This is a genomic window from Neptuniibacter marinus, assembly GCF_001597725.1.
GTDB lineage: Bacteria > Pseudomonadota > Gammaproteobacteria > Pseudomonadales > Balneatricaceae > Neptuniibacter > Neptuniibacter marinus.
On sequence record NZ_LUTR01000013.1, the window covers coordinates 1 to 89922 of the forward strand.

Annotated in this window: 84 protein-coding genes, 2 tRNA genes and 1 pseudogene; 58 read left to right on the forward strand and 29 right to left on the reverse strand. The window is 43.4% G+C overall.

What is annotated here, in order from left to right:
- Positions 1 to 439: 439 nt before the first annotated feature.
- Complete coding sequence (gene tal, locus A3774_RS10015) at positions 440 to 1390, reverse strand: transaldolase (RefSeq protein WP_067866793.1); 951 nt, start codon at positions 1388 to 1390, stop codon at positions 440 to 442.
- A 20-nt stretch (positions 1391 to 1410) separates the two neighbouring features.
- The gene (gene dusA / locus A3774_RS10020; protein WP_067866796.1) at positions 1411 to 2394 is read right to left on the reverse strand and encodes a tRNA dihydrouridine(20/20a) synthase DusA; all 984 of its coding nucleotides are present in this window, start codon (positions 2392 to 2394) and stop codon (positions 1411 to 1413) included.
- Between the two features lie 183 nt (positions 2395 to 2577).
- On the opposite strand from dusA, the gene A3774_RS10025 reads away from it, so the two are divergent.
- The 15 genes and pseudogenes from A3774_RS10025 (at position 2578) to A3774_RS10090 (ending at position 13002) form a co-directional block, all read left to right on the forward strand.
- A complete protein-coding gene (locus A3774_RS10025) occupies positions 2578 to 2967 on the forward strand; it encodes a diacylglycerol kinase (protein WP_067866797.1) in 390 nt (129 codons plus the stop codon).
- 132 nt (positions 2968 to 3099) lie between these two features.
- Positions 3100 to 4602, forward strand: coding sequence for a glutamate--tRNA ligase (gene gltX, locus A3774_RS10030; protein WP_067866799.1), 1503 nt, complete (start codon positions 3100 to 3102; stop codon positions 4600 to 4602).
- Positions 4603 to 4799: 197 nt separating this feature from the next.
- Positions 4800 to 4875: transfer RNA gene (locus A3774_RS10035), tRNA-Ala, on the forward strand.
- A gap of 192 nt (positions 4876 to 5067) precedes the next feature.
- A complete protein-coding gene (locus A3774_RS10040; RefSeq protein ID WP_067866802.1) occupies positions 5068 to 6306 on the forward strand; it encodes a tyrosine-type recombinase/integrase in 1239 nt (412 codons plus the stop codon).
- A complete protein-coding gene (locus A3774_RS10045) occupies positions 6296 to 6916 on the forward strand; it encodes a hypothetical protein (protein ID WP_067866804.1) in 621 nt (206 codons plus the stop codon). Before A3774_RS10040 ends, A3774_RS10045 begins: the two co-directional genes overlap by 11 nt.
- 113 nt (positions 6917 to 7029) lie before the next feature.
- Positions 7030 to 7230, forward strand: coding sequence for a helix-turn-helix transcriptional regulator (locus A3774_RS10050; protein ID WP_067866806.1), 201 nt, complete (start codon positions 7030 to 7032; stop codon positions 7228 to 7230).
- Positions 7227 to 7403, forward strand: a complete 177-nt coding sequence (locus tag A3774_RS16625; RefSeq protein ID WP_156473696.1) for a hypothetical protein — start codon at positions 7227 to 7229, stop codon at positions 7401 to 7403. The genes A3774_RS10050 and A3774_RS16625 overlap by 4 nt, the downstream gene beginning before the upstream one ends.
- Positions 7404 to 7591: 188 nt before the next feature.
- Entirely contained in the window at positions 7592 to 8191 is a 600-nt protein-coding gene (locus A3774_RS10055) for a YagK/YfjJ domain-containing protein (protein ID WP_067866809.1), read from the forward strand.
- 65 nt (positions 8192 to 8256) lie between these two features.
- On the forward strand, positions 8257 to 8850 hold the full coding sequence (locus A3774_RS10060) for a hypothetical protein (protein ID WP_067866811.1): 594 nt from the start codon (positions 8257 to 8259) through the stop codon (positions 8848 to 8850).
- Between the two features lie 128 nt (positions 8851 to 8978).
- Positions 8979 to 9539 (forward strand): hypothetical protein, encoded by a 561-nt coding sequence (locus tag A3774_RS10065; protein ID WP_067866814.1) that lies wholly within the window; start codon positions 8979 to 8981, stop codon positions 9537 to 9539.
- 43 nt (positions 9540 to 9582) lie between these two features.
- Complete coding sequence (locus A3774_RS10070) at positions 9583 to 9891, forward strand: hypothetical protein (protein ID WP_067866816.1); 309 nt, start codon at positions 9583 to 9585, stop codon at positions 9889 to 9891.
- Between the two features lie 370 nt (positions 9892 to 10261).
- Positions 10262 to 10644, forward strand: a pseudogene (locus tag A3774_RS10075) (type II toxin-antitoxin system RelE/ParE family toxin).
- A gap of 5 nt (positions 10645 to 10649) precedes the next feature.
- A complete protein-coding gene (locus A3774_RS10080; protein WP_067866820.1) occupies positions 10650 to 10952 on the forward strand; it encodes a helix-turn-helix domain-containing protein in 303 nt (100 codons plus the stop codon).
- A gap of 848 nt (positions 10953 to 11800) precedes the next feature.
- The gene (locus tag A3774_RS10085) at positions 11801 to 12088 is read left to right on the forward strand and encodes a type I restriction enzyme endonuclease domain-containing protein (protein WP_269454617.1); all 288 of its coding nucleotides are present in this window, start codon (positions 11801 to 11803) and stop codon (positions 12086 to 12088) included.
- Between the two features lie 566 nt (positions 12089 to 12654).
- Positions 12655 to 13002 carry a flavodoxin domain-containing protein gene (locus A3774_RS10090; protein ID WP_231867967.1) on the forward strand — a complete coding sequence of 116 codons (348 nt, stop codon included), beginning with the start codon at positions 12655 to 12657 and terminating at the stop codon, positions 13000 to 13002.
- A 369-nt stretch (positions 13003 to 13371) separates the two neighbouring features.
- Here the strand turns inward: A3774_RS10090 and A3774_RS10095 are convergent, their stop codons facing one another.
- The 3 genes from A3774_RS10095 to A3774_RS10105 are packed head-to-tail and all read right to left on the reverse strand — an operon-like array spanning position 13372 to position 15954.
- The gene (locus A3774_RS10095) at positions 13372 to 14181 is read right to left on the reverse strand and encodes an SDR family NAD(P)-dependent oxidoreductase (RefSeq protein ID WP_067866824.1); all 810 of its coding nucleotides are present in this window, start codon (positions 14179 to 14181) and stop codon (positions 13372 to 13374) included.
- Positions 14182 to 14196: 15 nt separating this feature from the next.
- Entirely contained in the window at positions 14197 to 15156 is a 960-nt protein-coding gene (locus tag A3774_RS10100; protein WP_067866826.1) for an LLM class oxidoreductase, read from the reverse strand.
- An 18-nt stretch (positions 15157 to 15174) separates the two neighbouring features.
- Positions 15175 to 15954 (reverse strand): CmcJ/NvfI family oxidoreductase, encoded by a 780-nt coding sequence (locus A3774_RS10105; RefSeq protein ID WP_067866829.1) that lies wholly within the window; start codon positions 15952 to 15954, stop codon positions 15175 to 15177.
- Positions 15955 to 16143: 189 nt separating this feature from the next.
- On the opposite strand from A3774_RS10105, the gene A3774_RS10110 reads away from it, so the two are divergent.
- From A3774_RS10110 to A3774_RS10120, 3 genes are all read left to right on the forward strand, one after another.
- Entirely contained in the window at positions 16144 to 17055 is a 912-nt protein-coding gene (locus A3774_RS10110; protein WP_067866948.1) for a LysR substrate-binding domain-containing protein, read from the forward strand.
- A 1032-nt stretch (positions 17056 to 18087) separates the two neighbouring features.
- Complete coding sequence (locus tag A3774_RS10115) at positions 18088 to 18390, forward strand: DUF1330 domain-containing protein (RefSeq protein WP_067866831.1); 303 nt, start codon at positions 18088 to 18090, stop codon at positions 18388 to 18390.
- Between the two features lie 168 nt (positions 18391 to 18558).
- Positions 18559 to 19572 (forward strand): zinc-dependent alcohol dehydrogenase family protein, encoded by a 1014-nt coding sequence (locus A3774_RS10120; RefSeq protein WP_067866833.1) that lies wholly within the window; start codon positions 18559 to 18561, stop codon positions 19570 to 19572.
- A 227-nt stretch (positions 19573 to 19799) separates the two neighbouring features.
- On the opposite strand, the gene A3774_RS10125 is transcribed toward A3774_RS10120, so the two are convergent.
- Positions 19800 to 20360: a rhodanese-like domain-containing protein gene (locus A3774_RS10125; protein ID WP_067866835.1), complete on the reverse strand. Its 561-nt coding sequence runs from the start codon at positions 20358 to 20360 to the stop codon at positions 19800 to 19802.
- Between the two features lie 233 nt (positions 20361 to 20593).
- Between A3774_RS10125 and A3774_RS10130 the strand changes: the two genes are divergently transcribed.
- The 7 genes from A3774_RS10130 (at position 20594) to A3774_RS10160 (ending at position 27222) form a co-directional block, all read left to right on the forward strand.
- Entirely contained in the window at positions 20594 to 21805 is a 1212-nt protein-coding gene (locus A3774_RS10130) for a TsoY family (seleno)protein (RefSeq protein ID WP_067866837.1), read from the forward strand.
- A gap of 112 nt (positions 21806 to 21917) precedes the next feature.
- Positions 21918 to 22808 carry an MBL fold metallo-hydrolase gene (locus tag A3774_RS10135; protein ID WP_067866839.1) on the forward strand — a complete coding sequence of 297 codons (891 nt, stop codon included), beginning with the start codon at positions 21918 to 21920 and terminating at the stop codon, positions 22806 to 22808.
- Positions 22809 to 22821: 13 nt separating this feature from the next.
- On the forward strand, positions 22822 to 23244 hold the full coding sequence (locus A3774_RS10140; protein ID WP_067866840.1) for a TIGR01244 family sulfur transferase: 423 nt from the start codon (positions 22822 to 22824) through the stop codon (positions 23242 to 23244).
- A 79-nt stretch (positions 23245 to 23323) separates the two neighbouring features.
- Complete coding sequence (locus A3774_RS10145; protein WP_067866842.1) at positions 23324 to 25042, forward strand: SulP family inorganic anion transporter; 1719 nt, start codon at positions 23324 to 23326, stop codon at positions 25040 to 25042.
- A gap of 201 nt (positions 25043 to 25243) precedes the next feature.
- Complete coding sequence (locus A3774_RS10150; RefSeq protein ID WP_067866844.1) at positions 25244 to 25894, forward strand: peroxiredoxin; 651 nt, start codon at positions 25244 to 25246, stop codon at positions 25892 to 25894.
- 369 nt (positions 25895 to 26263) lie between these two features.
- A complete protein-coding gene (locus A3774_RS10155) occupies positions 26264 to 26788 on the forward strand; it encodes a DUF6515 family protein (RefSeq protein WP_067866846.1) in 525 nt (174 codons plus the stop codon).
- A gap of 191 nt (positions 26789 to 26979) precedes the next feature.
- The gene (locus A3774_RS10160; protein WP_067866848.1) at positions 26980 to 27222 is read left to right on the forward strand and encodes an EF-hand domain-containing protein; all 243 of its coding nucleotides are present in this window, start codon (positions 26980 to 26982) and stop codon (positions 27220 to 27222) included.
- 202 nt (positions 27223 to 27424) lie between these two features.
- Here the strand turns inward: A3774_RS10160 and A3774_RS10165 are convergent, their stop codons facing one another.
- Positions 27425 to 28261 carry an alpha/beta hydrolase gene (locus tag A3774_RS10165; RefSeq protein WP_067866850.1) on the reverse strand — a complete coding sequence of 279 codons (837 nt, stop codon included), beginning with the start codon at positions 28259 to 28261 and terminating at the stop codon, positions 27425 to 27427.
- 77 nt (positions 28262 to 28338) lie between these two features.
- On the opposite strand from A3774_RS10165, the gene A3774_RS10170 reads away from it, so the two are divergent.
- The 4 genes from A3774_RS10170 (at position 28339) to A3774_RS10185 (ending at position 33617) form a co-directional block, all read left to right on the forward strand.
- The gene (locus A3774_RS10170; protein WP_082792411.1) at positions 28339 to 28833 is read left to right on the forward strand and encodes a gluconate 2-dehydrogenase subunit 3 family protein; all 495 of its coding nucleotides are present in this window, start codon (positions 28339 to 28341) and stop codon (positions 28831 to 28833) included.
- Positions 28833 to 30497, forward strand: a complete 1665-nt coding sequence (locus A3774_RS10175; protein WP_067866854.1) for a GMC family oxidoreductase — start codon at positions 28833 to 28835, stop codon at positions 30495 to 30497. The genes A3774_RS10170 and A3774_RS10175 overlap by 1 nt, the downstream gene beginning before the upstream one ends.
- 340 nt (positions 30498 to 30837) lie before the next feature.
- Entirely contained in the window at positions 30838 to 32475 is a 1638-nt protein-coding gene (locus tag A3774_RS10180) for an autotransporter family protein (RefSeq protein WP_067866857.1), read from the forward strand.
- Positions 32476 to 32567: 92 nt separating this feature from the next.
- Positions 32568 to 33617 carry an SEL1-like repeat protein gene (locus A3774_RS10185; RefSeq protein ID WP_067866859.1) on the forward strand — a complete coding sequence of 350 codons (1050 nt, stop codon included), beginning with the start codon at positions 32568 to 32570 and terminating at the stop codon, positions 33615 to 33617.
- A gap of 198 nt (positions 33618 to 33815) precedes the next feature.
- Here A3774_RS10185 and A3774_RS10190 read toward each other — a convergent pair whose 3' ends face one another.
- Complete coding sequence (locus tag A3774_RS10190; protein WP_067866861.1) at positions 33816 to 34172, reverse strand: DUF3127 domain-containing protein; 357 nt, start codon at positions 34170 to 34172, stop codon at positions 33816 to 33818.
- 369 nt (positions 34173 to 34541) lie between these two features.
- On the opposite strand from A3774_RS10190, the gene A3774_RS10195 reads away from it, so the two are divergent.
- Positions 34542 to 35573, forward strand: coding sequence for a YeiH family protein (locus tag A3774_RS10195; RefSeq protein ID WP_082792413.1), 1032 nt, complete (start codon positions 34542 to 34544; stop codon positions 35571 to 35573).
- A gap of 65 nt (positions 35574 to 35638) precedes the next feature.
- On the opposite strand, the gene A3774_RS10200 is transcribed toward A3774_RS10195, so the two are convergent.
- Both A3774_RS10200 and A3774_RS10205 read right to left on the reverse strand, forming a co-directional pair.
- Complete coding sequence (locus tag A3774_RS10200; protein WP_067866863.1) at positions 35639 to 38998, reverse strand: transglutaminase family protein; 3360 nt, start codon at positions 38996 to 38998, stop codon at positions 35639 to 35641.
- Positions 38999 to 39390: 392 nt separating this feature from the next.
- On the reverse strand, positions 39391 to 39984 hold the full coding sequence (locus tag A3774_RS10205; RefSeq protein ID WP_067866865.1) for a helix-turn-helix domain-containing protein: 594 nt from the start codon (positions 39982 to 39984) through the stop codon (positions 39391 to 39393).
- Between the two features lie 277 nt (positions 39985 to 40261).
- On the opposite strand from A3774_RS10205, the gene glnT reads away from it, so the two are divergent.
- The 17 genes from glnT (at position 40262) to A3774_RS10290 (ending at position 56961) form a co-directional block, all read left to right on the forward strand.
- On the forward strand, positions 40262 to 41593 hold the full coding sequence (gene glnT, locus A3774_RS10210) for a type III glutamate--ammonia ligase (protein WP_156473697.1): 1332 nt from the start codon (positions 40262 to 40264) through the stop codon (positions 41591 to 41593).
- Between the two features lie 38 nt (positions 41594 to 41631).
- Positions 41632 to 42534, forward strand: coding sequence for a class II glutamine amidotransferase (locus A3774_RS10215; RefSeq protein ID WP_067866869.1), 903 nt, complete (start codon positions 41632 to 41634; stop codon positions 42532 to 42534).
- Between the two features lie 23 nt (positions 42535 to 42557).
- Positions 42558 to 43241, forward strand: a complete 684-nt coding sequence (locus A3774_RS10220; RefSeq protein WP_067866871.1) for a GltB/FmdC/FwdC-like GXGXG domain-containing protein — start codon at positions 42558 to 42560, stop codon at positions 43239 to 43241.
- 25 nt (positions 43242 to 43266) lie between these two features.
- Positions 43267 to 44595 (forward strand): FMN-binding glutamate synthase family protein, encoded by a 1329-nt coding sequence (locus A3774_RS10225; RefSeq protein ID WP_067866873.1) that lies wholly within the window; start codon positions 43267 to 43269, stop codon positions 44593 to 44595.
- Between the two features lie 118 nt (positions 44596 to 44713).
- On the forward strand, positions 44714 to 45580 hold the full coding sequence (gene purU, locus A3774_RS10230; protein ID WP_067866875.1) for a formyltetrahydrofolate deformylase: 867 nt from the start codon (positions 44714 to 44716) through the stop codon (positions 45578 to 45580).
- A gap of 11 nt (positions 45581 to 45591) precedes the next feature.
- Positions 45592 to 46476: a bifunctional methylenetetrahydrofolate dehydrogenase/methenyltetrahydrofolate cyclohydrolase FolD gene (gene folD, locus A3774_RS10235; protein ID WP_067866877.1), complete on the forward strand. Its 885-nt coding sequence runs from the start codon at positions 45592 to 45594 to the stop codon at positions 46474 to 46476.
- A gap of 99 nt (positions 46477 to 46575) precedes the next feature.
- Positions 46576 to 47823, forward strand: coding sequence for an FAD-dependent oxidoreductase (locus A3774_RS10240; protein WP_067866878.1), 1248 nt, complete (start codon positions 46576 to 46578; stop codon positions 47821 to 47823).
- Positions 47824 to 47841: 18 nt separating this feature from the next.
- On the forward strand, positions 47842 to 48144 hold the full coding sequence (locus A3774_RS10245; RefSeq protein ID WP_067866880.1) for a sarcosine oxidase subunit delta: 303 nt from the start codon (positions 47842 to 47844) through the stop codon (positions 48142 to 48144).
- Positions 48141 to 51044 (forward strand): 2Fe-2S iron-sulfur cluster-binding protein, encoded by a 2904-nt coding sequence (locus A3774_RS10250; protein ID WP_067866882.1) that lies wholly within the window; start codon positions 48141 to 48143, stop codon positions 51042 to 51044. Before A3774_RS10245 ends, A3774_RS10250 begins: the two co-directional genes overlap by 4 nt.
- A 2-nt stretch (positions 51045 to 51046) precedes the next feature.
- Positions 51047 to 51718 carry an aminomethyltransferase family protein gene (locus A3774_RS10255; protein WP_067866884.1) on the forward strand — a complete coding sequence of 224 codons (672 nt, stop codon included), beginning with the start codon at positions 51047 to 51049 and terminating at the stop codon, positions 51716 to 51718.
- Positions 51719 to 52047: 329 nt separating this feature from the next.
- A complete protein-coding gene (locus A3774_RS10260; protein WP_067866886.1) occupies positions 52048 to 52575 on the forward strand; it encodes a dimethylamine monooxygenase subunit DmmA family protein in 528 nt (175 codons plus the stop codon).
- Positions 52575 to 53522 (forward strand): PDR/VanB family oxidoreductase, encoded by a 948-nt coding sequence (locus A3774_RS10265; RefSeq protein WP_067866888.1) that lies wholly within the window; start codon positions 52575 to 52577, stop codon positions 53520 to 53522. Before A3774_RS10260 ends, A3774_RS10265 begins: the two co-directional genes overlap by 1 nt.
- Positions 53523 to 53534: 12 nt before the next feature.
- Positions 53535 to 54554: a heme-dependent oxidative N-demethylase family protein gene (locus A3774_RS10270; protein ID WP_067866890.1), complete on the forward strand. Its 1020-nt coding sequence runs from the start codon at positions 53535 to 53537 to the stop codon at positions 54552 to 54554.
- Between the two features lie 138 nt (positions 54555 to 54692).
- Positions 54693 to 55007 carry a DMT family transporter gene (locus tag A3774_RS10275; protein WP_067866892.1) on the forward strand — a complete coding sequence of 105 codons (315 nt, stop codon included), beginning with the start codon at positions 54693 to 54695 and terminating at the stop codon, positions 55005 to 55007.
- A 23-nt stretch (positions 55008 to 55030) separates the two neighbouring features.
- Entirely contained in the window at positions 55031 to 55522 is a 492-nt protein-coding gene (locus A3774_RS10280; protein ID WP_197468052.1) for a GNAT family N-acetyltransferase, read from the forward strand.
- Positions 55523 to 55721: 199 nt separating this feature from the next.
- Positions 55722 to 56612 carry a dienelactone hydrolase family protein gene (locus A3774_RS10285; protein ID WP_067866894.1) on the forward strand — a complete coding sequence of 297 codons (891 nt, stop codon included), beginning with the start codon at positions 55722 to 55724 and terminating at the stop codon, positions 56610 to 56612.
- A gap of 37 nt (positions 56613 to 56649) precedes the next feature.
- Positions 56650 to 56961, forward strand: a complete 312-nt coding sequence (locus tag A3774_RS10290; RefSeq protein WP_067866897.1) for an EthD family reductase — start codon at positions 56650 to 56652, stop codon at positions 56959 to 56961.
- Between the two features lie 80 nt (positions 56962 to 57041).
- Here A3774_RS10290 and A3774_RS10295 read toward each other — a convergent pair whose 3' ends face one another.
- The 5 genes from A3774_RS10295 to A3774_RS10315 all read right to left on the reverse strand — a co-directional run bounded on the left by A3774_RS10295 (position 57042) and on the right by A3774_RS10315 (position 61660).
- Entirely contained in the window at positions 57042 to 57389 is a 348-nt protein-coding gene (locus A3774_RS10295; RefSeq protein ID WP_067866898.1) for a cupin domain-containing protein, read from the reverse strand.
- Between the two features lie 65 nt (positions 57390 to 57454).
- Entirely contained in the window at positions 57455 to 58819 is a 1365-nt protein-coding gene (locus A3774_RS10300) for an NAD(P)-binding domain-containing protein (protein WP_067866901.1), read from the reverse strand.
- Between the two features lie 172 nt (positions 58820 to 58991).
- Entirely contained in the window at positions 58992 to 59786 is a 795-nt protein-coding gene (locus A3774_RS10305) for a PAS domain-containing protein (RefSeq protein WP_067866903.1), read from the reverse strand.
- Between the two features lie 4 nt (positions 59787 to 59790).
- The gene (locus tag A3774_RS10310) at positions 59791 to 60474 is read right to left on the reverse strand and encodes a response regulator (protein ID WP_067866904.1); all 684 of its coding nucleotides are present in this window, start codon (positions 60472 to 60474) and stop codon (positions 59791 to 59793) included.
- A complete protein-coding gene (locus A3774_RS10315) occupies positions 60467 to 61660 on the reverse strand; it encodes a sensor histidine kinase (RefSeq protein WP_067866906.1) in 1194 nt (397 codons plus the stop codon). Before A3774_RS10315 ends, A3774_RS10310 begins: the two co-directional genes overlap by 8 nt.
- Positions 61661 to 61942: 282 nt before the next feature.
- Here A3774_RS10315 and A3774_RS10320 point away from each other — a divergent pair, with 282 nt between their 5' ends.
- From A3774_RS10320 to eutC, 6 genes are all read left to right on the forward strand, one after another.
- Positions 61943 to 64315 (forward strand): DUF1989 domain-containing protein, encoded by a 2373-nt coding sequence (locus A3774_RS10320; protein ID WP_082792412.1) that lies wholly within the window; start codon positions 61943 to 61945, stop codon positions 64313 to 64315.
- A 46-nt stretch (positions 64316 to 64361) separates the two neighbouring features.
- A complete protein-coding gene (locus A3774_RS10325) occupies positions 64362 to 64721 on the forward strand; it encodes a cupin domain-containing protein (protein ID WP_067866908.1) in 360 nt (119 codons plus the stop codon).
- A gap of 311 nt (positions 64722 to 65032) precedes the next feature.
- Positions 65033 to 66385 carry an ammonium transporter gene (locus A3774_RS10330; RefSeq protein WP_067866910.1) on the forward strand — a complete coding sequence of 451 codons (1353 nt, stop codon included), beginning with the start codon at positions 65033 to 65035 and terminating at the stop codon, positions 66383 to 66385.
- Positions 66386 to 66396: 11 nt separating this feature from the next.
- On the forward strand, positions 66397 to 66564 hold the full coding sequence (locus A3774_RS16815; protein WP_197468053.1) for a hypothetical protein: 168 nt from the start codon (positions 66397 to 66399) through the stop codon (positions 66562 to 66564).
- A gap of 124 nt (positions 66565 to 66688) precedes the next feature.
- The gene (locus A3774_RS10335; protein ID WP_067866911.1) at positions 66689 to 68074 is read left to right on the forward strand and encodes an ethanolamine ammonia-lyase subunit EutB; all 1386 of its coding nucleotides are present in this window, start codon (positions 66689 to 66691) and stop codon (positions 68072 to 68074) included.
- A gap of 1 nt (position 68075) precedes the next feature.
- A complete protein-coding gene (gene eutC, locus A3774_RS10340) occupies positions 68076 to 68918 on the forward strand; it encodes an ethanolamine ammonia-lyase subunit EutC (protein WP_067866913.1) in 843 nt (280 codons plus the stop codon).
- Positions 68919 to 68932: 14 nt separating this feature from the next.
- Here the strand turns inward: eutC and A3774_RS10345 are convergent, their stop codons facing one another.
- The 9 genes from A3774_RS10345 to htpX form a co-directional block, all read right to left on the reverse strand.
- Positions 68933 to 71245 carry an FdhF/YdeP family oxidoreductase gene (locus A3774_RS10345; protein ID WP_067866915.1) on the reverse strand — a complete coding sequence of 771 codons (2313 nt, stop codon included), beginning with the start codon at positions 71243 to 71245 and terminating at the stop codon, positions 68933 to 68935.
- Positions 71246 to 71262: 17 nt separating this feature from the next.
- A complete protein-coding gene (fdhD, locus tag A3774_RS10350) occupies positions 71263 to 72069 on the reverse strand; it encodes a formate dehydrogenase accessory sulfurtransferase FdhD (RefSeq protein WP_067866917.1) in 807 nt (268 codons plus the stop codon).
- Positions 72070 to 72300: 231 nt separating this feature from the next.
- A complete protein-coding gene (locus A3774_RS10355) occupies positions 72301 to 73185 on the reverse strand; it encodes a transglutaminase family protein (RefSeq protein WP_067866919.1) in 885 nt (294 codons plus the stop codon).
- Positions 73182 to 75740, reverse strand: a complete 2559-nt coding sequence (locus A3774_RS10360; RefSeq protein ID WP_067866921.1) for a circularly permuted type 2 ATP-grasp protein — start codon at positions 75738 to 75740, stop codon at positions 73182 to 73184. Before A3774_RS10360 ends, A3774_RS10355 begins: the two co-directional genes overlap by 4 nt.
- Before the next feature lie 60 nt (positions 75741 to 75800).
- Positions 75801 to 76805: an alpha-E domain-containing protein gene (locus A3774_RS10365; RefSeq protein WP_075107953.1), complete on the reverse strand. Its 1005-nt coding sequence runs from the start codon at positions 76803 to 76805 to the stop codon at positions 75801 to 75803.
- A gap of 2 nt (positions 76806 to 76807) precedes the next feature.
- A complete protein-coding gene (locus A3774_RS10370; protein WP_197468054.1) occupies positions 76808 to 78256 on the reverse strand; it encodes a circularly permuted type 2 ATP-grasp protein in 1449 nt (482 codons plus the stop codon).
- Between the two features lie 262 nt (positions 78257 to 78518).
- Entirely contained in the window at positions 78519 to 80240 is a 1722-nt protein-coding gene (locus A3774_RS10375; RefSeq protein WP_067866926.1) for a bifunctional protein-serine/threonine kinase/phosphatase, read from the reverse strand.
- 92 nt (positions 80241 to 80332) lie between these two features.
- Positions 80333 to 81145, reverse strand: a complete 813-nt coding sequence (locus tag A3774_RS10380; RefSeq protein WP_067866928.1) for a formate/nitrite transporter family protein — start codon at positions 81143 to 81145, stop codon at positions 80333 to 80335.
- A 439-nt stretch (positions 81146 to 81584) separates the two neighbouring features.
- Positions 81585 to 82478: a protease HtpX gene (gene htpX, locus A3774_RS10385; RefSeq protein WP_067866930.1), complete on the reverse strand. Its 894-nt coding sequence runs from the start codon at positions 82476 to 82478 to the stop codon at positions 81585 to 81587.
- Positions 82479 to 82678: 200 nt separating this feature from the next.
- Between htpX and A3774_RS10390 the strand changes: the two genes are divergently transcribed.
- Positions 82679 to 83584, forward strand: coding sequence for a class I SAM-dependent methyltransferase (locus A3774_RS10390; RefSeq protein WP_067866956.1), 906 nt, complete (start codon positions 82679 to 82681; stop codon positions 83582 to 83584).
- The gene (locus A3774_RS10395; protein WP_067866932.1) at positions 83585 to 84076 is read left to right on the forward strand and encodes a 3'-5' exonuclease; all 492 of its coding nucleotides are present in this window, start codon (positions 83585 to 83587) and stop codon (positions 84074 to 84076) included.
- Between the two features lie 70 nt (positions 84077 to 84146).
- On the opposite strand, the gene A3774_RS10400 is transcribed toward A3774_RS10395, so the two are convergent.
- The 3 genes from A3774_RS10400 to A3774_RS10410 all read right to left on the reverse strand — a co-directional run bounded on the left by A3774_RS10400 (position 84147) and on the right by A3774_RS10410 (position 86809).
- Positions 84147 to 84971: an HDOD domain-containing protein gene (locus A3774_RS10400; protein ID WP_067866934.1), complete on the reverse strand. Its 825-nt coding sequence runs from the start codon at positions 84969 to 84971 to the stop codon at positions 84147 to 84149.
- Between the two features lie 144 nt (positions 84972 to 85115).
- Positions 85116 to 85487: a hypothetical protein gene (locus A3774_RS10405; protein ID WP_067866935.1), complete on the reverse strand. Its 372-nt coding sequence runs from the start codon at positions 85485 to 85487 to the stop codon at positions 85116 to 85118.
- 107 nt (positions 85488 to 85594) lie between these two features.
- The gene (locus A3774_RS10410) at positions 85595 to 86809 is read right to left on the reverse strand and encodes a pyridoxal phosphate-dependent aminotransferase (RefSeq protein ID WP_067866937.1); all 1215 of its coding nucleotides are present in this window, start codon (positions 86807 to 86809) and stop codon (positions 85595 to 85597) included.
- Positions 86810 to 86997: 188 nt separating this feature from the next.
- On the opposite strand from A3774_RS10410, the gene msrB reads away from it, so the two are divergent.
- Positions 86998 to 87408: a peptide-methionine (R)-S-oxide reductase MsrB gene (msrB, locus tag A3774_RS10415; RefSeq protein WP_067866939.1), complete on the forward strand. Its 411-nt coding sequence runs from the start codon at positions 86998 to 87000 to the stop codon at positions 87406 to 87408.
- A gap of 4 nt (positions 87409 to 87412) precedes the next feature.
- On the forward strand, positions 87413 to 88081 hold the full coding sequence (locus A3774_RS10420) for a DNA-3-methyladenine glycosylase I (protein WP_067866942.1): 669 nt from the start codon (positions 87413 to 87415) through the stop codon (positions 88079 to 88081).
- 62 nt (positions 88082 to 88143) lie between these two features.
- Here A3774_RS10420 and A3774_RS10425 read toward each other — a convergent pair whose 3' ends face one another.
- Both A3774_RS10425 and A3774_RS10430 read right to left on the reverse strand, forming a co-directional pair.
- On the reverse strand, positions 88144 to 88722 hold the full coding sequence (locus A3774_RS10425) for a YajG family lipoprotein (protein ID WP_067866944.1): 579 nt from the start codon (positions 88720 to 88722) through the stop codon (positions 88144 to 88146).
- Between the two features lie 4 nt (positions 88723 to 88726).
- Entirely contained in the window at positions 88727 to 89290 is a 564-nt protein-coding gene (locus A3774_RS10430) for a SecY-interacting protein Syd (RefSeq protein WP_067866946.1), read from the reverse strand.
- Positions 89291 to 89767: 477 nt separating this feature from the next.
- Here A3774_RS10430 and A3774_RS10435 point away from each other — a divergent pair.
- Positions 89768 to 89844 (forward strand) — tRNA-Asp (locus A3774_RS10435).
- Positions 89845 to 89922 lie beyond the last annotated feature (78 nt).

Below are 89922 nucleotides of genomic sequence, written 5' to 3' on the forward strand. Positions count from 1 at the left end.
AAGGAGCGGGCGGCTTCCCCAGAAACGATTACCAATGATAAATAATCGTTGAGGTTAAACATACAAGGAGCTCACCCTGTGAGCGAATGAATTACGCTCCAAGCCACAGAATCCAAATCCTTCGGCCAAAGGTTGGCCTCCTACAAACAAACACCTTTAGGAGCTCACCCTGTGAGCGAATGAATTACGCTCCAAACCATAAATTCAAAACCTTTCGGCTACCAAGGCACTTCCTACAAACGAAGCTTTTGGTGTAGACGCTAAACTTTATGCTCGGAACGAATGCCAGAGCGAATAGGCCAGAGCCGATAAATATGCAAAACGTCCATGAAAAACAACAGGGAAAATAAAACGTTATAAAAAAGGCTAACCTTCAGAAAAAGGTTAGCCTCTTAATGTTCACCGCCGGTTAGAGACGATGGGAGATAGTGCGTAGTGTTTAGATCTTTGCCAGCAGTTGTTCTAGCTTAACTTGGTCGGCGGCAAAGCTGCGAATACCTTGGGCTAGCTTTTCTGTGGCCATAGGATCTTCATTCATCATCCAGCGGAACTCAGCTTCGCTCAGGGATAACTTACCCTGCTCAGACGTTGCATTTGCGGCTGAGAGTTTAGTGGGCAGTGCTGCATTGTTATCTTCTAGCGCTTGCATTAGCGCTGGAGCAATGGTTAAACGGTCACAACCGGCGAGTTCTTGGATCTCACCAATATTACGGAAGCTCGCGCCCATCACAATAGTGTTGTAGCCATTGGCTTTGTAGTAGTTGTAGATATTGGTAACGGATAGAACGCCGGGGTCATTTGCACCGCTAAAATCACCCTCTTCATTGGCTTTATACCAATCAAGAATACGGCCTACAAAAGGGGAGATAAGGAAAACACCCGCATCCGCACAGGCCGCAGCTTGGGCAAAACTAAACAACAAGGTTAAGTTACAGTTGATACCTTCCTGCTCTAGCTGACGCGCCGCTTGGATACCTTCCCAAGTTGAGGCGATCTTAATCAGAATGCGCTCTTTACCTATGCCCGCTTCAGCGTAAAGGCTGATCAGTTTACGTGCACGCTCAAGGGTTGCTTCCGTATTAAAAGATAAACGTGCATCAACTTCGGTAGAGATACGGCCGGGAATGATATTAAGAATCTCACGACCAATTTCAACCGCTAAGCGGTCAGTCATATTGTCCAGCTGTTCCTGCTCAGAACCGCCTTTACCTGTTGCCCACTCCTTAGCGGTAACAAGCAGTGATTTATACTGCGGTAACTCGGCTGCTTTTAGCATAAGAGAGGGGTTGGTCGTTGCGTCCACTGGCGTAAAACGAGCAATGGCTTCAATATCGCCTGTATCGGCTACGACGGTCGTGATCTGTTTAAGCTGTTCTAACTGCGTTGTCATAATATCTAATAATCCGTTTTCTAATCGGGTACACGTTCCAGTGCTGCTAAGAGTACCTCAATTGAGGCTCCAGGTTTATGGGCATTTTCGCTAATAAAGCGTCGGAACTGTTTACCGCCCCGTTGAGCATGAAAAAGCCCCAACATGTGGCGCACTATATGGTTTAAGCTGACACCTTGTTCTAATTGGCCCTCAATATAAGGGATCATAGCTAACGCAGCTTCTTTGCGGCCAATGATTGGCGCAGTGCTGCCATAAAAAGCTTGATCCACCTCTGCTAATAAATAAGGGTTTTGATAAGCTTCGCGCCCTAACATTACACCATCAACATGTTGCAGATGTGTGTGACATTGTTCAAAGGTTTTAATCCCACCATTGATATGGACTTCAAGCTCTGGATATTCTTGTTTAATGCGATAGACCCAGTCGTATTTTAACGGTGGCACATCGCGGTTCTCTTTTGGGCTCAGTCCCTGCAAAATCGCTTTTCGAGCGTGGATAATAAAGACTTTACAGCCTGATTGACGGACAACGTCAACAAACTCTTTTAGCTCATCATAGCTGTCCATATCATCAATCCCTAAACGATGTTTTATCGTAACAGGAATATTGACAGCCGCTTGCATCTGTTCAAGACAATCAGATACCCGTTGTGGGTGCTCCATTAGGCAGGCACCGATCATATTGTTTTGCACACGATCACTTGGGCAGCCCACATTAAGGTTCACTTCATTGTAACCATAATCTTCAGCCATCTTGCTACACTGCGCCAGTTCTGCGGCATTACTGCCACCGAGCTGAAGTGCGACCGGCTGTTCCTCTTTGTTGTAACGAAGAAAACGGTCGGCTTCTGCATGAATAAGTGCGCCGGTAGTCACCATCTCTGTATAGAGAACCGCTTCTTTACTGAGTAAACGATGGAAATAACGACAGTGTTTATCTGTCCAGTCCATCATGGGTGCAACCGTGAAACGACGGTTTAGCGTATCTTTAGCTATGGTCATTAATGTGTAGGGCTTATCGTATTAAGTGGGTGCATTAAAAGTGATGTTAGATCTCGGACGAGATTATATACTGTCTGATTTTTTTGCGCTGCATAAAGCTTGATAATGGTTGGGTATCTTTAGGGTAAATGTTAGCCTAAGGCCTTAATCGGAGCATCGTCTATTTAAAGGTTTTAAAGCGATATGGCTGAGAAAGAAAACGGGTTTACAACAAAAAATACAGGGTTTAAACGCTTTTATTATGCGTCTATATACTCCTGGCAAGGGCTCAAAGCCGCGTACGCACAAGAGCCGGCTTTTCGTTATGAAACTTGGGCAAGCGCTGTTTTAATCCCTTTATCTTTTGTAGTTGCAGAGACGCCAATACAGTTAGCAGCCTTAATTTGTACCTGCTTGTTGGTACTGGCATTTGAGCTAGTCAATACCGCTATTGAGGCTGTTGTTGATCGTGCCGGAACAGAGTTTCATGCCTTGGCCGGCTTAGCAAAAGATTTAGGGTCTGCTGTTGTGATGGTTGCACTCGGGATGGGGGCGTTGATCTGGTGGGCCATTCTATGGACTAATTATTCATAGTTTGCCACATATTGAACATTTTTCTTGTCAAGATAGCGTACTGATACATTTCTTAGTGGCTCATAATGGGCCGCTAAGTATATAATTCCCTCCCATAAAATTTCTTTAAATTTATCGACTCCAAGGACACCAATGACGACTGTTCGTACTCGTGTTGCACCTTCTCCAACAGGTGACCCCCATGTAGGCACCGCCTATATTGCGCTGTTTAACTTAGCTTTTGCCCGTCAGCATGGCGGTCAGTTCATCTTGCGTATTGAAGATACCGATCAAACGCGTAGCACGGATGAGTCAGAACAGAAGATTCTTGATTCTCTACGCTGGTTAGGTTTGGAGTGGGATGAAGGTCCCGATGTAGGTGGCCCACACGGTCCCTATCGTCAAAGCGAGCGTAAAGACAGTTATGCAAAATATGCGATGCAGCTGGTTGATGAAGGCAAAGCCTTTCTCTGCTACCGCACAGGTGAAGAGCTAGATGAATTACGTACCGCACGTCGTGCTGCGGGTGGCCATACGGCGCTAAAACAGAGCGACCTTGCACTACCTGAAGAGGAAGTGGCAAAGCGTAAAGCCGCAGGTGCACCTTATGTTGTGCGTATGTGTGTACCTGAAGGCGAAGGTGTGTGTGTTGTTGAGGATATGCTACGTGGCCCGATTGAGCTTGAATGGGGCATGGTCGATGCGCAGATCCTACTTAAATCCGATGGGATGCCAACCTATCATTTAGCTAACGTGGTTGATGATCACCTGATGGAGATCACCCATGTTATCCGTGGTGAAGAGTGGATCAACTCAGCACCTAAACATCAGCTGCTTTACCAATATTTTGGTTGGGATATGCCTAAGCTTTGTCATATGCCATTGCTGCGTAACCCTGATAAGTCAAAACTATCTAAACGTAAAAACCCAACCAGTATTCTGTATTACCAACGTATGGGCTTTTTGCCAGAAGCCTTGCTGAACTATTTAGCACGTATGGGTTGGTCAATGCCGGATGAAAGCGAGAAATTTACGCGTCAGGCGATGTTTGATAATTTTGATATTCAACGAGTATCTTTAGGCGGCCCAATCTTTGACCAGACCAAACTGAGCTGGTTAAACGGCCTATGGTTACGTGAAGATCTAACTACCGAGCAATTTGCTGCCAAATATCAGGAGTGGGCACTCAACCCTGAATACCTGATGCAGATCGTTCCTTTGATTCAACAGCGGGTTGAAACACTGTCTGACGTTGCGCCTTTAGCGAGTTTCTTCCTAGCGGGCATGTTAGATATTAGCGAAGGGGATTTTGAACATAAGTCCCTCGAAAAAGACGATATCCGCCGTATGCTGCAATATGCAGTCTGGTTATTAGATACTGAAAGCCAGTGGGATAAAGACCGTCTATTCAGCCAACTAAAACAGTTGGCCGATGCAATGGGCTTTAAGATCCGTGACTTCCTATTCCCGCTATTTATAGCGATTGCAGGTACAAACCAAACCGTATCGGTAATGGACTCTATGGCAATTCTAGGCCCAGATATGACCCGCGCCCGTTTACGCCATGCGGTGAACGTACTGGGTGGCCCCTCTAAGAAAGAAGCCAAGCGTTGGGAAAAAGAGTACCGAGACCTAAGCAGCCAGATCGAAGGCTAAACAGGTTTTGCAGAGATAAAGGCCGGCGCCTACAAGCAGCTAGGTTGTAGGCGGCCAGCCTTTACGTCGCCAGGGGTGTCTGGCCGAAAGCTCTGAATAAAGCCGTCTCAGGTAAGGTATTGAACTAATTGAATTTCACCCCTTCAATTTGCTTGACAGGCTAAACACCCCTCATTACTATAACGCCCACTCAATATGGGGCCTTAGCTCAGCTGGGAGAGCGGTTCGCTGGCAGCGAACAGGTCAGCGGTTCGATCCCGCTAGGCTCCACCATATCCAAGTCTTAATTCATCTTGTATCGTCCTGAAGTCAGCGTAATTGCTGGCTTTTTTGTTTATACTATGTCCAAGGTAGTCCAACTTGATGCCCCCACATCCGGGGTAATAAGGGGGCATTGCTGGGGGCATTACACTCCAAACTAAGAAATGTCCTCAAAAATGCCCCCATCATAGACAGGGAGGCAGTATGGCGTTGACTGATACTCAAATTAGGCAAGCAAAGCCTAGAGAAAAGGCGTACCGGCTAAGTGATGCTAGGGGCTTGTATCTTGAAGTGACAACAGCGGGTTCTAAATGTTGGCGGCTCAAGTATCGCTTTGCTGGCAAAGAAAAGCGTTTATCAATGGGTATGTATCCACGAGTTACGTTAAAGGATGCGCGCAAAGCTTGTGATGTGGCAAAAGACCAGTTGGAACAAGGTATTGATCCCTCACAAGCAAAGAAAGCCAAAAAGGTAGAACTAGCCGCCGCACAAGCCAATAACTTTGAAGCAATTGCTTTAGAGTGGCACAAACAGCAATCAGCTAAATGGTCTGAAGGTTACACGGCAAAAGTTTTACGTGCGCTTGAACGTGATTTATTCCCCTATATTGGCACGCTCCCTCTTGATCAAATATCCCCGCCTCAACTCTTGGCAGTGTTTAAACGTATTGAAAGCCGTGGTGCCACTGAGAGCGCCCACAGGGTTAAACAGATAACAGGGCAAGTATATCGCTATGCTGTGGCAACAGGCCGCGCACAACGGGATATAACACCCGACCTTAAAGGTGCTTTAGCCACTCATCAAACAAAGCATTTTCCTGCTATAACCGAGCCTGAGAAGGTCGGTAAGCTTTTATGCTTGATAGATAGCTATGAAGGCACCTCTACCGTTCGAGCAGCTATGAAATTAGCCCCGTTAGTATTTGTTAGGCCTAAAGAGCTACGTCATGCTGAATGGCCAGAGATTGACTTTGATAAAGCAGAATGGCGAATACCTGCCGAGAAAATGAAAATGGGGGTGGATCATATCGTCCCTCTAAGCCGTCAAGCCATTGAAATACTAGAAGAGCAACGATTATTAACAGGTCACTGGAATGGTTATGTATTCCCTTCAGCAAGAAGCCCACGCCGCCCGATGAGTGATAACGCAATTCTTTCCGCTTTCCGAACTATGGGAATTAGTAAAGATGAAATGACAGGGCATGGCTTTCGAGCAATGGCCCGTACCCTTCTTGATGAGGTGCTGGGAGAGCGTGTCGAACTGATAGAGCATCAACTAGCCCATGCCGTGAAAGATTCTTTAGGGCGAGCTTACAACCGTACAACGCATTTACCGCAACGTAAGGAAATGATGCAAAGGTGGGCGAATTATTTGGAAGGTCTAAAATGCATGGTTGCTGCTAATAATATTTTTCATCTAAAGGATTACAAAGATGCAAATTGATGTGATCGAGAGGATGGAAAGATTCTTAGATGCCCCATGGTACAAATCTAAAAATGAATTATTACCTCAAGAAATCTTAAATTATTTGAAGCTCAAGTATAGCCAATATAATGAGCTTGATAGTTGTGATGATTGGCGAGAAATGCATGAATTAATTCAGGAATGTGAACAGGCTTTAGCAACCGAAAGCATCAATGCTAGTGGTACAAGTATGTTTCTTCTCGGTATTTTGACTCAAAAGCTTGGGAGCGTAGATCATAGGGAGGTCTTTTCCCTTCTAAGAGCCAAATATAAGAGGGAGGCTCCTCTTATAAAAAAAAGGAATGCTCAACAATATCTTACCGATATAGCAAAAGACGTTGCTACTGAAATTTGGGATGCAGATATAGATAATGTGCTATCTATATCTGATGTATGTCACGAACTATATGCATGCTTGCACATCGCTTTACAAAAAACAGGGAAAAACGAATTGAATAAAGAACAAGAAGAGTTTCATACATTGTTATACAAAGTTTTTCCAAAAGACGCCCTTGGTTTTAAGCCGCATATAAGGTCTGTTGCTCCTGATTATTCAACAAGACCAGGAAGAAGAAAGAAGAAAGAATAAAAAATAAATAACTACTTCGTACGGGAATTATATTTTTCGTACGATAACTAAATTTTTTTTAGTATGAATATCAGGAAGAATTAATAGCTCCAGATCAGTCTTAGGAGCATAGTATGAATACTCGTTTACGGGGTTATTATCGAATAAATCAAGTTCTTGAAATTATCCCTATTGGGAAAAGTAGTTGGTGGGCAGGAATAGCGAAAGGGCGGTATCCCAAGGGGGTTAAGTTAAGCCCCCGTACTACTGCATGGCGAGTAGAAGATATTGAGGCGTTACTAGATAAGCTCTCAAATGGTGAGGGGGGGTTATGAATACTTATCGCGCCGAAATAATAATTAAGCGAGTGGTTGTCGTTGAGGTTGAAGCTTCTTCTGATTGGCATGCCAAAGATGCAATCCTGCATAATCAAGGCAAGCAGGTTGGTGACGAATATTACCAAAGCCCGCGTATTGAAAACCTAAAGTTACTTGCTACGGAGGTCTGAAAATATGACTATCTGTAAAGGTAATAAACTTCTGAAATTGTACTGCGATTTTATACTTCTATTTTCGGTGCACCCTCATATATTAAGCATGTTGGGAGCAATCTATCCTCATATTGATTGCTCGGTAATTCATAATATATATAAAAGAAATATTACTTTCATTAGTGTTCGGAAAGGTCGGAAAAGGGATGAGTCTGACAGCTGTTTTTCTAATGTCTAGGGTTGTTGTTAGGGCTGAACATGTAGTGCTAAAGAATCGTAGCTTCAATTTACCAAAAAGTAAGCAGGGTAAGGGATTCTACCTGCCTATTTTGGATAAGTCCGTTGGTCAAATTGACGCGATGCTTACTTATCACTGTAAGCTTTTAATCTTTCGATTAGATTTTCATGTCTTTGAAACGTCTGAAAATAGCGAGCTAATTTCTTCTTTCATTCATAGGCTTAGAAGCTGGCTAAATAGAAAAGGTCATAAGCGCCTTGGCTATATCTGGTGTAGGGAGCAGGATAAGAGCCATTTACCTCATTACCATTGTGTATTTATTGTTGATGGCAATAAGAACCGACACCCTCTTAGACTAATTCAACAAATTGAGCACTATTGGCAAGGGTGGGAGTATGGCTCTGTTTACACTCCTAAAAACTGTTATTACTTATTAAAGCGAGGCGATGACGCACGTTATCAGGACGTATTCTTGCGCGTTTCATATCTAGCAAAAGTAGCTACTAAGGGTAATGGTTCTAACACTGCTAATGATTATTCAACGAGCCGTATAAAACCGAAAATATAATCAAGCTGGTGGGAATGATTAAACCATCAATTTTCCAAATGATTTAGGTTAAAAAAGGTGACTTTATGGGTGGTGTCGGCAGCGGTAATTGGTATCGGTGGGATAAGAAAACAACGACCGATCAAGTAAAGAGGATTGATATTCGCTTTATGAAAAAACAGGGGTTACTCAAACCAAACACAACGGGCAGTTTGAATTGGTCGGTAAGAGGTGAGCCAAGTGGAAGCATTCGCTATACCTGTTATACAGATTATCTACAGCTTAGTTTCAGGCATCGCAATAGAGGTGATGATTGGCAGTCAGTAGAGCAGTATATCCCTTTTGATCGTACAGTCTGCCATTTTGGAGGTGAACGGCTTTGGTTCCTCTGTCCTAATTGTAGTAAGCGAGTAGGGCTGCTGTATGGAGTAGGAAAACTATTTTTATGTCGGCACTGTTATCAGCTTCCCTATAGTTCACAAAATAGTGGTTATATGGATAACTTAGTTGAGCAAAAAGACAAGTTAGGCGAGCGAATTTTTGAGTATTTTGAATATGGTGAGGGTTGGGGTAAAAAGAAAGGGATGCATTGGAAGACCTTTGAGCGGCTTTATGCACGCTATGAACAGCTAGACTATGCTATTAATTATCAAATAACTAAACGGGGTGATTTGGTTTAAGCCGCTAACTATCTGCAGTTGTTCTCCTATTGAAACGTTGGTAGATTTACCTTAATTAGTTCTACATGTAAAAGCCTGTCCTTTTAGGTTTGGCTATAAGGAATTCTCAATTGCAATAAGGGATATGCATGAAAATCATACTTGTCATTTCAGTCTTGTTTTTTCTAACAGCTTGTGGCGCCTCTATTCAGACATACGAGTCATACTCAAAGACAGCTGGTATTTTGCAAACTGCCTCTATTGGTGGTGAGTTATATAGGGTTAACAAGGAAAAAGATTTACCAAATGCTTTTGGTAAAGCCGATCTGTTTGGCGGTAGGCTGAATGCAGGATATACCGAACTTAGATTCATGGGGTTAACGCCTGAAGGTCACATCATTTTTAGGCTAATAGACATCGATATTGAATCTAATGAAACAACAATGAGTAGGTACGGTACAAGTACTACTACGGTAAATTCAAATACAACAGCAAACGCTTCAGTTTACGGCAATTCAGCATATGGTACTGCTAATACAAGAACTGTTATATCGCACTATGAAAAGCCTTCGGCAACGGTTACTCAATTACCGCCAAATACAGTTGAATTTATATTTAACCCTGAAGACAAAATATTAGAACTTGAAGGGGTATCCGTTGAAGTGGTTAAAACTACTGATTATTCGATAAGTTACGTACTTCATAGATAGGGGGAGCTTTTTACTTATAGATATTTAGCCAATAGAAGGGTTTATGAGCGAAAAAATAGTTAGATATGCAGCTATTTGTATTGGGTTAGCAGTTACTTTAGCCATCCTCTACATAAATGATGGTAATTTTTCACGTTATGGGCTTTTTGCGCAGAGTATCAAAGATACAGCGGCTTTTGATATTTTGAGGCAGATTGCTAAAGAGTTTACTCGTTACTCTACAGCTAGAAACTGGGCATATTTTCTATGGTTTGTTTGTCTTGGTACTGGTCTGTTATTGTCTTGGAAGTGTCGATTTAAAACAGCTACAGTTTTGACCAAGTTAATAAAATATATTCATAAAAAAGTATAATCTAATCCAATATTCGTCTTTCTTTAGCCTTTACGAGCCTCTTGCGGTTCTTTTTTTGAATATGCTATTGCTGATTCAGAAAAGTAATTTGGGGGCATTTAAGGGGGCATTGTCTATATGTTATTTATTTATTATCCAATTAATACAGTTGGTTAGGGTTCTTAATCGATAGAGCTAGGCCCACCATATTCTTCATTTCCAAAACGTTTAAAGCATCTTATATCGTCCAGAAGTCAGTTAAGACGTACATCTCTTTTCCTCACTCTAATGACGCCAAGCATAAAGTTACCTCGTGCGCGAATACTCTTCTTTTTAGGCCTTAGCTTTTATTAGGGATAACCTCCTAAACTCCAATGGAAGGAAGATTTGAGTGACACGGATTTTTTTAACGAAAAAATTTGGCAAATGGTCTAATGATGTTGGTTTGGTTGATGAGAAAATCGTAAGAGCCATCACAGAAATAGAACAAGGGCTCATCGATGCCGACTTAGGTGGCTCCACTTTTAAAAAGCGTATTGGCATTAACGGTCAGGGTAAGAGTGGAAGTCTGCGCACAATTATAGGGTTTAAAAAAGGCGAGAGAGCTTTTTTCTTTATGGTTTTCCTAAAGGTGAAAAAGATAATATTACTAGGCAAGAAAAAGCTGCCTTAAAGGAAATGGCCAAAATATATTTTGAGCTGAATGCCCAAAAGCTGAAAGCGGCTTTAGAGTCCGGCGCATTAATTGAAATAAAAAAGAATATTAAGGAATAACAGTCATGAGTGATATTCTTAACGCTATACACGAAGATGTGACTGCTCTGCATGAATGTGGAGCTGTTAATGAGATTACTATGCGCAATTTTGATGCGTTATGTTTGACACCTGTCCCAACCTACACGCCAGAACGAATCAAAGAGGTCAGGGAGAAAAATCATGTTAGCCAGTCTGTACTGGCGGCTTATCTGTGCGTTACAGTCAAAGCTGTGCAGCGGTGGGAACAAGGCTCCTCAAAACCATCTGGCGATACGGCTAAATTGCTTGCTATCGCAGAAAAAAAAGGACTGCAAGCCATTGCTTAATGACCTTTTTAGAAGTGGTCAATAATTTAAAGTCCCTCTAAAGGGGCTTTCTTGCGAGCTTTCAGAGCAGCACCACATTTAACTATAGATTGAAATGCTGTCTTATATTGGTGAAAGAAGATAAGCATATTTCTCTTTTAAGGGGTGCCCGTCCCTCCTGTCCGCCTGCACCTACGGGATGCCATCTACCCATTTCACTCAATTGATATGGCAGGCGTAAATACCGGAACCGACGCAAGCGCCTACGTGAAGGTGTACTGATGTACAGAAGAGAGATAAGGCATGCGGTGTAATAGCCCCGCCACATACACCGCGTACAGAGTCATTGGATAGCCCACGGGGGCCTTCCTCTGCATCGCTCCATGCTTTAAATTGATTATAGAATAAAAAAACCAATGGCAGGAACTCAAGAAATGATAAGTATCGACTATGACAGTCAGCCGGTTGCTGATCTGTTAGATCAATTGTTGGCTAATAAAACCAACACCAAACTCGCATCGGGGAAAGTTAAGCGCTTATTGCTCTATGTGTAGGCGAATGATTGATAATAATGAGTTGAAATATAAGGATGACTAGGGTCGCTCTGGCTGGAACGTTAACCATATTTTCTGCCCTGAACAGCACCGTTTACTGGCGGTTGAGACCGTTTACCTTTTCATGAAATAACAGTTTTAAAAGAATTTTATTGTTAAGATATAAGGCCGTTACGGCAGAGATCTAGTCAATTTTATATGGCGTATGTTTGTTTGCTTTAGCACAGGGCGACATAAGGGTTAATTTCTGCCAGAATCTAGCCCTATTAGGTTCACTATTAGATACAGCTTTTTTTTAAGGCTCGCCCTTACCCAATAGAATCGAAAGCGTTTTACGACATCTTAAAATCCCTGTCGATTAAGTATGACTTCACCTACCCTGAAGATAAGATGATTGAATTGGCTAAGCATGCCAAGGAGGAGGTCGATAGCGTCGCCAGCTTCCCCGCATGGAACCAACGGGAAGATATCAAAGCCGAGCTAGAAGTGAAGTTAATCTTACTACTGGCCAAATATGGTTATCCACCGGTGGCCAACGATGATGTTTATAAAAAGATCTTGGAGCAGGCGGAGAATTTTAAGAGAAATCGGGGGTGGGGGTAGAATGGAAAAATATGTGAAGGCTTTCCACATCGCACGTTAATCACTCTTAACCTGCGATGGTCTATTTTAGTCGTTATCTCTGATCATAAATAGGCGAGGGAAAGAGGTGTATTTTTTTTCGTACAGAATACGAAGAAAGTGTGCCATACAACTTGGCTCCCATATCAACACATCCTGAGGGCTTATTTTTACGGCTAGAGATACGAAGGCAGTAGAATTCAGCCCTTTGACTTAAATCCTTAATCATCTTTAGCGCGCCTTCGTTTATTTCAGTATAAAAAATCAATATACGAGATTGGTGGTCTTTTGGTATTCCACTGAGTGTTTTTTGTATTGTCCCCCCAGTATGGATAACAGAGTCATAGATAACAATATTCTCTATATCTGGTTCCGGTGCTTAATGATCACTCCCATATCGTATTCGTTAATTACGAGTGATAAATTAGCTATATCTACAACTAAATAATAACGATAATGATTATCAATTAAATTTATGGTATTTTAAAAGTCGAACGCAAGCTATTTAGCGAGCAAAAGCCTCAAACTAGATTTAGAGACCTACTTTCGTGAAAACTGCACTCTTCTATGGAACAACCACAGGTAACACAGGCGATATAGCCGATAAAGTAAAAGCGGAATGGGATATTTCCGATATTGATCTATTCGATGTGGCGGACACAACACTCGATTCGGCCAGCCATTATGATCTTTTGATCTTTGCTATTCCCACTTGGGATTACGGTGAAGTTCAAGAAGACTGGCTAGATGTTTGGGAAGAAGTGGACCAGCTTAATTTTGAAGGTAAGCAAGCAGCCTTTATTGGTTTAGGTGATCAATACGGTTACCCAGAGTGGTTTGTTGATGCTATGGGTATGCTACACGATAAAATTGTCAATAGGGGGCTGAAATCGTAGGCCACTGGCCTATCGATGGCTACGAATTTGAAGAATCAAAAGCCCTCACACAAGATAAAAAGCACTTTATCGGCCTCGCGCTAGATGAAGACTGGCAACGGGAGCAAACAACAGAGCGTCTTACTGGCTGGTTAGATCAGGTCAAACTGGAGTTGGGCCTATTTTAAGGCTCTATATCTACTTAGTCTCATTCAAAGATCTACCCGCTCCGTCGAGCGAAAACGGGGGCATGTTGGGAGTATAAATCAATAGCCCTCGTTCTAGCCTTATCATGTGTTTGGTGAACCTGACGTTGCACAGCCCCTTTTGAGTAGTAAGAAACTTTATATTCACACCTTAGCTATATGGCGAATAGTGGATAGGGATACACTAGACCAACTTTTTCAGAAGGGTTTCGATCGTTTGAACTAATGCTTTGTTTTTTTCTGAATTAAGTGCATCGTTGTGTGGGGCAGAAAATGTGTTGCTGTCGTTATCGAAATACGTACCCGAAGCATTTGCAAAATCCTTATCTACTGCGGCTTTGACCAATACTTTTGCGCCAATTGAGAGGCTTTTTCCCTCTATGCCGTAAGCATTTTTAACCATTTTGCTCGCCAGTAGTGATCCGGGGTTAATTGCAATAATCGAAGGCCAATTGGAAGGGTGCTCTTGGGCTAGGTAGAAAGACCACATGGTTATGGCGAGTTTACTTTGGGCATAGGCCTGATTTGCATTATCGATTTTGATGCTTCCTCTAAGTGCATCGAGAACCACGGGGGCTTGTGCCGCAGATGAAAGATTAAGCACGCGGCCCGTTTCAGGCATGAGAGGGGCTATCTGCTTAGTTAATAAATAAGGAGCCAGAGTGTTGACGGCAAAACGCACATCAAGCCCTTGATCTGTTTGTGGTGAAGGAGTGGTATAGATACCTGCATTATTAATTAGCACATCGATTGTAGAATGGTTGTCTGTGATCGTCTTAGCGAGCTGCATTACGTTAGGCATATTAGAAAGGTCGGCTTGATAGGCTTTAAGCTTTTCTGATGTTGTTAAGGGTATAAGGTGTTCATAAGCCTTATTTAGCTTGGTTTTGTTGCGGCCATGTATCAGTATATTATGGCCTTTTCGAGCTAATAATTTTGCTGTTTCCAGACCGATACCATCGGTAGAACCGGTGATTAATATTGTTTTTTTCATGTCAATTTCCTAGGTTTATACGTCGGGTAGTAATTCGTTAGCGAGTTTCTTAATGGTTGTTTCAGGGTCTGAGCGGTTAAAGCGAAGATTGAGTGCTATATGATTAACACCAATATTGCGTCTGATTTTTAGGTAGTTGCGTAAGTGTTTAATTCCAAGTCTCAGCCCTAAATGTATGGGGGTGGGAGAGGCGTTGTCGTCAGGCAGCAAATCTATGTAGAGCGGTTCCATAACGGGTTTCTCCATTAGGCTTGCAGCTCGACTTAGTGATCTATATTTCTCAATGAGTTGTCTTTGTATATTTTCAGCTTTAGGGTAGGTTATCCAGCCGTTGGTGTTTTTTGCAATCCAGTCTTCAGACTGCTGGCTAATACCTGTAACCAACATGGGTATTTGATCGGAAACAGGTTTAGGAAACATCTCTAACTTTCCATGTAGATGACCAAAACTATTATTGATCGTTGGGAAGGTCGTTGCCATTGCCCGTATATATTCGTAACTTTCCCTAAAACGCTCCCCTCTATTTTCAAAAATTATATTGTGTGCAGGATATTCTTCAGGTCGGTCTCCAGATGCAATTCCTAGGATTAATCGTCCTTGTGATAATTGGTCTGCTGTGGCTGCTGATTTTGCAATATGGGAGGGGTGACGAAGGGGCAAAATAACGCTTGAAACCCCTAATGCTATCTGACGGGTTTGTAGGGCAAGTGCGCCAAGATAAACGAAAGGGTCATAAAGTTGACCTGCATCGCCAAAAGAGGGGACATTAAAGGGAATATCTCGTAACCAAACAGCTGAAAACCCTAGTTTTTCTGCACGCTGCACGCGTTCTATATGGCGTTGCATGGATGGTATCGAGGCATTGTCGTAATTTTCAATTGGAACCACTAACCCAAGGGATAGTTTTCCAAGTTTAAAGACACGGTTATAACCCGAATTTATAGGCTTAAATTCAATGCGCTGTTCGGAGTTCATTTCAGCGGAGTTCCCTGATTAGAAAAGAATTAATGTACGGGTTTCAAGGCTTATTCTCGGTTGAGTTGTCCCTGCCTCGTTACCTAAATCCATGGCTCCGTGAGCTAAACAGGGTTTTCCCTGGTTATCATAAACATTGAAGATGACGATATCCTGTGGCGTCATCTGAGACATATAAAACCAATGATGTTGATGATTGGCGGTGACGCCGAGTATGTGGCCTTGTCTATCTGGGTAAACCAATGCAATTTCCAGCCAGTCATCAGGGCTGACTGAGTCAGGATGAATAAAACCTAAGGGTGCAGTTTTTATTGGGCCTTCAATAGGTCGCCATAGGTTCACAAAAGCATAATGGCCTTTAGATATTTCAACCGCACGTTTAGTACCTACAAGATCCACTAAACGTTGCTTGGCCCCTTCGGGGCTATAATCGTTGTGTACATTCCGAGCGGGCCGTCGGATTGCATTTTTGCTATCTCTTCGCACTGTATGGTCAAAAATGATGACTTCTGTTGCGCCAATTTTCTCTGACAATAGCGTTGTTAATTCATTGTTATAGGTTTCTTGCCAACCGGTTGTTTTAGAAAAGCTTACTATTTGGCTGGTATGGCTTTCAAAAGTAATACCGTTATCTTCGAAGTTGACCGTTAGATCGCCACGTCTTATATCTTGTACTTGGACTTGAGATGAGAGTAGCTCAGGCGATACAAGCTTACCTACGTCACCATTCGTATCAAAATAAAATGCTTGTGAATAGGGAGATTTGACATGGTAGTTAACTGTCGCAGTGCTAAACATAAGTTGTGCCCCAGAATTACTGAGAGTTTTCACTCGATGAGTTGAACTATATTGCAACTCATAAGTGTATTAAATGGGGGGTTATTTAGTTGAGAATTCGGATTATGAATATAATCTTTTAAGTTTTACTTGCATGGGGAGGGTAAAGGCAGTCATATAGATAGCCCTTTTCGTATGACGGATATAAGAATGGATACCGAAGGAATAAGGCTTTTTGTTATGGCAGCGGATATGTTAAATATCAGTGCTGCTGGACGAGTGCTTGGCCTGGCTCCGGCTGTCGCTAGCGCCCGATTAGCAAAGTTAGAAAACCAGATGGGGGCGGATTTGTTACACCGTTCGACTCGGAAGGTATCGTTATCGATTGAGGGCGCAGAATTTCTGCCTTTTGCGAGGGAGATCCTTGCTCAAGAGGACGCGGCTCGCGCAGCATTGGGTCATGGTAGTTCTGAAATAAAAGGAACGCTGCGTTTTGCCGCATCCAGTACATTTGCCCAACTTTATATTGCCCCGATCTTGCCTGAATTTCTTGCGAGATACCCTGAGGTTAATTTGGAGTTAAAACTGTCTGATACTCAGATAAACCTTATAGAGGGCGGGTTTGATCTTGCCCTACGAAACTATGCCATTGAGGATAGTAACTTACGGGCACGGAAATTGGCTGATGATAAGAGAATTCTCTGTGCTTCCCCTGAATACCTGTCTCGCAATGGCGTGCCTGAAACGTTAGAAGATTTGATATCGCATCAGATGTTGGTTTTTATGGATGGCCCTGCTAGATCTCTGGTGTCTGAAGGAGATAAACCCAAAGGGTTTTTTCCACCAAAAGGTGCGGGGGCGCGTGTGATCTGCGATGACGGAGCCAGTATGCGAATAGCGACCCAATCGGGTGTTGGAATTTCAATGAACTCATTGTGGAGCGTGTATCGCGATATTCAGGAGGGGACGTTAGTGCGTGTATTGCCGGAGTATGAGGTAGAAGATCTGTCCGCTATCTGGCTGGTATATCCCAAGTCGAATATGTTGACGTCTAAAGTGAGGGTCTTTATTGATTTCCTTTTGGAAAAGCTGGGGGGGGTGGATGTTTGGGGGAATAAGTAGGGGGCGCTAAAATTTAATTATATATAAAACCTAAAATCTAAAAACTAATCTCAGTTTTTTGTTGTTTATGTATTTTCTGCGAAGTATATCGTTAGGGCATAACTTAACACCTTCATTGGAAAACCAAATGAAAGCAATGATTCTAAAGAGTACGGAGATAACCCTGTATTCATTTCAACAGAGATGCCTAAACCTTCAGTTAATGCCGATCAGGTTCTGATTCGTATTGCTCTACCTGTGTCAATACGGTTGATATCTTGATAAACAGCTAGGCGAGGATCTGCCTTTGTCTCCGGACCTACCTGCGGTATTGGGGATTGTTGATGCCGGTGCTCTATAGCCTTAGTTGATGAGCAACGTTTTAGTTTTGCCGATGTGGGCAGCGTCTATGCTTACTTAACGAGTGGTTAAGCGATTGGTAAAGTTGTTGTAGAAATCTAAAGCTTGCCAGAGAGACTGATTTACAAGTCAGCCTTTCTGACATGAAATGAAGGGCTTGAACGCTAGACGCTGCCTGATGTGCTTGTTCATTTTTTACAGGGAAGGCGGCCTCGACAAAATTGAGCTTTTCAGGCGCTTGGTATGGATACCTGTTTATTAAGTAGAGTACGTTAATACATGCTTTTATTGGTCTGTACTGAGTTAATTACCACCGAGTATAGAACCCAATCCAAGTGGACATGGTGTGTTTGAGAGGACCGCATCATATAGTCATATGCCTAAAACGTTGTTGCTTCTTTTTCCTCTTTCTTCTCATTATCAGGAATATGCATCAGGTTTATCGCCTATTTGCATATTTTTGGTGCGCTTTTCACTTAAATTATATTCATATTACGAATTATGAAATCCGATATAGGGTAATTTATTTAGATTAAGCACGTAACTATACTGTTTTTCAGTCTAATTTAAGTCTGTGTTTAAACGAGGGTTTTTGGCATGAAACTTAAAAAAACGATCAGCGGAGCTTGTCGTCGATACAACTAAAATTTGATCTTCTAGTCCTAAAACTAAAACCATACTGGAGAAGAAGAAATGGCTTATTACTCTGTGATAGAGGTAACACCAACAAGTGAAGATTGGATTCCTACGTATCTTGAAAAGTCAGGACCGATTTTAGCAAAGTATGGTGGAAAGTATCTTACTAGAACGGTTAGTCATGAACAGGTTGAAGGTCATGAAGATTTTGCAGCTCTTCGAATTATTTTAGAGTGGCCGTCTAAAGAGGCTGCACAGTCTTTTATGGAAGATCCTGATTATGCACCTTTACTTCAAGCCCGAACAGAGGGGTCTATAAGTAAGCACTTTTTAATAGAAGCGAAGGATGATATGGCCTAGACTACTTTATGGCCTTGGTCCGCTTATAACGGTACAAGTGCGAGCCAGCCCTTTTTGAGTATTGGCTTGCTTTATTAAAATTATGACGTCAATCCAGGTTTGCTAATATCTACAGCGTTTTATCTTTTTTAGGTATTGGTCAACTCTTTTTAAATGAAGGTTTTTAAAATGAAAGCAATAAAAATAAAGCAGCAAGACGGTACCGATGGTATTTATTTAGATGCTGTAGAAGATGCACCTCAGCCAGAATATGGAGAAATCCGAGTTAAAATTTATGCGGGCTCTCTTAATTTTCATGACTATCTAGTTGCTGCGGGTCAGCTTCCTACCGCTGATGGTCGGGTTTTACTTTCCGATGGGGCTGGCGTAGTGGAAGCCATTGGGCCAGGGGTCAGCGAGTTTAGCGTTGGTGATAATGTCGTATCTACTTTTTTTCCACAATGGCGTGAGGGCGCTGTGCCTTCTAGCGCAGGAGGCTTTAGCCAAACTCCAGGCGATGGTGTTGATGGCTTTGCCATTGAATATATCACTCGTTCAGAGTCTGCTTTTACCCATGCACCTAAGGGGTGGAGTCATGCTGAAGCAGCGACTATCACTACTGCAGGCTTAACGGCTTGGAGAGCTTTAGTTGCCGATTGTGGGATTAAGGCTGGGGATAAAGTACTGACTTTGGGTACAGGTGGTGTTTCATTAGCGGCTATACAGATAGCTAAAATGCATGGCGCTGAAGTATTTATTACATCATCATCAGATGAAAAGTTGATGAAAGCTAAGGAGCTGGGTGCTGACCATGTCATTAACTATGCAAAGAACCCTAATTGGTCGGAAAAAGTTTTGGAGCTGACTCAAGGTAATGGTGTAGATCATGTGATTGAATTAGGTGGGCCTGGCACACTTGAGCAATCAACGGCCGCTGTTAAGGTCGGCGGTAATATTTCCTTAATAGGTGTGTTGACAGGTTTTGAGGGGGTATTCCCAACAGCTCAATTGATGTTCAAACAAGTGAAGCTTCAGGGATTACTTGTGGGTAGCAGGCAGCAACAGGCTGATTATATAAAGGCACTGGAAGGTAGCTCTATACGTCCAGTCGTTGATCGTGTTTTTAAATATGAGAATCTTAAAGAAGCATTTGAATATCAGTTGTCTGGCGCTCACTTTGGAAAAATATGTGTTCAGTGGTAAGGAAAAGTACATTAGCTAAGTGCGAGAACTGCTACAGCTTTTTAAGTATGATCATTTGATACTAGCCTTCAATTAGGGTGTTTGACGATTTGATATAGGTTATGTATGCAAAGGTGGTTTAGGTTGCTTTTACCCTTAGTTTTGCTGATTAAAAGTGTAAGTTACTAAATTTAAAATAATTATGTGGCTATGGGCGCAGGTATTTCCTGCGCCTTTTTTATTCTAAATTAGCGATCTATGCGGTAGATTTTTTCTGGGTTTGGCTTGCTACCCCAAGGTAGGCCAGAGTTCTGCCAGCCGTTTTGGATACGGAAGCCGGTTTTTTCGCCTGCTTTAGCGCTGTCACCTTGGAAGCCGTTAATCATATAGGTTGCATTAGGGAAACCGTGTTTGCGTAGAAATTCTGCGCTTGGTAGGCCTCGTTCACTACCAGAGCGACACATAGTGATAACGGTCGCTTGTTTGTCTAAGCCGCGTTCAAGCAGGGCTTGTTCAACCTGAGTGGCGAAATCTGGATTTTGGTAAAGGCGAAAGCGGTTTTTCTTAGCATCCCATTGGCTACGATCTACCATTAGGTAGGGGATATTTAGATCCACCTCATCGGTAAAGCCAATAAACATGATTTCAATCGGGTCACGCACATCAATAAACAGCACCTCATCCGGTTTTTGTTGTAACAGTTCATAGGTGGCTTTGGGGCTGATACCGCTAATATCGCTTGCCTGAGCGCTACTCAGTGGCAGAGACATGATTGCACTGAGGAATAGCGGGGTTAGATATTTCTTCATCGGATGTCCTCTCTTTTAAAAACTAAATCGGTAGGGTTACCGCTATCTGCTGGTATTAAGGCAAATATCATGTAATAACCTATTTAATATTAGTATTTTCTAATATAAAATAGGTTATTACAATAGGGTTGTAACTTTTCAGTCTGCTTTTGCTGAGAATATGATTTAGTTCTAAGCTTGTTAGTCGAGTGCAATCCTTCACTTTATAATTATCAAAGATAAGGAGATTACTGATGTTAAGACGAGACCCTGAGCAGCCTTGGCATCCCAGCTATTGGTTGGCAGCACTGGGTGCTGGTGGACTTTCTATCTCATTTTTTATGTACCTGATGTGGTTGGTACCTCATCAGGGTTTTCCTATGCCGACTTGGCAGCATCTATCGGCCTTACTGACTGGTACTACGCCATTATCTACTGGAGTCCGCCCGCTGGCTATTTTTGCGACCCTTTTTATGTTGTTGCTGGCTTTGTTGCACTTTACGCTGCTGATCTGGAATATTCGTGAATATAGTGCGGCACGCAGTACAGAAGCCTACCAGCGATTATTGGGTTCTCCCAGCGAAGTGCAGTTGATGGCCCAGCCGCTGACATTTGCGATGACTGTTAATGTTTGTTTTGCACTAGGTGCGCTCTGTGTGCCCGGTTTATGGTCTATTGTGGAATACCTTTTTCCTTTCGCTTTGTTGGCGTTTACTGCTATAGGCGTTTGGTCACTCAAACTCTATGGCCGTTATTTGAGCCGGATGCTTGTTAGCGGTGGGTATCGCCATGAAGAACACAATCATCTCTCTCCATTGATGGCTGTTTTCACCTTTTCCATGTTGTCTGTTGGTTTTGCCGCACCGGCGGCTATGTCGCACTTAGCATTTGTGGCGGCGTTGGCAGCAACCTTATCGATTCTGTTTTTGGTAATTGCCGTGGTCTCCGGTGTATTGATTTTAATATCGGGCCTGCAAGCGATGTTGCAGTATGGTTTACAAAAACAGGCTACGCCTAGTATTTGGATGCTGATCCCGATTATGACGTTGCTTGGGATTGAATGGGTGAGGATGCAACATGGCTTGAGTCATCACTTTGCAACCCCTGTTGAGCAGGGCAGGTTGTTTGTTGTTTTGACAGCCATTTTTATGTTGCAGCTGGGCATTATGCTGCTGGGGTATCGTGTGATGCAGCTTAATGGTTATTTGACTGATCATCTTATAGGTGATCAGCGTAATCCCGTTAGTTTTGGCCTGATCTGTCCCGGTGTAGCTCTGTTTGTGATGGGCATGTTCTGGTGGCACTTGGTATGGGTACAAGGGGGTATAGTCACTGCGTTTGGCGTGGTTTACTGGTTGGGGATTGCAGGGCTTGCGGTGGTTCAGTTTTTAACGCTAGGGGCATTACTACGTTTGAGTCATCGTTTGTTGCTACACAAACCTGTTGAGATTGCGTTAATGGAGTAAATACACTGTGGCTATTAAGGTCATAGTTAAATTTAAACGGCATGAAGAAGACAAGCGATGCAATTTTATTTAACATTAGATGCGTCTAATATTTATAAGCAGGAGATATACCATGAGTGAAGTCCAAACTTCTCCGTGTGTGCCTCAGGTGAAAGCCTTTTTTGATGAGCCAACGAATACTTTTAGTTATGTAGTACGGGACCCTGACTCTAATGCTTGTGCCATTATTGATTCGGTGTTGGATTTTGATTATGCCAGTGGTTCTACCGATGTGCGCTCGGCGGATGAGATCATTGCTTATGTACGTGATAACGATCTGTCGGTTGAGTGGATTTTGGAAACTCATGTTCATGCTGATCATCTGTCGGCAGCACCTTATTTACATCAAGCCTTAGGTGGTAAGACAGGTATTGGTGCTTTCATTACAGTGGTGCAGGACACTTTTGGCAAAGCATTTAATGCCGGTAGTGAATTTGTCCATGATGGTAGTCAGTTTGATCATCTGTTTGAGGAAGGTGATCGTTTTAATATTGGCAACCTTGAAGGCTATGTGTTGCATACGCCAGGGCATACTCCAGCCTGTTTAACTTATGTGATCGGTAATGCTGCGTTTGTGGGTGATACGTTGTTTATGCCTGATTATGGAACGGCTCGTTGTGATTTTCCCGGTGGTGATGCACGTACCTTGTTTCGTTCGATCAAGAAGGTGCTCAGCTTACCCAATGAAACTCGAATCTTTCTTTGCCATGATTATAAGGCGCCGAATAGAGACGAGTATTGCCATGAAACTAGTGTTTTGGAACAGCGTCAGCACAACGTGCACGTCCATGAAGGTATTATGGAAGATGAGTTTGTACGTATGCGCACTGAGCGTGATGATACGTTGGAAATGCCTAGGCTAATTCTGCCATCGGTTCAGGTCAATATGCGAGCGGGTGAGATGCCGCCAGCAGAAGACAATGGCCAAGTGTACCTAAAAGTACCGATCAACCTATTTAAATAAGACCGAGGAATTTATGGATATTAAAGAACTTGAACCGGGCTTTTCTATCAGCCATGCGATCTATCCCAGTGATATTGAAGAGCTGAAAACCCTTGGCTTTCGCGCGATTATCTGTCATCGCCAGCCAGGTGAAGCGGACGACCATATCGACGACTCCCTGCTACGCCAAGCAGCAGAAGCGGCGGGAATTGAATGGGTCGAGATTCCTGTGACACCGGGTGAGTATACAACGGAAGCGATTGAGGCCTTTGGTGCCGCAATTGATAGGTTGCCGACGCCTATTTTGGGTTTTTGCCGCAGTGGTCGCCGCGCGGTATCTCTTTGGGTTCACAATCAAGTGCAGCAGGAAAGCTGTGATTTAGGGCAGTTGTTGAAGGCCGCCCATGCTGCGGGTCATGATTTACATGCAGAGAAGGATAGCTTTATTCAATGCTGACCTCTGAGACTAGGCCTTGAATAGGGAGTAAAGTGCGTTAGAGGTTAAGAGAATAGGGCGTTAAGGGAATAGGTGGGCAGTGAATATTAAAAAATATCTCCCGATTTTGACATGGTTGCCAAATTACCGCTTGGCGATTTTTAATCAGGATCTGATGGCGGCTGTGATTGTAACCGTGATGCTTGTCCCTCAGTCATTGGCTTATGCCATGCTGGCGGGATTGCCACCTGAAGTAGGGCTTTATGCCAGTATCGCCCCGTTATTGATTTATGCGGTGTTGGGCACAAGTAGTGCGTTATCGGTTGGCCCTGTTGCGGTAATTGCGCTGATGACGGTGACCACGGCCGGTAATATTGTTTCTCCCGACGGTGAGGCTTATCTAGCAACCGTTATCCTGCTTACATTTATCTCCGGTATTATGCTGACGCTGATGGGGCTATTTCGTCTGGGTTTTTTGGCCAACTTTCTAAGTCATCCGGTTATTTCTGGTTTTATCACGGCTTCTGCGGTGATTATCTCTCTTAGCCAGCTCAAACATATATTGGGCGTTTCGGTGAGTGGCCACAATCTGCCTGAACTGCTGATGGCTTTGATTCAAGCGTTGCCACAATTGAATTTGGCAACGCTGTTGATGGGTAGTGGAACTTTACTCTTTCTTTATGCAACTAGACGCTGGCTGGGTAAGCTTCTGGCTCGGTTGGGTTTCAGTCGATCAATCACTGGTAGTGTAGGCCGCTTGGCCCCCATTTTGGCGGTTGTGGTAACGACTTGGATAGCCGCTCAGTTTGGTTTAGTCGAGCTGGGGGTTGCCGTTGTCGGTGAAGTGCCTGCAGGCTTACCGCCTTTAGCGATGCCGTCTACGGATGTCGGCCTTTGGCAGCAACTGTGGGTTGGTGCTTTGCTGATCAGTATTGTTGGTTTTGTCGAGTCGGTGTCAGTGGGGCAGACGTTGGCGGCAAAGCGTCGTGAACGTATCGATCCAGATCAGGAGTTAATCGGCCTTGGTTGTGCCAATCTTGGCGCTGCGGTCAGCACGGGTATGCCGGTAACGGGTGGTTTTTCTCGCTCGGTGGTAAATTTTGATGCGGGTGCGCGAACCCCTGCGGCTGGGGCATTTACTGCCTTGGGCATTTTAGTGGTTATTCTTTGGTTTACGCCCTTATTGCAGACGTTACCGATTGCCACGTTGGCGGCGACAATTATTATTGCGGTACTGTCGCTCATTGATATTCATGCTATTAAGCATACTTGGCGCTATTCTAAAGCTGATTTCTCGGCGATGTTGCTAACGGTTGTGATCACCCTGTTACAAGGGGTCGAAGCGGGTATTCTCGCTGGGGTTGGTTTGTCTCTAGCGCTACATATTTATCGCACAAGTCGTCCACATACCGCAGTAGTTGGACGGGTGGCTGACAGCGAACATTTTCGTAATATAGAGCGACACTTAGTAGAAACTAGTCCTAATCTGTTGATTATTCGGGTGGATGAGAGTCTCTATTTTGCCAACGCCCGTTATTTGGAGGATCAGATACAGGCGCTGGTTAGCCAAAACCCAGAACTTCAGCATTTAGTGATCAGTTGTCAGGCGGTCAATCTGATCGATGCTTCAGCATTGGATAGTTTGGAATCGATCAATGCGCGCCTGAAGGATACCGGCATTAAATTGCACTTGGCCGAAGTTAAAGGGCCGGTTATGGATCGTTTGGAGCGGGTTGAGTTTCCGGAGCATCTGAGCGGTGAGATATTTATCAGTACGTTTGCTGCTTGGCAGCGGTTGAAGAGCGGTGATAAAGATTAAAAGCCTCGTTTGATGAGAGGTTGTAAGGATAGATGGCAATCATGCCATAAATTTCTGCTATGAAGCCTATTGTTAGTATAAATTTTATTTGGTTATAAGCTTATAGTATTATGTTATTAAGCAAGGGCAGCAATGCTCACTAAACTAAATTTCCAAAACGAAAGTAAGATAACGAAAGTAAGATAACTGGAGAAATGAAAGATGGCACTTCGAATCAATGACATTGTACCTAACCTCGATTTGAAAACCGATCTAGGCGACTTCAAACTGCATGATTTTATCGGTGATAGCTGGGCTATCCTGTTCAGTCACCCGAAAGACTTTACACCTGTTTGTACCACTGAATTCGGTGCAGTCGCGCAGCTGGCGGCTGAGTGGGAAAAGCGTGGTACTAAAGTGATTGGCCTGTCTGTTGACGGTGTTGATGAGCATGTTGAATGGAAGTCAGATATAGAGAAATATTCAGGCGCGCCAGCAAAATTCCCAATTATTGCTGACGAGGATATGGCGGTTGCCAAGGCACTGGATATGCTACCGGCCGATGCTTACTTGCCAGATGGCCGCACTGCCGCAGACTCCGCTAGTGTACGTGTAGTATTTATCTTCAGCCCAGATAAAAAACTGCAGCTGTCGATGACCTACCCAATGTCTGTTGGCCGTAACTTTGCCGAGGTTCTACGTGCGTTGGATGCATTACAAGCAACCGCTGGAGCACCGATCGCAACGCCTGCTAACTGGGAAGTAGGGCAGGATGTTATTGTTGGGTTGTCTTTAAATGATGACGAGGCGAAAGCAAAATTTGGTGATGTTGATATAAAACTACCTTACCTACGTACGACTAAACAGCCATAATGACTGATTAGTTAGCCGTGCTAGATTCCAACGCCCTGCCCGCAACTTTGGTTTGCTGGCGGGGCGTTTTTGTATCTGTGTGCCTTACTTAACGACCTAGCTGTTTTCTTTATTCTAATGATATAGGGCCTAACCATCATAAGGCTTAACCTGCCTATCGCCCAGCATGCCAACAGATCCTGTTGTTGTGGGCGGTTGATTCACTAACCCTATAATAGCGGTTTTATTCCTACTTTCTCTGTGTCTGCGAGGGTGTGGATTACCTCTTTACCTCTCTGTTTTGATTTTACCTAACTTTACCTTTCCATAATCCAAGTTTACCTGCCTCTGTTTCACTATAGCGTTGTCAATCGAATAGGAGATAGGCGCATGAAACAGGCATTTTTTGGCTTTGTTGTTGTAAGTATTTTGATCACGAATGCTGGGGCTGTTAATGCCGCGCCAGGTGCTCATCATCAGCGACCTCATGGTCCTGTTGATTTCCTGCCCGCTACAGCCGCTCATTTGGTGGTGGAGGGGGTTAAGTACTGGTTATCCGATGGAGTCTATTACCGTAAGGCGGGTGAGCATTATGTGGTGGTTGATAAAGCCCCAGGTTTACGTCACCTACCCAAGGGGGCCGTGCTTGTTAAGCGAGGGGGTAAGGACTATTTCCGGCATGGCGATATTGTTTACCGTTGGGTGCCTGAGGTGCGTGAGTACCAAGTGGTTGAGTTAGCGGTTTCAGGGCCAGCAATCTATCAACGGGGGAGTGTTTTAGAGAGTCTTCCTGATGGGGCCTACGCTAAAAAGGTCAACGGTGTGCAGTATTTTACGCTGAATGGACAGTTTTTTATGCCGTCTAAGGTGAATGGTAAGGCGGTGTATGTCGTGGTTGATATTGATGCACACTAAGGTGGTAGGACGTGGTCAGGAGTTTAGGCCAGCAGCTAGCACAATCGAATGATTAAACGTATGTGGGTAGCCGTTTTACGCAGATACGTAGTTTGAGATCGAGTTTAAACCTGAGTGATTTATATGGGGCGGTTGCGTTGCATAGCACTCTTTAATGTTTGATTATCTAAAAAAGATAGAGAGGGTTTGTTATGAAAAAATCGGCACTTTTGTTAGCGACGGTTATTATGTCAGCAAGTATCTTACCTGCGCATGCAAAGGGCGATCGTCCGGCACCACCGTCCTTTGAGGAGCTTGATATTAATGGCGATGGTGAATTAAGCAAAGATGAACTGAAGGGGCCTCTTTTAGATGGTTTTGACAAGTTCGATACGGATGGTAATGACACATTAAGTAAGTCTGAACTGCCTGAGCCGCCACGACCTAAACGCTAGAGCGTTTAGCGACATTTAACATCTAGCCAATGCCCCACTATTCCTCAACATGAAGGGCCATCTTCAGTTAAACATGGGGCGTTGGTTAGTGTACTTTACAACCCTCTCAGAGGGATGGTAAGACTCTAAGACCGTCGCAGAAAGGGCGACTTTACTTCCAGTTATCTCTAACACAAGCACACCATCGCTCTAATAACGAGTGTTAATGTGTGGTCGTTTTTACCGCTTCTAGTCGTTCTACCCACTGCTTTTCCCAGCAGCAGCTATGTGTAGCGCCATCGATGATATAGATAGAAACCTTATGTTTTAAATAGCGAAACTTGTCGTGAAATTTTTGTAATAAAATTGGCGGCGTATTTTTATCCTTGGCACCGACAAAGTGGTGTTGCTCGATCTGTGAAAGCTGCTTGATGTAATGGGCTGGGTTCAGAGAGTCTGCTAGAGGTGAAACATGATGGTAATTAGACCATTCTGTATGGTCGAGGTTTGCTGAGAGGGTGATAACTTTATTGATATCATTCCTTCTGAGTGCGATCAGTGTCGCCACCGTTCCACCTCCTGAAAAACCGATGAGGTTGATGTGTTTAGCCTCAGCGTTTTGAACCGCTTTATCTATGGCTTGACTCATTGCTTGAATAACCTCTTCAGCGTACCTTGCTGAGGTCCAGTAGCGGTTATTGCAATGAGGTTGTGTTGGGATATATTGACAGGGTCTCGCTAGGTAAAGGCTATCATTTTCATGTGCGGCAAGTGCTAGCTTCAGCGCAACTGGATTTTTAGGTGTCGGATCTGATGAGGGTTTTGTTCGGGATGACCAAGCGAAACCATCACCTTCTATATAGATGGTTAACAGGTCAGATTTTACTTTGTCGGCGGGTTGATAGCTCCGAAGCGTGAATTGTGATGTTGTTATATCTACTGCCACCCAGTGTTTAGTGGCGGCTAACGTTTCTGCTGTTGGATAGGTATTGTAGGAGCAGGCTGTTAACGTCAGTGTTAGGATAAGGGTTAACTTTATTAAGGTTGAGGTGTATTGCATTGGCTAACGCGTCCTTTTTAGGGTGGCTTCCCTACATGGATGTTCCCCTTCTTAAATTAATTTTACAAGAGTGAGCTATGTATAGGCGAAGGTTCTTAGGGCTTTTGTGTGAAGCGGCAGTGATCGCACCTTTAGTGTTTCAAATTAGAACGGCTTCAGCCTCATTAGATAAAGTGGGGGTGAATAGCGAAACATTGTCTGCTTTTCTTGATGTTCTTATACCTAAAGATGAGACACCCTCTGCGAGCGAACTGAATACCCATACAAAAATTATTGCGCATGGGTATCGAATTGAGAACTACATTGTTTTATTGCAGCAAGGATTGGCGTGGTTGGACCGGCAGTCTGTGACCTATTTTATGAAGCCTTATGCGGCGCTTAGTACAAGGGAGCAGGAACGTGTGACCTACCTAGCGTCAACACCAGATGCGCCGAGTATTGTTCAACTATTTTTTAGTCGAATTAAAAATGATGCACTATTTATTTACTACACTCAACCGGAAAGCTGGAAGGGCATGATCGAGTCGCCTCCTCAGCCCTATGGTTATCCTGATTTTCAAGAGATCGGCTAATGGGCTTTTTACACGAAGATTATGATGTCGTCATTGTAGGGGCCGGTGCTGGCGGTGGTGCGATGGCTTGGGCGTTGGCACAGGAAAATATAAAGGTTTTAGTTTTAGATGCTGGGCCTGCTTATGCGCCTGAGGTGGATTTTAAATTAACAACTCAGCACTGGGAGGATAGCTTTCCCGCTAAATATAAAAGCCCTGCTGTTCAGTTTGCCTCCCATCAACCATTAAAAAAACAGTATAAAGGGCTGAGATCGTGGAATCACCTTCGTGGACTGTTAAATACCAGTAATGAACGTATATCCTTTGGTTATCATCGTGTTCAAGGGATAGGGGGGAGTTCGCTGCATTATAGTGCTGAAGCCCATCGAATGAATCCACATGCCATGAAAATGCATAGCCGGTTTGGTGTGGCAGCTGATTGGCCTTTGACCTATGAGGAGCTGGAACCCTTTTATGCGCAGGCTGAAGAGGTGATGGGGGTTGCCGGGAATTCTGCTCATCCACCTCGATCGCGTTGGCGCAGTACGCCATTTCCGCAAAAAGCCCACCCGCTGTGTGCACATAGCCAGATTTTGAGTCGAGGTTTTAATCAATTAGGTCTTAATCTAGAACATAATTCATTAGCGATTTTGTCGACACCAACGGATGGGCGTCCTTCATGTAATTATTGTGGTTGTTGTTTGAAAGGTTGTTCACGGATGGACAAAGGCACTGTTGACCTTACCTATATTAAACACGCTGTAGCGACCGGGTTTTGTACGGTTGTGCCCAATGTATCGGTCAAAAGAATTGAAACGGGAGATAAGGATAAAGTCACGGGTGTTCAGTTGGTACACGAAGGGAAAGAGATGCACCTCCGGTGTGATTTATTAGTGGTTGCTGGCGGTGCAATTGAGACACCACGTTTGTTACTTGCGTCAAAGAGTGCTCAATCGCCCGATGGGTTATGTAATGAGTCTGGGCAAGTCGGAAAAAACTTTATGGAGACGCTTCTTTGGACGAGTAGCTGTTTTTATCCACAAGCGCTGGGTAGCTATAAAGGGACCGCGGTTGACGCTATCTGTTGGGATTTTAATGACCCTGATGCTATCCCCGGTGTGATTGGTGGATGTCGATTTAGCACATCGGTTGCTGAGTCTGACTTGCTTGGCCCGCGCGCGTATGCAACACGCGTAGTAGACGGTTGGGGGCTTGATCATAAAAAGAAAATGAGAGCCTTATTTGGCTCTGTTTTGTCGGTGTCGGGTATTTGTGAAAGCCTCCCCCATGAAAAATCTTTTGTAAGCTTATCCATAGATAAAGATGAGTCGGGAATGCCGTTACCAGTTATTAGTAGTTACCTAGACGAGGAAGCCATTAATCGCATCGCGTTTATGTCAGACAAATGTAGAGAGGTCCTTAGTGCAGCGGGTGGAGGTGAGATTTTTGAGGAGTTTAGTTCCTACGACATATTCAGTTCGACTCACGTTTTTGGGACATGTCGAATGGGTAATGATAGAGGACGCTCGGTGGTTAACCGTTTTTGCCAGAGTCACCGCTGGGCTAATCTTTATCTTGTTGATGCAAGTGTGTTCCCTAGCTCCGGTGGGGGAGAATCGCCGAGCCTTACTATTCAAGCATTAGCCATACGAGCGGCGAAGCATATTATAAATAGATCAGGTTAGGTTAGGTAATCGTTTTTAAGGGAAGGAAAGGGGGAGTGGCGAAGGAGTAAGCGCTCCGTTATTGGTCAATAATAAGGTTTTTTCTGTTTAGTGAGCTTTGATTTTTAAAACAAAAAAATAGTATTAAGTCTGTATGTTTTTTTATGAAGGTTGTTATAAGCTTCCAGTACCTATGGTGTGTTCAGGTGTTATTAATCTTGAATTACTGTCTATTAATTGACCTTTTTTTAAACATTGTATCTTTATTTTCTGTTTATTCTCCCGTTTGAATCTAAATCCTTGCTGTTGAATCAGCAGTGGCTATACTGATGAGTATCTTTAAGTTTTTAAAAGGAACGATATGTCTCTCATTAGACGTTTTTTGACACTGGTTGTGTTGTTGGTAAGTATGCAGGCTAATGCCGGCCATCTGTTTACACAGAATGTTATTAATACGCCTATTAATCTTACCACTGGTACCGGAATAACTATTACACAGAAAACCTATGAAGGTGGCGGTGTTGATGGAACGGTCACGGTTAATTTTGGTGGGGATTGGGATGCAGGTGATGTGATGACCATCACGATCGGTACTTATACTCAAACCTTCTCATATGACGACCCGCTAGCAGGAACGACTCAAGATGTGTCGAACCTCTATGTTAATGACCCAACCTTAGATGCGCTTGATCTTGGTGGAACATTTCCAGCAGATCAGGAATGGTCTTTTGCCGCTGTGCAGGGTGATTTTACCTTAGAAGGTTACCGTATTTACCTCGTAGGCCAGACCTTTAATGGAACCGGTGCTGGTTTGATTGACCAATCACAGGTTGTAGTCGTTGGACCAACGGAGGTCTTTGAGCCGGTATCAACCGATAATACAACGGGTACGGGTGAGATGCTAGACCAGCTAAATGGTAATGTGACCGGTGAAATGGCTACAATCATTGCTGATATGGCAGCTTTGTCTGATAATGATAGGCAAGCAGCAGTAAAAAAAGTGTCACCTGAAACAGGTGCGGCCTTAAGTCAGGCTGCTACCCAAACAATAACGGGTGCGCTTGATACGGTGCAGGTTAGGTTAAATTCCCTTCGTTCTCAAAGTTTTTCAACGACCGCACTAAATTATGATGCCGAAACCGGTCTGTCAGCAGGTGATGAGCACTACCGTCAATCGATGTGGTTAAAAGCGTTTGGCGCGTCGGCCCATCAAGGTGGTAACGATGGTTATGCTGGTTACGGAAGTGATATCCATGGTATTGCTGCGGGTGGTGATACCTTATTGGAAAATGATTGGGTTTTAGGGGGGGCATTTACCTATGCCAATACAGATGTGGAACTTGGCGATTACCGCGACGGTGATGGCTCAGATATAGAAACGTGGCAATTTACGGCTTATGCCTCACGTGATTTTGGTAAGTGGTACCTAGAGTCAATGTTAGCGTATGCCTATCAGGATTATGAAACACAACGGGATACCGGCGTGTCAGGCATCGCGAGTGGTGACTTTTCCGGTGATATGTACGCCTTGCGTGTGACGGCTGGTATGCCCCTTGAGTACACGTCTGGTATCACTATTACCCCTTATGCGGGTCTTGAATACTCTTACATGACCCTAGATGGTTATACCGAAACAGGGGCGGGTGTGATGTCCTTAAATGTTGAAGAGCAGGATGTAGATCGAGGCTGGGTATTATTAGGTGCTAGAATTAGCAAAGACCTAGTGTTAGATAGTGGGGCTGAAGTAACGCCTTCTGTCCAGTTTGGTTTACGTCACGCATTGAATAACAGTGGTATTAATACTGTGACATCCTTTATTGGCGGTGGTGGTAACTTTATCTCAGAGGGTCAAGATATTCATCGCAATGTTTATAGTATAGGCCTTGGACTCGATATTCAGCGCTCTGATAACTTTACGCTTTCGTTGTTACTTGATACTGCGTTTGCAGATGAGTATGAGAGTTATCAAGGTCAAGTTGTTGGTAATTGGCGGTTCTGATACCGCACACTTAAACCGTATTAAGCCCGGTTAAGTGCCGGGCTTTTTAATGGGAAATATTTTATTACTTGAATGTAGAATAGGTAATCGAGATGCGATGGGTAACACTTTTATTAACGCTGATCGTCAGTATCAACAGCGCTTTAGCGTCGCCGCTTGAAAATGGGCTCAAGAAAGCTTCTGAGGGTGACTTTAAAACGGCTGTTGAGTTATTAGAGCCGCTCGCTGAAACAGGTAATAGTGATGCTCAGTATAATTTAGGAGCGATTTATTATTCTGGAAAGCTGGGTGTTGCTAATCCCGCTAAAGCGATTAAATTGTTTAATACTGCCGCAGAGTCAGGTCATGTAGAGGCTGCTCATAATTTAGGTTATATCTTTTACATGGGGGCAGGTGCTAAACGAGACCTTACTTTGGCGTTTAAGTGGTTTTCGCAAGCTGCCAGTGCCGGACATATAGAATCCCAAGTGAGTTTAGCCACCCTGTATGTGAATGGGCAGGGCGTAACGAAAGATATTAGTAAAGCGGCCAATTGGTTCGAGCGAGCAGCTGAAAAAGATAATATGCAGGCGGCTTATAACTTGGGCATTATTTTTTCATCGGGTGAAGGTGTAGAAAAGGATTATCAAAAAGCGAAAAAGTGGCTCCTGCGTGTCGCTGAAAAGGGGCATGTTAATGCGCAGTTCTATTTAGGGAATTTATACCTGAATGGACGGGGTGAAAAAGCGAACCCCGTTGTGGCAAAGCAGTGGTATAAAAAAGCAGCGAACGCTGGACATGCTGAAGCACAATACGCGTTAGCTATGCTGGACTTTATTGGTATTGATGGACAGCCGGACTATGAGGCGGCGTTAGCTATGTTCCACAAATCGGCAAACGGTTGGGATAGGAATGCACAGTATTATTTAGGCCATCAGTATTATTATGGACTAGGGGTGAAAAAAGATGCGATGGAAGCGTATAAATGGTTTGATTTGTCAGCAGCCAATGGACATGTAGGTGCACATTATATGCGTTCGATTGTGGCACATCACTTAACAGAAAAGCAGGTTGGTACTGCGCATAAGAATGCATTGCAGTGGTTTGATGCTAACCATGATAACCCGCACAAACATTATGATTTGAAGCCTCACAGCCATTAAGTTAATTCCGTTGCATGTGATTACCTGTTTGTAACCACTAAAAAGCTTATAGAAACCAGCGTAACTGCTGGTTTTTTGTTTATACCCCATTCCATTTATAGGGAGCTCCCCCTATAACCAAGCAGACGCGGAGCATATAGGTATTAATGGAGAGCTCGATTTATTTAGGATGTTGATCGCTTGTATTTTTGGCTGGGTTTAAAACGGAATATCATCATCGAATGATGCTGCTTCTGGCGCATAGTTGTCCAGTGGAGGCTGTTCTTGATTCATATGGCTATTAATAGAGGAGCCTGTTTCAACTTTCCAGGCTTGGAGGTTGTTGAAGTAACGGCCGTTATATTCCCGGCCACGAATATCAAAAGTAACTGTGACATCCTGACCCACTTGGAGGTTGTCGAGTAAGCTCACCTTGTCTTGAACAAATTCAAGATTAATCTCCTGCGGGTACTTACCATCTTCAACGATGACGACCATTTCGCGCTTAGTAAAACCGCTGTTAAATGTTTGAGGGTCTTGAATTAATTTAACTTTACCTGATAGCTCGTAAGCCATTATTTCCTACCTTTAAGAAGACTATCGCAGGGATTAATTAAACCAGAAAAGAGGAGCGATTACCTCAGATTCAATCTATTTTTCATTGAATTATATAGTCACTGTTAGACATATAGCGTTGGAATCTCTATTTAGTTTCTCTTGGGCGTTGTATCTATTTAGTAATAATAAATTGTATTAATGATAGATTTTTTTGTTATAAATCTTCTCCATCATCTTCACTTAAACCAAACACTTGTTTAAGCTTAAACAGGTCTATGTGAACGATTCTTAATTACTTATCTGTAGTGGTAACTTACGGCTTCTGCGAAATACTTCGTGGGAGGGAGATCGTTATCCCATGACCTTGTATATATGTTGGAGAATGCGATGTCCCACATCGGAAAAAAAGCGCCTTTTTTTAATGGAGGTCGAATGGCCGGGTTTAGTCAAATGATTCCCGGTTTTGTGCTTTGTATAGTTGTAGGAATGGCTGCTACTTTTGTATCTGAACACTATGGTGGCCCAACTATTCTTTACGCACTGTTGATTGGTATGTCCTTGAACTACTTATCATTGGAAGGGCGCTGTGTATCGGGCATTCAGTTTTCAGCTAAGTCAGTATTAAGATTCGGGATTGCTCTGTTAGGTGCAAGGATTACCTTTGAGGAACTATTAGGGCTAGGTTTAACACCCATTGCCATTGTTTTAGTGGGCGTTCCTTTAACGATTCTTTTTGCTGTTGTGTGTGGGCGCTGGCTCAAATTAGGTAAGTCTCAAAGTATTTTATCGGGTGCTTCTGTAGGTATTTGTGGTGCATCCGCAGCATTGGCTGTATCTGCTGTGTTACCGGATGATGAAGAATCAGAGCGTAATCTGATTTTCACTGTTATTTGTGTAACTGCTTTAAGTACGATCACAATGATCGCTTATCCATTACTGGTAACTAAGCTTGGGTTTACAACCGATGAAAGTGGGATTTTCCTCGGTGCAACTATCCATGATGTTGCGCAAGTGGTGGGGGCTGGTTATATGATGTCTGACGATGTTGGTGATGTAGCGACCTTTACTAAGTTACTGCGTGTTGCTCTGCTTGTTCCTGTGGTTATTGTTATTTCATTGATGTTTGCTCGAAGCGGGGTTGCTAAAAAAGAGGGCGCTTCATCCCTTCCATTACCTGGATTTTTGATCGCGTTTATGATTATTGTGGTGATCAATAGTGCAGGCTATATACCTTCTTTGGTTTTAGAGGGTATGACTGAGTTATCACGTTGGTGTTTAATTATCGCGATGGTGGGCCTAGGCATGAAAGCATCCTTTAAAGAGCTTTCATTAATGGGTTGGAAACCGATTGTGTTGATGGTTTCTGAAACTATATTTCTAGCTATTCTTGTGGCTATTTGGCTTTTTACGGTGCGTTAAATTTGTAGATGTATTAATTAACCACACCTCAACTGAGGTGTGGTTAATGTATATCTGTGCTGATATTAAGTTGGAGAATAACGCCCAGAATCAACACACCTTAAATCAAGAGTGTATGGATATTCTTTAGTGAATATTTCATCCCCTATAGGTGCTGGTTTTGGTTTGGAGTGATCAGGACCAAACTCTCGTACGACTTGAGCACCTGTGGTTCCTGTTATGCTACCCGGTGTATGACCAAATTCATCGTAGCGATTTACACGACGAGATTCAGCTTCGTGGCTGTTAACAGGGTAGGTGTCATAACTTCTCCCCCCTTGGTGACTAACATGATAGACGCAACCACCAATGCTGTGGCCATTCCATGTATCAATTAAGTCAAAGGTAAGAGGAGCATGTACACCTATCGTTGGATGCAGTGCTGAAGGTGGTTGCCAAGCTCTATATCTAACACCAGCAACGTATTCACCATTACGGCCAGTATTGTGCAGTGGCACTCGGTGACCGTTACAGGTTAGGGCATAACGACTTTCATCTAAGCCCGTTAGTTTAACTTGTAAGCGTTCAACTGATGAGTCTACATAACGGGATGTGCCAAAACTGCTGATCTCTTCACCGAGTACATGCCAAGGCTCGATCGCCCAGCGCAGTTCCAAGGCAACGTTATCAATCTGCACACGACCATAATGTGGATAACGGAACTCTTCAAAGGGTGCTAACCAATCTAGTTGGAAAGGTAGGCCGTGGGCTTGTAGATCGTTAACTACATCTTTGAGGTCGGACCATGCAAAGTGCGGCAGCATAAATTTATCATGCAGTCCTGTACCCCAGCGGGCTAATGGTTTGTGGTAAGGCTCATCCCAGAAACGGGCGATTAGGCTGCGAATGAGGAGGGCTTGTACTAAGGCCATTCGTGAGTGAGGTGGCATTTCGAAACCACGGAACTCAAGGATACCTTGACGACCGCTCGCGGTGCCAGGCGCGTAAAGTTTATCGATACAGAACTCTGCACGATGGGTGTTACCCGTCATATCAACAAGGAGGTTACGTAGGATTCTATCCACTAACCAAGGTTGATCAATAATCCCTTCAGGCATCTGACTAAAGGCGATTTCTAGCTCATAAAGCATCTCATCACGTGCTTCATCAACACGGGGTGCTTGGCTGGTCGGGCCAATAAACATGCCTGAGAATACGTAAGATAGGCCTGGATGATGCTGCCAATAGGTGATAATACTACGTAATAAATCAGGTCTACGGAGTAGGGGACTATCGGCAGGGGTATTACCGCCAATGGTAATGTGATTACCGCCGCCGGTGCCAGTATGACGACCATCAAGCATGAATTTTTCTGTACCTAAGCGACATTCATGGGCGGCTTGGTAAAGGCGACTGGTATTGTCAACTAACTCTTCCCAGCTATAAGCGGGGTGAATATTAACCTCAATAACACCAGGGTCTGGCGTAACCAATAGCTTTTTCAAACGGTGATCTTTCGGTGGCTCATAGCCTTCAAGCACAACGGGTATACCTAGTTCCTTCGCTGTTTTTTCGATGCTCGAGATAAGTAAAATATAGTGTTCTAGGTATGAAACAGGTGGCATAAAAAGATAAAGCTTACCGTCACGAGGCTCGATACTTAAAGCCGTTCTAATCACTTCTTTTTGTGAGGTTTGGCTTAATGCGGTTGGGCGTTCAGGCGCAATTTGCTCAACAATTTCTGCATGACCATCTCTTGTTGGAAGTGGTCGTACAAGTTCAAATGGATCAGATTCGGGTTGTACCTGCTGCTCTTCTTCGGTTCGATCAGGTAGGGAATCAAGCGGCAACCTGAAGCCTAAAGGAGAATCGCCTGGTATCAAAATAATCTGGTCGCGACGCATGGGCCAAAGGCTTGAGCGCCAACCAGAATTAAAATAATCCCAAGCTAGGGGCAAAATAAAGCCTGTTGCTGTACTTAACCCCCGTTGCATCAGCTGGGCGATACGTTTACGTTCTAAATCGCCGTCAAAATCGCCTTTGATAGGATCTATATTGTCCGGTAAGTTCTGTTCTTTCCAAAGATAGTAAATAGCGTCTTCATAAGCGGGCTGCATAAACTTATCTTCTAGCTTCAAATTACTAGAAAGGTGCTTAAAAAATTGCTTGGCGGTATCTATATTATGACCGTAATCTTTATCTACCCGTGCGAGTAGGGAAGGGTCATGCCATAAGGGTTCGCCATCTTCTCGCCAGAAACAACCCAGTGCCCAGCGAGGGATCTCTTCGCCGGGATACCATTTTCCTTGTCCATAATGTAACAAGCCACCGGGCGCGTATTCCTCGCGTAAACGTAATAAAAGGTTTTTGGCTAAGCTAAGTTTGTCATCACCTAATGCTTCGGTATTCCACTGCGGCGATTCCATATCGTCAACTGAGACAAAGGTAGGTTCGCCACCCATGGTTAAGCGGACATCTTGTTCATTTAGCTGTTCGTCCACAGTGTGGCCGAGCTGCATAATATCTTGCCACTGCCCATCGCTGTAAGGTTTTGTGACGCGCGGGTCTTCAACAATACGGGTGACTGAGTTTTCAAATTCGAACTCTACTTCACATTTGCTAGTAGCGCCGGTAACGGGGGCGGCTGAAACAGGGTCCGGTGTGCAGGCAAGTGGAATATGGCCTTCACCTGCGAATAAGCCAGAAGTTGGATCTAGGCCTATCCAACCTGCGCCGGGTATATAAACTTCACACCATGCATGAAGATCGGTGAAATCTTCTTCAGCACCAGCAGGGCCGTCAAGTGGCTTAACATCAGGTTTGAGTTGGACAAGGTAACCGGATGTAAATCGTGCGGCTAATCCTATTTTACGTAACACTTGTACCATTAGCCATGCGGTATCACGGCAAGAACCTTTCTTTTTCGTTAAGGTTTCTTCGCAGGTTTGAACGCCGGGCTCCATGCGGATACCGTAATCAATCTCTTTTTCTAGACTTTGATTAAGTGCAACAAGGAAGTCATTGGTGGGAGTAGGTTCTAGACTTATTTTTTTAACCCATTTATCTAATAATGGGCTTTCTTCTGTACATTCTCGGTAAGGCTTCAGCTCTTTTTTAAGTTGCTTGTCATACTTAAAAGGGAATTTTTCTGCATATTCTTCAACAAAGAAATCAAACGGATTGATCACTGTCATGTCGGCGATGACTTCAACTTCAATGCTAAACTCATCGGCTTTTTCTGGGAAGACTAAACGTGCTTGGTAGTTCCCAAAAGGGTCTTGTTGCCAGTTTAAAAAGTGGCCTTCAGGTTCAACTTTAAGCGAATAACCATGAATATGGGTACGGGAATGCGGGGCTGGCCGCAGACGTAGAACATGGGGGAATAGGTTTACTCTACGATCAAATTTATATTTGGTTTTATGATTTAAAGCTACCCGAATTGCCATTCCTTAATGCTCCTAAACTGAACGTACATTACTAAGTCATTATATTGGCAGGCAAATATGAAAGTAACGTTGCCATATCATCTGACTTTATGGTTTTTACTAATGAAGCCTTTTTATAACAGGGGCTTTTTTTAATGAGGTCTTTAGTACGAGTCAAAAAAAGACTATGTCTAAATGTTGTATCGTTAGTGAATTTATAAAGCAAAAACTAAGCCAGTTGCATTTATAAGGCTTATAAACATCAGTATAGAATATAAAAGCCTGAGCGGTTATATATTACTTGCTTATGAGGGGGTAAGAGTCAGTCAAGCTTTTCTTAATGGGCTAAAAATGGTTAAACACTGATAAATTATCGATGTTTAACCTATGCTTATAATGGAATTTAAGGCTGTTTATTCATCTGCATAGTTGATAATTGAAAGCAGTTGAATTGGGACCTCTACGAGTTTCTCTGGTCCGTGTGGTATCTCTGCGTCAAAGGTTAAGCTATCTCCAGCTTCCATCTCATATAGATGGTTACCGTGACGGTAGACTAATTTCCCGCTCACTAGATAGATAAACTCTTCACCAGGATGGGAAAATGTTGGGAACACCTCTGAAAGGTCATCCATGGTTATCATAAAAGGTTCAAATGAGGTTTTTCCGCCCCTTTTATAGGTTAACAGTTGGTAAGTGTGTCCCTTTTCTGTTCCACGTCTGACGACCTCTAAACCGGATCCAGCCTTAGTAAATTGTGCACCACCTTCGGGTCTATCGAAATCATTAAACAGTTTAGAGATGGAAAGTCCTATAGCTGAACATAACTTATTTAAGGTTTCTAGGCTGGTTGATACTTGTGCATTTTCAATCTTACTGACCATTCCCTGACTAATGCCAGATATTCTAGCGACATCAACTAGTTTGAGACCCTCATCTAAACGCGCCTTCTTTACTTTCATGCCTATATATTGATCTAGATCGAATTGATGGCCCTTAGTATTTGTCATAAATATTGCTCCATTCTAGTGCTGTACGCTACATAAGTGGGCGTTTTTGTTAGGGGTGTTTTTTTTAATTTTAGGCACTTTATATTCCCATAAGTAAATATTTTTTACTAGATCCTTATAATTCAACAACTTATCCCAAAAGGAAATAAATATTCCTAAAGGGAAATTCATTGGCACGCATCGTGCTTTCCTATTAGGTAAGTAAATTTACTGAAAAGAATATTTCTATTAGTGAATGCATCTATAAAATGTTAGAGATTAAGCGGAGTGCTAAATAATGTCTTTAGATATTGATAAGTTTATTAGTGAAAATGAGATCAAATATATCCTCGCTCAGTTCGTCGATATTCATGGCGTAGCCAAGACCAAATCGGTGCCTGCCCACTGTCTGATGGATGTTGTTAATAAAGGTGCAGGCTTTGCCGGTTTTGCGGTATGGGGCTTAGGTATGGAGCCTCATGGGCCTGACTTTATGGCGCGAGGTGATCTCGATACGCTCTCTATTGTTCCTTGGCAACCAGGCTATGCACGTCTTGTATGTGATGGTTATGTTAATGATGAACCTTATATCTATGACAGTCGTGTTGTACTTAAGCGACAGATACAGTTATTGACTGATAAAGGTTGGACCTTGAATACAGGGCTTGAGCCAGAGTTCTCTTTGTTTAAGCGTGATGAAAGCGGCAACCTTCAGACGGTTGATGATACTGATGTACTGGATAAGCCTTGTTATGACTATAAAGGTTTATCCCGTTCCCGTGAGTTTTTGGAAACCTTAGTGGAATCCTTACAAAAGGTTGATTTTGATGTTTATCAAATCGATCACGAAGATGCGAATGGTCAATTTGAAATCAATTATACCTACGGCGACGCACTTGAATCCGCCGACCGCTTCACATTTGTGCGTATGGCAGCAGGCGAGATTGCAAACGACCTTGGAATGATCTGCTCATTTATGCCTAAGCCTGCGTCTGATCGTACAGGTAACGGTATGCATTTCCATCTTTCTATTACCGATGATGAGGGTAAAAACCTTTTCAACGATGATAGCGATGTAAATGGTATGGGCTTGTCGAAAATGGCTTATCACTTTACCGCCGGACTACTTCATCATGCTAAAGCATTGTGTGCGATTGCTGCTCCGACGGTTAACTCCTACAAACGTCTTGTTGTTGGTGGTTCAGCTTCCGGTGCCACATGGGCTCCTGCTTATATTGCGTATGGTGATAATAACCGATCTGCAATGGTGCGTATCCCTTATGGCCGTCTTGAATTTCGTCTTCCTGATTCCGGTTGTAACCCTTACCTAGTGCACGCTGCTTTGATCGCTGCGGGACTTGATGGTATCGAGCGCGAGCTTGACCCAGGTGAACCGAAAAATATTAACCTTTACGCCCTGACTCCTGAAGAGCGTGAAGCTGAAGGTATTGAAATTCTTCCACAGAACTTAAATGAAGCTCTAGACGCATTGGAAGCCGACACTGTTTTGACTGAGCGTTTAGGTAAAGAAGTTGTGGGTGAGTTCCTGAAAATTAAGCGTGCTGAGTGGATCGACTATAGCCGCCATGTGTCCGATTGGGAAACCAAACGTTACGCAGAATTCTTCTAAAATTTTATGTGATTGGACAAGATTACGAGGGTTTATATATGTGTGGAATTGTCGGCCTTTATTTGAAAAACAAGGCATTAGAAAGCCAGCTGGGTGCGCTTTTTACACCCATGCTTATTGCGATGACAGATCGTGGCCCTGATAGCGCTGGTTTTGCAATTTATGGTGATGAGGTGCCGGATGGCTCAACTAAACTGACCCTTAGGCATATTGATGAAAATTATGACTGGGGCAGTTTGGCGGGCAGTATTAAGGATGATCTAGACGTCACCGTAGATTGGTTTAAAAACAGCAAAGTTGCTGTGTTTAAAGTGGGATGCGAAGCGGAGGTTATTCAGAATTACCTTACTGAAAAAGAGGCTGACATTCTTATTTTAAGTGCAGGTCAGTCTATAGAGATTCTTAAAGAGGTCGGTTTACCTGAAAATATCGCTGATACATTTAACTTAGTGAGTATGAAAGGTAGCCACATTATCGGTCATACACGTATGGCGACTGAATCTGCGGTAACAATGGAAGGTAGTCATCCTTTTTCAACAGGCCAAGATCTTTGCTTGGTTCATAACGGCTCCCTATCTAACCACAACCGTTTACGTGAAGAGTTAAAGCGGGAAGGTGTGACATTTCAAACGGAAAATGATTCAGAAGTAGCGGCAGGTTACCTAACTAACCGCTTACGTAAAGGCGATACGTTGAATGAAGCACTGCAAGGCGCACTTAAAGATCTGGACGGTTTCTTCACATTTACAATCGGTACACGAGATGGCTTCGCTGTAGTGCGTGACCCTATTGCATGTAAGCCTGCAGTGATGGCTGAAACTGATGATTATGTTGCCATGGCTTCAGAGTATCAGGCGTTAACAACATTGCCGGGCATAGAGAATGCCAAGGTGTGGGAGCCAGAGCCTGAAACAATTTATGTTTGGGAACGTGATCAGTAAGTGTGGAATTAAGGAATAAAACGATGAAGACAATTGATTTGCAAGAACACACAGTTCGAGACCTTAACCAAGCCTTACATGATCAGGCTGGGGAGTGCACGATTCGTGAGTGGGAGGTACTTGAGCCTAAAGGTCAGCACAATATTGCTTGTGGATTGGACCAGAGCCTAGCCGTGGATATTAAAGGTCATGCGGGGTATTTCTGCGCAGGTATGAATAAGAAAGCCCATGTCACTATTTTTGGTAATGCCGGTCAAGGTGTTGCTGAAAACATGATGTCGGGCACTGTACGCGTAAAAGGTGATGCCTCTCAAGCGGCCGGTGCTACAGCCCACGGTGGGTTGCTAGTGATTGAAGGTAATGCCGGTGCCCGATGTGGTATTTCCATGAAAGGTGTAGACATTATTGTTAAAGGCAATGTAGGCCATATGAGCTGCTTTATGGGCCAAGCTGGTTCACTTGTTGTCTGCGGGGATGCAGGTGATGCCTTGGGAGATTCCCTCTATGAAACACATATCTATGTTAAAGGTAGCGTTAAATCTTTAGGCGCGGACTGCATCGAGAAAGAGATGCGTGAAGAGCATATTGAAGAGTTAACAGAGCTGCTTAATCGTGCGGGTGTAGAAGAAGATCCAACAGCATTTAAACGTTATGGCTCAGCTCGCCAACTTTATAACTTTAAAGTCGATAACGCGTCTGCGTACTAACAGCTGAATCATCGAGGACAGAATTATGAGTGAAGATATTAATGTAAAAGATGGCCTACGTGAGTCAGCGACCTTTGATCGTACAACAATGACTGAGATTCGTCGTGCGGCAGAAACTGGTATTTACGATATTCGAGGTTTTGGTGCTAAGCGAAAGCTGCCACATTTTGATGATCTGCTGTTTTTAGGCGCTAGTATGTCCCGCTACCCACTGGAAGGGTACCGTGAAAAATGTAATACCTCGGTTACTTTAGGCTCTCGTTTTGCTAAAAAGCCGATTGTGATCGATATTCCCGTAACGATTGCCGGTATGAGTTTTGGTGCGTTATCCGCTAATGCAAAGGAAGCGCTGGGCCGTGGTGCCTCAATCATGGGTACATCGACCACAACCGGCGATGGTGGTATGACACCGGAAGAGCGTGGTCAGTCTAGTAAATTGGTGTATCAATACTTGCCATCCCGTTACGGCATGAATCCTGATGACTTACGTAAAGCGGATGCGATTGAAGTTGTACTAGGACAAGGTGCAAAACCCGGCGGTGGCGGTATGCTGCTTGGTCAGAAAATCACTGACCGCGTAGCTAAAATGCGTACCTTACCTATGGGTGTAGACCAGCGTTCTGCGTGCCGTCATCCAGATTGGACAGGCCCTGATGACTTAGCCATTAAGATTCAAGAACTGCGTGAAATCACTGATTGGCAAGTGCCGATTTATATCAAAGTGGGTGCTACCCGTACTTACTATGATGTGAAATTAGCGGTTAAAGCCGGTGCGGATGTGATCGTTGTTGATGGTATGCAAGGTGGTACCGCGGCGACTCAGGATGTCTTTATTGAACATGTAGGTATCCCAACATTGGCGGCGATCCCACAAGCGGTTCAAGCGCTACAAGAGATGGGCATGCACCGTAAAGTTCAGTTGATTGTCTCCGGTGGTATTCGCAACGGTGCCGATGTTGCTAAATGTATGGCATTAGGTGCTGATGCGGTCGCAATTGGTACGGCTGCTTTAGTTGCTTTAGGTTGTAACCACCCTAAGTATGATGAGGAGTTTAAGCAGATAGGTTCGGCTGCTGGCTTTTATGATGATTACCATGAAGGCAAAGACCCTGCCGGTATCTCTACCCAAAATCCTGATTTAATGAAGCGTTTAGATCCTGTTGAAGCCGGTCGTAAACTCGCTAACTACCTCAATGTGTTGACCTTAGAAGCACAAACTTTAGCCCGTGCCTGCGGTAAGAATGACTTACGTAACTTAGAGCCGGAAGATCTTGTAGCCCTTACGGTTGAGTCCGCAGCAATGGCACGTGTTCCACTCGCGGGTACAAGCTGGGTGCCTGGTCAGAAATACTAAATAACCCATGTTTTAAATAGCGATACCGTGAGATGAAAATTCATCTCACGTGGCTTTCTGCATCTTAAAACAGCATTTAACAGACTTTAAGGAGGGGCCTTTTAGGGTCACTTTTGAAATGAAAAGTACAGATACTAACGAATTTATTCTTAAAACCAATTGTGTCGCAGGTAGTGGAATAGTCGCTGCTGTGTCCTCTTTTCTATCTGAAAGAGGTTGTTATATCAGTGAAATGAACCAGTTTGATGATCCTGAAAGTGGTCAGTTTTTTATGAGGATGCGATTTCATGTGGAATCAGGCGAATATGAGTTAGAAAAGCTGTCAGCAGAGTTTGTGGCTATCTCTGAGAAGTTCAAGATGGATTGGCGAATGGTGGCCGCGAATGCACCTACCAAGACATTGATCATGGTGAGTAAGTTTGATCACTGTTTGGATGATTTAATGTACCGCTTGCACAAAGGTGAGATCAATATGGAGATCACTGCCATTGTTTCCAATCACAAAGATTTACGTCCAATGGCCGAGCGAGAGGGTATCCGCTTCATTCACTTACCAGTGACTAAAGATAATAAGCCCGAACAGGAGCAGGCATTGTTAGACGTTGTTGAAGAGACCGGCACTGAGTTGGTTGTTTTAGCACGCTATATGCAGATCCTTTCGGATAATTTATGTAAAGAGTTGAGTGGCCGTGCAATCAATATTCACCACTCATTCCTACCCGGTTTTAAAGGGGCTAAACCTTATCATCAAGCCCATACCCGCGGCGTTAAATTAATCGGTGCTACCGCTCACTATGTTACGTCGGACCTTGATGAAGGGCCTATCATTGAGCAGTCTGTTCAGCCCGTTGATCACACCTATAGTCCAGAAGCGTTGGTCGCTGTAGGTCGTGATACTGAAACCGTTGCGCTTGCGCGTGCCGTAAAGCGTCATGTTGATCACCGAGTTTTTCTTGATGGCAACAAAACCGTTGTCTTTAAGTAGGAGAGATAAGCATGACCGTATTAATTAATGGCAAGCTGATCTCCCAGCAAGTGATCGACAAAACAGCTGAAGAGGTTACAGCCTTTGATGAGCGTTTCGGCCTAGCGCCGGGTCTTGCTGTTGTGCTTGTGGGCGAAGATCCCGCGAGTCAGGTTTATGTACGGAATAAAGTGAAACGTGCAGAAGAGGTTGGAATTAGGTCGTTGGAGTATAAGTTGCCAGCCGATAGTTCGCAGGCGATGTTGAATGACCTAATCCAAACACTCAACGCAGATCCTAGTGTTCATGGCATTTTGGTACAGCTGCCGCTGCCTAACCATCTGAATGAAGAGGAAGTTCTATTAGATATAGATCCTGCTAAGGATGTTGATGGCTTCCACCCTCTAAATGTTGGCGCATTAGCCTGCGGGGAGGCATCGCTTGTTCCCTGTACGCCTATGGGCTGCATGATCATGTTAGAACATGTACACCAGGATCTTAGTGGTAAAAGGGCGGTTGTTATCGGTCGATCCAATATTGTTGGAAAGCCCATGGCTGCACTGTTATTACAAGCAAACTGCACGGTTACGATTGTGCATTCACGGACGAAAGATATTGAGTCGATCTGTTCGCAGGCAGATATCGTTGTGGCGGCCATTGGTCGCCCAGAGATGGTTAAAGCCAGCTGGATTAAACCGGGGGCGACCGTGATCGATGTTGGTATTAATGCCATCGAGCGGGATGGCAAACGTAAGCTTGTGGGTGACGTCGATTTTGCCGACGTTGAACCTGTTACTAGTGCTATTACGCCGGTTCCTGGAGGGGTAGGTCCTATGACGATTGCTTGCTTAATGAAAAACACAGTTCAAGCAGCGTTAGATCAAGAACTGAAACGTCAGGCTTTTTTAGCGCAGTAATTACAGTAAAAACAGGCATCAAAGCATATATCGAGCTAATAGATTGTGCATTGATTCGATTTTCTCACTGAGCGATATGACATTTAAGGAGGGAGAGGAATGCCTTTCTCACTATTAAAATATGGTCTAAATAAAGACTATCCGTTTGAACAGCACGCGGATTTACCAAAGCCAACTGTGCTGAAGTCTCATTATGATGTCGTTATTATCGGCGGTGGGGGGCATGGTGTTGCCACCGCTTATTACCTAGCTAAGTATCACGGTATCAATAATGTTGCGATCTTAGAAAAAAGCTATTTAGGTGGTGGTAATACGGCCCGTAATACAGCGGTTATTCGTTCGAACTATCTCACCTCGGAAGGGGTTAAGTTTTACAGTGAATCGGTCAAACTCTTTAAGGAGTTATCCAATGAGTTTGATTTCAATATTATGTATTCACAACGCGGACAGCTGACACTTGCACATACTGATGCGGCGGTGCGCGGCTTTCGTCAACGAGCAGAAGTTAATAAACATTTTGGCGGTAAGACTGAGCTGATTGATCCTCAACAGATCAGAGAGCTTGTACCGACCTTAAATATGAATCCTGCCGATATGCCGGTACTAGCAGGTTTGTGGCATATGGATGGTGCAACAGCTCGCCATGATGCGGTGGCTTGGGGTTATGCCAAAGGCGCTACACAGAGAGGCGTTGAGTTACATCAGTTGACAGAGGTAACTGATGTTATTGTCGAGCAGGGCAAAGTTACGGGCGTTAAAACCAACCGCGGTAATGTGAGCTGTGGCTGTGTAGTGCAAGCGGTGGCGGGTCATAGTTCGCTTTTAGCTGCAAAAGCCGGCTTTAAAATGCCGATCACAACTTTCCCATTACAGGCGATGGTAACTCAGCCTGTTAAACCGTTTTTAGACCCACTAGTCAGTTCTCCATCCTTGCATTGCTATGTTCAGCAAACAGGGCGTGGCGAATTAGTTTTTGGCGGCGGCTCCGATCCTTATCCTTTATATAGCACCCGTTCAACCATGGATTTAAAAGAGAGCTTATTAGCCAACGCAGTCGAGCTCTTTCCCTTTATGGCCAATATGCGGTTAATGCGCCAATGGGCGGGTCTAACGGATATAACATCCGATTACAGCCCGATTATGGGACTGAGCCCCGTGGACAACTACTATCTTGATGCGGGATGGGGTACTTGGGGATTTAAATCAACACCGATTTGCGGCAAATCAATGGCTGAGATGGTGGCGAGTGGCGGCAAGGTGCCTGAGCTTATTAAGCCCTTCTCTATGGATCGCTTCAACTCCTTCCGCCAAGTTAACGAAATGGGCGCGACTGCGGCTAGCCACTGATTGGATGAGGTAAGAATTATGAAAATGATGAATTGCCCATTAAACGGGCTACGAAATATAAGTGAGTTTGTGCATGGGGGCGAGGTGAAAGAGATGCCTGATCCCAATAGTTGCAGTGATAAAGAGTGGGCTGATTACGTCTTCTTCTCTGACAATGCCATCTCTGTAGTAACCGAGTGGTGGTTGCATGCACCTTCTGGTTATTGGTTTATTGCTGAACGGCATACCGGAAGCGATGAAATTTTAAAAACCTATGACCCTTCAGTACTTTTTAGTGAACGTGTTGAGTTTAGTGCACCTGCGACGGAGGTTAAGGCATGAATGATACCAATATGCGCTTAAATGCCCCAATGGGGTTGTTGCTTAATCGTAATGAGCAGGTTGAGTTTCTTTTTGAAGGGCAGCGTTATCAAGGTTATGCAGGTGATTGTATTGCCAGTGCATTATTAGCTAATGATCAGTGGTTGATGTCCCGTTCTTTCAAATACCATCGTCCTCGTGGGCCTTTAACTATGGCGGGGCAAGATGCCAATACCTTAGTGCAGCTCGGTGGTGATCCAAATGCGTTGGCAGATAGAACGGCCATTGCACCGAATATGCAGATCGAAGGGCAGAATTACAACGGTACTCTAGATAAAGACCGTGATGCTATTCTGGGTAATTTTGGCCGTTTTATGCCTGTAGGTTTCTACTATCGCTCATTTTTTAAACCTATGGGTGTTTGGGATAAATGGGAAGGTTATATTCGCGAAAAAGCGGGTTTAGGTAAGTTAGATCTGAACTTTACCCCAGAATATTATGATAAAAAATATCTCTTCACCGATGTTATGGTGGTTGGCTCAGGCCCTGCGGGTTTAAGTGCTGCGCTTAAGGCAGCGGACGGTGGTGCTAAGGTTTTATTGGTTGAAGAGATGCCGTTAATGGGTGGCGCTTTAGCCTATAACCGTTTTGATATAGAGGGCATCACGGCTGATCGCTTACGTGCAGAACTGATCGCAAAAGTAGAAGAGCATGACAATATCACCGTTATGGTCGATACCGTGTGTAATGCGTGGTTTACCGATAACTATTTACCTTTGATTCAAGGTAAGCGCCTATTCAAGGTGAGGGCCAAAGAGTGCATTATCGCCTCGGGTGCTTATGAACAGCACGTTGTATTCCGTAATAATGACCTTCCGGGTGTTGTTATGTGTAGTGCCGCTACGCGAATGATGAAGCTTTATGCCATTAAACCGGGTGAGAGCTCTGTTGTATTAACCGGTAATGATGATGGCTATTTGACGGCCTTAGAGCTTAGCGATCAAGGGGTGAATGTTAAAGCGGTCGTTGATATGCGTGAAGGTGTCGCAACGCCTGAGTTGATCGATGCTTTATCTGAGCGTGATATCACCTTGCATCAAGGCTATACCGTGTATGAAGCACTTGCAGAAAAGGGCAATAAACGCATTAAAGGGGTGGATGTTCGTAAAATCACCGCTAAAGGTGAGGTCGGTAACGCCAGCCGTATTATTGACTGTGATCTGCTCTGTATGTCGGCCGGTTATATGCCTGCTTACCAGCTGTTATGCCAAGCAGGTGCACAGCTTAGTTATGCGGATGAGTTGGCTGAATTTACTTTGTCAAAGCTGCCGGAGCATCTACATATTGCCGGTTCCGTGAACGGTATACACCAGTTAGATTCAGTAGTCGCCGATGGGCAACGGGCTGCTCAGCTTGCTTTGAATAATTTAAATCTTAGTGATGAACTACCTGGCAAAGTTAGCTGTAGGGTTAAGCCGAACTTTGATTGGCCGATCTTTAGTCACCCTAAAGGTAAAGACTTTGTCGATTTTGATGAAGATCTACAGGCGAAAGATATAGTCAATGCGACGCGATTAGGCTATCGCGATGTACAGTTGGTTAAACGTTTCTCCACAGTGGGTATGGGGCCTTCACAAGGACGGCACTCTGCGCTACCGACGGCTCGTTTAGTTGCAAACTCAACAGATAGAACGGTAACTGAAACCGGTGTGACAACGGCCAGACCTCCGTTTGCGCCGGAGAAACTTGCACATATTGCCGGTCGTATATTTGATCCTTACCGTCGTACACCTATGCATCATCGACACCTTGAATTAGGGGCCAAAATGATCCCTGCAGGTAATTGGAGGCGTCCGGCCTTTTATGGTGATCCCAATAAGCGAGATGCGTGTATCCATGCGGAATCGGTACATGTGAGGAATAAAGTAGGTTTGATCGATGTTAGTACATTAGGGGGTATTGAGTTAAAAGGCCCTGATGCGGCAGAGTTTATGAATCGTATCTATACCTTTGCTTTTTTAAAGCAGCCAGTCGGTAAAACGCGCTATGCGGTATACACCAATGAGCATGGTGTAGTGATTGATGATGGTGTTGCCTGTCGAATAGCTGAGGACCACTTTTACGTGACTGCCACAACCAGTGGAGTTGACCGTGTTTATCGAGATATGACTAAGTGGAATACTCAATGGCGTTTAGATGTAGATATTCTGAATGTGACTTCAGCTTATTGTGCCGTGAACTTAGCGGGGCCTGACGCTCGTAAAGTGCTAGAAAAGTTAGTCACAGGTACCGACCTTTCGACGGAAGGTTTTCCATTTTTGGCATACGGTGAAGCTGATGTGGCAGGTATTCCTGCACGCTTGCTCCGTGTGGGCTTTGTGGGTGAGTTGGGTTATGAGATTCATGTACCGTCACGCTATGGCGAAGCTTTATGGGATCTGCTGATGGAAGCTGGCGAAGCGTTTGATATCAAACCTTTTGGTGTTGAAACCCAACGTTTATTACGTCTTGAAAAAGGCCACGTTATTGTTAGCCAAGATACGGATGGAATGAGCCATCCAGGAGAGCTATCAATGAATTGGGCGGTTAATAGGAAGAAACCTTTCTTTGTTGGTTGTCGCTCAGTGGATATTGTTATGGCGCAGCCTCAAACACGTAAGTTGGTAGGTTTTGCTTTACCGGCAGAGAGTAAAAAACCTGAGGAGGGGCATCTTGTATTAGAAGGTGATGGGATTACCGGTAATGTCACTTCATGTGAATACTCTCCAGCGATGAAGAAAATAGTGGGTTTGGCTTTTGCTGGTATTAATTCTAGCGAACCTGGCGACAACATTAGTATCCGTGTTGATGGTCAGATTGTCGAAGCAGAGGTGGTTAGTCTGCCGTTTTATGATCCAAACAATGCAAGACAGGAGATGTAGTGATGGAAGAGATAACGAAGAACATTGTTAAGCCAGAGACTTATCTTGCCCGTAGCCCATTGTATAGAGTACATGAAGCAGCGGGTGCACACTTTGAAGCGTGCGCTTCTGCAGCTCAAGTTGCCTCTTATGGTGATCAGTCTGAACCTCTTGCTGCCTTAATTGACCTGTCGGTACAGCATAGGTTTGGAATACGAGGCGCCAATGCTATAGCCGCGTTGAGTGCGGCGGGTTTATCGGTTCCGGAAAAGCCAAACCAATGTTTGAATTCAGCTAATGGTGAGACTGTATTGCGTCTTGGCAAAACTGAGTTTTGGGTATTAGGGGCGATGGAGAGCGGTACCTGCTCGGCGGATTCTAGTGCATTTGCCGATTGTTATCCGGTTTATTGCCAAGATAGTCATGCATGCTTACTACTGAGTGGTGAGCAGCTGCCTGATATTATGGCCAAGCTTTGTGGTGTTGACCTGTCTGAATCGGTGTTTCCTAAAGGCTCTATAGCACAAACCTCTGTTGCAAGAATTAATGCGATTATCAGCCATCTACCGGATAAAGAAGGTACTCACTTTGTCATTTTGTGTGATAGCGCAGCGGCTGAATACCTTTGGGCTTGTCTGTTGGATGCAATGGATGAGTTTGGAGGTAAAGCAGCGGGTCTGAATTATCTTTTTTAAACTTAGGTTTTGAGTACTTCTTGTTAAAAATCAATTAGTAACCTCTTGGCAATTTATACATGTTGTTGAGGTGGATCTATTACCCCCAAATCGATTACTGGTTCCCAGCTGATGTCGATTTAACCCCCAACCGGCGCTCTGCCTCTGTGCATAGTGTCGGTTTTTTATGTCAGCCATTTTATTTTTAAAAACCTACCCCTTTTGGGGTACCCAATGAAGAGAATTGTGTTGGCGTGGCTAATGGTAAATATTGTTCCTATTGAAACCTTAATTAATTGTCACCAGAAGGTGGCGGTAAACCTTAATTGGATTATTACTTGGAGGTCATTATGGAGCCTGAAAGTGTTTCTGTTGTTACAAGTAAGCCTATTTATAGATCTGAGATAAGTGATGCTCCTTGTGCTTATAGCCTGTTTATTTGTGAACAATTAAGCACTGCTTTTTCAGACCTATATCAGAGCAAAACCGTAGCTAAAAAAGATCTTGTTGATGACGGGGATCTAGACAGTGTTAAGGATCAATCAGTGAGGTTATTAGCCGATGCACCTGCGGCCACCTTGGTTTACTTATCGGGTACCGAAAAGTACATGTGGTTAGTGGGGGAGCAGTTAAAAGCTTTAGGCGTGACAGAAGATCAGATGGTTATGCTGCCGCCTTTGAATACGGAACGTAGTGTTTTTTGCTGCCACTGTTATACGGTAACCGATCATGTAGTAACAGCCCCAGCAACCTGCGCAGGATGCGGAAAACTGTTAGCTGTTACCGATCATTTTGCTAAATCACATGCGGCGTATTTTGGTTATCAAGTCAATGCAGAAAACGCGACTGAGATCCCAGAAAGTGTGGAGTTAAGCTAATGAGTAATCAAATAAAAGTAGAAGTAGCCAGTATTTGCCAAGTAGCTCCAACCATCCGCGAATTTACCTTAGAGGCTATAGACGATGAACTTTATCCCTTTTCGCCGGGAGCACATGTTGTTGTTGAGATGCCGAGCGCAAAGAAGATATATAAAAACGCATACTCCCTGTTGAGTGACCCTGCGGATACCAATCGTTACCGTATAGCCGTTCGTTTACAGGAGGCGTCTAGGGGCGGCTCTATCTATATGCATGAGCAGGTAAAGGTCGGCGATCAATTACTAATTAGCCCACCCTCCAATTTGTTTTCTCCCTTCTGGCTAGCTAAAAAACACTTGATGTTAGCTGGAGGCGTTGGGGTGACACCCTTTATGTCATATATCCCTGAAATGCTTCGTCGTAATGCTGATTTTGAACTTCATTATATGTATCGCAGTTTGCAAACCGGCGCTTATAAAAATGAGCTTTCTGAGCAGTTAGGCGATAAGTACTTTGGTTATGACTCTGACCGTCATACGCGCTGTGATGTTACAGAACTATTAAGCCAGCAGCCTTTAGGCACGCATATCTATATTTGCGGCCCCGAATCATTAATTCAGGCGGTGGAGGAGGCAGCACAAACCTTAGGCTTACCTGCCAGTGTTATTCATTCAGAAGAGTTTGCGGCACCTAAACCAGGGATGCCCTTTATTGCTGAAATTAAATCCAGCGGGCAGCAAGTAGAAGTCAGTGCTGAAGATAGCTTGCTAGAAGCGCTAGAAGCATCAGATATTTCCGTACCTAACTTATGTCGAGGCGGCGTTTGTGGTCAGTGTGTTTGTACTGTTGAAGAGGGCGATATAGATCACCGTGATCAATACCTCTCGGATGATGAGAAAGCGGCAGGTAAAACCATAATGCCTTGTGTTTCTCGTGCTGCGGGTGAACGTCTGGTCTTGGATATTTAAGGAGAACTAATAATGCGAGTTGCACCCAAAGAAGTTGAAACGTTCCGTGATGATTTTACTTACTCGAACAGTCCTGAGGCGATAAAACGTTTTCCTTTTCCCTTTCCTGAAGATGAGTACCGTTATTCCGTTAATATGGAGCCACATACTCCGAAAGGTCGTGAGGGCTCAGCCTATGAGCATTTTCTTGATATTGATGAGCACTACCTATCAGAAATGACTGAGCGCAAGTTAGTACTTGATGCTATGCCCCATCGTTGTCTTGCGATGGATCATATGGAGCTTGCTTGTTGGGATATGCTTGAGCGGTTAATGACGTCCTTAGCTGAAGACTATTCTGATTACTTCAAACTGACCATTGAGGGTGATCAGTGGACATGGGAAAACAAACTCCTCAATATCCACGACACTTTTACCTTTGGTGATAGTAGTACGTTACCTAAACCACCGTTGGAATATATTGGTTGCCAGGTACAGGGTGACTTTGCTCTTTTAGATCAACGCGATGGCGATCTTTTTCTCGATGCAGGAATGGTCACATGTCCAGCAGATTGGTCGCTCGCGTTTGATGCTGGGATGAGCTTCAAGGAGTGGCATGGTCCTGTACCTATGGCTCATAACGAAGGTATTTTTGAGCGTGCATTGAAATATCTGACGGCCATGCAAGTGGGTAGTCCCATCCGCCGTTTAAACTGGACATTAACCGTCAACGCTCGTATGGATACCTCACCTGAAACTTATCATGAGTGGGGGCACGAAAGGACCTCTGTGACGCCGGAGAACGTCGGTGAAAAAGTTTATCTGCGTGTTGAGGTACAAGTGATGGATCGTATGCCGCGCAGTAATGCACTGATGTTTATTATCCGTACTTATCTGATTAGCTTGGAGGATATTGCCACTAATCCAGAATGGGCAAAACGGATGCATCGGACGATGAAAACACTACCCGCACCGTTGATCGAGTATAAGGGATTAAACCGTTATCATTCGATGGTGGTTGATTACCTATCTCAATTTGATCCTGCTAATTAATCAGGCTCTGCATTATAGCCCTCTTTTGAGGGCTCTATTATAAAGAAAAAATGCGTCTATCAAGGCGATTAGTGATGGGCTGAATAGCTGATCTATTTCTATCTGTATGAAAGAATATTTATTTAGAGGGTGAACTCAATGGGTTGGGTCTATTTAGCGATAGCTGGATTGATAGAGTGTGGTTGGGCTATAGGTTTAAAGTATAGTGATGGCTTTACAAGGCTTTGGCCTTCAGTAATAAGTGCGGTACTCATTGTGGTTAGCTTAGGACTTTTGTCTTTAGCTATGCGAACTATCCCCGTTGGTACCGCTTATGCTGCTTGGTCTGGTATCGGTGCTGTAGCTCTAGCGAGTTATGGGATTATATTTTTAGGAGAGTCCGGTAGCTTTGTGCGTATTTTATGTATTTTTCTGATTGTCACAGGTCTTGCTGGGCTGAAATTTTTTGAGTAAAAAATGTTTATGGACACAGAGGTATGACTTTGAAAGAGATTAAAGTGGATCTGGTTGATTACACATGTAATCAAGACACTAAGGATATGATGGATCTGCTGGCGTGCTATGCGCTCGATATTATGGGGGGAGGTGATCCTCTCAGTGAATATACTAAGGTTAACTTGGCGTCGGAATTAGCTAAGTTGCCTCACGCCTTCTCTTTTATCTGTTACGTGGATAAGAAACCAGCTGGTCTTATCAATTGCTTCGATGCTTTCTCTACCTTTAAGTGTAAACCCATTATCAATATCCACGATGTAATTGTGCTGCCAGAGTATAGAGGCTTAGGGCTTAGCCAAATAATGCTCAAAAAAGTGGAAGAGGTGGCTGAACATAAAGGTTGCTGCAAACTTACACTTGAAGTTCTCGAGGCTAATCAACCTGCACAAGCTGCCTATACCAAGTTTGGGTTTTCTGGTTATGAGTTAAATCCTAAGATAGGTCAGGCCCTTTTTTGGGAAAAAACACTTTAATCGACCTCCCTCCTATTTAGCTGAATCTAAGTTCAGCTACCTTTCTCGCGCCATATGAAGTGTGCAAAATAAAGTATGCAAAAAAAGTAATGTTGGTCACCTATTAAAACCTATTCATGAAAAAGTTTTATGTTAATGTTAAGTAGGCTTATGAGTTGTTCCCTTAATGTTAGCCTTGCTCAAGTGTGTAGGAGGTATTATGTCTGACCGTAATCAGAGTGAAATCCCACAGGCAGCGTTCGATTGGTATGATGATTATGCCCATGGGGGTATTGATCGCCGCACCTTTTTGAAAAAGTTAGGAACATTAACGGCTGTTGGTTACTCAATGACTGTATTGACCTCTGCGTTATTACCTAACTATGCCTTAGCTGAACAGGTCTCTTTTAATGATCCTGAAATATTGGCGACTTATGAAACCTTTGATTCGCCTTTAGGTCACGATGAAGGGCAGGGTTACTTAGTGGTACCTAAAAACATCTCAGGGCCGTTGCCTGTTGTGTTGGTTATCCATGAGAATCGAGGTCTTAATCCCTATATTAAAGATGTTGCTCGCCGTTTAGCTAAAGCTGGTTTTATCGCCTTTGCGCCGGATGCTCTGTTTCCTTTAGGCGGCTACCCAGGAAATGATGATGAGGGTAGGGCGATGCAGAAAAACCTTGAGCGTTCGAAAATAGAACAGGATTTTTTAGCCGCGGCTAAATTTATCAAAGCCCATCCGAACAGTAATGGCCATCTCGGCGCGGTAGGGTTTTGTTTTGGTGGTTATATTGTGAACTATTTAGCAGCCGTTGAATCTAATCTCCTTTCTGCAGGCGTGCCGTTTTATGGCACGCCAGCTGCAGCGGAATTAAGAGAGAATATTAAAGCGCCGTTGTTGGTTCAATTAGGTGAGTTGGATGAACGGGTTAATAAGACATGGCCTGATTATGAAAAAGATCTGAAGCGTTTACATGTTCCTTATGAAGTACATGTTTATAAAGGCGCTAATCATGGCTTCCATAATGACTCAACTGCTCGGTATGATAAGCCAAATGCTGAGTTAGCATGGCAACGAACTATCGAATTTTTCCAAAACAAGTTAAGTTAGTTTAGCTTATTAAGATAATCGTAAAGGTAAAATAAAAATGATAAAAGTCAGTGTGATGTACCCAAATAGTTCAGATGCGAAGTTTGACATGGATTACTACAATTCAACCCATGCACAGCTTGTATTAGATCGTTTAGGCGATACGCTAAAGAGCTTTACAGTTGATGCTGGTATCGCCGGTGGAGCACCAGGTGAGGCCGCTGGGTTTATTGCTATGGGTCATCTGGTGTATGAGTCTGTTGATGCGTTTGAAGCATCATTTGGCCCTCATGCGGAAGAGTTGCTAGGCGATATTCCTAATTTTACTAATGTGCAGCCTCAGGTTCAGATTAGTGAAATTAAGCGTTAATTAATCTATACATTAACGCTTTTCTTGTATAAGCCTGAGCTGAACATAAATGTTCAATCAGGCTTTTTTAAAAGAGTAGCTCAGAGTTTAATCGTAAAGTGTTTAAATACTTTCTCTTCTATCTCCCAAACCCCAGTAAAGCCAGCTTCAATAACAAAAGAGTCTCCAGGCGATAGCGTTACGCTCTCTCCACCATCGGGTGTTATTGTTACTTTACCTTCAATAAGATGGATATATTCCCAGCTTTTGTATTCCGCTCGGTAGCTACCTTCTGTTGCTTCCCAACATCCCGCAATCATACTGCCATCTTCTGATGTGTATTCGATCCAGGTTTTCATGGTAGGTGTGCCAGATATTTTTTCCCAGCCTTCTAAATCTGTATCAATAGAGGTCACTGTTTTATCGATAATCTTTTTTATGTAGCTCATTGTGTGATTCTCATAAATTGTAAGTGTTGGAGAATGTTTTTACTGTCTGTTACGAGTCCTGCTATTTAGCCCGCTTTTTTTACTTCCATGGTCTCTGATAGATAGGCCTCTAATGAATCATCTAAAGCGTCAATCCATGGTGTATGGTGTGGAGGAGACATAGTGCCGGTCATCAATGAGCGGTATGAGTGATCACGGAAAGTCATGATGTTTTCTTTCTTATGGTGTTTCCATTCGAGGAAGGTCTGTCGAACACCTTCAATGTCGAAGGTTGGGTAATCGGTTGCTTCGATCAGTTCTAGGATGTAATCCCCTTGGAAAGTGAACATATCTTCAGCTGTTTCTTGAAGGAGTTCCCTTTCGCGCCACTCCATTGAGTTTTTGGTCATCTCCTCTTTGGATGGCAGAGGGATTCTGCTCATAATAATGTCGCGGACATACCAGGCCTGAGCATCAAACATATTGAATGTGTACCACTGATCTTGCATGCCGAGGTAGAACATCTGCGGATTATTTTCCCAGACAACACCTTTATAGAGATCTAAAGGCCATAGGCGATTGTCTGTTTTAAGGCGAAGGTCTTCAGGTAAAAATGGGAAATGGTGGAGGTAGCCGGTGCATAGAATAATAGCGTCGATCTTGTCTGAACTGCCGTCTTCAAAGTAAGCGGTGTCTGTATCAACATGAAGGAGATTGGATTTCTCTTCCCAATTTTCAGGCCATTTATAACCCATAGGGTTTGTTCTATAGCAGCTAATGAGTTTTTTTGCGCCGTATTTATAGCATTGTGAGCCGATATCCTCAGCGGAGTAGCTACTACCCACAAGGAGGATTGTTTTATCTTTAAACTCTAAGGCGTCACGGAAGTCGTGAGCATGGAGTATACGCCCGCCAAATTTCTGGAACCCTTCAAATTCAGGCACTCGAGGTGTAGAAAAATGGCCCGAGGCACAGATCACATAATCAAACTCTTCGGTATAAACTTCATCGGCATTATGGTCATGTACTGTGATAGAGAAAGTCGAAGTATCAGAGTTAAAGATAACGTCGCGTACAGGGGTATTAAAGCGGATGTAATCACGTACCCCAGCTTTTTCTACACGGCCTTTAATGTAATCCCACAAGACCTCACGAGGAGGGTAGGATGCGATCGCTTTACCGAAATGTTCTTCAAAGCTGTAATCTGCAAATTCTAAACACTCTTTAGGTCCGTTAGACCATAAGTAGCGATACATGCTGCCATGTACAGGCTCACCATTTTCGTCGAGCCCTGTCCTCCAAGTGTAGTTCCAAAGGCCGCCCCAATCGCTTTGTTTTTCAAAACAAACGATATCTGGAATCTCGGCTCCTTTTGCTTGTGCAGATTGGAAGGCTCTAAGTTGTGCTAGCCCACTTGGGCCTGCACCGATAATGGCAATGCGTTTAGTCATAAGTTTCTCCATGAAACGTCAGAATCAATGAGGAGGCTGTTGTTGATACAGCGTTATGATCTAAATTAATCAGCTTTTGGGGTTTGGAACATTCCCTTCTATGGGTAATCAAAAAGGGGTAAGGCGGTAGATATAAGTTGTCATCAGGGGTTTTGGGACTGTTGTTTTGTGTTTATTTAAACTGGAATACAAAGCCCTCTACGCCTAGTATCATGCCGCTTTCAGAATAGAGTCCGCGTCCTTTTTCTTTGACAGTGATGCACTTACCGTTTGCTTGGTTTAAACGATATTGCAGCTCAAAAACCTGTTGGGTTTGTAGACAAAACTGTACTTGATTCCACACATAACCTGCATCCTCTTCGTGGATTAATTCGCCATAGGATATTTGTGGTTGGTTGATAAGCTCTTCAGAGCTAAGGCCTGTGAGTTCTTTGCAGCCGCTACTCACATATTCCATGCTCCAACTGGTGTTATTTCGAGAACGGTAAAGCATGGCAGGTAAACGGTTTACTAAGCTTTGCAAACTTCGGTGGCTGGCGTTACGTATCTGTTCGTTACGGATCTGAGGAGTAATGTCACAAAGGGTTGCACTGAGTGGGTAATGTTCATTAGGTCTCAGTTGTTGCACTCTCATTTCGCACCAATGAATATTGCCATCGGCGCTAATGATCCGGAACCAAACGAGCTCACTTCCATGGCTATTGAAAACTTTACGAATAATGTCGTTCCAGATTTTTACATCTTCAGGGTGAAGGAAGTCTGTAAACAGTAAATTATGGGAGCTGCTGGCGGCGACGCCGGTGATTTTTTCCCAGCAGGTATTTACTAGAGATATGCGGTGGTTTTGATCGATGATCATAACTACATCGCCAAGGCTGTTGAATAAGGTCTCATGAAGATTGCTGTCATCAAGATTAAAGCTGTTGTCCCTATTAAAAACAGATTGAGGCCATTTTAGTAAGTTCATGGGATTAATCCTTATCCAGATCAAAATGCTCTTTCGCGTTATTTGTATGGGCCCAGGCTGCTAACTCTAAACGTGAATGAAGGTTTAGTTTTCTTAATAGGTTTTTTACGTAGACTTTGACGGTGCCATCACTGATACCTAATTCTCGGGCGATCAACTTGTTATTAAGTCCTTGGGCAATATAGGACAAAGTTTCTAGTTCGCGCTCGGTCATTTCCGAAAAGATGGCATCCGCTTGATTAACCTCTGTTTCGTGAGTTTCGCGTAGCTGGTGGGCTAAAGAGGTTACCGCGTCTTCGTTGAGGGCGGTCTGGCCATTGAGAACATTGACTAAATGTTTAATGATTTCATCGGGTGGGGTATCTTTTTGTAGATATCCATTTGCACCACTTTTCAAGGCGGAAAAAAGCTGATCATGATCGCTACAGGCGGTTAAGATAATAATTTTTAGTTGATCATCTGTTTTGCGGATGAGCTGTAATATATCTAGACCGCTGGTTTCAGGCATTTGTAAATCAAGCAATAGAATATCTGGATAAAGGTCATCCAATTGTTCTAAAAGGTCGGTTGCGCCATCAAACTCGGCAATAACATTAAATTGCTCGCTGTCATTTAGTAGCTCTACTACCCCCCGCCGAAACAAAGGGTGGTCATCTACTACAATCACTGAGTGTGTGGGATTACTCATGGTTATCTCCAATCTTCAATGTGAGTATGACCTGTGTTCCTTGGTTGGGATGGGGTTGGATAAGGAGTCGTGCATCAATTCGTTCTGCTCGTTCATGCATGATTTTTAAGCCAAAGCTGTCGTTACGTGCGTTTTTGGTATCTAAACCTATACCGTTATCTTCTATAAATATCTCTATGTGCGTACTTAATGTTTCTTTAATGACAATACGTGCGTGGCTGGCGTGTGAGTGCCTGACGATGTTGGAGAGGCACTCTCTAACGATATAAATCAGCTGCATAGATTGTTTAGGGCTTGTGATATTTTTCTTTAGCCGGTTGTCGTATTCAAAAACAATAGCTGATTGCTGTTCAAATTCTGATACAGAATCGGAAATCGCCTGGGTTAAATTATCGCCCTTCATTGATAAACGTGATGAGGTGATTAATTCTCGTGTTTGACGGTAGGCATAATGGGTATAAGCCGCCAGATCTTCTGTGACGGGCTTTAATCCATGGTAGGCACTGCTTTGGCAGAGGCTATCTAGCTTAGCGCTTTTAATTCTTAAATAACCGAGTACTTGTGCTAGAGAGTCATGTAGTTCCGCTGCATGGATGGCACGTTCTGATGTAACCGCTTTACTTATCTTTTTCTCTTGCTGCGCCCATGCTGAAAAGCCTTTTTTTAAAGCGTTTTCTACGGCAGTGAGCTTCCAGCGGACCTGGTTAGCGCTAGGTACTTTATTGGGGAAGATAGCTAATAGCCAAATATTCATCTCTTTACTTTCAGTTAATTTATAACCATAGAGAGGTTCGGGAAAACAGTGGTTAGATAGGGCATCTAGATAGAGTGTGTCGTGGATTAAATCATTGTGCCCATTAGTAAAAAAACGATGTAACGCATGCAGTATTTTACTGTGTGGGGTGCTATCAGATGGATGGTGGACAAAGGTTTCTGCGGTACTCGGTGAACTGAATACTATCTTTAGGCGGCACTGCTCATCGGCTGAAAAGCTTTGGCTTAGTTGTGCTTCAAGCTTCTTTAATAAGGGAGGTAAGGTTTGATTGATTTCGTCAGTTGTTGCTATATCAAAAGCAATATCGCCTAGGGAAAACAGATTCTCACTTACAGGGTTGGAGGGTTGGCTGGGGCTTTCAGTGTAAGCGTTAAAAAATTGTTCTAGCCATGTTTTGATGTTTATCGCCATATGTCCTCCCCTTTATTTCAATTGTTTGTGTTGAGGTCGCTTTCCCCACTCTCTGGTTAAGCAGTATTTATGCCACGTGAATGCCTGTTACCGCAATTACCCCCAATGGAGTATGCCTTCAAGAGGATTGTTTGAATTCTATTGATAGTAAATATTTATAACCACTGGGAATTATAAAAAAGACAACATTCGATTGAGATATGTGTGCACTAGAGTCGACCTTTAATAGACCCAGCGCACCAATCTTGAACTTTAAAAGACGGTTTTAGTAAGGGCGTGGAGATGTCAGTAAATCAGAAAAATGATCTGCCGGATGCTTGCTATCTTAATATGCAAAATGACAATAGCGTTCGATTATTTCGTGTTGAGGCCCATCAAGCCATCCGATTAGATCTGAAAAGGGGCGATCATTTTCAGATTTTTAGCCAAGATGGTGAGCAACTGGCGGAACTGATTGTGCGGGATCGTCGAGGCTCGTCTGCAAATCACCTTTTAGCAACAGCCTTAGGTTTAGATGGGGTTAGTGGCTTACCTGCTGAGGGTATCAATGCTCAAATTGCTGAGAATAAATTGGCAGGGCAGGCGTTACAGGCGCAACTCAAGGGTTGGGGTATTAATGATTACCATCTATCTCAGGTGATCTCCGTTGGAGCCGCAAGAGTAGGGGAGGGGCAAAACACGATTCCCGAACCTACCTACTTTGAGGCCTTAGATGATATCAATATTATCGTTGCAGCCGCTGGTTTATCTATGCCGATAGAGGGCCATGTACCGGTTACTGAGTTAGAAGTTAAAGTTAATTATTTAGATGCATCAGCAGCATTACTTCCTGAACCTTTGGCACCATCTCAATTGGAACTGCGTATTCCCCGTGCAAGTGCACGTGTCTATGAAGTTAAAGCGGGAGAGTGGATCCAAATTATTGATGTTGAGGGTAAGCAGTGTTCAGATTTTTTAGCTTTTGATAAAGCGGCGTTAGAGCAAGGAGAAGAGTTAGCTCTTGATGCTGTTGCGACTCGTACCCTGTTAGGTCTGAGTAATCCTCAACCAGGTATCCATTCCCGTTTTTTAGGGGCCGATATGCAATCAATGGTCGAGGTGGTACAAGATACCGTTGGTCGCCACGATAGTTTTTTAATGGCCTGTAATCCGAAATATTATGAAGATAGCGGTTATTTTGGACACATTAGCTGTAGTGATAATTTCAACCGTGTATTGGCTCCATATAAGGTTAAGCCTCGTCCAGCTTGGCCTGCAATAAACTTCTTTTTTAATACCCATGTTGAACCGTGCGGATCGGTATCAATGGATGAGCCTTGGTCTCGAGCCGGAGATTACGTATTGCTACGTGCTACCCGTGATCTGATCTGTGCATCATCAGCTTGCCCCGATGATATTGACCCGGCTAACGGTTGGCAGCCTACTGATATTCATGTGCGAATTTACTCCGCTGATAATCATTTCCCTCGTTCTATCGCTTACCGGACCTCTCCTCAGGAGCTACCACGTATGACTAAAACAACAGGCTTTCACAGTCGTGTTTCTGCACTGACTAAACAGATGACTGAGTACCGTGGGTACTGGGTTGCTTCGGAGTATGAGGGATGGGGGGCTCAAGCTGAATATTTAGCCTGTCGGGAACGGGTAGCTGTAATTGATTTAACGCCTCTTAGAAAGTTTGAGGTGACAGGGCCAGATGCTGAAGCCTTTTTACAATTTGCTTTAACACGAAATGTTAGGCGCTTAGCTATTGGTGAGATCGCGTACTCTGCTATCTGCCATGAAACGGGTGGAATGATTGATGATGGCACTATCTTTCGTATGGGTGAACAAGCCTTTAGATGGGTTTGTGGCGATCCTTACACCGGCTTGTGGTTAAAGAATCAAGCGCAAGAGCAGGGTTATAAAGTAAGCGTTAGGAATTCTACTGACCAGTTACATAATATCGCAGTTCAAGGCCCGAAAAGTCGTGAGTTATTGAGCCAGATTATTTGGGCGCCTGAATGTCAACCGAGTATGGATACCCTGGCGTGGTTTCATTTCATGATTGGTCGATTAGGTGGGCCCGATGGCATCCCTGTAATGGTGTCCCGCACAGGTTATACCGGTGAATTAGGGTTTGAGGTTTGGTGTCACCCGGATGATGCCGAAGCAGTTTGGGATCAAGTATGGGAGACAGGTCAGCCATACAAAATTGCACCTTTAGGTTTTGACGCTTTAGATATGTTGCGTATTGAAGCGGGTTTGATTTTCGCTGATCACGAGTTTTGTCCTGAAACTAACCCTTATGAAGCGGGTATAGGTTTTACCGTACCAATGAAAACTAAAGCGGAGAATTTTATTGGCCGTGAGGCGATGGCCCGTCAAACACCAGAAAGTCGACAACGCTTAGTTGGCTTGGTACTGCAAGGGAATGAGCCGGTGGCTCATGGGGATCTTATCTATCACGGTCGTTTTCCTGTCGGCGTAGTGACCAGCGCTACTACATCGCCCTTATTAAGCAAACAGATCGCACTTTGTCGCGTTGCGCCAGATTTTGCAGCACCTGAAACACTTTTAGAGGTCGGCAAGTTAGATGGCCTCCAGAAACGGCTGCCCGGAGAGGTAGTTGGACTTCCTTTTTATGATCCCGAACGAACGCGTGTTCGTTCATAAATTCACATTATTTGAAAACGTATTTTAACCAATTGAGGTATTTAACATGTCTACAGCGATGACTTACTACCAGCAAGCAATTAAAACAGAACTCCCTAGCATGGAAGTACCGGGTAGTAATGGTTTTATTGGCGATATAGCGGTGTCTAATGATAAGGATAAAACCATTGTCGGCGGTTTTTTCCGTATGGAAAAGTCAGATGAGCCTTTAGTTTATGAATACACATATCACGAGATGAAAATTATCGTTGAGGGTGAAATGATCATTACCGATCAAGAGGGAACGACAGTGCATGCGAAGGTGGGTGATGTACTTTATTTCCCTAAAGGTAGCGTAATTACCTTCCAGTCTCCCAACTACGGCATTGGTTTCTTCTGTGGTCAGCGTAAAGAAGGAGAGGCTTAGTATTTTTATCTTCCTATTTTTGAATCATCTTGAAGCGCGTTGAATTAAAAGTGATCAATTCTAGTGCTTCTTATTTATGTCTAATATCGGAATTTATTTTTAAGTTATTGAAATTAAATGAAATAATTAAGTCAGGCATAGAATATGCATTTCCTGATAGGAAATAAAATTTACTGAAGAGTAAGTTTATCTCCTTCGTTATTTAAGGGATTAAGCAGGTTAACGAAGGTGATTGGATAGGCTTAACGGTAGGGGGACATACCGTTAAACCTATCAAATTACAGAATTGTATAACCTAATATGGGGGTCTTATGGACCAGGTCGAAACTGCTCAGAAAATTGCAGAATTGCAAAACCTGATAGAGATGTCCGGCACAATCAATATGGAAGTATTTTATTGGTGGTGTACCGGTTTAATGGTAATTATCCATGCGGGCTTTTTAGCCTACGAGATGGGTGCTTCCCGATTAAAAAATGCCCTGGCTTCAGGTGTTAAAAACATATTGGCATTTGCCTTTATTATCCCTACTTTCTTTTTCTTTGGCTGGTGGATCTATTTGGCCATGTACAATGGCTTTACGCCAGACTTTCAGGCGGGGGCTGGTGGACTTCCTTGGTCGAGCAGCATGGGGCCTAACTTAGCAGATAATGCGAGTGGTATTTTCTGGGGAGCATTTGTATTGTTTGCAGCGACGACTGCTTCAATCTTCTCCGGTGCTGTGATTGAACGTATCCGTATGAGCTCGTTCATTATACTGGCCATTATTCTTGGCTCTGTTGTATGGATTTTGGCGGCATCTTGGGGATGGCATCCACAAGGCTGGTTAACCGTTGATTGGGGTTTCCATGACTTCGGTGCAGCAGGTGCAGTTCATATGGTCGCAGGGTTCTTTGCTCTAGGTGTAACCATTAACTTGGGTGCACGTATTGGACGCTTTGCGCCTGATGGCACGCCACTGGCAATTACAGGTCACAGTGTACCGATGAGTATTATCGGTCTGATGTTGATTATTGTTGGCTTCTTCGGTTTCCTTGGCGGCTGTATTATCTATACAACCGGCGGTCAGTGGACGACTATCTTCGGTACGCCAACAACGTTGTCATCTATTAGCTTCAATACACTAATGGCTTTCTCGGGCGGTATTATCGGATCTTACGTGATCACACGTCAGCCATTCTGGATGATGTCTGGTGCACTAGCAGGTATCTTCTCTGCTGCGCCAGGTTTAGATCTGTACTATCCTCCATTAGCATTCTTGATGGGTATTACTGGCGGTATTGCTGCGCCTCTAGCTGATAAATTCCTAACTAATAAATTTAAGATTGATGATGCTGTAGGCGCCTTTGCTGTGCATGGTGTCGGTGGTCTTATCGGTATTGTTGGTTTAGGTATTTTCAGCGGCTTCCCTAATGTTATTGAAGGTGCACCTGCGATTAGTTTCATGGGTCAGCTTAAGAGCGCATTAGTGATGGCTTCTCTAGGGTTTATCCCAGGTTTTGGTTTGTCATATGTGATGGCCAAAATGGGAGCTTTACGAGTACCACCAAAAGCAGAAGAAGCAGGTTTGGATTTAGTCGAAGTTCCATTAGCGGCTTATCCAGAATCAGTGCCTGCAACAGCACAAGAGACTACACCTACTAACACTTCAACGGTTACTGTTTAAGGAGATTTATTATGAATGTAAGTCCTATTACGTCGTGGGAAGGTGCTGAAGCAGTCTTTACTTTCGCTGATAGCCCAACAGCCATTATGGTTATACTTTCACTATCTATTGCGGTAACTTTGGGAACAATTATCGCTTCAGTTAAACATGAGAACGATACTTATATAGATTATAAGTGACCTTGTATGACTGACTAGGATTGTTGATTCAGTCCTAGTAATAAGACATCTTAGCAAGATGGTTGCAAGAAATAGCGCCCGCTTTGTGGGCGTTATTTTGTTATGACTGGAGGGTAGATAACAGATGAGTTATTCGATTTCTGCTGGAGGCAACCATTGGGTGTTTCCTGATCTGAAGACAGTAATGGCCAAAGCTAGCCCTGATCGTTCAGGTGATCGTTTAGCTGGCGTTGCGGCTCAAACATCACAGGAACGAGTAGCTGCACAAATGGTATTAGCTGACCTTCCGCTGAAAACCTTCCTCACTGAAGCTCTCATTCCTTATGAAAAGGATGAAGTAACCCGCCTGATAATTGATAAGCATGATCAGAACGCCTTCCGGCCTATCTCCTCTTTCACAGTGGGTGATTTTCGTAATTGGTTGCTATCTGATTTAGCGGATACGACCCAGTTAAAAAATATATCTTTAGGTTTAACGCCTGAGATGGTTGCCGCTGTATCGAAAATTATGCGGATTCAGGATCTTATTCTCGTCGCTAAGAAATGCTCAAATCCTACAGCTTTTCGCAATAGGATTGGTTTACCTCAGCGATTATCTACACGTTTACAACCTAATCATCCGACGGATGATCCTACAGGCGTGGCGGCCAGTGTACTTGATGGGCTTTTATATGGCAGTGGTGATGCGGTTATTGGAATAAACCCTGCTACTGACAATATAAGTTCAGTTATCACGTTGATGAAGCTATTGGATGATATTATTCAACGATATGATATCCCTACTCAATCTTGTGTATTAACTCACGTAACAACCCATTTAGAAGCGATTAATCGCGGCGCTCCTGTTGATCTGGTTTTTCAATCGATTGCGGGAACTGAAAAAGCTAATAAAAGTTTTGGTATAGATTTAGCTGTCCTCAAAGAGGCACATTCTGCGGCCCTGAGCCTAAACCGTGGCAGTTGTGGTGACAATGTTATGTATTTTGAGACGGGGCAAGGGAGCGCTCTATCGGCGGATGCTCATTTTGGTTTAGATCAGCAAACCTGTGAAACCCGCGCTTATGCAGTGGCTCGTGAGTTTTCGCCACTGTTGGTAAATACGGTGGTCGGGTTTATCGGGCCTGAATATCTTTATAACGGTAAGCAGATTATTAGAGCGGGTTTAGAAGATCATTTTTGTGGCAAGTTGTTGGGTTTACCTATGGGCTGCGATATCTGTTACACCAATCATGCGGAAGCGGATCAAGATGATATGGATATGCTGCTGACGCAATTAGGTGCAGCAGGCGTAAACTTTATTATGGGTATTCCCGGTTCCGATGACATTATGCTTAATTATCAAACCACTTCGTTCCATGATGCCCTGTATATTCGTAAAATATTAGGTTTAAGACCAAGTCCTGAGTTTGAGCACTGGTTGATAAAAATGGGCATAACGACTGAGCAAGGGCTGTTGTTAGATGGTTTACCTGCAGCATTTTCGCACCTACAAGCGCGTATTGGAGGTTGATATGGCCGACTCTAAATTATCATCTAATGGTTTATCCAATAAGTTGTCTGAGGGATATTTAACCGAGAATGATTGGGCTGGGTTAAAACGTTATACCGATGCTCGGATCGCTTTAGGTCGTGCCGGAACGAGCATCCCCACTCAAGCGATGCTCTCCTTCCAGATGGATCATGGGAACGCGAGAGATGCGGTTCACCTTCCTTTAGATATAGATAAATTGTGTAGTGAATTGCAGGAGCAAGCGGTTACGCCGATTTTACTTAAAAGTCGGGCGCAAGGGCGAACTGAGTATTTACAACGGCCTGATTTAGGGCGTCGGTTGAGCGTAGCTTCTGCGGCTACCTTAACGTCTATCGCCGAGACTATTGAGCCATCGATGCAGGCTTGTATTACTATTGTTGATGGCTTGTCATCGTTTGCGATTCAGTCCCATGCCGCTAACTTTTTTAAGCAGATTAGTTTACGACTTAAAGAGGAGGGCATTACGCAAATGCCCCCTTGTCTTGTCGAGCAGGGACGGGTCGCTGTTGGTGATGAGATTGGCGACATTCTCAATGCTCAGTTAATGATTTTGTTGGTAGGTGAACGACCTGGATTAAGCTCTCCCGATAGTCTCGGTGTTTACTTCACCTATAAGCCTAAACTAGGTTTTTCTGATGCCAATCGAAACTGTATTTCAAATATCCGGCCCGCTGGTATGTCTTATGAAGCAGCGGCTGATAAGCTTATCTGGCTCATTAAACAGTCTTTACAGCTTGATTATTCTGGGGTCGAGTTAAAAGATCAGTCTGATTCTATTGAATCTCTTGAAGAGCCAAAATTAGGTAATTTCTTACTCGATTAGAGAGGAAACCGGATTCAGAGAATCCGGTTTGTTTGATGACTAGAAAGCTCAACGGCGATGGCCTTAGATGTGGGGGTTCTACTGTCGACACCATAGCTATCTAATGGCACTAATGGATTAGTTTCAGGGTAATAAGCTGCAATATTACCGGCAGGTATACTATAACCTACCAGTTTGAACCCTTTTATCTCTCGGGTACGACCGTCATCCCAAAGACTCTTAATATCGACTAGCTGCCCCTCTGTAAATCCAAGGCGTTGAATATCTGCTGGGTTGATAAACAGTACATCCCTTTCACCTTTAATACCTCTATAGCGATCGTTCATTCCGTAAATAGTGGTGTTATATTGATCGTGGGATCGAAGGGTTTGTAAGACTAAGACTTTCTCATGTAAAAGTTTGGCTGACTTATCCGGTAAGATACTGTCCGGAAGAGGGTGGCTGTGAATAATCGCTTTGCCCCCTTGAGTTACCCAATTTCTGTCTCTTGCTGTGTTGCCTAAATAGAACCCTCCGGGTTGTTCAATTTTGCTATTGAATTCGGAGAAACCGGGAATGGTTTGAGCGATTAATTCCCGTATAGCACTGTAGTCCTCAACTACCTTCAACCAATCAATAGGTTTGTTGCCTAACACGGCATTCGCTATACCTGCGATGATGGCCGGTTCTGAGCGCATCTCTGTCGAACTGGGTTCAAGTACGCCGGTTGAGGCGTGCACCATGCTAAAGGAGTCTTCAACGGTTATCTTTTGAGGGCCTTTTGCTTGTTGATCTATATCGGTTCGGCCAAGGCAGGGCAGAATAAGTGCATCTTTGCCGGTAATGAGATGCGAGCGATTTAGCTTAGTGCTGATCTGTACGGTTAAATCACATTGGCTTAGGGCGTGCTCTGTTACTGCCGTATCAGGAGAGGCTGCAGCGAAGTTACCACCTAAGCCGATAAATACTTTACAGCCGCCTGACTGCATAGCCTCAATCGCTTCGACTGCGGAATGGCCGTGTTGGCGAGGCATAGGTATTTTAAATTGTGTTTCTAATGTGTCTAAAAACTGATCTGATGGGCGCTCGTTAATCCCCATGGTTCGATCGCCTTGTACATTACTATGCCCTCGAACAGGACAGAGGCCCGCGCCAGGACGGCCAATATTGCCTCCTAATGCCATCCAGTTTATAAGCTCATGGAGTGTGGCAACTGAGTGATGATGTTGCGTTAAACCCATAGCCCAAGTGCTAATGACCTTATCCGCTTCAATGTAGATGCTAGCAGCTTTATCAATTTCGTCTCGTGTAAGACCTGACTGATCAAGAATCTTTTCCCAAGGTGTCTCTTTAACCGTTTGTAAGTACTCATCCATTCCTTGGGTATGTTCATTAATAAAGGCCTGATCAAGGAGTGTGCCTAGCTTGCTTGCAGAACTTAATTTGAGGATTGATTTAGTCATGCCTCGAATCGCTGCCATATCACCCCCAATTTTGGGTGATAGGTAGAGGGAGTTCATCGTTGTGGCGTTATTGGTGAGCATCTCTACAGGGTTTTGCGGGTGTTGAAATTTTTCTAGTCCACGCTCTTTGAGTGGATTAAAAATCACAATTTTAGCACCACGTTTGATTGCACTACGCAATGTATCCAGCATACGAGGATGATTAGTGCCGGGGTTTTGGCCAAAGACAAAAATTGTGTCGGCCTCTTCGAAATCTTCCAAGGTAACAGTGCCTTTACCTATGCCAATACTACTTGTAAGGGCAAAACCACTTGCCTCATGGCACATATTGGAACAATCAGGGAAGTTATTGGTACCAAAGCTTCGACCAAAAAGTTGGTATAGGTAAGCTGCTTCATTACTGGCACGTCCCGAGGTATAGAGCTCAAGCTGATCGGGGTGGTCAAGATGTTTGAGATGTTCAGCTATTAATCCATAAGCCTCATCCCAGCTAATGGGCTGATATTTATCACTCTCTTTGTTGTAACGCATTGGGTGCGTCAAACGCCCTTGATACTCAAGGTAGTAATTGCTCTGCTCCTTTAGCCAACTCAGTGTGTATTGGTTGAAAAAGTCAGCACCGACCTGTTTAGAGGTGGCTTCCCAGTTGACCGCCTTTGCACCGTTTTCACAAAACTTTATTTTGTTGGGTGTTTTTTCTTCTCCCCATGCACAGCCGGGGCAATCAAAACCATCACTTTGATTGGTATTGAGTAGTGATTTAATGTTTTTAACTGCATTTTTGCTGCCTAACAAATGGCGTGTTGTGCTTTCTAATGCTCCCCACCCCCCAGCAGGGGCCTTATAAGCAGGCGATGTGGAAATGTCAGTATTGTTATCGCTCATGAATGGAATCCTTTAGCTTATAGAATAGGTGGCTGGGAAAAGGTTTTTAATTCGCCCTTACGGGTGATTTGAATAAGATTGAGGTTGTAGTGGTGCGCCATTTGAGTCGCTAAATGGCTCGGGCTGGATATATGGATCAGTGTAGATAGCTTTGCTTTAACCGCTTTTTGAATAAGTTCTACACTGCAGCGGCTGCTCATTAGAATACTGAAGCCATTTAGTTGGATGTTGTTTTTTAGTGCGAAACCAATGGTCTTGTCCAGCGCGTTATGCCTACCAATATCTTCATGACATGTTACAACTTCACCTTCTGGGGAGAGCAACAATGCTGCATGTACCCCTTTTAATTTCTGTAGACTAAACAGCGTATTAGGAAGGTGAAGTAGCTGCTTTTTTGGTGGTAAAGCAGAATGCGGAAGGCTGTTTAGATCAGGGATCGCTACGTCGAGAGCTGCTGTTCCGCAAATACCACAGCCGGTTAATCCTTGTCTAAAACTATGCTGTTTTTTATAGCGTATCGACTGTCTTGGACTAATTTTAATAGCTATGTTGTAGGCGGGCAGCTGAAACCCCTCTCCTTGTTGCAGAGCGACGTTATGCTGGTAAATATCGAGATCTCGAAGATCCGAATAATGATCAATAATACCTTCACTAAATGCAAAGCCGATTGCGAAATACTCAAGGTCGATGGGAGTCAACATCATTACCGCGTGAGAAATATCATTGACTGATATGGCGACGGGGATCTCCTGCGCCAGATCGCTTGCAGTATCGGGGTGTTCAATGTTGAGTATGTTTGCGGAGTTATGTGGGCTAGATTCCATAAGCCAAAAATAGATTTGTCTGTTTCATATAATATATACATGAATCATAGCGAATGGGGTAGTAATTTAACAGTGGTAAATATGTTTTCCCAATAAGAAATTAAAAAAATTATATCTACTTATGAGTGTAATTCCGACTGGGCTGAATTACTGTCGCTGATAAGAAGGCGGCTTTAGTGCTACAAGTCGCCCACCTTCTGTGGCTGAAGCTATCAAATTAAGCTTTTAACGTTATTGTTCTAAGCGTCGGACATCTACAGATACGCTTAGTTGATGGCTATTGCCACCATCAAATATAACGCCTTTAAGTGGCGTGACATCAGAATAATCGCGTCCCCATGCCGTTGTAATATGCTGCTCTTTTGGTATGTCGTCATTAGTTGGATCGAATTCGAACCATCCTTCGCCGGGGGAATAAATAGCAAACCATGCATGGGATGCGTCGGCACCAACTAGTTTTTCTTGGCCAGGCGGAGGTAGCGTTTCAAGATAGCCACTAACGTAACGTGCGGGGTAGCCTAACGCCCGTAAACAGCCAATCGCTATATGTGCGAAATCTTGGCAAACACCACTTTTTCGTTGTAGCACTTCATCTAAAGGGGTGGCTACCGTTGTGGAGCTTGGATCGTATTTGAAGTCGTTAAATATTTTCGTAGTGAGCGCGCGAGCAGCAGATAAAAGAGGTATATCATCTTGGAAAAGTGCCTCAGCGTACGCTTTTAAGGCAGTGTTTGGGCGGATCATCGGTGAATCTAAGATATATTCTTTAGCTTGAATGGTATCGGGATCTTGGTTGTACATAAGCATTTCACGCGCCGCTTTACAGCTGATACCGAGTTCTAGTGCAAATGCGGCGCGTTCATTTTGGCTATTAATCTCAGTGGTGACATCGATGACGAGCTTCGTATGGGGCTTTTGCAACGAGAAGTAAACATAGTGATTGCCAAAGTAATCACTATGTTGTGCCATGTAATTGGGTTTAGGTGTAATAACTACATTACTCGGTGCGCAGTTTTGCTCCAATGTATCCCGTGGTAGTAGATGGGCTTGGTTGTAACACAGAGACACAGGGCTATGATATTTATACTCGGTAATATGTCTGATTTTATAGATCATATGGAGATAATCTCTTGTGTTTCTGCTAATTGTTGAGGCCCTGCACTGTGGTCAAAGTACTGTTCGCTAAGAAGGGTAGAAAACTCTTCTACTTGCGCACGTACTTCATTTAATAGGTTATCTAGTGCGATCCGTTTTTTACTTTGTGAGTCCACTTTGGCTAGGTTATCTAAATCAGCCAGTTGGATGCCATTAAGTGATTTAATAATCGCTTTCTGGGCAGGATTTAAGCCTGGTTTTTGCGGTGAAACCGCTTGAGGGAGTTCCTCAAAGTGAGCCTGTAGGCGCTTAATTTGAAAAAATACTGAACGTGGATTGGTTTCATCTAGCATTAATAACTCTAATCCGTGCGCTATATCATTATAGGTTCTATAGCGGCGTCTAAAGGTGATTAATGCTTCGACACTAAGCAATACTGCTTCAAGCATTTGGGGTTGATCAGTCTGTGCTAATTCAGGTGTTAGTAACGATTGGATTAAGCGTGATGTTTGCAGTGAGCGTTCGACACGTCGCCCGATCTCTTGAAATTTCCAGCCTATCCCTCTAAGCATACTTTCATGGCTGAGCCCTGATAAGGCGAGGAGCGTTGTTACTAATGGGTCGAGCGTTTCTTCAGGTGCTGAGGGCATGCCACCTACATAAGCACGTTCTAAATCATACAGATTATCACGTAGATCGTTGACGATGCGGTGCGTATCCGCCGAAAGCATTTCTTTGACTTCTTCAGAACAGGTCAAGACAGAGAGTAAACATGATTTGATGCTGTCGGGACGCTGTGTATCTAAGATGAGGTTAATTAATTCCTGATCTTGGTTAAGGAGTGCGGGGCTTCCTGTAAAGCCAGGTAAACAGTTTGTTTGTTTTGATAGTGCCTGCAATAGGAGCTTTTTACTAGCTTCTGGTAAGGGGTCTATACTGTTTAACTGCATAAACACGGTGCGAATCAACCGTATGGTTGATTCTGCCCGTTCTGCATATCGACCTAACCAGAATAAATTTTCAACGACACGGCTGGGTAGATTGGATTCTTGTGCAATACTTCGGTCTTCGACCAGTGATAATTGTTTTTCCGGTTCAGAGGCTAATATCCAAGTATCTTTGCTTTGTGAACCTACCTGATTTGATACAAAACTATCCTGCCCTGAAAGCCCGACACGGGTGAGTCCACCAGACATAACCGCATAGGTGCTTTCAGTTGCAACGGTAAATGTGCGGAAGATTGACGGGCGTGTTTTTAGTTGTTGCTCTTGCCAAGCGGGAATATAAGAAGGTGAGATATAACTTTGGGCAACAAAGTTATAGGGGGCTTTCTCAATACGCGCGAGCACGTTTTTTTTGTCGGACTCAGATAGAGTATGGCCGTGTATACTGGGGCTTTTCGCTTGGCGCATGGCAGGCTTGATGATAAGAGAATCAATATTGTCTTTGATATACAGCATATCCTGTGGGTCGCCGCACCACCAGGTGTCCACTGATGGTAGTTTTAGATTATGCCCGAAAAAGTGTTGGCTGATAGCCGGCAGAAATTTTAGCAGCGCAGGGGTTTCTAAAATACCTGATCCCAGTGGATTACTAACGACTACATTCCCAGCTCGAACAACCTCGACAAGGCCAGGAATACCTAAATATGAATCTGATTTAAGCTCGACCGGATCACAGTAAATATCGTCTACACGGCGTAGAATAACATCGACTTTACGAAGGCCATTGAGCGATTTTAGCCAGACATGACCATCTCTAACAGTTAAGTCGCTGCCTTGAACAAGGGGATAGCCTAAGTAGTTTGATAAATGGGTATGCTCGAAATAGGTTTCACTATAAGCACCGGGACTCAGAATTACAATTTGTGGGTCATCGCCGGGGGTGGGTGAAAGTGAACTTAACGTTGCGCGAAGTGATTGAAAAAAGAGCGCTAAACGATGTACTTGACTGTCGCGAAAAAGGCTCGGTATCACACGTGAAAGAACAGTTCTGTTTTCTAGCGCATAACCTGCACCACTAGGAGCTTGGGTACGATCACCAATGATGATCATATTGCCATCAGGCCCGCGAGTCATATCGGTAGCGTGCAGTATTAAACTGTGCTCCCCAGGCATTGTAATACCTTTACATTGACGCAGAAAACCTGGATGGCTATAGATAATCTCTGGAGGAATAATCCCTTGTCTGATGAGTTCCTGAGGGCCATAAATATCTTTTAGAACTAAATTGAGGAGTTCTGCTCGCTCTATTAAACCTTGTTCAATTAGGCTCCATTCATCACTAGAGATTAACATAGGAATAGGATCAAGTTCCCATGTGTTCTTACCTAAAGGATCACTAATGAGATTATAGGTTGCACCGTCATCACGCAGAATACGTGATGCTTTTTGATAACGGTCTTGTAAACCTGAAGAGCCAAGTGCATTGATACTATCAAGTAGATATTCCCAGTGCGCACGAGGCAGGCCTAACTTATCATAAGCTTCGTTGTAATGCCCATCAGGCGAAAAAGACCAATGGAAATTTTGGTCTTGATTGCCCTGAGTTTGCGTTTGCGTCTGCTTGCTTTGCACTGGTTTGCTCTTTAATTAACAAATTCGGGCTCATTATAGCTGTTCTTCAATGATAAAGGGCTATGCCTGACGAGCAAACTGGTATTCTTTTTGAGTTACCTTTTTTAATGGAAGGTTTTCTTCTTGATGATCGCCCATGTTAAAGGCAAACCAATTAGTCATTAATGCATTGTTTAAATCAGAAATATTAATCTGTAATTGATTTAGGTAGTCACGAAACTTCTCATCCAGAGGGTTTCCATTGGCAAGAGAGTAATGGAGTTTTTTCAATGTTTTTATCTCTTGTAGAATCGGTTTTGAGCGGGGTAACTTTTTAGCCGCAGACTCTAACTCATTAATACAAAAATGGATGGTTCTTGGAAAGTACTCATCTTCTAATAAAAAGCGCGCTACTTTCTTAGATACAATGGCTGTACGAACACTTCTTCGATAGTTCATATAGCCACTGAGTGAGCGCAAGACATTTCCCCAAACGACTTGGCTAAGATTAATGCGGGTTCCTTCATTAGGCTGGAGCATAATTGATACGCCCGCATCGAGAATACGGGTTGTCATATCTGCTCTTTCAAGGTTACGACCGAGGGTCATAAATTGCCAAGAGGCATCGCGGCTCATCGCTCCTTCGAAAAGGCCATTAATCTCTTGGCACCTTTGAATAATGCTGTTTAGAAATTTATGGCGATCCGTACGGTTGATTCCTTGGCGGATATGGTTACGTGCATATAGATCTAATTCATTGATGAGCTCCCATGTGTCTTGTGGAAGTACATCACGGGTTGTGCGGATATTTTCTTTCGCTTGCTTCAATGACGATAGCATAGAGCTTGGGTTGGTATCGTCAGCTAATAAGAACTTAACAACGTTATGCTCTGTCTGCACTTTATAGCGATCAGAGAAAGTATCAATACAGCTATTGATTTTTATCAGGTTAAACCAGCTAATATTGGTGTCACGAGGAAGGTCAAATAAAAGGTTATCATAAACCCCAACGAGTCGAGCTGTATTTTCTACACGCTCTAGGTAGCGCGCACTCCAATAAATTCTTTCAGCAACACGAGATAGCATAATTATTTATCCTCTGTATCGACAATCCAAGTATCTTTACTGCCACCACCTTGCGATGAGTTGACAACCAATGAGCCTTTTTTCATGGCGACGCGGGTTAAACCACCGGTTGTGACATATGTGTTTTTTCCTTGAAGAATAAAAGGGCGTAGGTCTAAATGTCTTGGCTCCATGGTGTTAGAGCTAATTAATGTTGGAGCTGTGGATAAACTTAGCGTAGGTTGGGCAATATAGTTGCGTGGATTTTCTTGAATTAACTCAGCAAAGGTTGCTTGCTCTTTTTTAGTCGAGTGAGGTCCAATGAGCATCCCATACCCGCCAGATTCATTGGCGGGCTTAATTACCAGTTCATCTAGGTGCTCTAAAACGTAAGCTCTTTGCTCTGGATCTTCACAGAGGAACGTTTCTACATTAGGCAATATTGGCTTCTCATTGAGGTAATACTCAATAATTTTAGGTACATAGGCATAAATGACTTTGTCATCGGCTACGCCCGCGCCGGGTGCATTAGCCAGTGCAACATTGCCCGCTTTCCAAGCCCTCATCATGCCGGGAACACCTAAAACTGATTCTTTATCAAATACTTCTGGGTCGATAAAAAGATCATCAATACGACGATAAATTACATCGACTCTTTCAGGGCCGGAGATGGTTTTCATATAAACACAATCATCATCGTCCACAAATAGATCGCTGCCTTCAACGAGCTCGACCCCCATCTTTTGTGCGAGAAAAGCATGTTCAAAGTAAGCAGAGTTAAAAATACCGGGTGTGAGGACAACAATTTCAGGTTCTTCTATCTCTCGAGGTGAGAGAGATAGCAGCATATCAAAGAGTTGTTCAGGGTAATCATCTAATGGCAGTATATTCTCTTTTTCAAACATCTCAGGCAAAATGCGCTTAGTGATTGCCCTGTTTTCAAGCATATATGAAACACCTGAAGGTACTCGGAGGTTATCTTCTAAAACATAAAATTGACCGTCAGCATCTCTGACTAGGTCGGTTCCACATATGTGCGCCCATACGCCATGTGCAGGGTTCACACCGACGCATTCAGGCCGAAAGTTTTTTGACTCTTTGATGATATGTTCAGGAATGATGCCATCTTTAATCACATTTTGATCGTGATAGAGATCATCAATAAACATATTAAGGGCTTTTAAACGCTGTTTTAAGCCATCTGCAGTTGTTTTCCATAAAGGGGCAGGAATGGTGCGAGGAATGATATCAAAAGGCCAAGCTCTATCTATATTTCCTTCTTCGGTATAAACGGTAAATGAAATCCCCATTTCTTGAATTGTCACATCAGCCATTTGGCGGCGTCTATCAAGATCTTTTTCGTCCATTTCGGAGATATGTTTCACTAATTTATCTGCGGAATCTCTAGCACGTCCTGTGGGGGTGATGAGTTCGTCATAATGCTGCTTAGATTGATAATTATCCCAAATCATACCTATACCCAGATTATTGATCTTAATATTGAGCGCTATCGAACGTTAAATACGCACTAATTTATACTGATCGCACCAATATGATGCTTAAACCGTTTGCATATCTTATGTAAGCGTTTAATTCGCCGTATATATAGGGATCAGCAAGTTTCAGGCCAGTATTGGTGTATGATCATATATGGGGCGTTTGGCAAAATGATGACATGATCGATAAGCCATTATGATTATAGGACATTCTCAACATTACGTTATGTTTACTCAACTATTTGTTGAGTAGGTAGATAATGATGCAGGTTAGTAGAGCGGTTATGGCTTGCCAAACGAGTACGGGATTACGCTCCATTAAGGGGGGGCGGCTTTTATTAAGGAATGTTTTGTTGGGGTGTCTAAGATCAAATATGAATTCTGATAACTCTTCATATCGTTTATAGGGGTTTGGGTGTACCGCTTTCTTAAGTGTTTCATCGATCCAAGCGGGTGTCTCTCTATCCTCGTCTAAGACCGAGTTGTAATTAAGCTTCTTTTGCGCAGCGGGAGTGCGGGATTTAGAAACTTGAGTGCCGTAAGGAAAACGATTAGATAGCATGTGATAGGTTAAGACGCCTAGTGAATAGAGATCTGAGCGGCTAGTACCTATGTCGCCCAAAAAGTACTCGGGGGCTGTATAAAGTGCTGTGCCTAGTATTTCGCACTGTTCTTGAATTGAGGAAGATTCTACAATACCGGCTATTCTAACTGAGCCAAAGTCAATGATTTTTACCGTGCCGGATGTATCGATCATAATGTTATCGGGCTTTATATCCTGATGAAGAATATCCATTCTATGCAGAGCCCGTAACCCTTTTGCAACTTGCTCTATAATGGCCCGGACAGCTTCAATACTTGGCTTAGGGTTATCAATCATCCACTGCTTTAATGTCTGGCCTTCTATATATTCAGTCGTGGTGTAGAGGAAGTTCCTTTTTCTTGTTTGCTTGCCTGCTTTTAGTACATGGGCGCTATTGATACGGCGAGCGATCCATTCTTCCATTAAAAAACGCTCAAGGTAATCAGGATCACCTCGTAGGTCTATCGATGGGATTTTCAGAATAACGTGTTCATTAGTTTCATCATCTACCGCAAGGTAAACATGACTGCGGCTGGTTGCGTGTATTTCGCGAATAATCTTATACCCATCAAACTGTTCGCGGGGCACGAGTATGGGGGGTAGGGGAAGGTCGTCAACTTGAAGTTGTATATCGTTTGCATCTTGTTGCGGTACAGAATCAATGCGGATAATTTGAATCGTTAAGTTGTCTTTACTACCGGATTCCAATGCATGTTCAACAATTTTTTTGGCTGCTTGATTTAGGTCGTTACTGTTTTCGTTTAATGCATTGTCTATGAAGATAGCGTCTACATACTCATAAACGCCATCGGTTGCTAATATGAAGATGTCGTTTGTTGCGATAGGTACGGATAAAAAATCAAGTTCTAGTTGTGGCTCAATACCGAGTGCGCGACTGAGGTAGCTTTTGTCTTGTGATATCCATAATCGATGGTCTTTAGTGAGCTGTTCTAAAGCATGCTCATGAAACTTATAGATTCTAGAATCGCCAATATGAAACAGATAAGCAGTTGTGCTTTTAATGATCATCGCGCTAAAGGTGCAAACATAACCTTTGTCTTTATCGTAGCGGAAATCGCTGTTTCTTGTTTGTGCGTAAAGCCAAGCGTTTGCTGCGGATAATACTCGCTTTCCTGATGTTTGTACGGACCAAGCATCGGATGTGCAATAGTAATCATCGAGAAAGCTTTTTATCGCTGTTTCGCTTGCTATATGACTGACTTGGCTGCTGCTGATGCCATCGGCAACGGCGCAAGCAATACCTTTAAGGTTCAACTGAGCGTTTGTCGGGATAACAAAACCGTGGAAATCTTGATTGCTCTCTTTACGGCCTTTGTCGGAATATTGCCCAATCGATACAGTAAGTTTGGCTGTCATTATTAGTACCAAAAAGCCCTTCACCTAGATGAGAGGGCTTTTGTTGTGTTATGCAGAAGTGTGCAAAACGGTCAGTCGTTTACACAGGGTGTTTAAGCGATAGCGCGTTTTTTACCTGTTCTGATATGTGTGGTGTAAAGGGTTAAACCTGTAAAGGCTAAACCACCGACTAAGTTACCAAGTGCTGTTGGGATCTCGTTCCAGATAAAGTAATCCATCACTGAGAAATCACCTCCCATAATAATACCCGATGGGAAAAGGAACATGTTGACGACGGAGTGTTCAAATCCCATGAAGAAGAACAGCATTATAGGCATCCACATTGCGAGTACTTTGCCACTTACGGAGGTTGAGATCATTGCACCTACAACACCCATCGATACCATCCAATTGCATAGCATGCCGCGAATAAAAATAGTAAACCAACCGGCTGCGCCATATTCGGCATAACCTAAAGTACGGGACTCACCTACGCTGGCAATTTTTGCACCTACTGCACCTGGGTCCGTATTAAAGCCATAGGTGAAAACGAAGGCCATCATTACCGCTACAGTTAATGCCCCTGCAAAGTTGCCAAGGAAAACTAATCCCCAGTTTCTTAAAACGCCCTGAACGGTTACACCGGGACGTTTATCGAGTAATGCTAGCGGGGTGAGGACGAAAACACCGGTAAGTAAGTCAAAACCCATAAGGTAAAGCATACAAAAGCCAACAGGGAAGAGTATTGCGCCGATTAAAAATACACCGGTTTTAACTGCAACAGTAATGGCAAATACAGCGGCTAGTGCCAATATAGCACCTGCCATATATGCGCGGATTAGAGTGTCACGTGTCGACATGTGAACTTTAGATTCACCTGCGTCCACCATCTTCGTCACAAATTCGGAGGGGAGTAAGTAAGCCATTTTTATTGCCTCATTCAATGTTTAGAATTTTTTAAAAACCGGTGGTTACAGTTCTTTAGGCGAAAAAAAAGCGCACACTACCTTACTCTTTTAAAGAGTAGTTAGTGGACGCCATTGCCCTAGTTCACTGTAATGTTAGTTCGATAGAGAACTATCTGATTGAATTCAAAGCATAAGCTATGCCTATTTTTTTTATTATCTTTTAAAACAGTTGGTTAAGGTTGTTTTTGATTTGTTTTTATATGGATTTTAGACATGAATAAAATAATAGTTGCTAGCTAATTGTGCTTGTCTAATGATTGTGCTCTTTTATGGGGCGGTGATTAGGAGGGATATTGGGATTGATAGGTAGAGGTTGTAGCTTTATTAAGACTTGTAAGACTTAGTTTTCGTCTTACAAGTCGTTAGGAAATCTATTTTCAAGTATCCGATTAAAGCTTCACTTCATTGATTGAAGCGCAGCTATACGTTGATCTAAAGGTGGGTGACTTGCCATAAGTGCCATCAACCCGGATTTCATATGGCTGCTTATTCCGAATGCGGTGAGCTGTCCGGGCATCTGATCTGGCATATCATATTCAGCTTTTAGACGTTGCAAAGCACCGATCATGGCATGATTGCTTGATAGTCGAGCACCTGCTTCGTCAGCACGATATTCACGATATCTTGAGAACCAAGCGACAATAAATGAAGCTAAGACAGCGAAGATCATCTCAAAGATAAATACAGTTATGTAGTAACCAATACCTGTACCTGCTGGGCTGTTGTCATTACTGTTCTTTAAAAAGCTATCTACAGCGTAACCAGCAATACGGGCGAAGAACATAACAAAAGTATTAATAACCCCTTGCACTAAAGTCATGGTTACCATATCACCATTGGCAACATGGCCTATCTCATGGGCCATAACAGCCTTTACTTCTTCTCGCTGGAATCGCTGTAGTAATCCTAAGCTGACGGCAACTAAAGCATCGTTTTTATTCCAGCCGGTAGCAAATGCATTGGCTTGTTGGGCAGGGAATATGCCAACTTCAGGCATTTTAATGCCAGCTTTTTCTGAAAGTTCAGCTACTGTATCAAGTAACCATTGCTCATCAGCGTTACGGGCATGAGTTATGATCTCCGTACCCGTGGACATTTTTGCCATTTTTTTGGATAGGAAAAGGGAGATAAAAGAGCCAATAAAGCCAAATACAGCACAAAAAATGAGTAGGCTGGTTAGATTTAGGCCAGAACTTGATATGTAGTGCTCTACACCGAGTAAATTCAGTGTGATACTGGCTACAATTAATACGGCAATATTAGTGAGCAGAAAAAGGCCGATACGCATCATCTGTGTCTATGTTCCTATTATAAAAAGTTGTTACTTAGATTAGGGCGCAAGGGGAAAGTTTCAAGTGAATTAATCCTGTTTGTTTGTATAGTTTTTTCGATTGATTAGGCAAATAGAAGAACTTTCAACATAGCTGGTGTAGAGCGCAACACAGGCCTATAATGCGTGATTTTTTTGATCCTCATTATCTAGGAATCTTAATGCATACAATCTTGAGCGAAGTTAAAAAGCAGTTGTCTAATTCAGACAATGAAGCGCGTAGAATTTTTCACGGGCGTGGGCACTGCTTTGAAGGCTTTGAGCATTTGGTTATTGATTGGTTTCCTCCTTACGCGGTTGCTAGATTTTATCGTGATGTTGAGCCTGATTGGATTGAAACGTTAAGTGAGGCACTTAACGAGCTGCCGCAGATTAAGGGATTGGTGGTGCAGCAGCGCTCGCGTGGCAAAGGCGTAAACCAAGATGTGGCTTGGGGAGAGGTTCCAGAGCTAATGGAAACTCAGGAACTTGGATTGTCTTATTATGTTAAGCCGCAACGCAATCAAAACAGTGGTTTGTTTTTAGATATGCGTGAAGGCCGACGGTGGATTAAGGATAATGGGAATCAAAAACGTGTGCTGAACCTTTTTTCCTACACTTGTGCCTTTTCTGTTGCTGCCATTGCAGGCGGGGCAGATCATGTTGTTAATGTAGATATGTCTAAAGGGGCGATAAGTACAGGGCGTGATAACCACCGATTAAATGGTATTAAAGGTGATAGAGTCACGTTTCTGGCTTATGATCTATTTAGATCTTGGAAGCGAGTGCGTCAACTGGGGCCTTATGATGTGATTGTTATAGATCCACCTAGTTTTCAGCCTGGTAGTTTTGTGGCGGAAAAAGATTATCGTAAAGTGATTCGACGTTTGAGTGATCTCACAGAATCGGGAAGCCAAGTTTTGGCATGCCATAATGACCCTAAAAATGGCACTGAATTTTTAAAACAGCTGATGTTAGACGAATGCCCAGACTTTACGTTTGTTGAGCGTTTAAGTAACCCTGAAGATTTTCCAGAAGCAGAGTTAGAAAAAGGGTTAAAAGTGTTGTTGTATGCTAGGGAGAGATGAGTGGAATTAATTTGTATTGATCTAGAAGCAAGTGGATTGGGCGCGGAGTCTTATCCTATTGAGATTGCTTGGATTAATGATGAAACCGGTGAGCAGGATAGTTTTCTAATTAATCCTGAATCAGCAGCTGGCTGGCATTATTGGGATGAGCATGCGGAAGAGATGCATGGTATAGATCGTGATGATTTGGTCAGCAAAGGTTTAGATATAGTTAATGCCTGTAAGCGTATGAATAAAATGTTGACAGGAAAAACGTTGATTAGCGATGCTTTTGAATTTGATCTGTTTTGGCTAAGCCGTTTATTTGAGGCTACAGGTATTCAGCCGAGTTTTAGAATGGCGGGTTTAGATCGAATATTAAATAAAGAGCAACGTATTCAGTTCAGCTTTTTAGCAAAAGCACAATTTAGACGTCATCGTGCGTTGCAGGATGTTGAGGATATTATTAAATGTATTAAAGCGGTAACGCTGCAAGGGCCTGAAACAGCTTGATCGGTTCTGATTAGTCTAAAAAGCGACAAGAATAATCTGTTATCCGTCGCTTTATTTACTGCGATATAAATTAAGCTAGACTGTTTAAGCCTGAATCTAAAAGCAGTGCTTCTTCGAGCGCATCATAAGTATCAGATGAAATTCCAGCTAAAACGGCTATATCGTCGGGAAACTGTTCTTTTAGAACTTCGGTTGATTCACCTTTATGTGCGGCAGAATGTATTAATGTTGCTAAGTTTACAATAGCTGCAAGAGGTGAGGGGGTGTCAGCGCTGGCAGGATGTTTATATTGCAGTATTGCTTCGCCTAGTTCTTTAGGAAATTTCCACATATTAAGTAGTGCTTGCCCCGCTTCTTGCGAAGTAAAGCCAAAACACTCTTTCTCTGCCTCATCACGACTACAGTTCGATTCTTCAATTAAAGCTTGGATTGTTTGAGCTTGTATAGGGTCGGCTAAATGAAGTAAGAGTTGTCCGATGTTATGAATTAATCCTGCAGTAAAAGCCACGTCTGGGTTTATTTGAGAGCCTTGTTCGGCAAGCCATTTTGACAATGCAGCAACTTGAAATGCATCGCTCCAGAATTGCTTAAGATCGATGCCTTTAACTTCTTGAACCGAACCGGCAATGCCTGATGCAATGACGAGTGTTTTGAGGCGAACCATGCCTAACATTACAACAGCTTGCTCAATGGATGATACTTTGCGGCTTAAACCAAAGTGGGCAGAATTGACGAGCCGAAGAATTTTTAAAGAGAGGGTTTGGTCATTAGATACTTTTTTAGCAATTTCACCGTAATCAGCTGCTGGGTTGTTTAATTGCTGTATTAGTTGCCTAACGACGTCAGGAACGTTGGGCAATCTATCCGTTTGTTTGAGTAGTTCACGAATCTCCATAATATCCCTTATAGCTCAGATTTTTATTAGGTACTTCAAAACGGAGGCTAAATATATTTTGATGTACGCTATTTTTATTAGACGGGGAGGGTTTATAAGAGAGGTTCTGAGAAAAAGCGGCTAAGTTAGCCGCCTTTTGATTTCTCATTGCTGATTGAGAACTAAGCCTTCAATCTGCTCACGAATCTCTTCGTATTGCCCCATCTCTTCAGGCATGAAGTACAGCTTGTAAAAGCAACGGTCAATTAGGCGCGCTTTTTTATCATTCACTGTTTCTTTGTATGAACCGTACAGGTAATTCATCTGAAGGTGAATTACACGAGTATGAGGTGGTACAGTCACTTCATGATGTTCAAGATCAAAGCGAACCTTACTTTCTTTTATCGTGTAAAACGATATTTCTGCTACATGCGTAAGGTTAATAAGAAAGTTCGATGTAACAGGCACTAAGTGTCGCTGCTCCAAACCATTATGTTCCATGTAGATGCCGCAGTTTTTTCTTACCTTAATAAACATGTTTAGTTCCACTAATTCAAAAGGCTATTTATATTACGATTTTAGTATAAGACGGTTTGGTGACAATGTCTTTACAAAATAGGCCACTCAATGAGTGGCCTAGTTGATTATTGCTTATAGGTTTTCAGAAAAACTCCAATACGTTCAATGGCATCTTCAAGCACATCTTCTCTAGGTAAAAAAACTAACCTAAAGTGTTGAGTGTCTGGAACATTAAATCCGCTACCTTGAACAATTAATACTTTTTGTTGAAGGAGAAGATCCAGTGCCATTTTTTCGTCATTCTTAATCGGGTGTACTTCTGGATCCAGTTTAGGGAATAGGTAGAGAGCCCCTTCGGGTTTTTCACAGCTGACCCCAGGAATGTCGTTAAGCATCTCCCAAGCTAAGTTGCGCTGCTCATATAAACGACCACCGGGAGTGATTAATTCATTAATGCTCTGGTATCCACCTAAGGCTGTTTGGATTGCATGCTGCGTAGGCACGTTTGAGCATAAGCGCATGCTGGATAGCATATCTAAACCATCAATGTAGTCTCGTGCATGATACTTAGGCCCGCTGACAATCATCCAGCCAGAGCGAAAACCTGCGGCGCGGTATGATTTTGATAAACCATTAAAAGAGATAAACAGAACGTCTTCCGCCAGTGAGGCGAGTGAAGTGTGTTCCACCTCATCATAAAGGATCTTGTCGTATATCTCGTCAGCAAAAACAATAAGGTTATGTTCGCGAGCGAGATCAACGATCTGCTCAAGCACTGCTTTGGGGTAGACCGCACCAGTAGGGTTGTTTGGGTTGATAACCACTATACCTTTGGTGCGCTCAGTTATCTTGTTGCGGATATCTTCGATGTCCGGCGCCCAGCCTTTTTCCTCATCACAGTGATAGTGCACTGGGGTACCGCTACTTAAACTAACTGCGGCGGTCCATAGCGGGTAATCGGGTGCAGGGATTAGCATCTCATCTGAATCGTTAAGCAGGCCTTGCATGGCCATGACGATCAGTTCTGATACACCATTGCCTATATAAATGTCTTCGATGCCTACATTACGGATTCCGTTTTTCTGACACTCTTGCATCACCGCTTTACGGGCGGAAAACAAACCTTTTGAATCGATATAGCCTTGGGAGGCGGGTAGGTTGTAAATTACATCCTGTACGATCTCTTCTGGCGCATCAAATCCCCATGGGGCTGGGTTGCCAATGTTTAATTTAAGAATTCGTTGGCCTTCCTCTTCAAGGCGTTTTGCTTCTTGAAGAACAGGTCCGCGAATGTCATAGCAAACATTGATTAGCTTGTTTGATTTACGGATTACTGGCATTTTTATGTCCTGCGGAACATCAGCTGGAATCTATAGAGCTGTATGTTGTCCTATTACAATGTGGCTAAATCGGTATGATTAGCCTCTAAAAAAAGAGAATAATCATACGCCTTTTATTTCGCGAAACCTATAGATACAGGGCTCTGTAGCATTATTAGTTGTAGATTATTTAAGGTTCTGGAGAAGTTATGAGTGATAAAAAAGAAAAAATAAGTCGGACAGATGATGAATGGCGCGAAGTTTTATCGCCAGCTGAGTTTAATGTGTGCCGTGAAAAAGGAACAGAACGGCCATTTACCGGTGAATATTATAATACCCACCAGCAGGGCACTTATTTATGTAAATGTTGCGGTGAGACTTTATTTAGCTCGGAGCATAAATACGATTCAGGCTGTGGATGGCCTAGTTTTTTCCAGCCTAATATGAAAAGTGTTGTAGCAGAACATCATGATGCTTCTCATGGCATGGTGCGAACAGAAGTTACTTGTGCGAGGTGTGATGCCCATTTAGGACATGTTTTTACTGATGGACCGCAGCCAACAGGGCTTCGTTATTGCATTAACTCAGCCTCATTGGATTTTGATGAGGAGTCTGTTTAAAGTCATGAAGAGTTTTCAATGGATTTATGAGCATGCAAAGCAGCATAAGCTGGAGGATGATATAGAGTTTTTGCTCCCTCAGCCTTTAGAAACAGAAGAGCTTGCTTTGATAGCAGATGATCGCTTGTTGAGTGTTATGTCACGAAGGGTGTTTCGCGCTGGATTGAAACACGCTTTAGTTGACAGTAAATGGCCTGAATTCGAGAAAGCTTTCTTTGGCTTTGATCCTGAAAAGATTAGTTTGATGAGTGATGAGCAGCTCGAAAAACTGATGCAGAATGATAAGATTATTAGGCATTGGGGTAAGATTAAAGCGACTCGCAATAATGCGTTAATGGTCCATGAGCTAGCTCTAAATAAAGGTAGCTTTGCACGATTTTTAGCTGATTGGCCCACTTCAGATATTGTTGGTTTGTGGGCTTACCTTAAAAAGCATGGTCAGCAGCTTGGTGGTAATTCGGGTGCTTATTTTTTAAGAATGGTAGGGAAGGATTCTTTTATTCTAACCGATGATGTGGTCGCAGCATTGAAAGCTCAAGGGGTTATCGATAAAAAGCCGACGGCCAAACGTGATCTGCAAAAAGTGCAGGATTGTTTTAATCTTTGGCAAGTAGAATCGGGGCGGCCTTTAAGTCAAATTAGCCGTTTATTATCATTTACTGTTGGTTGGTAGTTGTTGCGTTTTAGTAGGGATATCAGAGACTTTACCCTCCCCTGAGATCCCTAGTTTTAGGTTTAGTTGAATTGAATAAAGTCTAGTAGTTGTTTGTCATTCACGACTAGATTCATATTTTCAGTCACTAGCTCATTAATTATTTTAATATTTTCTTGCTCTGATGGAGTGCCAACAAATGTGTGCTGCTTCTCATTTGTATAGCTGCCTGTGTAGCGTTTACTACCTTTTGTTAGGTCTACATTAATTTTCATATCTAAATTAACGGTTTGTTTGAGTCCATGTTTTTCTACTTGGTAATTTAGATTGATAAGATTCACTTTCATTGTATATTCGCCTTTAAAGAAGCGGCGAATCCCCATATCCTCTAACGCGTGTTCGGTGGAGTGTTTTAGTAGGGCTACACTGTCTTTTAGAATGATTTCAGGGGCTGGTGTTTCGTCTGTTGCTCGGTAACCTATGACTTTGTTTGTTCTTAGATCTTGGGCTTGGACATCTATAAGTATCTCTTTATCCAGCTTTCGCGAGACCTGTAGTTCTGGGTGGATATCTATTACTTGTGAATTTAACGATGCGCAGCCCGTAGATAGCATTAGCAATGCTGCAGGAAAAATCATTTTTAAAGAATAGGTCGATAGCATTGAATTACTCCATATCCGTTATAGGGCGTGGGCTCAAACCGTTAATGAAAGCGGCTAAAGTATTTTCTAGTTTCCGTATCGGTGGTTTGCCTGGTTTCTCTAGCCATACTTCACCACTATAATTGTCGACGCTGATAAAGTAATCATTATCAGGTTCTGGGCATGCAATAAAAAAGGTCAGTGGCCGTTTTTGCTGACGTTTAGATAGTGCATGACCTATTAAGTTGCCTCGTAGCCGTTCTAAATCTTCTTCATTCCAAGGTTGCAGTAAGCATAAATCGCCATCCGCTGATTTTGCAGGGATAGGGTCAGACCAGTAGCGACTGTAGTACTCAATAATATCTTGATGTACTTCTTCTTCAAGGGCCGCGCTTAAACGAGTAAACATATCATTGGCTTTTAGTTGGCGTGTAGGACGCCAATCTGCTAAAGAGCCGTCACTCGTTTTATTTAAATAGCAAAGGGATGGCCAGTCCTCATCAAATCTTATTTTGGGGGGGGTGGGCTGTATGGCTATCAGTTTGTTAATAAATTGATCCATTGCATAACTAACAGAGCTTTCTGACATACGATACCTTAGCTGTTATTCGAACGTTATTAATGTGATATTGAGCGGATTAGATTAAACGCCATTTTAACGTATTTGGTTTACAAATACTGGTATATGAGAGGGTAAACAGAATGAATGTATTGGTTTATTAGTTAGAGGTTAGGTCGTGGTTGATAGCTTGGTTTACTATTTACGGGAACATAATGATTTCATTACAGTTTCTATTTAACTTACTGATTTTGTACAAAGAATAAGCAGTAATGATCTTTTTCTTTTTTTTTATTTGAAACGTTTGACATGCACATTAAAACCCGTAAAATTCGCACTCCGTTTGAGGCGCTAAGTTGATGTCTTTAGCGGGTTGGCGATCGTCACTTAAGGTGGAGGTCGCGGGTTCGAGTCCCGTATTATGTGGAGTGGTAGTTCACTTTGTTGGGATAGCGGTCTGTCACTGATAGTGGAGATCGAGGTCGCGGGTTCGAGTCCCGTATACGTGGAGTGGTAGTTCAGTTGGTTAGAATACCTGCCTGTCACGCAGGGGGTCGCGGGTTCGAGTCCCGTCCATTCCGCCAATCTTTCTTTTCGAAATGCTGAGAAGATCGTATAAAAGCTAATCTGCTTAGTGGGCGTGTAGCTCAGTTGGGAGAGCG

Coding starts and splice junctions, on each gene's coding strand:
- A3774_RS10380 (WP_067866928.1), bottom strand. CDS start 81,145: ATGGCTTACTTACTCCCCTCCGAATTTGTGACGAAGATGGTGGACGCA.
- A3774_RS10355 (WP_067866919.1), bottom strand. CDS start 73,185: ATGATCTATAAAATCAGACATATTACCGAGTATAAATATCATAGCCCT.
- folD (WP_067866877.1), top strand. CDS start 45,592: ATGACCGTATTAATTAATGGCAAGCTGATCTCCCAGCAAGTGATCGAC.
- A3774_RS10285 (WP_067866894.1), top strand. CDS start 55,722: ATGTCTGACCGTAATCAGAGTGAAATCCCACAGGCAGCGTTCGATTGG.
- A3774_RS10120 (WP_067866833.1), top strand. CDS start 18,559: ATGAAAGCAATAAAAATAAAGCAGCAAGACGGTACCGATGGTATTTAT.
- A3774_RS10270 (WP_067866890.1), top strand. CDS start 53,535: ATGCGAGTTGCACCCAAAGAAGTTGAAACGTTCCGTGATGATTTTACT.
- A3774_RS10425 (WP_067866944.1), bottom strand. CDS start 88,722: ATGCTATCGACCTATTCTTTAAAAATGATTTTTCCTGCAGCATTGCTA.
- A3774_RS10370 (WP_197468054.1), bottom strand. CDS start 78,256: ATGATTTGGGATAATTATCAATCTAAGCAGCATTATGACGAACTCATC.
- A3774_RS10165 (WP_067866850.1), bottom strand. CDS start 28,261: ATGCAATACACCTCAACCTTAATAAAGTTAACCCTTATCCTAACACTG.
- A3774_RS10105 (WP_067866829.1), bottom strand. CDS start 15,954: ATGTTTAGCACTGCGACAGTTAACTACCATGTCAAATCTCCCTATTCA.
- A3774_RS10220 (WP_067866871.1), top strand. CDS start 42,558: ATGAAGACAATTGATTTGCAAGAACACACAGTTCGAGACCTTAACCAA.
- A3774_RS10390 (WP_067866956.1), top strand. CDS start 82,679: ATGCATACAATCTTGAGCGAAGTTAAAAAGCAGTTGTCTAATTCAGAC.
- A3774_RS10070 (WP_067866816.1), top strand. CDS start 9,583: ATGAGCGAAAAAATAGTTAGATATGCAGCTATTTGTATTGGGTTAGCA.
- A3774_RS10215 (WP_067866869.1), top strand. CDS start 41,632: ATGTGTGGAATTGTCGGCCTTTATTTGAAAAACAAGGCATTAGAAAGC.
- tal (WP_067866793.1), bottom strand. CDS start 1,390: ATGACAACGCAGTTAGAACAGCTTAAACAGATCACGACCGTCGTAGCC.
- htpX (WP_067866930.1), bottom strand. CDS start 82,478: ATGATGCGTATCGGCCTTTTTCTGCTCACTAATATTGCCGTATTAATT.
- A3774_RS10175 (WP_067866854.1), top strand. CDS start 28,833: ATGGGCTTTTTACACGAAGATTATGATGTCGTCATTGTAGGGGCCGGT.
- A3774_RS10040 (WP_067866802.1), top strand. CDS start 5,068: ATGGCGTTGACTGATACTCAAATTAGGCAAGCAAAGCCTAGAGAAAAG.
- A3774_RS10060 (WP_067866811.1), top strand. CDS start 8,257: ATGGGTGGTGTCGGCAGCGGTAATTGGTATCGGTGGGATAAGAAAACA.
- A3774_RS10125 (WP_067866835.1), bottom strand. CDS start 20,360: ATGAAGAAATATCTAACCCCGCTATTCCTCAGTGCAATCATGTCTCTG.
- A3774_RS10045 (WP_067866804.1), top strand. CDS start 6,296: ATGCAAATTGATGTGATCGAGAGGATGGAAAGATTCTTAGATGCCCCA.
- A3774_RS10095 (WP_067866824.1), bottom strand. CDS start 14,181: ATGAAAAAAACAATATTAATCACCGGTTCTACCGATGGTATCGGTCTG.
- dusA (WP_067866796.1), bottom strand. CDS start 2,394: ATGACCATAGCTAAAGATACGCTAAACCGTCGTTTCACGGTTGCACCC.
- A3774_RS10315 (WP_067866906.1), bottom strand. CDS start 61,660: ATGGCGATAAACATCAAAACATGGCTAGAACAATTTTTTAACGCTTAC.
- A3774_RS10310 (WP_067866904.1), bottom strand. CDS start 60,474: ATGAGTAATCCCACACACTCAGTGATTGTAGTAGATGACCACCCTTTG.
- A3774_RS10140 (WP_067866840.1), top strand. CDS start 22,822: ATGGATATTAAAGAACTTGAACCGGGCTTTTCTATCAGCCATGCGATC.
- A3774_RS10110 (WP_067866948.1), top strand. CDS start 16,144: ATGGATACCGAAGGAATAAGGCTTTTTGTTATGGCAGCGGATATGTTA.
- A3774_RS10305 (WP_067866903.1), bottom strand. CDS start 59,786: ATGAACTTACTAAAATGGCCTCAATCTGTTTTTAATAGGGACAACAGC.
- A3774_RS10025 (WP_067866797.1), top strand. CDS start 2,578: ATGGCTGAGAAAGAAAACGGGTTTACAACAAAAAATACAGGGTTTAAA.
- A3774_RS10150 (WP_067866844.1), top strand. CDS start 25,244: ATGGCACTTCGAATCAATGACATTGTACCTAACCTCGATTTGAAAACC.
- A3774_RS10405 (WP_067866935.1), bottom strand. CDS start 85,487: ATGTTTATTAAGGTAAGAAAAAACTGCGGCATCTACATGGAACATAAT.
- A3774_RS10180 (WP_067866857.1), top strand. CDS start 30,838: ATGTCTCTCATTAGACGTTTTTTGACACTGGTTGTGTTGTTGGTAAGT.
- A3774_RS10240 (WP_067866878.1), top strand. CDS start 46,576: ATGCCTTTCTCACTATTAAAATATGGTCTAAATAAAGACTATCCGTTT.
- fdhD (WP_067866917.1), bottom strand. CDS start 72,069: ATGGAATCTAGCCCACATAACTCCGCAAACATACTCAACATTGAACAC.
- A3774_RS16815 (WP_197468053.1), top strand. CDS start 66,397: ATGAATGTAAGTCCTATTACGTCGTGGGAAGGTGCTGAAGCAGTCTTT.
- A3774_RS10205 (WP_067866865.1), bottom strand. CDS start 39,984: ATGACAAATACTAAGGGCCATCAATTCGATCTAGATCAATATATAGGC.
- A3774_RS10295 (WP_067866898.1), bottom strand. CDS start 57,389: ATGAGCTACATAAAAAAGATTATCGATAAAACAGTGACCTCTATTGAT.
- A3774_RS10300 (WP_067866901.1), bottom strand. CDS start 58,819: ATGACTAAACGCATTGCCATTATCGGTGCAGGCCCAAGTGGGCTAGCA.
- msrB (WP_067866939.1), top strand. CDS start 86,998: ATGAGTGATAAAAAAGAAAAAATAAGTCGGACAGATGATGAATGGCGC.
- glnT (WP_156473697.1), top strand. CDS start 40,262: ATGTCTTTAGATATTGATAAGTTTATTAGTGAAAATGAGATCAAATAT.
- eutC (WP_067866913.1), top strand. CDS start 68,076: ATGGCCGACTCTAAATTATCATCTAATGGTTTATCCAATAAGTTGTCT.
- A3774_RS10130 (WP_067866837.1), top strand. CDS start 20,594: ATGTTAAGACGAGACCCTGAGCAGCCTTGGCATCCCAGCTATTGGTTG.
- A3774_RS10185 (WP_067866859.1), top strand. CDS start 32,568: ATGCGATGGGTAACACTTTTATTAACGCTGATCGTCAGTATCAACAGC.
- A3774_RS10325 (WP_067866908.1), top strand. CDS start 64,362: ATGTCTACAGCGATGACTTACTACCAGCAAGCAATTAAAACAGAACTC.
- A3774_RS10225 (WP_067866873.1), top strand. CDS start 43,267: ATGAGTGAAGATATTAATGTAAAAGATGGCCTACGTGAGTCAGCGACC.
- A3774_RS10265 (WP_067866888.1), top strand. CDS start 52,575: ATGAGTAATCAAATAAAAGTAGAAGTAGCCAGTATTTGCCAAGTAGCT.
- A3774_RS10170 (WP_082792411.1), top strand. CDS start 28,339: ATGTATAGGCGAAGGTTCTTAGGGCTTTTGTGTGAAGCGGCAGTGATC.
- A3774_RS10260 (WP_067866886.1), top strand. CDS start 52,048: ATGGAGCCTGAAAGTGTTTCTGTTGTTACAAGTAAGCCTATTTATAGA.
- A3774_RS10400 (WP_067866934.1), bottom strand. CDS start 84,971: ATGGAGATTCGTGAACTACTCAAACAAACGGATAGATTGCCCAACGTT.
- A3774_RS10050 (WP_067866806.1), top strand. CDS start 7,030: ATGAATACTCGTTTACGGGGTTATTATCGAATAAATCAAGTTCTTGAA.
- A3774_RS10065 (WP_067866814.1), top strand. CDS start 8,979: ATGAAAATCATACTTGTCATTTCAGTCTTGTTTTTTCTAACAGCTTGT.
- A3774_RS10195 (WP_082792413.1), top strand. CDS start 34,542: ATGTCCCACATCGGAAAAAAAGCGCCTTTTTTTAATGGAGGTCGAATG.
- A3774_RS10275 (WP_067866892.1), top strand. CDS start 54,693: ATGGGTTGGGTCTATTTAGCGATAGCTGGATTGATAGAGTGTGGTTGG.
- A3774_RS10155 (WP_067866846.1), top strand. CDS start 26,264: ATGAAACAGGCATTTTTTGGCTTTGTTGTTGTAAGTATTTTGATCACG.
- gltX (WP_067866799.1), top strand. CDS start 3,100: ATGACGACTGTTCGTACTCGTGTTGCACCTTCTCCAACAGGTGACCCC.
- A3774_RS10375 (WP_067866926.1), bottom strand. CDS start 80,240: ATGACAGCCAAACTTACTGTATCGATTGGGCAATATTCCGACAAAGGC.
- A3774_RS10290 (WP_067866897.1), top strand. CDS start 56,650: ATGATAAAAGTCAGTGTGATGTACCCAAATAGTTCAGATGCGAAGTTT.
- A3774_RS10245 (WP_067866880.1), top strand. CDS start 47,842: ATGAAAATGATGAATTGCCCATTAAACGGGCTACGAAATATAAGTGAG.
- A3774_RS10250 (WP_067866882.1), top strand. CDS start 48,141: ATGAATGATACCAATATGCGCTTAAATGCCCCAATGGGGTTGTTGCTT.
- A3774_RS10345 (WP_067866915.1), bottom strand. CDS start 71,245: ATGAGCGATAACAATACTGACATTTCCACATCGCCTGCTTATAAGGCC.
- A3774_RS10320 (WP_082792412.1), top strand. CDS start 61,943: ATGTCAGTAAATCAGAAAAATGATCTGCCGGATGCTTGCTATCTTAAT.
- A3774_RS10080 (WP_067866820.1), top strand. CDS start 10,650: ATGAGTGATATTCTTAACGCTATACACGAAGATGTGACTGCTCTGCAT.
- A3774_RS10190 (WP_067866861.1), bottom strand. CDS start 34,172: ATGGCTTACGAGCTATCAGGTAAAGTTAAATTAATTCAAGACCCTCAA.
- A3774_RS10255 (WP_067866884.1), top strand. CDS start 51,047: ATGGAAGAGATAACGAAGAACATTGTTAAGCCAGAGACTTATCTTGCC.
- A3774_RS10365 (WP_075107953.1), bottom strand. CDS start 76,805: ATGCTATCTCGTGTTGCTGAAAGAATTTATTGGAGTGCGCGCTACCTA.
- A3774_RS10430 (WP_067866946.1), bottom strand. CDS start 89,290: ATGTCAGAAAGCTCTGTTAGTTATGCAATGGATCAATTTATTAACAAA.
- A3774_RS10115 (WP_067866831.1), top strand. CDS start 18,088: ATGGCTTATTACTCTGTGATAGAGGTAACACCAACAAGTGAAGATTGG.
- A3774_RS10200 (WP_067866863.1), bottom strand. CDS start 38,998: ATGGCAATTCGGGTAGCTTTAAATCATAAAACCAAATATAAATTTGAT.
- A3774_RS10420 (WP_067866942.1), top strand. CDS start 87,413: ATGAAGAGTTTTCAATGGATTTATGAGCATGCAAAGCAGCATAAGCTG.
- A3774_RS10160 (WP_067866848.1), top strand. CDS start 26,980: ATGAAAAAATCGGCACTTTTGTTAGCGACGGTTATTATGTCAGCAAGT.
- A3774_RS10135 (WP_067866839.1), top strand. CDS start 21,918: ATGAGTGAAGTCCAAACTTCTCCGTGTGTGCCTCAGGTGAAAGCCTTT.
- A3774_RS10335 (WP_067866911.1), top strand. CDS start 66,689: ATGAGTTATTCGATTTCTGCTGGAGGCAACCATTGGGTGTTTCCTGAT.
- A3774_RS16625 (WP_156473696.1), top strand. CDS start 7,227: ATGAATACTTATCGCGCCGAAATAATAATTAAGCGAGTGGTTGTCGTT.
- A3774_RS10100 (WP_067866826.1), bottom strand. CDS start 15,156: ATGAACTCCGAACAGCGCATTGAATTTAAGCCTATAAATTCGGGTTAT.
- A3774_RS10055 (WP_067866809.1), top strand. CDS start 7,592: ATGAGTCTGACAGCTGTTTTTCTAATGTCTAGGGTTGTTGTTAGGGCT.
- A3774_RS10410 (WP_067866937.1), bottom strand. CDS start 86,809: ATGCCAGTAATCCGTAAATCAAACAAGCTAATCAATGTTTGCTATGAC.
- A3774_RS10330 (WP_067866910.1), top strand. CDS start 65,033: ATGGACCAGGTCGAAACTGCTCAGAAAATTGCAGAATTGCAAAACCTG.
- A3774_RS10280 (WP_197468052.1), top strand. CDS start 55,031: ATGACTTTGAAAGAGATTAAAGTGGATCTGGTTGATTACACATGTAAT.
- purU (WP_067866875.1), top strand. CDS start 44,714: ATGAAAAGTACAGATACTAACGAATTTATTCTTAAAACCAATTGTGTC.